General features: G+C 70.6%; 108 protein-coding genes (1 of these 108 only partly in view). 62 read left to right on the forward strand and 46 right to left on the reverse strand.

Features of this window, described 5'->3' with window-relative positions; all coding sequences use genetic code 11:
* Positions 1 to 50: 50 nt before the first annotated feature.
* Positions 51 to 848: a methyltransferase domain-containing protein gene (locus tag OG698_RS33735; RefSeq protein WP_406107509.1), complete on the forward strand. Its 798-nt coding sequence runs from the start codon at positions 51 to 53 to the stop codon at positions 846 to 848.
* Positions 849 to 889: 41 nt separating this feature from the next.
* Here the strand turns inward: OG698_RS33735 and OG698_RS33740 are convergent, their stop codons facing one another.
* Together OG698_RS33740 and OG698_RS33745 are read right to left on the reverse strand one after the other, a co-directional pair.
* Positions 890 to 1,789 (reverse strand): carbohydrate kinase family protein, encoded by a 900-nt coding sequence (locus OG698_RS33740; RefSeq protein ID WP_406107511.1) that lies wholly within the window; start codon positions 1,787 to 1,789, stop codon positions 890 to 892.
* The gene (locus tag OG698_RS33745) at positions 1,786 to 2,658 is read right to left on the reverse strand and encodes a pseudouridine-5'-phosphate glycosidase (RefSeq protein WP_406111450.1); all 873 of its coding nucleotides are present in this window, start codon (positions 2,656 to 2,658) and stop codon (positions 1,786 to 1,788) included. Before OG698_RS33745 ends, OG698_RS33740 begins: the two co-directional genes overlap by 4 nt.
* A 195-nt stretch (positions 2,659 to 2,853) precedes the next feature.
* Here OG698_RS33745 and OG698_RS33750 point away from each other — a divergent pair, with 195 nt between their 5' ends.
* The gene (locus OG698_RS33750) at positions 2,854 to 3,288 is read left to right on the forward strand and encodes a VOC family protein (protein ID WP_100592363.1); all 435 of its coding nucleotides are present in this window, start codon (positions 2,854 to 2,856) and stop codon (positions 3,286 to 3,288) included.
* A gap of 92 nt (positions 3,289 to 3,380) precedes the next feature.
* Here OG698_RS33750 and OG698_RS33755 read toward each other — a convergent pair whose 3' ends face one another.
* Positions 3,381 to 3,680 carry a GlsB/YeaQ/YmgE family stress response membrane protein gene (locus OG698_RS33755; protein ID WP_100592364.1) on the reverse strand — a complete coding sequence of 100 codons (300 nt, stop codon included), beginning with the start codon at positions 3,678 to 3,680 and terminating at the stop codon, positions 3,381 to 3,383.
* A gap of 150 nt (positions 3,681 to 3,830) precedes the next feature.
* On the opposite strand from OG698_RS33755, the gene OG698_RS33760 reads away from it, so the two are divergent.
* Positions 3,831 to 4,196, forward strand: a complete 366-nt coding sequence (locus OG698_RS33760; protein WP_406107512.1) for a cupin domain-containing protein — start codon at positions 3,831 to 3,833, stop codon at positions 4,194 to 4,196.
* A gap of 47 nt (positions 4,197 to 4,243) precedes the next feature.
* On the opposite strand, the gene OG698_RS33765 is transcribed toward OG698_RS33760, so the two are convergent.
* The 3 genes from OG698_RS33765 to OG698_RS33775 all read right to left on the reverse strand — a co-directional run bounded on the left by OG698_RS33765 (position 4,244) and on the right by OG698_RS33775 (position 7,223).
* Positions 4,244 to 5,518 carry an MFS transporter gene (locus OG698_RS33765; RefSeq protein WP_406111452.1) on the reverse strand — a complete coding sequence of 425 codons (1,275 nt, stop codon included), beginning with the start codon at positions 5,516 to 5,518 and terminating at the stop codon, positions 4,244 to 4,246.
* A gap of 151 nt (positions 5,519 to 5,669) precedes the next feature.
* On the reverse strand, positions 5,670 to 6,269 hold the full coding sequence (locus OG698_RS33770) for a methylated-DNA--[protein]-cysteine S-methyltransferase (protein ID WP_383085798.1): 600 nt from the start codon (positions 6,267 to 6,269) through the stop codon (positions 5,670 to 5,672).
* A 78-nt stretch (positions 6,270 to 6,347) separates the two neighbouring features.
* Positions 6,348 to 7,223 carry a glycerophosphodiester phosphodiesterase gene (locus OG698_RS33775; RefSeq protein ID WP_406107514.1) on the reverse strand — a complete coding sequence of 292 codons (876 nt, stop codon included), beginning with the start codon at positions 7,221 to 7,223 and terminating at the stop codon, positions 6,348 to 6,350.
* A 266-nt stretch (positions 7,224 to 7,489) separates the two neighbouring features.
* Here OG698_RS33775 and OG698_RS33780 point away from each other — a divergent pair, with 266 nt between their 5' ends.
* The 7 genes from OG698_RS33780 to aroQ all read left to right on the forward strand — a co-directional run bounded on the left by OG698_RS33780 (position 7,490) and on the right by aroQ (position 16,418).
* On the forward strand, positions 7,490 to 8,296 hold the full coding sequence (locus tag OG698_RS33780) for an MHYT domain-containing protein (protein WP_399970272.1): 807 nt from the start codon (positions 7,490 to 7,492) through the stop codon (positions 8,294 to 8,296).
* Between the two features lie 40 nt (positions 8,297 to 8,336).
* Positions 8,337 to 10,484, forward strand: a complete 2,148-nt coding sequence (gene uvrB, locus OG698_RS33785; protein ID WP_399970273.1) for an excinuclease ABC subunit UvrB — start codon at positions 8,337 to 8,339, stop codon at positions 10,482 to 10,484.
* 178 nt (positions 10,485 to 10,662) lie between these two features.
* Positions 10,663 to 11,265: a TerD family protein gene (locus OG698_RS33790; protein WP_100592369.1), complete on the forward strand. Its 603-nt coding sequence runs from the start codon at positions 10,663 to 10,665 to the stop codon at positions 11,263 to 11,265.
* A 48-nt stretch (positions 11,266 to 11,313) separates the two neighbouring features.
* Positions 11,314 to 13,314, forward strand: coding sequence for a TerD family protein (locus OG698_RS33795; RefSeq protein ID WP_406107515.1), 2,001 nt, complete (start codon positions 11,314 to 11,316; stop codon positions 13,312 to 13,314).
* Positions 13,315 to 13,557: 243 nt separating this feature from the next.
* Entirely contained in the window at positions 13,558 to 14,574 is a 1,017-nt protein-coding gene (locus tag OG698_RS33800; protein WP_406107517.1) for a TerC family protein, read from the forward strand.
* A 184-nt stretch (positions 14,575 to 14,758) separates the two neighbouring features.
* A complete protein-coding gene (locus OG698_RS33805; protein WP_406107518.1) occupies positions 14,759 to 15,859 on the forward strand; it encodes a calcium:proton antiporter in 1,101 nt (366 codons plus the stop codon).
* Positions 15,860 to 15,944: 85 nt separating this feature from the next.
* Positions 15,945 to 16,418 carry a type II 3-dehydroquinate dehydratase gene (aroQ, locus tag OG698_RS33810; RefSeq protein ID WP_266565544.1) on the forward strand — a complete coding sequence of 158 codons (474 nt, stop codon included), beginning with the start codon at positions 15,945 to 15,947 and terminating at the stop codon, positions 16,416 to 16,418.
* 58 nt (positions 16,419 to 16,476) lie between these two features.
* Here the strand turns inward: aroQ and OG698_RS33815 are convergent, their stop codons facing one another.
* Positions 16,477 to 17,133 (reverse strand): MBL fold metallo-hydrolase, encoded by a 657-nt coding sequence (locus tag OG698_RS33815; protein WP_329574396.1) that lies wholly within the window; start codon positions 17,131 to 17,133, stop codon positions 16,477 to 16,479.
* A gap of 9 nt (positions 17,134 to 17,142) precedes the next feature.
* On the reverse strand, positions 17,143 to 17,832 hold the full coding sequence (locus OG698_RS33820; RefSeq protein WP_406107519.1) for a maleylpyruvate isomerase family mycothiol-dependent enzyme: 690 nt from the start codon (positions 17,830 to 17,832) through the stop codon (positions 17,143 to 17,145).
* Between the two features lie 221 nt (positions 17,833 to 18,053).
* Between OG698_RS33820 and uvrA the strand changes: the two genes are divergently transcribed.
* Positions 18,054 to 21,125: an excinuclease ABC subunit UvrA gene (gene uvrA / locus OG698_RS33825; RefSeq protein ID WP_406107521.1), complete on the forward strand. Its 3,072-nt coding sequence runs from the start codon at positions 18,054 to 18,056 to the stop codon at positions 21,123 to 21,125.
* 78 nt (positions 21,126 to 21,203) lie between these two features.
* Here the strand turns inward: uvrA and OG698_RS33830 are convergent, their stop codons facing one another.
* Positions 21,204 to 21,785 carry a YceI family protein gene (locus OG698_RS33830; protein ID WP_399970285.1) on the reverse strand — a complete coding sequence of 194 codons (582 nt, stop codon included), beginning with the start codon at positions 21,783 to 21,785 and terminating at the stop codon, positions 21,204 to 21,206.
* Positions 21,786 to 21,886: 101 nt separating this feature from the next.
* On the opposite strand from OG698_RS33830, the gene OG698_RS33835 reads away from it, so the two are divergent.
* The gene (locus OG698_RS33835; RefSeq protein ID WP_406107523.1) at positions 21,887 to 22,750 is read left to right on the forward strand and encodes a helix-turn-helix domain-containing protein; all 864 of its coding nucleotides are present in this window, start codon (positions 21,887 to 21,889) and stop codon (positions 22,748 to 22,750) included.
* Positions 22,751 to 22,772: 22 nt separating this feature from the next.
* On the opposite strand, the gene OG698_RS33840 is transcribed toward OG698_RS33835, so the two are convergent.
* Together OG698_RS33840 and OG698_RS33845 are read right to left on the reverse strand one after the other, a co-directional pair.
* Positions 22,773 to 23,699, reverse strand: coding sequence for a carbohydrate kinase (locus OG698_RS33840; protein WP_406107525.1), 927 nt, complete (start codon positions 23,697 to 23,699; stop codon positions 22,773 to 22,775).
* A gap of 100 nt (positions 23,700 to 23,799) precedes the next feature.
* On the reverse strand, positions 23,800 to 23,934 hold the full coding sequence (locus OG698_RS33845) for a hypothetical protein (protein WP_406107527.1): 135 nt from the start codon (positions 23,932 to 23,934) through the stop codon (positions 23,800 to 23,802).
* A gap of 148 nt (positions 23,935 to 24,082) precedes the next feature.
* Here OG698_RS33845 and OG698_RS33850 point away from each other — a divergent pair, with 148 nt between their 5' ends.
* Positions 24,083 to 24,508, forward strand: coding sequence for a Rieske 2Fe-2S domain-containing protein (locus OG698_RS33850; protein WP_406107529.1), 426 nt, complete (start codon positions 24,083 to 24,085; stop codon positions 24,506 to 24,508).
* 168 nt (positions 24,509 to 24,676) lie between these two features.
* On the opposite strand, the gene OG698_RS33855 is transcribed toward OG698_RS33850, so the two are convergent.
* A complete protein-coding gene (locus OG698_RS33855; protein ID WP_406107531.1) occupies positions 24,677 to 25,624 on the reverse strand; it encodes a hypothetical protein in 948 nt (315 codons plus the stop codon).
* A 196-nt stretch (positions 25,625 to 25,820) separates the two neighbouring features.
* Here OG698_RS33855 and uvrC point away from each other — a divergent pair, with 196 nt between their 5' ends.
* From uvrC to OG698_RS33915, 12 genes are all read left to right on the forward strand, one after another.
* A complete protein-coding gene (uvrC, locus tag OG698_RS33860; RefSeq protein ID WP_399970297.1) occupies positions 25,821 to 27,860 on the forward strand; it encodes an excinuclease ABC subunit UvrC in 2,040 nt (679 codons plus the stop codon).
* A complete protein-coding gene (gene rapZ / locus OG698_RS33865) occupies positions 27,857 to 28,849 on the forward strand; it encodes an RNase adapter RapZ (RefSeq protein WP_399970299.1) in 993 nt (330 codons plus the stop codon). The genes uvrC and rapZ overlap by 4 nt, the downstream gene beginning before the upstream one ends.
* The gene (gene yvcK, locus OG698_RS33870) at positions 28,846 to 29,883 is read left to right on the forward strand and encodes a uridine diphosphate-N-acetylglucosamine-binding protein YvcK (protein ID WP_406107534.1); all 1,038 of its coding nucleotides are present in this window, start codon (positions 28,846 to 28,848) and stop codon (positions 29,881 to 29,883) included. Before rapZ ends, yvcK begins: the two co-directional genes overlap by 4 nt.
* Positions 29,874 to 30,863 (forward strand): DNA-binding protein WhiA, encoded by a 990-nt coding sequence (whiA, locus tag OG698_RS33875; protein ID WP_100592386.1) that lies wholly within the window; start codon positions 29,874 to 29,876, stop codon positions 30,861 to 30,863. Before yvcK ends, whiA begins: the two co-directional genes overlap by 10 nt.
* A gap of 243 nt (positions 30,864 to 31,106) precedes the next feature.
* Positions 31,107 to 34,067 (forward strand): M14 family zinc carboxypeptidase, encoded by a 2,961-nt coding sequence (locus OG698_RS33880; RefSeq protein ID WP_406107536.1) that lies wholly within the window; start codon positions 31,107 to 31,109, stop codon positions 34,065 to 34,067.
* Between the two features lie 236 nt (positions 34,068 to 34,303).
* Positions 34,304 to 35,314 carry a type I glyceraldehyde-3-phosphate dehydrogenase gene (gene gap / locus OG698_RS33885; protein ID WP_116502732.1) on the forward strand — a complete coding sequence of 337 codons (1,011 nt, stop codon included), beginning with the start codon at positions 34,304 to 34,306 and terminating at the stop codon, positions 35,312 to 35,314.
* A gap of 107 nt (positions 35,315 to 35,421) precedes the next feature.
* On the forward strand, positions 35,422 to 36,633 hold the full coding sequence (locus OG698_RS33890) for a phosphoglycerate kinase (protein ID WP_406107539.1): 1,212 nt from the start codon (positions 35,422 to 35,424) through the stop codon (positions 36,631 to 36,633).
* Between the two features lie 6 nt (positions 36,634 to 36,639).
* Positions 36,640 to 37,416, forward strand: coding sequence for a triose-phosphate isomerase (gene tpiA / locus OG698_RS33895; protein WP_406107541.1), 777 nt, complete (start codon positions 36,640 to 36,642; stop codon positions 37,414 to 37,416).
* Positions 37,417 to 37,680: 264 nt separating this feature from the next.
* Positions 37,681 to 37,911 (forward strand): preprotein translocase subunit SecG, encoded by a 231-nt coding sequence (gene secG, locus OG698_RS33900; protein ID WP_100592391.1) that lies wholly within the window; start codon positions 37,681 to 37,683, stop codon positions 37,909 to 37,911.
* Positions 37,912 to 38,115: 204 nt separating this feature from the next.
* Positions 38,116 to 38,451, forward strand: a complete 336-nt coding sequence (locus tag OG698_RS33905; RefSeq protein ID WP_003976875.1) for an RNA polymerase-binding protein RbpA — start codon at positions 38,116 to 38,118, stop codon at positions 38,449 to 38,451.
* A 156-nt stretch (positions 38,452 to 38,607) separates the two neighbouring features.
* Complete coding sequence (pgi, locus tag OG698_RS33910) at positions 38,608 to 40,257, forward strand: glucose-6-phosphate isomerase (protein WP_406107543.1); 1,650 nt, start codon at positions 38,608 to 38,610, stop codon at positions 40,255 to 40,257.
* Positions 40,258 to 40,554: 297 nt separating this feature from the next.
* On the forward strand, positions 40,555 to 40,824 hold the full coding sequence (locus OG698_RS33915; protein WP_406111454.1) for a DUF2087 domain-containing protein: 270 nt from the start codon (positions 40,555 to 40,557) through the stop codon (positions 40,822 to 40,824).
* Between the two features lie 64 nt (positions 40,825 to 40,888).
* Here OG698_RS33915 and pgl read toward each other — a convergent pair whose 3' ends face one another.
* From pgl to tkt, 5 genes are read right to left on the reverse strand one after another with little or no spacing between them, the layout of a single operon-like run.
* Entirely contained in the window at positions 40,889 to 41,668 is a 780-nt protein-coding gene (pgl, locus tag OG698_RS33920) for a 6-phosphogluconolactonase (protein ID WP_406107545.1), read from the reverse strand.
* Positions 41,668 to 42,738, reverse strand: a complete 1,071-nt coding sequence (gene opcA / locus OG698_RS33925; RefSeq protein ID WP_406107547.1) for a glucose-6-phosphate dehydrogenase assembly protein OpcA — start codon at positions 42,736 to 42,738, stop codon at positions 41,668 to 41,670. Before opcA ends, pgl begins: the two co-directional genes overlap by 1 nt.
* A complete protein-coding gene (gene zwf, locus OG698_RS33930; protein WP_100592395.1) occupies positions 42,735 to 44,267 on the reverse strand; it encodes a glucose-6-phosphate dehydrogenase in 1,533 nt (510 codons plus the stop codon). The genes opcA and zwf overlap by 4 nt, the downstream gene beginning before the upstream one ends.
* Before the next feature lie 4 nt (positions 44,268 to 44,271).
* Complete coding sequence (gene tal, locus OG698_RS33935) at positions 44,272 to 45,390, reverse strand: transaldolase (RefSeq protein WP_406107549.1); 1,119 nt, start codon at positions 45,388 to 45,390, stop codon at positions 44,272 to 44,274.
* A 34-nt stretch (positions 45,391 to 45,424) separates the two neighbouring features.
* A complete protein-coding gene (gene tkt / locus OG698_RS33940; RefSeq protein ID WP_406107551.1) occupies positions 45,425 to 47,512 on the reverse strand; it encodes a transketolase in 2,088 nt (695 codons plus the stop codon).
* A gap of 312 nt (positions 47,513 to 47,824) precedes the next feature.
* Between tkt and OG698_RS33945 the strand changes: the two genes are divergently transcribed.
* From OG698_RS33945 to OG698_RS33955, 3 genes are all read left to right on the forward strand, one after another.
* Positions 47,825 to 48,778: a heme o synthase gene (locus tag OG698_RS33945; RefSeq protein WP_399970316.1), complete on the forward strand. Its 954-nt coding sequence runs from the start codon at positions 47,825 to 47,827 to the stop codon at positions 48,776 to 48,778.
* Positions 48,779 to 48,873: 95 nt separating this feature from the next.
* Positions 48,874 to 49,221 (forward strand): hypothetical protein, encoded by a 348-nt coding sequence (locus OG698_RS33950; RefSeq protein ID WP_399970317.1) that lies wholly within the window; start codon positions 48,874 to 48,876, stop codon positions 49,219 to 49,221.
* A gap of 95 nt (positions 49,222 to 49,316) precedes the next feature.
* Entirely contained in the window at positions 49,317 to 50,447 is a 1,131-nt protein-coding gene (locus OG698_RS33955; RefSeq protein WP_406107554.1) for an amidohydrolase family protein, read from the forward strand.
* Between the two features lie 22 nt (positions 50,448 to 50,469).
* On the opposite strand, the gene OG698_RS33960 is transcribed toward OG698_RS33955, so the two are convergent.
* The 4 genes from OG698_RS33960 to OG698_RS33975 all read right to left on the reverse strand — a co-directional run bounded on the left by OG698_RS33960 (position 50,470) and on the right by OG698_RS33975 (position 54,093).
* Positions 50,470 to 51,474 (reverse strand): COX15/CtaA family protein, encoded by a 1,005-nt coding sequence (locus tag OG698_RS33960; RefSeq protein WP_329574437.1) that lies wholly within the window; start codon positions 51,472 to 51,474, stop codon positions 50,470 to 50,472.
* A gap of 78 nt (positions 51,475 to 51,552) precedes the next feature.
* Complete coding sequence (locus OG698_RS33965) at positions 51,553 to 52,323, reverse strand: ABC transporter permease (RefSeq protein WP_399970321.1); 771 nt, start codon at positions 52,321 to 52,323, stop codon at positions 51,553 to 51,555.
* A complete protein-coding gene (locus tag OG698_RS33970) occupies positions 52,320 to 53,243 on the reverse strand; it encodes an ABC transporter ATP-binding protein (RefSeq protein ID WP_406107556.1) in 924 nt (307 codons plus the stop codon). The genes OG698_RS33965 and OG698_RS33970 overlap by 4 nt, the downstream gene beginning before the upstream one ends.
* Before the next feature lie 55 nt (positions 53,244 to 53,298).
* Complete coding sequence (locus OG698_RS33975; protein ID WP_406107558.1) at positions 53,299 to 54,093, reverse strand: aminoglycoside N(3)-acetyltransferase; 795 nt, start codon at positions 54,091 to 54,093, stop codon at positions 53,299 to 53,301.
* 161 nt (positions 54,094 to 54,254) lie between these two features.
* Between OG698_RS33975 and OG698_RS33980 the strand changes: the two genes are divergently transcribed.
* From OG698_RS33980 to OG698_RS34020, 9 genes are all read left to right on the forward strand, one after another.
* Positions 54,255 to 55,016: a helix-turn-helix transcriptional regulator gene (locus tag OG698_RS33980; RefSeq protein WP_399970325.1), complete on the forward strand. Its 762-nt coding sequence runs from the start codon at positions 54,255 to 54,257 to the stop codon at positions 55,014 to 55,016.
* A complete protein-coding gene (gene sufB / locus OG698_RS33985) occupies positions 55,013 to 56,437 on the forward strand; it encodes a Fe-S cluster assembly protein SufB (protein ID WP_399970327.1) in 1,425 nt (474 codons plus the stop codon). Before OG698_RS33980 ends, sufB begins: the two co-directional genes overlap by 4 nt.
* A 61-nt stretch (positions 56,438 to 56,498) precedes the next feature.
* Positions 56,499 to 57,677 carry a Fe-S cluster assembly protein SufD gene (gene sufD, locus OG698_RS33990; RefSeq protein ID WP_406107560.1) on the forward strand — a complete coding sequence of 393 codons (1,179 nt, stop codon included), beginning with the start codon at positions 56,499 to 56,501 and terminating at the stop codon, positions 57,675 to 57,677.
* The gene (locus OG698_RS33995) at positions 57,677 to 58,009 is read left to right on the forward strand and encodes a non-heme iron oxygenase ferredoxin subunit (protein ID WP_340460933.1); all 333 of its coding nucleotides are present in this window, start codon (positions 57,677 to 57,679) and stop codon (positions 58,007 to 58,009) included. Before sufD ends, OG698_RS33995 begins: the two co-directional genes overlap by 1 nt.
* A gap of 7 nt (positions 58,010 to 58,016) precedes the next feature.
* A complete protein-coding gene (gene sufC, locus OG698_RS34000) occupies positions 58,017 to 58,781 on the forward strand; it encodes a Fe-S cluster assembly ATPase SufC (protein ID WP_100592409.1) in 765 nt (254 codons plus the stop codon).
* A complete protein-coding gene (locus OG698_RS34005) occupies positions 58,778 to 60,034 on the forward strand; it encodes a cysteine desulfurase (RefSeq protein ID WP_100592410.1) in 1,257 nt (418 codons plus the stop codon). The genes sufC and OG698_RS34005 overlap by 4 nt, the downstream gene beginning before the upstream one ends.
* A 16-nt stretch (positions 60,035 to 60,050) precedes the next feature.
* Entirely contained in the window at positions 60,051 to 60,512 is a 462-nt protein-coding gene (gene sufU, locus OG698_RS34010; protein ID WP_100592411.1) for a Fe-S cluster assembly sulfur transfer protein SufU, read from the forward strand.
* Positions 60,509 to 60,841, forward strand: a complete 333-nt coding sequence (locus OG698_RS34015; RefSeq protein ID WP_100592412.1) for a metal-sulfur cluster assembly factor — start codon at positions 60,509 to 60,511, stop codon at positions 60,839 to 60,841. Before sufU ends, OG698_RS34015 begins: the two co-directional genes overlap by 4 nt.
* A 159-nt stretch (positions 60,842 to 61,000) precedes the next feature.
* Complete coding sequence (locus OG698_RS34020) at positions 61,001 to 62,395, forward strand: hypothetical protein (protein WP_406107564.1); 1,395 nt, start codon at positions 61,001 to 61,003, stop codon at positions 62,393 to 62,395.
* A 66-nt stretch (positions 62,396 to 62,461) separates the two neighbouring features.
* Here the strand turns inward: OG698_RS34020 and OG698_RS34025 are convergent, their stop codons facing one another.
* The gene (locus tag OG698_RS34025; RefSeq protein ID WP_406107566.1) at positions 62,462 to 63,541 is read right to left on the reverse strand and encodes an oxidoreductase; all 1,080 of its coding nucleotides are present in this window, start codon (positions 63,539 to 63,541) and stop codon (positions 62,462 to 62,464) included.
* 112 nt (positions 63,542 to 63,653) lie between these two features.
* Here OG698_RS34025 and OG698_RS34030 point away from each other — a divergent pair, with 112 nt between their 5' ends.
* The 3 genes from OG698_RS34030 to dapD are packed head-to-tail and all read left to right on the forward strand — an operon-like array spanning position 63,654 to position 65,635.
* The gene (locus OG698_RS34030) at positions 63,654 to 63,974 is read left to right on the forward strand and encodes a multidrug efflux SMR transporter (RefSeq protein WP_116502752.1); all 321 of its coding nucleotides are present in this window, start codon (positions 63,654 to 63,656) and stop codon (positions 63,972 to 63,974) included.
* Complete coding sequence (locus OG698_RS34035; RefSeq protein WP_406107568.1) at positions 63,974 to 64,579, forward strand: TetR/AcrR family transcriptional regulator; 606 nt, start codon at positions 63,974 to 63,976, stop codon at positions 64,577 to 64,579. The genes OG698_RS34030 and OG698_RS34035 overlap by 1 nt, the downstream gene beginning before the upstream one ends.
* 54 nt (positions 64,580 to 64,633) lie before the next feature.
* On the forward strand, positions 64,634 to 65,635 hold the full coding sequence (gene dapD / locus OG698_RS34040; protein WP_406107570.1) for a 2,3,4,5-tetrahydropyridine-2,6-dicarboxylate N-succinyltransferase: 1,002 nt from the start codon (positions 64,634 to 64,636) through the stop codon (positions 65,633 to 65,635).
* A 397-nt stretch (positions 65,636 to 66,032) separates the two neighbouring features.
* On the opposite strand, the gene OG698_RS34045 is transcribed toward dapD, so the two are convergent.
* Positions 66,033 to 66,668, reverse strand: coding sequence for an ATP-binding protein (locus OG698_RS34045; protein ID WP_406111456.1), 636 nt, complete (start codon positions 66,666 to 66,668; stop codon positions 66,033 to 66,035).
* Positions 66,669 to 66,886: 218 nt separating this feature from the next.
* On the opposite strand from OG698_RS34045, the gene OG698_RS34050 reads away from it, so the two are divergent.
* A complete protein-coding gene (locus OG698_RS34050; protein ID WP_406107572.1) occupies positions 66,887 to 67,483 on the forward strand; it encodes a TetR/AcrR family transcriptional regulator in 597 nt (198 codons plus the stop codon).
* Between the two features lie 444 nt (positions 67,484 to 67,927).
* Positions 67,928 to 68,506 (forward strand): hypothetical protein, encoded by a 579-nt coding sequence (locus tag OG698_RS34055; protein WP_406107573.1) that lies wholly within the window; start codon positions 67,928 to 67,930, stop codon positions 68,504 to 68,506.
* A gap of 26 nt (positions 68,507 to 68,532) precedes the next feature.
* Here OG698_RS34055 and OG698_RS34060 read toward each other — a convergent pair whose 3' ends face one another.
* A complete protein-coding gene (locus OG698_RS34060; protein ID WP_406107574.1) occupies positions 68,533 to 68,769 on the reverse strand; it encodes a hypothetical protein in 237 nt (78 codons plus the stop codon).
* A gap of 231 nt (positions 68,770 to 69,000) precedes the next feature.
* Here OG698_RS34060 and OG698_RS34065 point away from each other — a divergent pair, with 231 nt between their 5' ends.
* A complete protein-coding gene (locus OG698_RS34065) occupies positions 69,001 to 69,612 on the forward strand; it encodes a SigE family RNA polymerase sigma factor (RefSeq protein ID WP_406111458.1) in 612 nt (203 codons plus the stop codon).
* Positions 69,609 to 70,832, forward strand: a complete 1,224-nt coding sequence (locus OG698_RS34070; RefSeq protein WP_406107576.1) for a WD40 repeat domain-containing protein — start codon at positions 69,609 to 69,611, stop codon at positions 70,830 to 70,832. Before OG698_RS34065 ends, OG698_RS34070 begins: the two co-directional genes overlap by 4 nt.
* Here OG698_RS34070 and dapA read toward each other — a convergent pair.
* A complete protein-coding gene (dapA, locus tag OG698_RS34075; RefSeq protein WP_406107577.1) occupies positions 70,822 to 71,793 on the reverse strand; it encodes a 4-hydroxy-tetrahydrodipicolinate synthase in 972 nt (323 codons plus the stop codon). The two genes, OG698_RS34070 and dapA, sit on opposite strands and share 11 nt — an antisense overlap.
* Before the next feature lie 208 nt (positions 71,794 to 72,001).
* Here dapA and OG698_RS34080 point away from each other — a divergent pair, with 208 nt between their 5' ends.
* Positions 72,002 to 72,238 carry a hypothetical protein gene (locus OG698_RS34080; RefSeq protein ID WP_406107579.1) on the forward strand — a complete coding sequence of 79 codons (237 nt, stop codon included), beginning with the start codon at positions 72,002 to 72,004 and terminating at the stop codon, positions 72,236 to 72,238.
* Between the two features lie 86 nt (positions 72,239 to 72,324).
* Here the strand turns inward: OG698_RS34080 and OG698_RS34085 are convergent, their stop codons facing one another.
* From OG698_RS34085 to OG698_RS34100, 4 genes are all read right to left on the reverse strand, one after another.
* Positions 72,325 to 73,119, reverse strand: coding sequence for an ABC transporter permease (locus tag OG698_RS34085; protein WP_406107580.1), 795 nt, complete (start codon positions 73,117 to 73,119; stop codon positions 72,325 to 72,327).
* Complete coding sequence (locus OG698_RS34090; protein ID WP_406107581.1) at positions 73,116 to 74,120, reverse strand: ATP-binding cassette domain-containing protein; 1,005 nt, start codon at positions 74,118 to 74,120, stop codon at positions 73,116 to 73,118. The genes OG698_RS34085 and OG698_RS34090 overlap by 4 nt, the downstream gene beginning before the upstream one ends.
* A gap of 96 nt (positions 74,121 to 74,216) precedes the next feature.
* Positions 74,217 to 75,074, reverse strand: coding sequence for a DUF4097 family beta strand repeat-containing protein (locus tag OG698_RS34095; protein ID WP_406107583.1), 858 nt, complete (start codon positions 75,072 to 75,074; stop codon positions 74,217 to 74,219).
* A 65-nt stretch (positions 75,075 to 75,139) separates the two neighbouring features.
* Positions 75,140 to 75,691, reverse strand: coding sequence for a hypothetical protein (locus tag OG698_RS34100; RefSeq protein ID WP_406107584.1), 552 nt, complete (start codon positions 75,689 to 75,691; stop codon positions 75,140 to 75,142).
* A 484-nt stretch (positions 75,692 to 76,175) separates the two neighbouring features.
* Here OG698_RS34100 and OG698_RS34105 point away from each other — a divergent pair, with 484 nt between their 5' ends.
* Positions 76,176 to 76,805: an ArsR/SmtB family transcription factor gene (locus tag OG698_RS34105; protein ID WP_406107585.1), complete on the forward strand. Its 630-nt coding sequence runs from the start codon at positions 76,176 to 76,178 to the stop codon at positions 76,803 to 76,805.
* Positions 76,806 to 76,826: 21 nt separating this feature from the next.
* A complete protein-coding gene (locus OG698_RS34110; protein WP_406107587.1) occupies positions 76,827 to 77,570 on the forward strand; it encodes an SRPBCC domain-containing protein in 744 nt (247 codons plus the stop codon).
* A 79-nt stretch (positions 77,571 to 77,649) separates the two neighbouring features.
* Here OG698_RS34110 and OG698_RS34115 read toward each other — a convergent pair whose 3' ends face one another.
* Positions 77,650 to 79,473, reverse strand: a complete 1,824-nt coding sequence (locus tag OG698_RS34115) for an endonuclease/exonuclease/phosphatase family protein (protein WP_406107588.1) — start codon at positions 79,471 to 79,473, stop codon at positions 77,650 to 77,652.
* Between the two features lie 215 nt (positions 79,474 to 79,688).
* Between OG698_RS34115 and OG698_RS34120 the strand changes: the two genes are divergently transcribed.
* Positions 79,689 to 81,131: a hypothetical protein gene (locus OG698_RS34120; RefSeq protein ID WP_406107590.1), complete on the forward strand. Its 1,443-nt coding sequence runs from the start codon at positions 79,689 to 79,691 to the stop codon at positions 81,129 to 81,131.
* A gap of 236 nt (positions 81,132 to 81,367) precedes the next feature.
* Entirely contained in the window at positions 81,368 to 82,843 is a 1,476-nt protein-coding gene (locus OG698_RS34125) for an alkaline phosphatase PhoX (protein WP_406107592.1), read from the forward strand.
* A 111-nt stretch (positions 82,844 to 82,954) separates the two neighbouring features.
* Here the strand turns inward: OG698_RS34125 and OG698_RS34130 are convergent, their stop codons facing one another.
* A complete protein-coding gene (locus tag OG698_RS34130; RefSeq protein ID WP_406107594.1) occupies positions 82,955 to 83,851 on the reverse strand; it encodes a serine/threonine-protein kinase in 897 nt (298 codons plus the stop codon).
* A 168-nt stretch (positions 83,852 to 84,019) separates the two neighbouring features.
* Here OG698_RS34130 and OG698_RS34135 point away from each other — a divergent pair, with 168 nt between their 5' ends.
* From OG698_RS34135 to OG698_RS34145, 3 genes are all read left to right on the forward strand, one after another.
* Positions 84,020 to 84,670, forward strand: a complete 651-nt coding sequence (locus OG698_RS34135) for a GntR family transcriptional regulator (protein WP_406107596.1) — start codon at positions 84,020 to 84,022, stop codon at positions 84,668 to 84,670.
* A gap of 70 nt (positions 84,671 to 84,740) precedes the next feature.
* A complete protein-coding gene (locus tag OG698_RS34140; protein WP_406107597.1) occupies positions 84,741 to 85,760 on the forward strand; it encodes a 1-aminocyclopropane-1-carboxylate deaminase in 1,020 nt (339 codons plus the stop codon).
* 141 nt (positions 85,761 to 85,901) lie between these two features.
* Positions 85,902 to 86,129, forward strand: a complete 228-nt coding sequence (locus OG698_RS34145) for a CarD family transcriptional regulator (protein WP_100592434.1) — start codon at positions 85,902 to 85,904, stop codon at positions 86,127 to 86,129.
* Positions 86,130 to 86,351: 222 nt separating this feature from the next.
* Here OG698_RS34145 and OG698_RS34150 read toward each other — a convergent pair whose 3' ends face one another.
* The 6 genes from OG698_RS34150 to OG698_RS34175 all read right to left on the reverse strand — a co-directional run bounded on the left by OG698_RS34150 (position 86,352) and on the right by OG698_RS34175 (position 92,602).
* Positions 86,352 to 87,566, reverse strand: a complete 1,215-nt coding sequence (locus tag OG698_RS34150; protein WP_406111460.1) for a TerD family protein — start codon at positions 87,564 to 87,566, stop codon at positions 86,352 to 86,354.
* 73 nt (positions 87,567 to 87,639) lie between these two features.
* Positions 87,640 to 88,629: a zinc-dependent alcohol dehydrogenase family protein gene (locus tag OG698_RS34155; RefSeq protein WP_406107599.1), complete on the reverse strand. Its 990-nt coding sequence runs from the start codon at positions 88,627 to 88,629 to the stop codon at positions 87,640 to 87,642.
* A complete protein-coding gene (locus OG698_RS34160) occupies positions 88,626 to 89,456 on the reverse strand; it encodes a carbohydrate ABC transporter permease (protein ID WP_406107600.1) in 831 nt (276 codons plus the stop codon). Before OG698_RS34160 ends, OG698_RS34155 begins: the two co-directional genes overlap by 4 nt.
* Positions 89,453 to 90,388 (reverse strand): carbohydrate ABC transporter permease, encoded by a 936-nt coding sequence (locus OG698_RS34165; RefSeq protein WP_406107602.1) that lies wholly within the window; start codon positions 90,386 to 90,388, stop codon positions 89,453 to 89,455. The genes OG698_RS34160 and OG698_RS34165 overlap by 4 nt, the downstream gene beginning before the upstream one ends.
* Positions 90,385 to 91,755 carry an ABC transporter substrate-binding protein gene (locus OG698_RS34170; protein WP_399979511.1) on the reverse strand — a complete coding sequence of 457 codons (1,371 nt, stop codon included), beginning with the start codon at positions 91,753 to 91,755 and terminating at the stop codon, positions 90,385 to 90,387. Before OG698_RS34170 ends, OG698_RS34165 begins: the two co-directional genes overlap by 4 nt.
* An 85-nt stretch (positions 91,756 to 91,840) precedes the next feature.
* Complete coding sequence (locus OG698_RS34175) at positions 91,841 to 92,602, reverse strand: DeoR/GlpR family DNA-binding transcription regulator (protein ID WP_406107604.1); 762 nt, start codon at positions 92,600 to 92,602, stop codon at positions 91,841 to 91,843.
* A 484-nt stretch (positions 92,603 to 93,086) separates the two neighbouring features.
* Between OG698_RS34175 and OG698_RS34180 the strand changes: the two genes are divergently transcribed.
* Both OG698_RS34180 and lysA read left to right on the forward strand, forming a co-directional pair.
* Positions 93,087 to 93,386: an SAV_915 family protein gene (locus tag OG698_RS34180; protein ID WP_406107606.1), complete on the forward strand. Its 300-nt coding sequence runs from the start codon at positions 93,087 to 93,089 to the stop codon at positions 93,384 to 93,386.
* Between the two features lie 14 nt (positions 93,387 to 93,400).
* On the forward strand, positions 93,401 to 94,741 hold the full coding sequence (gene lysA / locus OG698_RS34185; RefSeq protein ID WP_406107608.1) for a diaminopimelate decarboxylase: 1,341 nt from the start codon (positions 93,401 to 93,403) through the stop codon (positions 94,739 to 94,741).
* A 9-nt stretch (positions 94,742 to 94,750) separates the two neighbouring features.
* Here the strand turns inward: lysA and OG698_RS34190 are convergent, their stop codons facing one another.
* Positions 94,751 to 95,560 carry an NAD(P)-dependent oxidoreductase gene (locus tag OG698_RS34190; protein WP_326776364.1) on the reverse strand — a complete coding sequence of 270 codons (810 nt, stop codon included), beginning with the start codon at positions 95,558 to 95,560 and terminating at the stop codon, positions 94,751 to 94,753.
* 230 nt (positions 95,561 to 95,790) lie between these two features.
* Between OG698_RS34190 and OG698_RS34195 the strand changes: the two genes are divergently transcribed.
* The 3 genes from OG698_RS34195 to OG698_RS34205 are packed head-to-tail and all read left to right on the forward strand — an operon-like array spanning position 95,791 to position 99,338.
* Positions 95,791 to 96,741, forward strand: a complete 951-nt coding sequence (locus OG698_RS34195; protein WP_406107610.1) for a 5-dehydro-4-deoxyglucarate dehydratase — start codon at positions 95,791 to 95,793, stop codon at positions 96,739 to 96,741.
* Positions 96,738 to 97,901 carry a hypothetical protein gene (locus OG698_RS34200; RefSeq protein ID WP_406107611.1) on the forward strand — a complete coding sequence of 388 codons (1,164 nt, stop codon included), beginning with the start codon at positions 96,738 to 96,740 and terminating at the stop codon, positions 97,899 to 97,901. The genes OG698_RS34195 and OG698_RS34200 overlap by 4 nt, the downstream gene beginning before the upstream one ends.
* A 54-nt stretch (positions 97,902 to 97,955) precedes the next feature.
* Complete coding sequence (locus OG698_RS34205) at positions 97,956 to 99,338, forward strand: S28 family serine protease (RefSeq protein WP_406107613.1); 1,383 nt, start codon at positions 97,956 to 97,958, stop codon at positions 99,336 to 99,338.
* Here OG698_RS34205 and OG698_RS34210 read toward each other — a convergent pair.
* Complete coding sequence (locus tag OG698_RS34210) at positions 99,313 to 100,491, reverse strand: MFS transporter (RefSeq protein WP_406107615.1); 1,179 nt, start codon at positions 100,489 to 100,491, stop codon at positions 99,313 to 99,315. The two genes, OG698_RS34205 and OG698_RS34210, sit on opposite strands and share 26 nt — an antisense overlap.
* A gap of 154 nt (positions 100,492 to 100,645) precedes the next feature.
* Here OG698_RS34210 and OG698_RS34215 point away from each other — a divergent pair, with 154 nt between their 5' ends.
* Together OG698_RS34215 and OG698_RS34220 are read left to right on the forward strand one after the other, a co-directional pair.
* Complete coding sequence (locus tag OG698_RS34215; RefSeq protein ID WP_406107617.1) at positions 100,646 to 101,254, forward strand: TIGR03086 family metal-binding protein; 609 nt, start codon at positions 100,646 to 100,648, stop codon at positions 101,252 to 101,254.
* Positions 101,255 to 101,294: 40 nt separating this feature from the next.
* The gene (locus tag OG698_RS34220; RefSeq protein ID WP_406107618.1) at positions 101,295 to 102,065 is read left to right on the forward strand and encodes an MBL fold metallo-hydrolase; all 771 of its coding nucleotides are present in this window, start codon (positions 101,295 to 101,297) and stop codon (positions 102,063 to 102,065) included.
* Between the two features lie 55 nt (positions 102,066 to 102,120).
* Here the strand turns inward: OG698_RS34220 and OG698_RS34225 are convergent, their stop codons facing one another.
* The gene (locus tag OG698_RS34225) at positions 102,121 to 102,249 is read right to left on the reverse strand and encodes a hypothetical protein (protein ID WP_406107620.1); all 129 of its coding nucleotides are present in this window, start codon (positions 102,247 to 102,249) and stop codon (positions 102,121 to 102,123) included.
* A 316-nt stretch (positions 102,250 to 102,565) separates the two neighbouring features.
* Here OG698_RS34225 and OG698_RS34230 point away from each other — a divergent pair, with 316 nt between their 5' ends.
* Complete coding sequence (locus OG698_RS34230) at positions 102,566 to 103,360, forward strand: HAD family acid phosphatase (RefSeq protein WP_406107622.1); 795 nt, start codon at positions 102,566 to 102,568, stop codon at positions 103,358 to 103,360.
* Between the two features lie 108 nt (positions 103,361 to 103,468).
* Here OG698_RS34230 and OG698_RS34235 read toward each other — a convergent pair whose 3' ends face one another.
* Positions 103,469 to 104,086: an XRE family transcriptional regulator gene (locus OG698_RS34235; RefSeq protein ID WP_406107623.1), complete on the reverse strand. Its 618-nt coding sequence runs from the start codon at positions 104,084 to 104,086 to the stop codon at positions 103,469 to 103,471.
* 465 nt (positions 104,087 to 104,551) lie between these two features.
* On the opposite strand from OG698_RS34235, the gene OG698_RS34240 reads away from it, so the two are divergent.
* Positions 104,552 to 106,006: an NCS2 family permease gene (locus tag OG698_RS34240; protein WP_383085974.1), complete on the forward strand. Its 1,455-nt coding sequence runs from the start codon at positions 104,552 to 104,554 to the stop codon at positions 106,004 to 106,006.
* A gap of 30 nt (positions 106,007 to 106,036) precedes the next feature.
* Positions 106,037 to 106,738, forward strand: a complete 702-nt coding sequence (locus tag OG698_RS34245) for a hypothetical protein (RefSeq protein ID WP_406107626.1) — start codon at positions 106,037 to 106,039, stop codon at positions 106,736 to 106,738.
* Positions 106,739 to 106,791: 53 nt separating this feature from the next.
* On the opposite strand, the gene OG698_RS34250 is transcribed toward OG698_RS34245, so the two are convergent.
* The 5 genes from OG698_RS34250 to OG698_RS34270 form a co-directional block, all read right to left on the reverse strand.
* A complete protein-coding gene (locus tag OG698_RS34250; RefSeq protein WP_406107627.1) occupies positions 106,792 to 108,255 on the reverse strand; it encodes a penicillin-binding transpeptidase domain-containing protein in 1,464 nt (487 codons plus the stop codon).
* A gap of 117 nt (positions 108,256 to 108,372) precedes the next feature.
* A complete protein-coding gene (locus tag OG698_RS34255; protein ID WP_406107629.1) occupies positions 108,373 to 109,023 on the reverse strand; it encodes a response regulator in 651 nt (216 codons plus the stop codon).
* A complete protein-coding gene (locus OG698_RS34260) occupies positions 109,020 to 110,315 on the reverse strand; it encodes a sensor histidine kinase (RefSeq protein ID WP_406107631.1) in 1,296 nt (431 codons plus the stop codon). The genes OG698_RS34255 and OG698_RS34260 overlap by 4 nt, the downstream gene beginning before the upstream one ends.
* Positions 110,312 to 111,322, reverse strand: coding sequence for a hypothetical protein (locus tag OG698_RS34265; protein WP_406107632.1), 1,011 nt, complete (start codon positions 111,320 to 111,322; stop codon positions 110,312 to 110,314). The genes OG698_RS34260 and OG698_RS34265 overlap by 4 nt, the downstream gene beginning before the upstream one ends.
* Positions 111,323 to 111,438: 116 nt before the next feature.
* Positions 111,439 to 111,723 carry the 3' portion of a GNAT family N-acetyltransferase gene (locus tag OG698_RS34270; RefSeq protein ID WP_406107633.1) on the reverse strand. Its footprint extends 186 nt past the window's final position, so the window shows 285 of its 471 coding nt (coding positions 187–471); its start codon lies beyond the right edge, outside the window; its stop codon occupies positions 111,439 to 111,441.

Here is a 111,723-nt window from a genome sequence, read left to right on the forward strand (position 1 = left end):
GCGCGGAACCGCCTCCCGGGACCGGGCCGGACAACTGGGATGATCGCGGCATGACGCGATCCGAGGGCTATCTCCTGGACAACCAGCAGCAAGAGGCGGGCCGGCGCTTCGACGCCTTCTCCACCCTCTTCGACCCCACGACGTTCCGGCACATCGAACAGCTGGGCATCGGCCCCGGCTGGCGCTGCTGGGAGGTCGGCGCGGGCGGCACCTCCGTGGTCTCCTGGCTCGCCAAGAAGGTCGGCCCCACCGGCCGGGTCCTCGCCACCGACATCGACACCTCGTGGCAGACGTCCGCCGCCCGTTCCCCCATCGAGGTCCGCCGCCACGACGTGGCCGCCGACGAGCCGCCCACCGAGGGCTTCGACCTGGTCCACGCCCGGCTCGTCCTGGTCCATGTGCCCGACAGGGAGCGGGCGTTGAAGTCCATGCTGCGCGCGCTGCGGCCCGGCGGACGGCTGCTCGTCGAGGACGCCGACCCCGCGCTCCAGCCGCTCGCCTGCCCCGACGAGCACGGCCCCGCCGAGGAGCTGGCGAACCGGCTCCGCCGCGGCTTCCGCGAGCTGCTCGCGGAGCGCGGCGCCGATCTGTCGTACGGCCGCAGGCTGCCGAGGCTGCTGCGGGAGGCGGGCCTGCACCAGGTGGAGGCCGACGCGTACTTCCCGCTGACGTCCGAGGCGTGCGAGGCCCTGGAGACGGCCACGTTCCAGCAGATCCGCGAGTCCCTGGTCCGCGCGGGCCACGCCACGGACGAGGAGATCGACCGCCACCTGGCCGATGTCGCGACCGGCACGATGGACCTGGCGACGGCGCCGCTGATCTCGGCCTGGGGACGGAAGCGGGCCTAGGACGTCCGCCGTACTCCCGTTCGTGGGCGACCGGGGCGCTCTCAGCGCGGCGGCGGTCGGCCCCCAACCCGCGCCACCGCCAGCGCCCCCGCGTGGCAACCGTCCGTCGCCGCCTCCCGTGGCCCGGCGCCCCGCACCCACGCGGCGAGGAACGCGCCCGTGAACGCGTCGCCCGCCCCCGTCGAGTCCCGCGCCACCGCCGGCAGCGACGGCACGCGCGCGCGTACCGCCCCGCCCTGCGCCACCACCGCTCCCTCGACCCCCGACGTGACGACGACCAGCGGGAACCATCCACTGAGCTTCGCCGCCGCGACCTCCGCGTTTCCGACGCCGCTCAGCAGCTCCGCCTCGTCCCTGCTGGGCAACAGGATGTCCACGCCCTTGGCGAGTGCCAGGAACCGGTCGGGCCCCAGCTCCCTGAGGAAGCCCGCCGAAGCGGGATCGATACTCACCGGCACCCCACGCGCGCGTGCCGAGGCCAGCGCCGCCGCGACCAGGCCGCGCCCCTCGACGGAGAAGAACAGATACCCGGACAGATGCAGCCACGCGACCCCGCCGAGCAGGTCCGCGGACCAGTCGGCGGGGGAGAGGCGCAACGAGGCCCCGCTGTCCGTGAGGAACGTCCGCTCGGCGCCGGCTCCCGTGTCGACCAGCGCGATCACCGTGCCGGTCGCCGCCTCCGGGTCGACGACGAGCCGGGGACGCACCCCCGCGCGCGTGAGCGCCTCCTCGTGCCAGGCCGCCGAGTCCGCGCCCACCCGCCCGAGCAACGCCACGTCCGGGCAGCCCGAATGGGCCGCCCAGCACGCCACGTTCGCCCCCGCGCCCCCCGGCAGCGTACGGATCTCCGCCGCCGTGTCCGTGCCCGCCGCGAGCGGGGCGCCGTGCCGGGCCACGATGTCCGTGACGACGTCCCCGACGACCAGGAGTGTTCCGCTCACGGCCGCGCCCAGGCCGCAGCGATGCGCGCCGCGAGCCGTACGTTGCCGCGTACCGCCGCGAGGTTGGCCTCCAGTGAGGCGCCGTCCGTGTGCCGTACCAGGTAGTCCAGGAGGAACGGCGTGACCGCCTGCCCCGTGACGCCCTCGGCGTCGCACGCGTGCAGCGCATCGTCCAGCACACGCGCGTGGAGCGCGGGATCGAGCTGCTCCGCCTCGGGCACCGGGTTCGCCACGATCAGCGCGGCCTCGGGCCCGCCCAGCGCGTCCTGAGCCCGCATCACCCCGGCCACCTCGGCCGGATCGCGCAGTGTCCAGTCCACCGGATGGCCCGAGTCGGACAGATAGAAGCCGGGGAAGCGGCCGGTCCCGTACCCGGCCACCGACACTCCCAGGGTCTCCAGGCGCTGAAGGGTCGCCGGTACGTCCAGGATCGACTTGACGCCCGCGCACACCACGGTGATCCGCGTCCGTGCGAGCAGTCCGAGGTCGGCCGACTCGTCCTGCGTCTCCGTCCACCGCCGGTGCACCCCGCCCAGCCCACCGGTGGCGAACACCCGCACCCCCGCGCGCGCCGCGAGCAGCGCTGTCGCCGAAACGGTCGTCGCCCCGCTCGCACCGGTCGCCACGGCGAGCGGCAGATCGCGGTGACTCAGCTTGCGGATGCCGTCCTGGGTCGCGACCCGCTCCAACTGGCCCTTGTCCAGGCCGACCTGGGGGTTTCCGTCGAGAACGGCGATCGTCGCGGGGACCGCTCCCTCGGCGCGTACGAGCTCTTCGAGTTCGAGCGCCACCCGCAGATTGCGCGGGCGCGGCAGCCCGTGCGCGATGATCGTCGACTCCAGGGCCACGACCGGCCTGCCCGCCGCCATCGCTTCCCGCACCTCATCGGACACCAGCACCACGCGCCTGCCTCCTGCCTGTCGGGTCTCCCCTCATCCATGGCGGGCGGCGCGCACGCCCAAACCCCAGCGGCATGACGGTAAACACTCACGGTGTACCGGCAAACACTTGCGGCGCGACGGCCGGCCGAGCAGCCTGAGCGCATGACGGACAACTCTGAGCGCATGACGGACAACACGGCACGCCTCGACCATGTCGTGCTCTGGGTCAGCGACCCGGTGGCCGCCGCGGACTTCTACGAGCAGGCAGTCGGCCTCGAACCCCTCAGGGTCGCCGAGTTCAAGGAGGGCACGGTCTCGTTCCCCTCGGTGCGGCTCAACGAGGAGACCATCCTCGACCTCGCGCCGCTGCCCATGGCGGCCCGCATGAACATGGTGCCGGGCGGCGACAAGAGCGCCGGCCACCCGGTCAACCACGTGTGCATCGCCCTGACCGAAGGCGGCTACGACAGCCTGCGCGCCCGCCTGGAGGAGCGCGAGGTGCCGGTCTCGGACCACGGCCGCCACTCGTACGGCGCCCGCGGCCCGGCCGTCCGCAGCTTCTACTTCCGCGACCCCGACGGGAACGTCTTCGAAGCGCGTTACTACGAAGAGGCCTGAAAGGCCGGATACGGGGCGTGGACCTGCTCGTACAGGGGGTTGGCTGTACAGGGGCTGGACGTATGGGGGGTTGGCCGTACCGGGGGTGCGGTTCAGCGGCGCGCGCGGCCCCACGCACGGCCGCGCGACCGGCCGCCTGTCCGGCCGCGGTCCAGCAGGGCCACGCCCAGGGCGGCCAGGCCGATCTGGATCAGCCACTCCACCCAGTCGACCCCCTTGGTGTCCGCGACACCGATGCCCGCGGCGATGGCCGAACCGAGCAGCGCGGCCACGATGCCGACGACGACCGTCGCCAGGATGCCGATGCGCTGACGGCCCGGCAGGGCGAGCCGGCCCAGGACGCCGATGACGATGCCGATCACGATCGCACTGATGACGCCGGAAATCTCCATGTCCCCACGACTCCCTAGAACCCGGGCACGCGGCGCCCGGGACGTTGTCTCAAGGTCTCTTCCCCTTGACGAGCCGTCCAGTCCGGGCCGTGACCGAGGTACGGGTCGTCCAGTGAACAGAGGGGTCCGCGCTGCCTAGAGTGACCGTTCATGACCACGAATGATCAGGCCACTGCTTCTTTTGCCGTACACATCCCGGACGTTGAACTCGAACCGGAGCCCCTCGATCCGGAGCAGATCGTCTCGGGCGCCCCTGTCGTCACGGGCAAGGTGCTCTGGGAGTCCGCCGACGGCAAGCAGCTGCGGGGCATCTGGCAGATCACGCCGGGCATGGTGACGGACACCGAGGCGAACGAGCTGTTCGTGGTCGTCTCGGGTCGCGCCACGGTCGAGGTCGAGGGCGGGCGGACGCTGGAGGTGGGCCCCGGCGACGCGGCCGTACTGCGCGAGGGCGACCGTACGACATGGACTGTGCACGAGACCCTGCGGAAGGCGTACCACATCACGCTGCCCTGACCGGCGTCATGGTGGCCCGATCACCGACCACCGCCACGCCGCCCTGATCACGCCGTCGCGGGCCGCCGGCTGAAGAGGGCGAGCACGGCGAGTGGCAGCAGGAGGCAGGCTGCGGCCAGGTTGAGCCAGGCGTAGCTCGCCGTCGCCACGACCAGGCCGGCTGCCGCGCCGCCGACGCCCGCCGCCGTGTTCATGGTCAGGTCGGACAGGCCCTGCGCGGCGGCCCGCGCCGCCTGCGGCACCGAGTCGGTCAGCAGGGCCGAACCGGAGACCAGGCCCGCGGACCAGCCGAGCCCCAGGACGAACAGGCCCGCGGCGGTCTGCCCGTGGCTGCCGCCCGCCGTGCCCGCGAGCAGCGCCGCGCAGGCGAGCAGGCCCACGGCGAGGCCGATCACGGAGAGCCGCCCGAGCCGGTCCGACAGCCGGCCCATCACCGGCGAGAACGCGTACATGCCCGCGATGTGTCCGCTGATGACCAGGCCGATGAGGTCGATGCTCGCACCGTGATGGCCGAGGTCGACAGGCGTCATCGACATGATCGACACCATCGCGGTGTGCGAGACGGCGACGGTCACGAGGGCGAGCCGGGCGCGCGGCGACGCGGCGACCGCGGCGAACCCGGCACGGATCGACCGCCCTCCGGCCGACTTCTCCTCCTCGGGATCCAGGGCGCGGGCGGTAAGGAGCGGGTCGGGACGCAGCAGGAGCTGCACCATGACGGCGGAGACGAGGAAGACCCCGGCCGCCCACAGGAAGGGGCCCGCCGCCGCGGGGATGCCGAGTCCGGCGACGCTGCGGCCCGCGGGCGCCGCGATGTTGGGCCCGAGCACCGCGCCGATCGTCGTGGCCCACACGACATTCGAGATCGCCCGCGCCCGACGCTGCGGCTCGGCCAGGTCGGCGGCCGCGAACCGCGCCTGGAGATTGGCCGACGAGGCGGCGCCGAACCCGGCCATGCCGATGAGCAGCAGCGGGAAGCTCCCCACCGCGGCGGCCAGCACGACGACCCCGGCCTCCAGCGCGCCGATCAGATACGCGAGGACGAGCCCGGGCCGGCGCCCCCGCGCCGTCATCAGGGCGGCGAGCGGAACGGACAGCAGGGCGGTCCCGGCGACCGTCGCGGTCGGCGCGAGCCCTGAGAGTGCCTCGTCCCCGCTGACCTGCTTGGCGAGCACGGCGGCGAGCGCGATACCGGTGGCTACGCCGAGCCCGCCGAGTATCTGGCTCGCGACGAGTACGGCGGTGACACGGCGGCGCAGCCCGGCCAGGTCCTGAGGCGTCTCGGGGACGGAAGGGCGGCGGCGCGCGGCGGAATCGGGTATGAGCACCGGCGCAGTGTGCCAGCCGGCACCCACCCTCGAACACCGGGCATCCCCGCACGGCCTGGCGCCAACCAGTGCCTGGGGCTCGAAACAGCCGCTCCCGCGCCTCGGACCAGCCGCTCCCGCGCCTCGGGACGGTCGCTCCCGCGCCTCAGAACAGCGGCTGCGGAAGGACACCCTCCAGGGCGAGCAGCTGCCGCTTCGTCTCCAGGCCGCCGCCGAATCCGCCGATGCCGCCGTCGCTCTCCACGACGCGGTGGCACGGCACCACGACCGGCAGCGGATTGGCACCCATAGCCACGCCCACCGCCTGCGCAGCCCCCGGCTGTCCGACGCGGCCCGCCAGATCCCCGTAACCGACGACCGAGCCGAACGGGACGCCGGACGCCAGCTCGCGCAGGACCTGCCGGTTGAACCCGGAGATCAGCGACCAGTCGAGCGGCAGCTCGAAGTCGCGCCGCTCACCGGCGAAGTAGGCCTTCAGCTGGCGTATGGGCTCGGCCAGGAGCGGCGAGTCCGGGGCCTCGACCGGCTCGGTCCCGAGCCGGGAACCGAGCCGCTCGACCGCGGAGTCCCGCACGGCGGGGGAGGCGTGGAAGACGACATTCACCAGGCCGGCGTCCGTCGCGGCGAGGAGCAGCGGCCCGATGTCCGTCCCGACGACGGCCCAGACCGCCGTGAGCCCGGCCCCGTCTCCGGTCCTGTCCCCGGCGGCGCTTTCCCCAGTGGCTTTCTGCCCAGTGGCGTTCATGCCGACCACCGTACGGGGAGCCACTGACAACGGCCCGCGCCGTCCGCCGGCCTGGCCTCCCCCTGCCCGTCGTCCGCTCTACCGGCCGCCGCCCACCGCCTTGCGCACGACGTCGGGGAAGTTCGAGATGATGCCGTCCACGCCGAGACCGGCCACGCGCCGCGCGGTCGGCGCGTCGTTCACGGTCCAGGTGAAGAGCTTCAGGCGCTTGCCGTGCGGGCCCCTGAAGGCGTGCACCGCGGCGACGTATCCGGCAGAGATTGTCCCGTTGCTGGGGTTGATCCGGTCGGCGAACCGGGCGTACCGGGGCAGGTCGCCCTTGGCGGGGGTGCCGAGGAAACCTGTCGTGATGTCCGGGCGGCGCTTGTGCACGGTCCGTAGGCTGTCGGCGCTGAAGCTCTGGATCACCAGGCGGTTCCTGACGTGATCGCGGTTGAGCCAGCCCTCCTTGCCGAGCACGCGCAGGATGTCCTTCTCGATGCCCGGGTAGAGTTCCGGTGCCTTGATCTCCATGAGGAGCTTCTGGTGGTTGTGGTCGATCCGGTCCAGGTACTGGGTGAGGGTCGGGACACGGGCGCCGGCGAACTCGGCGCCCTTCCAGGCGCCGGCGTCGAGCTCGGCGATCTCCGCGGCGGTGAAGTCGCGGACGTTGTACGGGGCGCGGCCGGGGAAGACCTGCTCCACGTTCGTGGTGCGCGCCAGATTCGTGTCGTGGATGACGACGAGCCGACCGTCCTTGGTGCGCTGCACGTCGTTCTCGACCCAGTCGAAGCCGAGCCTGTCGGCCTTGTCGATGGCCTTGAGGGTGTTCTCGGGCGCGTACCCGGAGGCGCCGCGGTGTGCGACGACGGCGGGTCCGCCGTGCTCCTGTGCCGCCTCGGCGGCGGTGGGGAGGACCAGGACGCCGACGAATCCCACCAGGGCGGCGGTCGCGGTGGCTGCGCGTGCGGACACGTGTACTCCTCGCGTCGAGGGATCAAGGACTGAACGACGGTGACAGTCGGTTGCCAACGGAAGACAGGTGAAGGATGGCCACACACTGAACGGAGTGGTGGGAGGACGTGCACCCTGAGGGTGGGTGTCGTGAGGCTTTGCCGGAAAATCGTTCAGACGTTCGCGCCGGAGCCTTAATCTCTGCTCCAATCGCGGTCGCTCCGGCAGCCGTTGCCAGGGCTCAGACGGAACACATCAGGAACATCAGGGCGGAAGGGCTGCAGCGGATGCAGGGCACGGTCGACGGATTCAGCTATGGACTGGTCACGCCGCTGGTGGCGTTCTTCATGGCCTGCCTCGGCGGGGCGCTGGGCCTGCGCTGCACCACCAGATCGCTGCTCGTCACCCAGTCCTGGCGGCCCGGCTGGCTCGCGCTCGGCTCGGCGGCGATCGGGTCCGGAATCTGGACGATGCACTTCATCGCGATGATGGGCTTCCGCGTGCAGGGCACCCCGATCCACTACGACAAACCGACGACCTTCGCGAGCCTGGGCGTCGCCATCGTCATGGTCGGGATAGGGATCTTCATCGTCGGCTACCGGGGAGCTACAGGGACGGCCCTGTTCACCGGCGGCACGGTCACCGGACTGGGCGTCGCGTCGATGCACTACCTCGGCATGGCCGGCATGCGCCTGCACGGGACGCTTCAGTACAACACCTTCACCGTCGGCGTCTCCGTAGTGATCGCCATGGCCGCCGCCACCGCCGCGCTCTGGGCCGCGGTCCAGGTCAGGGGGTTCAGCTGGAGCGTCGGCGCGAGCCTCGTCATGGGCCTCGCGGTCACCGGCATGCACTACACCGGAATGGCCGCCCTCAGGGTCCAGGCGCACGCGAGCGGCGGCACCCCTGCCGGTGACACACCCGCCGAACTCCTCGCGCCCCTGATGATCGGCCCCCTGTGCTTCCTGCTGCTGGCCGGCGTCGTGGTGGTCTTCGACCCGATGATGATGACGGGCAGGCCCGACCGGCGGGACGCCGTCGAGGCCGCGAGCAGGGCGGGCCGGACCGTCCGCCCCCTGCGGCGGGCAGGCTGATCCGGCCCCGTTGTCAGTGCGGGGTCGTACGGTGGATTCCATGCGGCCCGTATCCAAGATCGAACGCACGGTGGCGCCTTTCGAGGTCGTCAGTCCCTACCAGCCAAGCGGCGACCAGCCGGCAGCCATCGCCGACCTGGAGCGGCGCATCACCGCAGGTGAGAAGGATGTCGTCCTCCTCGGTGCGACCGGAACAGGTAAGTCCGCCACCACCGCGTGGATGATCGAGAAGCTCCAGCGCCCCACCCTCGTGATGGCCCCGAACAAGACGCTGGCCGCCCAGCTGGCCAACGAGTTCCGCGAGCTGCTGCCGAACAATGCGGTCGAGTACTTCGTCTCGTACTACGACTACTACCAGCCCGAGGCGTACGTCCCGCAGTCGGACACCTACATCGAGAAGGACTCCTCGATCAACGAGGAGGTGGAGCGCCTGCGCCACTCCGCGACGAACTCGCTGCTCACCCGGCGTGACGTCGTCGTGGTCGCCTCCGTCTCGTGCATCTACGGCCTGGGCACGCCGCAGGAATACGTCGACCGCATGGTGTCGCTCAAGGTCGGCGACGAGATCGACCGGGACGATCTGCTGCGCCGCTTCGTCGACATCCAGTACACGCGCAACGACGTGGCCTTCAGTCGCGGCACGTTCCGCGTCCGCGGCGACACCATCGAGATCTTCCCGGTCTACGAGGAGCTCGCCGTCCGCATCGAGATGTTCGGCGACGAGATCGAGTCGCTCTCCACCCTCCACCCCCTCACCGGTGAGGTCATCAGCGACGACGAGTCGCTGTACGTCTTCCCGGCCACGCACTACGTGGCGGGCCCCGAGCGCCTGGAGCGCGCGGCCAACGACATCGAGAAGGAGCTCGGGGAGCGCCTCGCGGAGCTGGAGAAGCAGGGCAAGATGCTCGAGGCCCAGCGGCTGCGCATGCGCACCACGTACGACCTCGAGATGCTCCGTCAGATCGGCTCCTGCTCCGGCGTGGAGAACTACTCGATGCACTTCGACGGCCGCTCGCCCGGCTCCCCGCCGAACACACTGCTCGACTACTTCCCGGACGACTTTCTTCTCGTCATCGACGAGTCGCATGTCACCGTGCCGCAGATCGGCGCCATGTACGAGGGCGACGCCTCCCGCAAGCGCACCCTCGTCGACCACGGCTTCCGGCTCCCGTCCGCCCTGGACAACCGCCCCCTTAAGTGGGAGGAGTTCCAGGAGCGCATCGGCCAGACCGTCTATCTGTCGGCCACCCCGGGCAAGTACGAGCTCGCGCGCGGCGACGGCTTCGTGGAGCAGATCATCCGCCCCACGGGCCTCATCGACCCCGAGGTCGTGGTCAAGCCCACCGAGGGCCAGATCGACGACCTGGTGCACGAGATCCGCAAGCGCACCGAGAAGGACGAGCGCGTCCTCGTCACCACGCTCACCAAGAAGATGGCCGAGGACCTCACCGAGTACTTCCTGGAGCTGGGCATCCAGGTGCGCTACCTGCACAGCGACGTCGACACACTGCGCCGCGTCGAGCTGCTGCGCGAACTGCGCGCGGGCGAGTACGACGTCCTCGTCGGCATCAACCTGCTCCGTGAGGGCCTCGACCTGCCCGAGGTCTCCCTGGTGGCGATCCTCGACGCCGACAAGGAGGGCTTCCTGCGCTCCGGCACCTCCCTGATCCAGACCATCGGCCGCGCCGCGCGCAACGTGTCCGGCCAGGTCCATATGTACGCGGACAAGATCACCCCGGCGATGGAGAAGGCCATCGACGAGACCAACCGCCGCCGGGAGAAGCAGATCGCGTACAACACGGAGAAGGGGATCGACCCCCAGCCCCTCCGTAAGAAGATCAACGACATCGTCGCGTCCATCGCGCGCGAGGACGTCGACACCGAGGAACTCCTCGGCTCCGGCTACCGCAAGGGCGCGAAGGACGGCAAGGGTGCCAAGGCGCCCGTGCCCGCGCTCGCCAAGGCCGGCGCCAAGAAGACGGGTGGCAAGGCCGCCAAGGGCAAGGCAGCGCAGACGGTGCCCACCGACCGTCCCGCGGCCGAACTCGCCGGGCAGATCGAGGAGATGACCGACCGGATGCGGGCGGCCGCCGCGGACCTGCAGTTCGAGATCGCCGCGCGCCTGCGTGACGAGGTGTCGGAGATGAAGAAGGAGCTGCGCCAGATGAAGGAGGCCGGGCTGGCCTGACGCACCGCGCACCCCGCACGCCCCACGGCATGCCGGACGGATCCGGCATGCCGCACGGTGTGTTGCAAGACCGACACAAAGTCCTTGCCCGTGTGCGGCGTTGTCAGTGGCCCTGCGTAGGGTTCCCTCAACCGTCCGGACGGGCGGTGCAGAGCACAGTTCGAGAGGGGACGGACGCGTGACGGCCAACTTTTCCAAGGGTCCTGGTGTCAACCTGAGCAAGGGCCAGGCGATCAGCCTGCAGAAGCAGGACGGGGGCAACCTCACGGCCGTCCGGATGGGACTCGGCTGGCAGGCCGCCCCGCGCCGCGGCCTGTTCGGGACCCGCACGCGGGAGATCGACCTCGACGCCTCGGCGGTTCTGTTCGCGGACAAGCAGCCGGTGGACGTCGTCTTCTTCCGCCACCTCGTCAGCGACGACGGCTCCGTGCGCCACACCGGTGACAACCTCGTCGGCGGCGCCGGCCAGGGCGGCGACGACGAGGCGATCCTCGTCGACCTCGAGCGCGTCCCGGTCCACATCGACCAGATCGTCTTCACGGTGAACTCGTTCACCGGCCAGACCTTCCAGGAGGTGCAGAACGCGTTCTGCCGCCTGGTCGACGAGACCAACGGCCAGGAGCTGGCCCGCTACACGCTCGACGGCGGCGGCCAGTACACCGCCCAGATCATGGCGAAGGTGCACCGCGCGGGCGCCGGCTGGCAGATGACCGCCCTGGGCGCGCCGGCCAACGGCCGCACGTTCCAGGACCTCATGCCGGCGATCCTGCCGGGCCTGTGAGGTAGCGGGGACGCGAGAGCAGACGGACGGGGCGAGGGGGAGAAGGCGATGACGGCCGAGCTGGTCCGGGGGCAGAACCACCCCCTCACCCAGAACCGTCTGGAGATCCGCGTGTCGGCGGGGGTGCCGATCGTGGCGGGCGCGACACTCAGCGACGACCAGGGCAAGGTGCACGGCCGCGACTGGGTCGCGCACCCCGGCGCCCCCGCGCTGCCGGGGCTCGAGGTCCCCCGGCAGGCGGCGGCCGACCATCGCCTCGCCGTCGACCTGGACGCCGTGCCCGAGGCGGCCCACCGAGTCAGCGTGCTGCTCGCGCTGCCCACCGGACCCGGTGATCCCGATCGCTTCGGCGCCGTCGCGGCCCCCTTCGTCGCCGTCACCGGACTCGACGGCTCCGAGGTCGCCAGCTACACCATCACCGACCTCGACGCCGAGTCCGCCGTCGTAGCCCTGGAGCTGTACCGCCGCCAGGGCGCGTGGAAGGTGCGCGCGGTGGGCCAGGGGTACGCGGGCGGGCTCGGAGCACTCCTGACGGACCAAGGGCTCCCGGACGCGGGAGCCCTCGCCGGCGAGATCGGCGAAGCGGTGGCGCGGGGTCTCGCGCGTACGGTGGCGCCGCCTCCGCCCCGGACGGCGGCCTCCGGGGCGAGCGCCATGGCGGACACCGGAGCGGGGGCGTCCGCCGCCGGTGGCGCGATGCCGAGTACCACCCCGCCCCGCCCCCGTCAGCCCCAGTCGCCCCCCGAGCCCCGGCCGACGCACGAGCCGCAGCCCCAGCCGCAGCCCCAGCCGCAGGCCCACGCCTCCGGCCAGACGGGCGGCACAGGCCCGGTCAACTACACGCACCCCGGCCGCCAGGCCCCCGCACCACCCGCCCCCGCGCCCACCGCGTCCCCCGGCGCGCCGGGGCAGCCCGCCGTCCCCGTCGCCGGAGACGCGACCGGCTGGTCCATGGACGAGCGGCTCTACAACCAGGTGTGGGGCATGTTCGAGGACCTGGCCCGCTGCGTCGCCGCGTACCGCAGCGCCGTCGACTTCGCGGACTCCCGTATGGAGCAGGAGCTCGACAAGGCCCTGTCCGACCCGCGCAGCCGGATCGGCGGCCAGGGCGACGCCGCGCGCGAGGCCGCCCGCACCAAGCACGGCCGACTTGTCGATCAGGCGCGAGAGGCCCTCGACCGCGACCTCGCCCAGCTGGTCGCGGAGTCCGCCGTCGTCGAGCCCGCCCTGCCCCCGGCCTACGCGGGCTGGGACAACCCGGTCTGGCACGCGTACCGCAGCCCCATGGAGATCCCGATGGCCGTGCGCCTGGGCGACCTCCGGCTGCCTGAGTCCCGCGGCCTCGGCCTGCGCATCCCGATGCTCGTGCGGCTGCCCCTGGAGCGCGGCATGTGGATCGACAGCGGCCGCTCCGGGGCGGACGCGCTCACCGAGTCCGACGAACTGCGCCGCCGCGCCATGCGGAGCGCCGTCGAGCACGCGGCGCGGCTCCTCGCGGTCTACCCGGCGGGCGAGTTCGCCGTGCACGTCATCGACCCGGCCGGATCGGCCGCGGGGGCGCTCGCCCCGCTCGTGCGGGCCGGAGTGCTCGCCGGGCCGCCGGCCGCCGGGGTGGCGGGTGTCTCCGAGGTGCTCGCGCGGCTCGTCCAGCGCGTGGACCTCGTGCAGATGGCGGTCCGCGGCGGAGCGGCCGACGCACTGCCGCCCGACCTGGACACCGCCGAGCAGCTGCTGATCGTCAACGACTTCCCGCACGGCTTCGACGACCGCGCGGTGACCCGGCTGCGCTACCTCGCCGACGAGGGCCCCGCCGTCGGTGTCCACCTCCTGATGGTCGCCGACCGTGAGGACGCCGCCGAGTACGGACCGGTCCTCGACCCGCTCTGGCGCGCGCTGCTGCGCCTCACGCCGGTGCCCGACGACCACCTCGCCGACCCCTGGGTGGGGCACGCGTGGACATACGAGCCGCCGAATGTCCCGCCCGGCAGCCGGATCCTGGAGCAGGTCCTCGAAGAGGTCGCCAGAGCGCGACGAGAGCAGGGCATCTGACTCCTCTGAGCACTGGTTTTGAACTTATCTTTACCGAACCCTTTACGTTTCATGGGTGTTTCCCGTAGGCTCCGACGAGCGGAGGGGAGTACTCCCGAACGCGGCGTTCCCGTCAATACGGACCGACACCGGTCCCGGGGCGTCGGCCCGAGGCGAGCTGAGGCCGCCCGGGTGGAAGAGACCTCCGGCAGCGACGACGCTGATCAGTAGCCGTACGACGCCGGAGGCGCAGTGGACGTATCGATGACCCTTTGGGTGCTGACCATTCTTGGTCTGGTCGCCCTGATCGCGGTCGACTTCTTCATCGGGCGCAAGCCCCACGACGTATCGATCAAGGAAGCCGGAATCTGGACGGTCGTCTGGATCGTGCTGGCCGCCCTCTTCGGGATCGGTCTGCTGATCTGGGGGAACTCACAGGCTTCCGGCGAGTTCTTCGCCGGCTTCATCACCGAGAAGTCGTTGAGCGTCGACAACCTCTTCGTCTTCATCCTGATCATGGCGAAGTTCTCGGTGCCTTCCCAGCTCCAGCAGCGCGTCCTGCTGTTCGGTGTGCTGATCGCCCTGGTGCTGCGCGCCATCTTCATCGCGGCCGGTGCCGCGGTCATCGCCAACTTCTCGTGGGTCTTCTACATCTTCGGCGCGTTCCTCATCTACACCGCCTGGAAGCTCATCCAGGAAGCGATGTCGGACGACGAGGAAGACGAGTTCGAGGAGAACCGCCTCCTCAAGTCCATCGAGAGGAAGTTCGGCGTCGCCGACCGGTACCACGGCACGAAGCTGTTCATCCGGGTCAACGGCAAGCGGATCCTGACGCCGCTCATGGTCGTCATGCTCGCGATCGGCACGACCGACGTGCTGTTCGCGATGGACTCGATCCCGGCGATCTTCGGCCTGACCCAGGACCCGTACATCGTCTTCACGGCCAACGCGTTCGCGCTGATGGGTCTGCGCCAGCTGTACTTCCTCATCGGCGGACTCCTCCGGAAGCTGGTCTACCTCAGCTACGGCCTGTCGGTGATCCTCGGCTTCATCGGCGTGAAGCTCGTCCTGCACGCGCTGCACGAGTCCGGGGTGCACGTGCCGGAGATCTCCATCCCGGTCTCCCTGGCCGTCATCTGCGGCGTCCTGGCGGTCACCACCATCGCCAGCCTCATCGCCTCGAAGAAGCAGGCCGAGAAGCAGGCCGTCGACGGCGGGGACGACGATGACCAGGGCGGCGACTCGGCCGACGGCGCCCGCAAGGACAGCATCAAGGCCTGACTCGCCCGGCACAGGGCTCGGCACGGAGCTGGGCGCAGAGCCCGGTACAAGGCCCGGCTCGGAGCCCGGCACAGAGAAGGAGCGCGCGGCTGCCGGCCGCGCGCTCCTTCCCTCGTTCGGGCCCCACGCACACGTGCCCGTCCCGAAGTCGCGGCCCCCGCACCGTCGGTGCACCATCAATGGCATGATCGCTGGGCTTCGGAGACTGGTCACGCAATGGACGGCCGTCGTCCCCGTCCTCGCGGTCGTCCTGCTGGTGTTCACCTGGGGCCGCTCGCTGCCGGGCGCCGTCGTGGCCGTCGCCTCCGTCGTGCTCGCCGCGTCCGTGCTCGCGGCCGTCCACCACGCCGAGGTGGTGGCCCACCGCGTCGGCGAACCCTTCGGCTCCCTCGTACTCGCCGTCGCCGTCACCGTCATCGAAGTGGCGCTGATCGTCACCCTCATGGTCGACGGCGGTGAGAAGGGCGCCACGCTCGCCCGCGACACGGTGTTCGCCGCCGTCATGATCACCTGCAACGGCATCGTCGGACTGAGCCTGCTCGCCGCCGCGTTCCGGCACCGCGTCGCCGTCTTCCAGTCCGAGGGCACCGGCGGCGCGCTCGCCACGGTCGCCACCCTGGCCACGCTCTGCCTGGTCCTGCCGACGTTCACCACGAGCAAGCCGGGCCCGGAGTTCTCCACTTCGCAGCTGATCTTCGCGGCCTTCGCCGCGCTCGTCCTGTACGGGATCTTCGTGGCGACCCAGACCGTGCGGCACCGCGACTACTTCCTGCCGATCACCAAGCAGGGCAATGTCATCGACGGCGACGACCACGCGGACGCGCCCACCACCCGCACCGCCCTGATCAGCCTCGGGTTCCTCGGCCTCGCCCTCGTCGCCGTCGTCGGCCTCGCCAAGGGCGTGTCCCCGACGATCGAATCGGGCGTCGAAGCGGCCGGGATGCCGCACTCCGTCGTCGGCGTGATCATCGCGCTGCTCGTCCTGCTGCCAGAGACGATCGCGGCCCTGCGCGCGGCCCGCCGTGACCGCGTCCAGACGAGCCTCAACCTCGCGCTCGGCTCCGCGATGGCCAGCATCGGACTGACCATTCCGGCCGTCGCCATCGCGTCGTTCTGGCTGTCGGGGCCCCTCGTCCTCGGGCTCGGTGCCACGCAGATGGTGCTGCTGGTCCTGACGATGCTGGTGAGCACGCTGACCGTCGTCCCCGGCCGCGCCACCCCGCTCCAGGGCGGCGTTCACCTCGTGGTGTTCGCCGCGTACGTGGAGCTGGCCGTCACGCCGTGACGGCCGCGGTGATACGGCCCGGCAGAGCCGTGACGCCTCGTGATAGACCCTGGGTGAGCAGCCGCCCGACGCATGGAGGTCCCCTGTGCCCCGCACCCTCGCCAACGCCCCGATCATGGTTCTGAACGGCCCGAACCTGAACCTCCTCGGCCGCCGGCAGCCGGAGATCTACGGGTCCGACACCCTCGCGGACGTCGAGGCCCTGTGCGCCAAGGCCGCGGCCGTGCACGGCGGGAGCGTCGACTTCCGGCAGTCCAACCACGAGGGCGAGCTGGTGGACTGGATCCACGAGGCGCGCCAGAACCACGTGGGCATCGTGATCAACCCGGCCGCCTACTCGCACACGTCGGTGGCGATCCTGGACGCCCTCAACGCGTGCGACGGCCTGCCCGTCATCGAGGTCCACATCTCCAACATCCACCAGCGCGAGGAGTTCCGGCACCACTCCTACGTGTCCCTCAGGGCCGACGGCGTGATCGCCGGATGCGGGGTCCAGGGATACGCGTTCGCGGTGGAGCGGGTGGCGGCCCTGGCCGAGCCCGGCGTGGCCACGGTCTAGTACCGCCGGACTCTCATGCTCCGTGGAGTGAACACGCCCGGCACGGCCGGGCGTTGACTCACCAGCCGCGCTCGCGCCACTCCGGCAGATGCGGACGCTCGGCGCCGAGCGTCGTGTCGTTCCCGTGCCCGGGGTAGACCCACGTCTCGTCGGGGAGCCGGCCGAAGATCTTCGACTCGACGTCGTCGATCAGGCTCGCGAAGGCCTTCGGGTCCTTCCACGTGTTCCCCACGCCGCCGGGGAACAGGCAGTCCCCGGTGAAGACATGGGGGTGGCCGTGCGGGTCGTCGTAGACGAGGGCGATCGAGCCGGGCGTGTGGCCGACCAGATGCCGGGCGGTCAGCGAGACCCGGCCGACGTTGATCGTGTCCCCGTCCTCGACGAGCACGTCCGTGGGCACCGGGATGCCCTCCGCGTCGTAACGGCCCGCGTACGTACGCGGGCCGGTGACCTCCACGACCCGGGCGAGCGCCTGCCAGTGGTCCCCGTGCTGATGCGTCGTGACGACGGACGCGATGCCGTCGTCCCCGATCAGGGTCAGCAGCGTCTCCGGGTCGGCGGCCGCGTCGATCAGGAGCTGCTCGCCGGTGGCGCGGCAGCGCAGCAGATACGCGTTGTTGTTCATCGCGCCGACCGCGACCTTGGAGATCATCAGGTTCTGCAGCTCGTGCACATCCGCCGGGCCGCCGACCTTCACCGCTCCGCTGTACGTCATGGACTCAGCCTATAGCGGGGGTACGACAGGAAGCGGGCCGCCTTCGACGGTGAGCCCGGAGCCGTCGCGCCGCCCCGAGAGCCAGCCGAGCAGCTCCGGGGCGGGACCCGCGACGCCGACCGGCCCCGTACCGGCGCCGCCGCCCGTCGTCCAGACCTGGCCGCCGTCCGACTTCAGGCCGGTCGACGGCATGTTTTGGTGCCCCGCGAAGCGCTCGGCGAGGAAGTCGATCTCCCGCTCGACGAACTCCGCCGGCAGATCCTCCAGCTCGTACCCGATCCCGAGGTCGACGTGGTGCAGGTCGACCTCGGCCCAGCGCCGGAAGGGGATCCGGGACGCGGAGTCCTTGACGCCGTTGCGCAGCTCCACCGTGCGCGCCCAGTCGGCCGGGGCCTCGACCCGGCGATCGAAGCCGGCGGCGCTGGTCCGCAGGTCATCGAGCTGCTCGCGAAGGTCGCGCGGCGCGTCCCGCTCGATGTCCGCGTCGCGCGCCTCGGCGCTCGGATACATGGGCCGGCCCTCGAGGACGTTCGCGAGTGCGTCCGCGTTACGGGCGAGGTGGGCGAGGACATGGCCCCGGCTCCAGCCGGGAAGCCGTGACGACTCGGCCACAGCTGCGTTGTCCAGCGTGCCGACAGCGGTGAGGAGCCGGTCGGTCGCTTCACGTACAGAGGCCAGGTCGCGCACATGATCGCTCATGGCGCAGACGATAGCGCCGCCACTCGATCGGGTGAAGGCGGCCGACCGAAGCCAAGAATCGAATGTACGTGCTATAAGCTCGGAAGCGGCATCGGGCATTCTTGGTGGTCCGGGTTTGTTACCAACCATGGAAAACAGTCCATCGCTGACGGTGGCCCCCCTAGTCTCGAAAGACGGGGGCCCCGCCCCTGTTGCTTCTCTCAAGAAAGGTGCGGACCGGCGTGGCCGACCGTCTCATCGTCCGTGGCGCGCGCGAGCACAATCTCCGTAACGTCTCGCTCGACCTCCCGCGCGACTCGCTCATCGTCTTCACGGGCCTGTCGGGGTCCGGCAAGTCGTCGCTCGCCTTCGACACGATCTTCGCCGAGGGGCAGCGGCGGTACGTCGAGTCGCTCTCCTCGTACGCCCGTCAGTTCCTCGGCCAGATGGACAAGCCGGACGTCGACTTCATCGAAGGCCTCTCCCCGGCCGTCTCGATCGACCAGAAGTCGACCTCGCGCAACCCGCGCTCCACGGTCGGCACCATCACCGAGGTCTACGACTACCTGCGCCTGCTCTTCGCGCGCATCGGCAAGCCGCACTGTCCCGAGTGTGGCCGCCCCATCTCGCGCCAGTCGCCGCAGGCCATCGTCGACAAGGTCCTCGACCTGCCCGAGGGCAGCCGCTTCCAGGTCCTGTCGCCGCTCGTGCGCGAGCGCAAGGGCGAGTTCGTCGACCTCTTCGCCGACCTCCAGACCAAGGGGTACAGCCGCGCCCGGGTCGACGGACAGACGATCCAGCTGTCGGAGCCGCCCACCCTGAAGAAGCAGGAGAAGCACACCATCGAGGTGGTCGTCGACCGCCTCACGGTGAAGGAGTCCGCCAAGCGCCGCCTGACCGACTCCGTGGAGACCGCGCTCGGCCTCTCCGGAGGCATGGTCGTGCTCGACTTCGTCGACCTCCCCGAGGACGACCCCGAGCGCGAGCGCATGTACTCGGAGCATCTGTACTGCCCGTACGACGACCTGTCCTTCGAGGAGCTGGAGCCGCGCTCCTTCTCCTTCAACTCGCCCTTCGGCGCCTGCCCGGACTGCACCGGCATCGGCACGCGCATGGAGGTCGACCCCGAGCTGATCGTCCCGGACGAGGACAAGTCCCTCGACGAGGGTGCCATCCACCCCTGGTCGCACGGGCACACCAAGGACTACTTCGGACGCCTCATCGGCGCCCTCGCGGACGCGTTGGGATTCCGGACCGACATCCCCTTCGCGGGCCTGCCGCAGCGCGCCAGGAAGGCCCTCCTTTACGGCCACAAGACGCAGATCGAGGTCCGCTACCGCAACCGGTACGGCCGCGAGCGGGTCTACACGACCCCCTTCGAGGGCGCCGTCCCGTTCGTCAAGCGGCGCCACAGCGAGGCCGAGAGCGACTCCAGCCGCGAGCGCTTCGAGGGCTACATGCGCGAGGTGCCCTGCCCCACCTGTGAGGGCACGCGCCTGAAGCCGATCGTTCTCGCCGTCACGGTGATGGAGAAGTCCATCGCCGAGGTCTCCGCGATGTCCATCAGCGACTGCGCGGACTTCCTGGGCGAGCTGAAGCTCAACGCGCGCGACAAGAAGATCGCCGAGCGGGTCCTCAAGGAGGTCAACGAGCGGCTGCGGTTCCTCGTCGACGTGGGCCTCGACTACCTCTCGCTCAACCGCGCGGCCGGCACCCTCTCCGGCGGCGAGGCCCAGCGCATCCGCCTCGCGACACAGATCGGCTCCGGCCTGGTCGGCGTGCTCTACGTCCTGGACGAGCCCTCGATCGGCCTGCACCAGCGCGACAACCACCGCCTGATCGAGACCCTCGTACGGCTGCGCGACATGGGTAACACGCTCATCGTCGTCGAGCACGACGAGGACACCATCAAGGTCGCCGACTGGGTCGTCGACATCGGCCCCGGCGCGGGTGAGCACGGCGGCAAGGTCGTACACAGCGGTCCCTTGAAGGAGCTGCTCGCCAACGCCGAGTCGATGACCGGCCAGTACCTGTCGGGCAAGAAGTCCATCCCGCTGCCGGACATCCGGCGCCCCGTGGACCCGACCCGCAAGCTGACCGTGCACGGCGCCCGCGAGAACAACCTGCGCGACATCGACGTGTCGTTCCCGCTCGGCGTCCTGACCGCGGTCACCGGTGTCTCCGGTTCCGGCAAGTCGACGCTGGTCAACGACATCCTGTACACACACCTCGCCCGCGAGCTGAACGGGGCGCGCAACGTTCCCGGGCGGCACACGCGCGTGGAGGGCGACGACCTGGTCGACAAGGTCGTGCACGTCGACCAGTCGCCGATCGGCCGCACCCCGCGCTCGAACCCGGCGACGTACACCGGAGTCTTCGACCACGTCCGCAAGCTGTTCGCCGAGACGACCGAGGCGAAGGTCCGCGGCTATCTGCCCGGACGCTTCTCCTTCAACGTCAAGGGCGGCCGCTGCGAGAACTGTTCCGGCGACGGCACCATCAAGATCGAGATGAACTTCCTGCCGGACGTCTACGTCCCGTGCGAGGTCTGCCACGGGGCGCGCTACAACCGCGAGACGCTGGACGTCCACTACAAGGGCAAGTCCATCGCCGAGGTCCTGGACATGCCCATCGAGGAGGCGCTCGGTTTCTTCGAGGCGGTCCCGGGCATCGCCCGCCACCTGCGCACGCTGAACGACGTCGGCCTCGGCTACGTCCGGCTCGGGCAGTCCGCGCCGACCCTCTCCGGAGGCGAGGCGCAGCGCGTGAAGCTGGCCAGCGAGCTGCAGAAGCGGTCCACGGGACGCACCGTCTACGTTCTCGACGAGCCGACCACCGGTCTGCACTTCGAGGACATCAGCAAGCTCATCACCGTCCTGTCGGGCCTCGTCGACAAGGGGAACTCGGTGATCGTCATCGAGCACAACCTCGACGTCATCAAGACCGCCGACTGGGTCGTCGACATGGGCCCCGAGGGCGGTAACGGCGGTGGCCTCGTCGTCGCCGAGGGCACCCCCGAAGAGGTCGCGGGCGAACCGGCCAGTCACACCGGCAAGTTCCTGCGCGACATCCTTGGCGCCGACCGGTTCAGCGACGCGTCGGTGCCCGCGGCGCGTACGAAGAAGACGGTGGCCACGGCGAAGAAGGCCGCGGCCGCGAAGAAGACCGTCTCGGCGAGTGCGAAGGCCCCGGCGAAGAAGGTGGCCAGGGCCAACACCACGGCGGTCGGCAAGACCGCCACGAAGGCCGCGGCGAAGAAGGTCACGGCCGCCAAGAAGACCGCGACCAAGTCCACGCGGGCCGGCAAGGCCTGACCGCGGGCGGTCCAGGACCGCACGAAAAACGCCTGGCGCCCCACGGGAACTCCCCGTGGGGCGCCGCGCGTTCATCTGTCAGCCACCCTGGCCCTGCGGCTCGACGAACTGCATGTCCAGCTGAATCTTGACAACATCACCAAGAAGGCCGGCCCCGAAGTCCAGGCCGAAGTCGCTCCGCCGGATCTCGCCCGTCGCCTCGAACCCCGCATGCCGGCTCCCGTCCATCGGCACGTCCACCAGCCCGCCGAACTCCACGGCGAGCGCCACCGGCCGCGTCACGTCACCGATGGTCAACTCGCCCTCCAGGGACCAGTCGTCGTCCTTCCCCGACACGCCGTGCGAGACGTAGGTCATCGTCGGACGGAGCTCCACGTCCAGCAGATCGGCCTGGCGGACGTGCGCGTCACGGTCGGCGTTGCCCGTGTCGATCGAGGCCAGTGCGATGGTGGCGTTCACCCTGATGTCGTCCACCCTCTCGCCGATGTGCAGCGCGGCCTCCACCTGCGCGAAGCGCCCCCGCACCTTCGCGATCCCGAGGTGCCGGATGGTGAAGTTCACCGCCGAGTGCAGCGGGTCGAGCGTCCAGTCGCCGGCCGCCAGAGGCAGTGCGGTGGCCGAAGTCGTGGCAGTGGCGGCGGAGTTGTCGTCGTAGGTCATGCGTCCACCGTGCGGTCACCGGCGGACCGGAGGAAGGCCGGGCCAAGACTGGTAGTGACAGGGCCACGATCAGCGACCCCTTACGTTGATACGTTCGACGGGTGAGCGACAACGAGTTGGGCACCTATCTGCGCACCCGGCGCGAAGCGGTCACACCCGCCGAGGTGGGACTGCCCACCGGCGCACGGCGCCGCACCCCGGGCCTGCGGCGCTCCGAGCTGGCCACGCTCGCCGGCATCAGCGTCGAATACCTCACCCGTCTCGAACAGGGCCGCGATCGCAATCCGTCACCCCCGGTCCTCGGCGCCCTCGCCGACGCGCTGCTCCTGCCCGTCGACGAGCGCTTCCTGCTCCGCCGCCTCGCGAAGGAGTCCGGCGGGGATGCCGTGTTCTGCGCCGGGGCCGCGGCCGTTCCCCCCTTGCGCACGATCCGGCCCACCGTGCGCGCACTCCTCGACCGCCTCGAATCCACCCCGGCCGTCCTGGTCAACTGGATCGGCGACGTCATCGCCCACACCGACGCCTACGACCGGTACGCCCGCCCACTCGGCATCCTCGACGCCCGGCAGCCGAACATCGTGCGGTACGTCTTCACCGACGAGCGCGCCCGCACCGCGTACGCCGAATGGGACCGCGTGGCCGACGAGCAGGTCTCACACCTGCGGCACGGGGCATCGATCCACGACCCGCACGTCGCCGCGCTCGCCGACGAGCTGACCGTCACCGCGGGGGCGCCCTTCGCGGACCGGCTCGCCGCCGTGCCCTCCCTGCCCCGGCGTACCGGCGTGGACGTCGTCGCGCACCCCGAGGTCGGCTCACTGCGCCTGGCGTTCGAGACGCTGTCCCTGCCCGACGGCGACGGCCAGCGCCTCGTCGTCCACCTCCCGGCCGACGACGCCAGCTCGGCCGCCCTCGACCGACTCAACGGCCGCAGGCCCGGGGCGCTGCGCGCGGTCAAGGGCTGACCCGAAAGCGAGCGAACGGCGGCTACAGCGGCGGGAGTTCGGATGCGTACGGGGGTTCAGCGCCCGCCCGCGAGCAGGTGACCGCGGCCGCGCGTGCGGCGAACCGCAGCAGCCGGTGCCAGTCGTCCTCGCCCAGGCCCTTCACCGCCTCCACGGACAGCGCGTCCCACGCGGCCAGACCGTGCATCAGCGCCGCGTTCACGGTGTCGCCCGCGCCGATCGTGTCGACGACATCGACCCGCTCACCCGGTACGTCGTAGCGCGCACCGCCCGGCGTGAAGACCGTCAGGCCGTCGCCGCCCCGCGTGATCACGACGGCCGCGGGACCCGAGGCCAGCCACTCCTGCGGGGTGCCGCCCAGCCACCGGGCGTCCTCCTCGGACAGCTTGAGCAGGCCGGTTGAGGGGAGCCAGCTCTTGAAGCGCGTCCGGTACGCGTCCGGGTCGGGGATGAGGCCGGCCCGGATGTTCGGGTCGAGCGCGGTGAACACGCCCTGGGCCGAGGCCGACCGCATCAGCTCCTCGTACGCGCTCGCGCCCGGCTCGAGAACCAGCGAGCACGTACCGAACGACACCGCGCGTGTGCCCGGCGGGAGCCGGTCGGGCACCGAGAAGAGCCGGTCGGCCGTGCCCTCGACGTAGAACGAGTAACCGGCCGATCCGTCCGCGGCGATCGACGCGACCGCCAGCGTCGTCGGTTCGTCGCCCCGCTGGACGTACGACACGTCGACACCCGCCCGCGCGAGCCCGCCGAGCAGCGCCTCGCCGAACGCGTCGCGGGAGACCCGTGAGCAGAAGGCCACGGGGGAGCCGAGCCGGCCGACGGCCACCGCGGTGTTGAAGGGGCCGCCGCCGAGCCGGGGCGCGAGCGCGGGCAGGTCGCCACCGTCATCGGCGGCCCCGCCCTGCGGCACGAGGTCGATCAGGGCCTCTCCGGCGACGACTATCACGGGTGGTTCCTTTCGGGCTGAACGGCGGAGCGGTGCGGCAGTGCCGGAGTGCTGAACTGCGTGGGTGCGGTGGATCGGAGGGGTAGCAGCGAGGCACAGGCTAGAGGCTCGCGGGCTCGGGCACACCGCCCCGACCGGAAGCGGGCACGTCCGGGACCGACTCGGGCAGACCCTTCGTGTCGGGACACAGCGTGGCCACCGGGATGGCGGTGGACGTGGCGACCGTCGCGGCCATGCGCAGAGAGGTGGGCGCGAAGCCGAGGCTGGACGAGAGGGTCCCCCCGAGCCGTCACGCGCCCCACCGGTATGGTCGGATCTGCGACCGATGTGCGCCTTGGCGTGCAGCAGCGGCCGCCCCACCCCGCCCGATCTCTGGAGTCCGCATGCCCGGCACGCCGCCCGCCCGTCGAACCGTGTTGCGGGGTGCCGCCCTCGCCGGGACCGCGGGGCTCGGGATCGCCGCCTGCTCGACGGGCGGATCGGACGACGCCGCGGATACGGCGCCGACGGCCCCGGTCGACCTCGGCAAGGCCGACGAGGTGCCCGTGGGCGGCGTCAAGCTGTACCGGGACGAGAACGTGGTGGTCAGCCGTCCGGCGGCCGACAAATACGCCGCGTTCAGCACCATCTGCACGCACGCGGGGTGCCCCATCAGCATGCTGGAGGGCACCGAACTCACGTGCTCCTGCCACGGCAGCAAGTTCGACGCCGAGACCGGCAGGGTGCTGCACGACCCGGCGACGCAGCCGCTGGCGAAGGTGCCGGTCGTGGTGAAGAACGGCAAGATCGTCGCGGGCCCGGAAGCCTGACCGGACCCGGACCCGGACCCTGACCGGGACACGGACGCGGACGCGGAGCCAGACCCGGAGCCGGACCCGGCCCCGGAAGAGTCCGAGCCCCAGCCGATCAGCCCCAGAGCCCCCACCTGATCGGCCCCACCCTGCCGATCACTCCCAGTCCCCTCACTCCCAGACCTCTCACTCCCAGTCCCACCCGATCCCCAGGATCCCCGCCCGCACCTGCGGCTCCACCACATGGACGGCGCGGTGGCTCGCGCTGAGCGTCAGGTCCTGACGGCCGCCGCGCGGGGCCGCCGCCGAGGGCTGGGTGAAGCGGTGGCAGCGCACGGGCAGGACGCCCTCGGTGAATCTGACCTGGAGCGCGTACTGCCCGCCCGCGAAGCCGAAGCCGCGCAGATACTCCGATGAGGGGCCCGCCGTGCCGTCCTCGAAGCCGTAGCGGAAGAGAAACGTGTCGCCGGCCCGCAGCCGCGCGTCGAAGAGCAGCTCCGCCACGACGACGCCCGTCCCGCGGTGTCGGCGCACCCGCCCCGTACGGCAGTTCTCCAGGGCGCGCACCGAGATGTGATCGGTGCTGCATCCCGGGTCTCCGTGGTGGACGGCCACATAGCGGTCCACGCCGTCCTGGTGGGCGCGCACGATGTGCTGCGAGTCGAGGCTGAGGAGCTCGCGGCGCGCCCCGATCCGCACCCGCTCGTGGTGGCCGACCGTGTGCAGACCGCCGTCCGGGGGTGAGCCGAGCTCGGCGAGGAACTGTTCGAGGACGCCCGAGGCCTCGACGAGCGAGCGGTAGGAACGGGTCGAGGGGCGCTGGCGGGCCGCGTGTTCCTCCTCCTTGGCGAGCAGCCGGATCAGGGACTCGTCGGGCAGGTCCAGGATCTCCTCCAGGGCGCGCACGGCCCGCAGCGACTCGGTGCGCTGCGGGCGCCTCGCCCCCTGCTGCCAGTAGCTCAGACTGGTGACACCGACCGTGACGCCGCGCCGGGTCAGATGGTGCTGCACACGGTGCAGCGGCAGCCCGCGCGCGGTGATCGCGGCCCGCAGGGCGACATGGAAGGGCCCCGCCCGCAGGGCCGTCTCCAGCGCGGGCACGCCGGCGTCCGCGTGCTGTGTGCCGTACGACATCCAGGGCCCTCCCCCGTGCATCCTCACAACGGCCGTCCGGCCGGGGCGCGCGGCCCCAATTCACCCGGCATTGAAGCGTGTTGATCTGAACCGGACAAGACTCGCTGCGCAAACCGTCTCGCCGGGCGGGCGCCGGACCGCTCCGGGAAACGCGCGGGCAACCTCACTGTCGGTGGCCGCAAGTAGGGTGTCTGACATGGCCGACCCTTCCAGCTACCGCCCCCAGCCGGGACAGATCCCGGACTCCCCAGGGGTGTACAGGTTCCGTGACGAGCACCGTCGGGTGATCTACGTCGGGAAGGCGAAAAGCCTGCGCCAGCGCCTGGCCAACTACTTCCAGGACCTGGCGAACCTGCACCCCCGCACCCGCACCATGGTCACCACGGCCGCGTCCGTGGAGTGGACCGTGGTGTCCACGGAGGTCGAGGCGCTCCAGCTGGAGTACTCCTGGATCAAGGAGTACGACCCCCGGTTCAACGTCAAGTACCGCGACGACAAGAGCTATCCCTACCTCGCGGTGACGATGAACGAGGAGTTCCCGCGCGTGCAGGTCATGCGCGGCCAGAAGAAGAAGGGCGTGCGCTACTTCGGTCCCTACGGGCATGCCTGGGCCATCCGCGACACCGTCGACCTGCTGCTTCGTGTCTTCCCGGTCCGCACCTGCTCCGCCGGCGTCTTCAAGAACGCCGCCCGCACCGGCCGCCCCTGCCTCCTCGGCTACATCGGCAAGTGCTCGGCCCCCTGCGTGGGCCGCGTCTCGCCCGAGGAGCACCGCGAACTGGCGGAGGACTTCTGCGACTTCATGACCGGCCGCACCGGCACGTACATCCGCCGTCTCGAGAAGGACATGACGGATGCCGCCGAGGAGATGGAGTACGAGCGCGCCGCGCGCCTGCGTGACGACATAGAGGCGCTGCGCAAGGCGATGGAGAAGAGCGCCGTCGTCCTCGCCGATGCCACGGACGCCGACCTGATCGCCCTCGCCGAGGACGAGCTCGAGGCCGCCGTGCAGATCTTCCATGTGCGGGGCGGGCGCGTGCGCGGCCAGCGCGGCTGGGTCACGGACAAGGTCGAGGCGGTCACCAGCGGTGACCTCGTCGAGCACGCGCTCCAGCAGCTGTACGGCGAGGAGCGCGGGGACGCCGTGCCCAAGGAGGTCCTCGTGCCCGCGCTGCCCGAGCCCCTGGAACCCGTACAGGAGTGGCTCACCACGCGCCGCGGGTCGAACGTGTCGCTGAGGATCCCGCAGCGCGGCGACAAAAAGGCCCTCATGGAGACGGTCCACAGGAACGCGCAGCAGGCGCTCGCGCTCCACAAGACCAAGCGCGCCTCCGACCTCACCACGCGCTCGCGCGCCCTGGAGGAGATCGCCGGGGCTCTCGAGCTGGACAGCGCCCCGCTGCGCATCGAGTGCTACGACATCTCCCACCTCCAGGGCGACGACGTCGTGGCCTCGATGGTCGTCTTCGAGGACGGACTGGCCAGGAAGAGCGAGTACCGGCGCTTCCAGATCAAGGGCTTCGAGGGGCAGGACGACGTCCGCTCCATGCACGAGGTGATCACGCGCCGCTTCAAGCGCTATCTGGCGGCGCAGGAGAAGTCGGGGGAGTGGTCCGACGCCGAGCTGACGGACGAGGACGGCCCGCTCGAGTCCCGTCTCACCGAGGACGACGGTCGCCCCAAGCGGTTCGCCTACCCGCCCCAGCTGGTCGTCGTCGACGGCGGGCAGCCGCAGGTCGCGGCGGCCAAGCGGGCGCTGGACGAGCTGGGCATCGACGACATCGCGGTATGCGGCCTGGCCAAGCGCCTCGAAGAGGTCTGGGTGCCCGACGAGGACGACCCGGTGATCCTTCCGCGCACCAGCGAGGGCCTCTATCTTCTCCAGCGCGTGCGTGACGAGGCGCACCGCTTCGCGATCACGTACCAGCGCGCCAAGCGGGCCAAGCGCTTCCGGGCCGGGCCGCTCGACGAGGTGCCCGGTCTCGGGGACGCGCGCAAGCAGTCCCTGATCAAGCACTTCGGTTCGGTGAAGCGCCTGCGATCGGCCACAATCGATCAGATCTGCGAGGTTCCCGGCATAGGCCGCAAGACGGCAGAGACGATCGTGGCGGCCTTCGCGAGCGCGGAGCCCGCCGCACCGGCCGTGAACACGGCCACAGGAGAGATCATTGAAGACGAGGACCCCACGGCCACGGCCGTGGCCACCTCGGAAGGACGACGGGGGCAGGAGCCATGAACGAGAACGAGCAGGGCGAACAGGCACCACAGTCGGCCCCCGATGACCCGGCGGGCCAGGCGGCGGAGACAGACGGAGCACAGGTGAGTACGGGTACGACGAGCGAGACCCCCGGGGCGGCCGAAGCGGCGATCCCCGAGCTGGTGATCATCTCCGGGATGTCCGGCGCCGGGCGTTCCACGGCCGCCAAGTGTCTGGAGGACCTCGGCTGGTTCGTCGTCGACAACCTGCCGCCCGCGCTGATCCCCACGATGGTCGAGCTCGGCGCCCGCTCCCAGGGCAATGTCGCCCGGATCGCCGTCGTCGTCGACGTGCGCGGCCGCCGCTTCTTCGACGACCTCCACCAGTCCCTCGCCGACCTGGAGTCCCGCCAGGTCACCCGGCGCATCGTGTTCCTGGAGTCCTCCGACGAGGCCCTGGTGCGCCGCTTCGAGTCGGTGCGCCGCCCGCACCCCCTCCAGGGCGACGGCCGCATCGTCGACGGGATCGCGGCCGAGCGCACGCTCCTGCGCGAGCTGCGCGGCGACGCCGACCTGGTCATCGACACCTCCAGCCTGAACGTGCACGAGCTGCGCGCCAAGATGGACGCCCAGTTCGCCGGCGACGAGGAGCCCGAGCTGCGGGCCACGGTCATGTCGTTCGGCTTCAAGTACGGCCTGCCCGTCGACGCCGACCTGGTCGTCGACATGCGCTTCCTGCCGAACCCGCACTGGGTCCCCGAGCTGCGCCCCTTCACCGGCCTGAACGAAGAGGTGGCGAACTACGTCTTCGGCCAGCCCGGCGCCAAGGAGTTCCTGGACCGGTACACCGAGCTGCTCCAGCTCATCGCCGCCGGATACCGCCGCGAGGGCAAGCGGTACGTGACGATCGCGGTCGGCTGCACCGGAGGCAAGCACCGCTCCGTCGCGATGTCGGAGAAGCTCGCCGCGCGCATCGCGGCGGAAGGCGTGGAGACCGTGGTCGTCCACCGGGACATGGGCCGCGAATGACCGGTCGCACACTCCGGCTCGGCAGCAGGCTCCGCCGGGTCACCCCTCCCACGAGCCGCCGGCGCGGCGGCCAGCCCAAGGTCGTCGCCCTCGGCGGCGGCATGGGCCTGTCCGCGTCACTGGCGGCCCTGCGGCGCATCACCGGCGACCTCACCGCCGTGGTGACCGTCGCCGACGACGGCGGCTCCAGCGGCCGCCTCCGCGACGAGCTGGGCGTCCTGCCGCCCGGCGACCTGCGCAAGGCCCTCGCGGCCCTGTGCGGCGACGACGACTGGGGCCAGACCTGGGCCCGCGTCATCCAGCACCGTTTCCAGTCCCAGGGCGACCTGCACGAGCACGCCGTCGGCAATCTGCTCATCGTCGCTCTGTGGGAGCAGCTCGGCGACCATGTGCAGGCCCTCGACCTGGTCGGCAAGCTGCTGGGTGCGCAGGGGCGTGTACTGCCCATGTCCGCGGTGCCGCTGGAGCTCCAGGCCCTGGTCAAGGGGCACGACCCGGCCCGCCCCGATGACATCGACACGGTGCGCGGCCAGGCCACGGTGGCGCTCACCCCCGGCGAGGTGCAGTCCGTGCACCTCGTGCCGCACGACCCGCCGGCCGTCCCCGAGGCGGTCGCCGCGGTGCTCGACGCCGACTGGGTGGTGCTCGGCCCCGGCTCCTGGTTCTCCTCCGTCATCCCGCATCTGTTGGTCCCCGAGCTGCTCGACGCGCTGATGGCGACGAAGGCCCGCAGGGTCCTCTCGCTGAACCTCGCGCCGCAGCCCGGAGAAACCGAGGGGTTCTCACCGCAGCGTCATTTGGAGGTTTTGGGACGACACGCCCCTAAACTCGCCCTGGACGTGGTGCTGGCCGACGAGGCCGCCGTGCCCGACCGCGAGTCCCTGACCGACGCCGCCAAGGAGGGCTTCGGCGCTGCGGTCGAGCTGGCGCCTGTGGCCAGGCCCGACGGGACTCCGAGGCACGATCCGGAGCTGTTGGCCGCCGCGTACGACCGTATTTTTCGGATGCATGGAAGGATCGGCCCATGGCGATGACGGCAGCGGTGAAGGACGAGATTTCCCGGCTTCCCGTCACCCGGACCTGCTGCAGAAAGGCAGAGGTCTCGGCCATCCTGCGCTTCGCGGGCGGGCTCCACCTGGTGAGCGGCCGCATCGTGATCGAGGCGGAGCTGGACACCGCGATGGCGGCACGACGGCTGAAGCGGGACATCCTCGAGATCTTCGGGCACAGCTCGGAACTGATCGTGATGGCGCCCGGCGGACTGCGCCGGGGCTCGCGCTTCGTCGTACGGGTCGTGGCCGGCGGTGACCAGCTGGCGCGCCAGACCGGTCTCGTCGACGGCCGCGGCCGCCCGATCCGGGGTCTCCCGCCGCAGGTGGTCTCGGGGGCCACCTGCGACGCCGAGGCCGCCTGGCGCGGGGCCTTCCTGGCGCACGGCTCGCTCACCGAGCCCGGGCGCTCCTCCTCCCTTGAGGTGACCTGCCCCGGCCCGGAGGCCGCGCTGGCCCTGGTCGGGGCCGCACGCCGCCTCCAGATCGCGGGCAAGGCCCGTGAGGTACGGGGTGTGGACCGTGTCGTCGTACGGGACGGGGACGCCATCGGCGCCCTGCTCACCCGCATGGGGGCGCACGAGTCGGTGCTCGCCTGGGAGGAGCGGCGGATGCGGCGCGAGGTCCGCGCCACCGCCAACCGCCTGGCCAACTTCGACGACGCGAACCTGCGCCGCTCGGCGCGCGCCGCCGTCGCGGCCGGGGCCCGCGTGCAGCGCGCCCTGGAGATCCTCGCCGACGAGGTGCCTGAGCACCTCGCGGCCGCCGGCCGGCTGCGCATGGAGCACAAGCAGGCCTCCCTGGAGGAGCTGGGTGCGCTCGCCGACCCGCCGCTGACGAAGGACGCCGTCGCGGGCCGCATCCGCCGCCTGCTCGCGATGGCCGACAAGCGGGCCCAGGACATGGGCATCCCGGGCACGGAGTCGAACATCAGCGAGGAGATGGCCGACAACCTCGCCGGCTGACCCCCGAGCGGAATGCCTCACGCCGGTGCCTGCGCCCTGCCGGGGCCCGGGCACCGGCGTTTTCGCTGCCCATGGGGACCGTGCAAGGCGTGAGGGGCCCCCTTTGACGCGCCCTTGACTTGACCATGAACTGTCATGAGTCTGGCGTCTGTTCGCTTCTGCGGTGAACAGCCGCTTCTGCGGTTCACCACAGCTTCTGCGGTACTCACCTGCTTCTGCGGTACACAACTGCAAGGGGGGCTCATGAGACGAAGAGCGAGATCGATCCTCGCGGCCACGGCACTCGTACTGGGCGGACTGGGAAGCGCGGGACTGACGCCCGTCGCCCAGGCGGAGAGCGGCGGTGCACCCCGGTCGGACTCCGATCCGGTCAAGGTGTTCCGCGCCGAGGTCACGAAGGAGCAGGTACCCCTGCTCCTCGCGGCCGGACAGGACGGACACGAACTCGGCGAGCAGGCCCCCGAGAAGGGGAAGGCCGAGGTCGAGGTCTACCTCACCGACAAGCAGGCCGAGCAGCTGGAGAGGAAGGGCGTCGAGCTCACCGAGCACACGCTCTCCGCCAAGGCGCGAGCGCGCGTGGCGGCCGCGGGCGACGGCGTGTTCCGCCCCTACAGCGGCAAGGGCAATCTCCAGGAGGAGATCGTCAGGACGGGCCAGGCGCACCCCGGCCTCACCAAGGTCGTCTCCATCGGCAAGACGCTCCAGGGCCAGGACATCCTCGCGCTCAAGCTCACCAAGGGCGCCCGTACGACGAGGGACGGCGCCAAGCCGTCCGTGCTCTACATGTCCAACCAGCACGCCCGCGAGTGGATCACCCCCGAGATGACCCGCCGCCTGATGCACTACTACTTGGACAACTACTCCAAGGACAAGCGCATCAAGAAGATCGTCGACTCCACCGAGATGTGGTTCGTCCTGTCCGCCAACCCCGACGGATACGACTGGACGTTCAACCCCGACGGCGACCGCCAGTGGCGCAAGAACATGCGGGACGTGAACGGCGACGGCGCGATCACCACGGGCGACGGCGTCGACCTCAACCGCAACTTCGCCTACAAGTGGGGCTACGACGACGAGGGTTCGTCCCCGAGCCCCGCAAGCGAGACCTACCGCGGCGCGAGCCCCGGCTCCGAGCCCGAGACGAAGGCCCTCGACGCCTTCGAGAAGCGCATCGACTTCCGGTACGCCATCAACTACCACTCCGCGGCCCAGCTGCTGCTCTACGGAGTGGGCTGGCAGGTGGCCACCCCGACACCGGACGACGTGCTCTACAAGGCGCTCGCCGGGACCCCCGAGAACTCCGCGATCCCCGGCTACCACCCGCAGGTCTCCTCCGAGCTGTACACCACCAACGGCGAGGCCGACGGGCACGCGGGCAACGTCAACGGCATCGGGATGTTCACGCCGGAGATGAGCGAGTGTCAGACCGCGTCGGCCGTCGACCCGGACGACCAGTGGCGCCCCGAGGACTGCGAGTCGGTCTTCACCTTCCCGGACGACGAGAAACTCATCCAGCAGGAGTTCGCCAAGAACATCCCCTTCGCGCTCTCCGTGGCCGAGACCGCGGCGCACCCCGATCAGCCGTCCTCCTCGGTCGGCCTCGACGCCCCCGACTTCACCCCGGCCGCCTTCAGCACCTCGTACGCGCGCGGCGCCGACCAGGAAGTCTCCGTGACCGCCCGCAAGTCGGTGCGCGACAAGGAGCTCAATTACCGTGTCGACGGCGGCCGTACGCACGACGAGGACCTGCGCGCCTGGAAGGGCGGCGAGACCTACGGCGGCGAGGACAACCTCCACTTCGACGCGTACCGCGCGAGGATCGAGGACGCGGACCCGGGCGACAAGGTCGAGGTCTGGTTCACCGGACGCACCAAGTCCGGGAAGCGCACCTCCAGCGACCACTTCACGTACACCGTGGCCGAGCGCCCCAGGGCCGACACCCTCGTCGTCGCCGAGAACGACGCCACAGGCCAGCAGAGCAAGGCGTACGTGGACGCGCTGAAGGCGAACGGCCGCACCCCGCTCGTGTGGAACGTCGCCACGCAGGGCGCCCCGGACGCACTCGCGGTGCTCGACCACTTCAGGACCGTCGTCCACTACACGGGCGCCGACCGCCCGGGTCTCACCACCCAGCTCGCCCTGCGCGACTACCTCAACGAGGGCGGCAAGCTGATCGAGGCCGGTGAGCAGGCGGGCGGCTCCGTCAACATCGGCGACACCACCACCAACGACTTCAGCCAGTACTACCTGGGCGCGTACTCGCGTACGTCGACACCCGGCGCCTCGAAGTTCGCCGGATCCGGCGTGCTGACCGGCGCTGCCGCGGGCCTCGGCGACGCTCCCGGCAACCCGCTGAACATCGCCGCGACCTACCAGGCCACCTCCGACGTGCTGTCCAAGGCCGACTACCCGCAGTTCACGAGCGCGGGCGCCGGTGCGTACGCGGGCACCCCCAACCCGTACAGCCCCTACGAGGGCAGCTCCATGGCCGCCGCCGTGCACACGGACGACGGGTGGAAGCGCCTGACCCGCACCATCGACCTCACCGGGGTCTCCGCCGCGGACAAGCCGGCCCTGAAGTTCCAGCTCCTGTGGGACACCGAGCCCGGCTACGACCACGCGGTGCTGGAGGCGCACACGGCGGGCGCCGAGGACTGGACGACGCTGCCCGAGGCCGGCGGCGCCACGACGAACGCCGTCCCCGCCGAGTGCGAAGCCGGATTCCTGATCAAGGAGCACCCGGCCCTCAAGCGCTATCTGACGCCCGGCAGCGCGGGCTGCACGGCCACCGGCACCTCCGGCTCCTGGAACAGTCTCACGGGCGCCTCGGACGGCTGGAAGCCGGTGACCTTCGACCTGAGCGCCTACGCCGGAAAGACGGTCGAGGTCTCGCTCAGCTACATCACCGACCCCGGCAGCGGCGGCCACGGCGTCCTCGCCGACAACGCGTCCGTCGTGACCGGCGGCGCCGCGAAGGAGACCGAGGGCTTCGAGTCGTCGTTCGGTGCCTGGAAGGTCGCGGGCCCGCCCCCGGGCAGCCCCGTCGTCACCAAGGACTGGGCCCGGGCGGGTGAACTGTTCAAGACATATGGAGCCGTCAGCACAAGGGACACCGTGCTCCTCGGATTCGGTCTCGAACACGTCGCCACGGCGGCCGAGCGCAGCGTGCTCGTGGGGAAGGCGCTGGCCTCTCTGAGGAGCTGAGAAAGGCCGGTCCGAAAAGCGGACAAAATACCCCGCTCACTTTTCGCGAAAAGCGCCAGATGAGCGGGAATCCCGGCGGTCCGAGCCCCTACTGGGCGGTACGGGCCGCCGGGCCGCACAAGGGCCCACTCAATGTCACCCGGAGGGCTTCGGAGAGGTAGGGTCGGAGGCGGTCGGGGACATCCCATACAACTCGCCGGCGTCTAAAACCGGCGTACCAACGAGGAGATCGGTTCGTGACGATCCGCGTAGGCATCAACGGCTTTGGCCGCATCGGGCGTAACTACTTCCGCGCGCTGCTTGAGCAGGGTGCAGACATCGAGATCGTGGCTGTCAACGACCTTGGTGACACCGCGACCACCGCACACCTTCTGAAGTACGACACCATCCTCGGCCGCCTGAAGGCCGAGGTCACGCACACCGTCGACACGATCACCGTGGACGGCCACAGCATCAAGGTCCTTTCCGAGCGCAACCCCGCGGACATCCCGTGGGGCGAGCTGGGTGTCGACATCGTCATCGAGTCGACCGGCATCTTCACGAAGAAGGCCGACGCCGAGAAGCACATCGCCGGCGGCGCCAAGAAGGTCCTCATCTCGGCTCCGGCCAAGGACGAGGACATCACCATCGTGATGGGCGTCAACCAGGACCAGTACAACCCGGCGACGGACCACGTCATTTCGAACGCGTCCTGCACCACCAACTGTGTGGCGCCGATGGCCAAGGTTCTCGACGAGAACTTCGGCATCGTCAAGGGCCTGATGACCACGGTCCACGCGTACACGAACGACCAGCGCATCCTGGACTTCCCGCACTCGGACCTGCGCCGCGCCCGTGCCGCCGCCGAGAACATCATTCCGACCACCACCGGTGCCGCCAAGGCGACCGCCCTGGTCCTCCCGCAGCTCAAGGGCAAGCTCGACGGCATCGCGATGCGGGTCCCGGTCCCGACGGGCTCGGCCACCGACCTGGTCGTCACCCTGGCGCGCGAGACCACCAAGGACGAGGTCAACGCCGCGTTCAAGAAGGCCTCCGAGGACGGCGACCTCAAGGGCTACCTGTCCTACACCGAGGACCCGATCGTCTCCTCCGACATCGTCGGCGACCCGGCGTCCTGCACCTTCGACTCCTCCCTGACCATGGTCCAGGAAGGCAACTCGGTGAAGATCCTCGGCTGGTACGACAACGAGTGGGGCTACTCCAACCGTCTCGTCGACCTCACGGTCTTCGTCGGCGGCCAGCTCTAAATCCAGAGCAGGCATCTCGATGTGAGCACAGGGTCCGGACCGCGCAACGACGCGCCGTCCGGGCCCTGTTGTGCGTCAGCCCACCCAAGAAGTCCAGGAGTCCAGCCATGAAGACGATCGACGAACTTCTCGCCGAAGGGGTCGAGGGCAAGCGGGTCTTCGTCCGCGCCGACCTCAACGTGCCTCTCGCCGACGGCCAGATCACCGACGACGGCCGCATCCGCGCCGTCCTGCCCACCGTCAAGGCCCTGGCCGACGCGGGCGCCAAGGTGATCGTCGCCTCCCACCTGGGCCGCCCCAAGGGAGCCCCGGACCCGGCGTTCTCGCTGCTGCCGGCCGCCGAGCGCCTCGCCGAGCTCCTCGGCAAGCCGGTCGCCTTCGCCCAGGACACCGTCGGTCCCGCCGCCCACGACGCGGTGGACGGTCTGGAGCCCGGCCAGGTCGCCGTCATCGAGAACCTCCGCTTCAACGCCGGCGAGACGTCGAAGGACGACACCGAGCGCGGCGAGTTCGCCGACCGGCTCGCAGCCCTCGCCGACGTCTACGTGGGCGACGGCTTCGGCGCCGTGCACCGCAAGCACGCCTCCGTGTACGACCTGCCGGCCCGCCTGCCGCACTACGCCGGCTACCTCATCGCCACCGAGGTCGGCGTCCTGAAGAAGCTCACCGACGAGGTCAAGCGGCCGTACGTCGTCGCGCTCGGCGGGGCCAAGGTCTCCGACAAGCTCGCCGTCATCGACCAGCTGCTCGGCAAGGCCGACCGCCTGCTCATCGGCGGCGGCATGGCCTACACCTTCCTCAAGGCCCAGGGCCACGAGGTCGGCATCTCCCTCCTCCAGGAGGACCAGATCCCGGCCGTCAAGGAGTACATCAAGCGCGCCGAGGACAACGGCGTCGAGCTGGTTCTCCCCGTGGACGTCCTGGTTTCGCCGGAGTTCCCCGACCTCAAGACCAAGGCCCCGGCCAACCCCACCACCGTCGCCGCGGATGCCATCCCGGCCGACCAGGAGGGTCTCGACATCGGTCCGGAGACCCGCAAGCTGTACGCATCGAAGCTCGCCGACGCCGGGACCGTCTTCTGGAACGGCCCGATGGGCGTCTTCGAGCACCCCGACTACGCCGAGGGCACCAAGGCCGTCGCCCAGGCGCTCCTCGACTCCCCGGCCTTCACGGTCGTCGGCGGTGGCGACTCAGCCGCGGCCGTCCGGCTCCTCGGCTTCGACGAGAATGCATTCGGCCACATCTCGACCGGCGGCGGCGCCTCCCTCGAATACCTTGAGGGCAAGACGCTCCCCGGCCTTGCCGCACTGGAGGACTGAACCTCAATGACCACCCGCACGCCGCTGATGGCGGGCAACTGGAAGATGAACCTCAACCACCTCGAGGCCATCGCCCACGTCCAGAAGCTCGCCTTCGCGCTGTCCGACAAGGACTACGACGCCGTCGAGGTCGCGGTTCTGCCGCCCTTCACCGACCTGCGCTCCGTACAGACCCTGGTCGACGGCGACAAGCTCAAGATCAAGTACGGCGCCCAGGACATCTCGGCCCACGACTCCGGCGCCTACACCGGCGAGATCTCGGGCCCGATGCTCGCCAAGCTCAAGTGCACGTTCGTGGCGGTAGGCCACTCCGAGCGCCGCCAGTACCACAACGAGACCGATGAAGTCTGCAACGCCAAGGTGAAGGCCGCCTTCAAGCACGGCCTGACCCCGATCCTCTGCGTCGGCGAGGAGCTCCACGTCCGCGAGGCGGGCGACCACGTCGCCCACACGCTGTCGCAGGTCGAGGGCGGCCTCAAGGACATCCCGGCCGAGCAGGCCGAGACCATCGTGGTCGCGTACGAGCCGGTCTGGGCGATCGGCACCGGCAAGGTCTGCGGCGCCGACGAGGCCCAGGAGGTCTGCGGGGCGATCCGCGGCAAGCTCGCCGAGCTGTACTCCCAGGAGCTGGCCGACAAGGTCCGCATCCAGTACGGCGGCTCGGTGAAGTCCGGGAACGTCGCGGAGATCATGTCGAAGCCCGACGTCGACGGCGCCCTCGTCGGCGGCGCGGCGCTCGACGCCGAGGAGTTCGTCAAGATCATCCGCTTCCGCGACCAGTGAGCCGCAGGGGTGCGTCGCTGTCGAGAGGGCGAGCGCTCGGAGGCCCGAAGGGTTGAGCGCGTTCGGCCACTCGACACCGACACAGAGCGCCCCCGAGGCGAACGAACAGGTTGCGAGTATGCGGTAGCGGCGTTACGTCGTACCCTTGCGGGGGCCGGGTGGCTTTCCACCGGGCCCCCGCAGCACGTATGAGTCGCAGTCCGGATTCATCGCAGTACCTATCAGTCCGAGAGAATTGCCAGGAAGTAGGGACCAGCCGTGGTTATGGGGTTCTCGATCGCCCTGATCGTCTTCAGCCTGCTGCTGATGCTCCTTGTGCTCATGCACAAGGGAAAGGGTGGCGGTCTCTCCGACATGTTCGGTGGCGGCATGCAGTCGTCCGTCGGCGGCTCGTCGGTCGCCGAGCGCAACCTGGACCGCATCACCATCGTGCTCGGTCTGCTGTGGTTCGCGTGCATTGTCGTGCTCGGCCTGCTCATGAAGGTCAACAACTGACGCCGTCGCACCTGCACATCGCGCACATAAGGCCCCATGTTCGGTACGCGCCCTCCGGCGCGGCCTATCATGGGGCTTGCGTCTAGGGGCGGGGATGTAACTCCAATCACTGGACGCGCGTTGGGCCTTACGTAGACTGAGGCGCCCGCGGCGGAGCGAGACGCCGACACGCTTCGCGGCACCATCACGCAGGGAGTTACGACCGTGGCAAGTGGCAACGCGATCCGAGGAAGTCGGGTCGGGGCGGGGCCGATGGGCGAGGCCGAGCGCGGCGAGTCCGCGCCGCGTCTGCGCATCTCCTTCTGGTGCTCCAACGGGCACGAGACGCAGCCGAGCTTCGCCTCCGACGCGCAGGTGCCGGAGACTTGGGACTGTCCGCGCTGCGGCTTCCCTGCTGGGCAGGACCGGGACAACCCGCCGGACCCGCCGCGCACCGAGCCCTACAAGACGCACCTCGCCTACGTGCGCGAGCGGCGCAGCGACGCGGACGGCGAGGCGATCCTCGCGGAGGCGCTCGCCAAACTGCGGGGCGAGATCTAGGACTTGAGCACCGGCCGGACACACCCAAGTGTCCGGCCGGACTCGTTCGGCCGTAGCGGTCCGGACAGATGCCGTATACCGGGCCCTGATCAATTAGGTTGGTCAAGCAGCGGGGCAAGGTACGTACGCGGGTACGAGAGAAGGCTGAAGTCCGAGATGAACGCAGAAAGCCGTAGGCTCAATCAGATGCCCGAGTGGACGGCGCTCGCCAAGCACCGGGAAGAACTCGGGGACGTGCAGCTGCGTGAGCTGTTCGCCGCCGATCCGGCGCGCGGCTCCGACTACACGCTCCAGGTCGGCGATCTGCACGTCGACTACTCCAAGCACCTGGTCACGGACGAGACGCTGCGCCTGCTGCGCGAGCTCGCCGCGGCGACCGATGTCTTCGGGCTGCGGGACGCCATGTTCCGCGGCGAGAAGATCAATACGACCGAGGACCGGGCCGTCCTGCACACGGCGCTGCGGGCCCCACGCGATGCGGTGATCGAGGTCGACGGCGTCGATGTCGTCCCGCAGGTGCACGCCGTGCTGGACAAGATGGCCGCCTTCGCGGACAGGGTCCGTTCGGGCGAATGGACGGGCCACACCGGCAAGCGCATCAAGAACGTCGTGAACATCGGCATCGGCGGCTCCGACCTCGGTCCGGCGATGGCGTACGAGGTCCTGCGGTCCTTCACCGACCGGGACCTGACGGTCCGTTTTGTGTCGAACGTGGACGGTGCGGACCTGCACGAGGCCGTCCGCGACCTCGACCCGGCCGAGACCCTGTTCATCATCGCGTCGAAGACGTTCACGACGATCGAGACGATCACCAACGCGACCTCCGCGCGCAACTGGCTCCTCACCGGTCTGAGGGCCGGCCAGGAGGCTGTGGCCAAGCACTTCGTGGCCCTGTCGACGAACGCCGAGAAGGTCTCCGACTTCGGCATCGACACGGCCAACATGTTCGAGTTCTGGGACTGGGTAGGCGGCCGCTACTCGTACGACTCCGCCATCGGCCTCTCGCTGATGATCGCGATCGGCCCGGACGCCTTCCGCGAGATGCTCGACGGGTTCCACCTCGTCGACGAGCACTTCCGCACCGCCCCCGCCGAGTCCAACGTTCCCCTTCTGATGGGCCTTCTGGGCATCTGGTACGGCAACTTCCACGACGCGCAGTCGCACGCGGTGCTCCCGTACTCGCACTACCTCTCCAGGTTCACGGCGTATCTCCAGCAGCTCGACATGGAGTCGAACGGCAAGTCGGTGACGCGGGACGGCACGGAGGTCGACTGGCAGACGGGCCCCGTCGTCTGGGGCACCCCCGGCACCAACGGGCAGCACGCCTACTACCAACTGATCCACCAGGGAACGAAGTTGATCCCGGCGGACTTCATCGGATTCGCCGAGCCCGTGGCGGACCTGCTGCCGGGACTCGTCGCGCAGCACGACCTGCTGATGGCCAACTTCTTCGCGCAGACGCAGGCCCTCGCCTTCGGCAAGACCCCGGCCGAGGTCCGCGCCGAGGGGGTGCCCGAGGAGCTCGTGCCGCACAAGACGTTCCGGGGCAACCACCCGACGACGACGCTCCTGGCGAAGCGGCTCACCCCGTTCGTCCTCGGCCAGCTCATCGCGCTCTACGAGCACAAGGTGTTCGTCCAGGGCGCCGTCTGGAACATCGACTCCTTCGACCAGTGGGGCGTCGAGCTCGGCAAGGTCCTCGCCAAGCGCATCGAGCCCGCCCTCACGGAGGGCGCCGACGTGCCGGGACTCGACCCGTCCACCAAGGCGCTGGTGGCCAAGTACCGCGAACTGCGCGGCCGTTAGATCGCTGGGCGGCGCATCTAATTGGGATGCGCCGCCGTCTGTGGCGGGTGACACTGCTCCGGTCGCGTCACCTGCCGGGAGGACCTCATGGACCAGCTCATGTCCGCGCTCGCCGACCCCGAACGACTGAAGCTCTACGCGCGGATCGTGCTGGACGAGCTGGCGCCCCGCGACGAGGACTCCCCGGCCGTCCGCAAGCACCTGGGGCGCCTCGTCTCCACCGGGCTCGTCGAGCGACGGCCGGACGGAACGCTGCGCGCGGACCCCTCCGTGTTCCGCCGCGAGCGCCCGGCGGAGATCCATCCCGCCGTGCCGCGCCGCCTCACGGGGTTCTTCGCGCGTGGACGCCTCACCTCGATCCCGGTCCGCGCCACCGTGCGCCACGAACTCCTCGTCCACCTCACGGGCACGCTCTTCGAAACCGAGCGCACCTACACCGAGGGTGAGGTCAACGACGCGTTCCGCACCGTCCACGAGGACACCTCGGCGCTGCGCAGATACTGCGTGAACGACGGGCTGCTCGTACGGGAGCGCGACGGCAGCAGCTATCACAGGGCGCACGCGTAGGGGCCCCGCACCGGCCAACTTCGGTGCGGGGCCCCTGCGTTCGTGTCTTCGCGCGTGGCGAGCCTCAGGCGACGTGCGGCGGATACAGCTCGGGCGGGAGCTGTGAGGCCGCCGCCGAGTCGAGCAGCCACAGCGTGCGCGAGCGGCCGTACGCGCCCGCGGCCGGCGCCTGGATCTCGCCCGCGCCGGACAGCGCGATGGCCGCGGCCTCCGCCTTGTCCTCGCCCGCCGCGAGCAGCCACACTTCGCGCGCGGCCCGGATCGCCGGGAGCGTGAGCGAGATGCGGTTGGGCGGCGGCTTGGGCGCACCGTGCACACCGACGACGGTGCGCTCGGTCTCCCGGACCGCCGGCAGCTCGGGGAAGAGCGACGCGACATGCGTGTCCGGGCCGACTCCCAGCATCAGGACGTCGAACGTCGGCACCGGACCGTGGTCCTCCGGCCCCGCTGCGGCGGCCAGTTCGGCGGCGTAGACCTGCGCGGCGGCATCCAGCTCGTACGGGCCGTCCGAAGCCGGCATCGGGTGGACCCGGTCCGGGTTCAGCGGCACCGAGTCGAGGAGCGCCTCGCGGGCCTGCGTGTAGTTCCGCTCGGGGTCGCCGTCCGGCAGGAACCGCTCGTCGCCCCACCACAGGTCGAGGCGCGTCCAGTCGACCGCGTCCCGGGCGGGAGCGGTCGCGAGGGCGGCCAGGAGTCCGTTGCCGTTGCGCCCGCCCGTCAGGACGATGGACGCGTAGCCGCGGGCGGCCTGGGCGTCCACGATCTTCGTGATGAGCCGGGCCGCGGCGGCCTGCGCCATCAGCTCCTTGTCGCGGTGCACCACCAACTGGGGTGCCGTGCTCATCACTTGGCGGCCGCCTTCGAAGCCGACTTCTTGGCGGCGGACTTGGCGGGCGCCTTCTTGGCCGCCGCCTTCTTCGCGGGAGCGGAAGCGGCCGCAGGAGCGTCCGCGTCGGCCGCGGGCCCCTGCCCGTCCGGCGCCGCCGCCGCTTCACCCAGCCGGTGCACGCCGTACTTCAGCGCGGCAGCGTACGTGTCGTCCGGGTCTAGGCGGCGCAGCTCCTCCGCGATCAGCTCGGACGTCTCGCGGCGCTTGAGCGCCACCGCGCGGTCCGGCTGACCCTGGATCGACAGCGTGGCCAGCGAACCGTCCGGACGGTCGAGCACGATGGCGCCGCAGTCCGTCTCCATGCGTACGGCCGTCAGGCCGGGGCCCGACGACACCGACCGCTTGACCGGCACGGCGAGCCGGTCCGCGAGCCACATGGCGAGCAGCTCGCAGCTCGGGTTGAACTCCTCGCCCTCCACCTCCACCGAGTTGACCTTGCAGACCACCTGGTCGAGAGCGGCGGCGAGCATGGAGCGCCACGGCGTGATCCGGGTCCACGACAGGTCCGTGTCACCGGGCGTGTAGGCGCCGGCGCGGGCCTCCAGCTCGTCGTTGGGCTGCTCCGCCGCGTACGTGTCCGTCACGCGGCGCTGGGCGAGCGCGCCCAGCGGGTCCTTGGCCGGGTCGAGCGGCGCGTTCACCGGCCACCAGGCCACGACCGGGGCGTCCGGCAGGAGCAGCGGCAGGACGACCGACTGGGCGTGGTTGATGACCTCGCCGTACAGCCGCAGGACGACCGTCTCGCCGGTCCCCGCCTCCGCGCCGACGCGCACCTCGGCGTCGAGCCTCGACGTCGTGCGGTCGCGCGGTGAACGGGAGACGCGCTTGATGACCACGAGGGTCCGCGAGGGGTGCTCGCGGGACGCCTCGTTCGCGGCCCTCAGCGCGTCGTAGGCGTTCTCCTCGTCGGTCACGATGACGAGGGTGAGCACCATGCCGACGGCGGGCGTGCCGATGGAGCGGCGGCCCTCCATGAGCGCCTTGTTGATCTTGCTGGACGTGGTGTCCGTGAGGTCGATCTTCATGGCCGGCGCCAGCTCCGTCCGTCTCGTGCGAGCATCTCGTCCGCCTCGGCGGGCCCCCACGTGCCGGACGGGTACTGGGCCGGCTTGCCGTGCTTGTCCCAGTACTTCTCGATCGGGTCGAGGATGTTCCAGGACAGCTCGACCTCCTCCGTGCGCGGGAAGAGGTTCGAGTCGCCGAGCAGGACGTCCAGGATCAGCCGCTCGTACGCCTCCGGGCTCGACTCCGTGAACGACTCGCCGTACGCGAAGTCCATCGACACGTCCCGGATCTCCATGGAGGTGCCGGGCACCTTGGAGCCGAAGCGGACCGTGATGCCCTCGTCCGGCTGGACGCGGATGACGATCGCGTTCTGGCCGAGCTCCTCCGTCGCCGTGTGGTCGAAGGGGGAGTGGGGCGCGCGCTGGAAGACGACGGCGATCTCGGTGACGCGGCGGCCGAGGCGCTTGCCGGTGCGCAGGTAGAACGGGACGCCCGCCCAGCGACGGTTGTCGACCGACAGCTTGATGGCCGCGTAGGTGTCGGTCTTCGACTTGGGGTCGATGCCGTCTTCCTGGAGGTAGCCGACGGCCTTCTCGCCGCCCTGCCACCCGGCCGCGTACTGGCCGCGGACCGTGTGGTCGCCGAGCTCCTTGGGCAGCCGGACCGCGCCGAGCACCTTGGCCTTCTCGGCGACGAGCGCGTCCGCGTCGAAGGAGGCGGGTTCCTCCATGGCGGTGAGCGCCATGAGCTGGAGGAGGTGGTTCTGGATGACGTCGCGGGCGGCGCCGATGCCGTCGTAGTAGCCGGCGCGGCCGCCGATGCCGATGTCCTCGGCCATGGTGATCTGCACGTGGTCGACGTACGACCGGTTCCAGATCGGCTCGAAGAGGGTGTTGGCGAAGCGCAGGGCCAGGATGTTCTGGACGGTCTCCTTGCCGAGGTAGTGGTCGATCCGGAACACCTGGTCCGGGGCGAACACCTCGTGCACGATCGCGTTCAGTTCCTTGGCCGACTCGAGGTCGTGGCCGAACGGCTTCTCGATGACCGCGCGGCGCCACGAACCCTCGGGCGCGTCCGCGAGGCCGTGCTTCTTCAGCTGCTGCACGACCTGCGGGAAGAACTTGGGGGGCACGGAGAGGTAGAAGGCGAAGTTGCCGCCCGTCCCCTGCGCCTTGTCGAGCTCCTGCATCGTCGTCTTCAGGCGCTCGAAGGCGTCGTCGTCGTCGAAGTTGCCCTGGACGAAGCGCATGCCCTGGACGAGCTGCTGCCAGACCTCCTCGCGGAACGGCGTACGCGCGTGTTCCTTGACCGCGTCGTGCACCTCCTGCGCGAAGTCCTCGTCCTCCCATTCGCGTCGGGCGAAGCCGATCAGCGAGAAGCCCGGCGGAAGCAGACCCCGGTTGGCGAGGTCATAAACGGCGGGCATCAGCTTTTTACGGGACAAATCGCCCGTGACACCGAAGATGACCAGGCCCGACGGCCCCGCGATACGCGGGAGCCGTCGGTCTGCGGCGTCACGGAGCGGGTTCGCTCCATGAACTGGGGTCAAGATCTCAGCCCTCCGAAGGGGCGAGGCGCTGGAGCTCCGCCTCGGTCGACTTGAGCAGGTCGTTCCAGGACGCCTCGAACTTGTCGACGCCCTCGTCCTCGAGCACCTGCACGACGTCGTCGTACGAGATGCCGAGCTTCTCGACAGCCGCGATCTCCGCGCGGGACTGGTCGTACGTCCCGGCGATCGTGTTGCCGGTGATCTCACCGTGGTCGGCGGTCGCGTCGAGCGTGGCCTCCGGCATGGTGTTGACGGTGCCGGGCGCGACCAGGTCCACGACGTACATGGTGTCCTTGTACGCCGGGTCCTTCACGCCGGTCGACGCCCACAGGGGGCGCTGCTTGTTGGCCTGCGCCTTGTCGAGCGCGGCCCAGCGGTCCGAAGAGAAGACCTCCTCGAACGCCTCGTACGCGAGACGGGCGTTGGCCAGCGCGGCCTTGCCCTTGAGCGCCTTGGCCTCGTCGGTGCCGAGGGCGTCCAGGCGCTTGTCGATCTCCGAGTCCACGCGGGACACGAAGAAGGACGCCACCGAGTGGATCTTGGAGAGGTCCAGGCCCGCGGCCTTCGCCTTCTCCAGACCCGCGAGGTACGCGTCCATGACCTCGCGGTAGCGCGCCAGCGAGAAGATCAGCGTCACGTTCACGCTGATGCCCTTGCCGATGACCTCGGTGATCGCGGGCAGGCCCGCCTTCGTCGCCGGGATCTTGATGAGCGTGTTGGGGCGGTCCACCAGCCAGGCCAGCTGCTTGGCCTCGGCGACGGTGGCCGTCGTGTTGTGGGCGAGGCGCGGGTCGACCTCGATCGACACGCGGCCGTCCTGGCCCGCCGTCGCCTCGAAGACCGGACGCAGGATGTCGGCGGCGTCACGGACGTCCGCCGTCGTGATCATGCGGATGGCCTCTTCGACGGTGACCTTGCGGGCGGCGAGGTCGGCGAGCTGCTGCTCGTAGCCGTCACCGTGCGAGATCGCCTTCTGGAAGATCGACGGGTTGGTCGTGACGCCCACGACGTGCTGCTGGTCGATCAGCTCGGCAAGGTTGCCGGACGTGATCCGCTTGCGCGACAGGTCGTCCAGCCAGATCGCGACGCCCTCTTCCGAGAGGCGCTTCAGTGCGTCTGTCATGGAAAATGCATCTCCTACGTGTCGTATATGAGCGTCAGTGCTGGGCTGCGGCGAGGGATTCCCGGGCGGCCGCGGCCACGGCGTCACCAGTGAAGCCGAACTCCCGGAAGAGGACCTTGCCGTCGGCGGAAGCACCGAAGTGCTCCAGCGAAACAATCCGTCCGGCGTCACCGACGAAGCGGTGCCACGTCAGACCGATACCGGCCTCGACCGAGACACGCGCCTTGACCGACGGCGGCAGGACCGAGTCCTTGTACTCCTGGTCCTGCTCGTCGAACCACTCGACCGACGGCATGGACACGACTCGCGTCGGGATCCCCTCGGCCTGGAGCTGCTCGCGCGCCTCGACGGCGAGCTGCACCTCGGAGCCGGTACCGATGAGGACCACCTGCGCGTCGCCGCCCTCGGCGTCGAGCAGGACGTAACCACCCTTGGCCGCATCCTCGTTCGCCTCGTACGTCGGCACACCCTGACGGGTCAGCACCAGGCCGTGCGGAGCGCCCTTGCCGAACACCTTCGTGTACCGCTTGAGGATCTCGCGCCAGGCGATCACGGTCTCGTTGGCGTCCGCGGGGCGGACGACGTTCAGACCGGGGATCGCGCGCAGCGCCGCCAGGTGCTCGACCGGCTGGTGCGTCGGACCGTCCTCGCCCAGACCGATCGAGTCGTGCGTCCACACGTACGTGACCGGCAGGTGCATCAGGGCCGACAGGCGGACCGAGTTGCGCATGTAGTCGGAGAACACCAGGAAGGTGCCGCCGTAGATACGGGTGTTGCCGTGCAGCGCGATGCCGTTCATCTCGGCGGCCATCGAGTGCTCGCGGATGCCGAAGTGGATCGTGCGGCCGTACGGGTCGGCCTCCGGCAGCGGGTTGTCCGCCGGCAGGAACGACGACGTCTTGTCGATCGTCGTGTTGTTCGAGCCCGCGAGGTCGGCCGAGCCGCCCCACAGCTCCGGGATGACCGGGCCGAGCGCCTGGAGAACCTTGCCGGACGCCGCGCGGGTGGCGACACCCTTGCCGGTCTCGAAGGTCGGCAGGTGCGACTCCCAGCCCTCGGGCAGGTCGGTCGCCTCGATGCGGTCGTACTCGGCGGCGCGCTCCGGGTTGGCCGTGCGCCAGGCGGCGAACGACTTCTCCCACTCGGCCTTCGCCTCGCGACCGCGGTCCAGCGCCTCACGCGTGTGCGCGATGACCTCGTCGGCGACCTCGAACGACTTCTCCGGGTCGAAGCCGAGCACGCGCTTGGTGGCCGCGACCTCGTCGTCGCCGAGCGCCGAGCCGTGCGCGGCCTCGGTGTTCTGCGCGTTCGGCGCGGGCCAGGCGATGATCGAGCGCATCGCGATGAAGGAGGGACGCTCGGTCTCGGCCTTCGCGGCCTCGATCGCGGCGAACAGGGCCTCGGGGTCGAGGTCGCCGTTCTCCTTCGGCTCCACGCGCTGCACGTGCCAGCCGTAGGCCTCGTACCGCTTCATGGTGTCCTCGGAGACCGCGGTCTCCGTGTCACCCTCGATCGAGATGTGGTTGTCGTCCCACAGCAGGACGAGGCTGCCGAGCTTCTGGTGCCCGGCCATCGAGGACGCCTCGGAGGAGATGCCCTCCTGGAGGCAGCCGTCGCCGGCGATCGCGAAGATGTGGTGGTCGAACGGGGAGGTGCCGGGGGCCGCCTCCGGGTCGAACAGACCACGCTCGAAACGGGCGGCCATCGCCATGCCCACGGCGTTGGCGACACCCTGGCCGAGCGGCCCGGTCGTCGTCTCCACGCCCGTGGTGTGCCCGTACTCCGGGTGCCCCGGGGTCTTGCTGCCCCAGGTACGGAACGCCTTCAGGTCATCGAGCTGGAGGCCGAAACCGGCCAGGTACAGCTGGATGTAGAGGGTCAGGGACGAGTGGCCCGCGGACAGCACGAACCGGTCGCGCCCGACCCAGTCGGCGTCCGCCGGGTCGTGCCGCATCACCTTCTGAAAGAGGGTGTACGCGGCCGGTGCCAGGCTCATCGCCGTACCCGGATGGCCGTTACCGACCTTCTGTACGGCGTCCGCGGCCAGGACACGAGCGGTGTCAACGGCCCGCTGGTCCAACTCGGTCCACTGGAGGTCTGTGGTGGTCGGCTTGGTGCTCACCCTGGGTCAGGGCTCCTCTCCACATGTCGAATGCCGGTGATGATGGGCTCACCGACTGTTGTCGAGCCTACCCCTGCGAGTACGCGCATTTTTTCGACTCAATCCAGACTGCCGGGCCGGGCCGGAATCCGCCTCCTGACAGGCATCCGCGCCACTCGACAAGTGAATGCGCAACCGCTCATCTGGAGGGCTCGGAAACACGAACCGACCCCCACGAAGAGCCAGGTATAGGCAACGTCTACAGTGGCGTGGTACGCGCGAGCCTTTACCGGGACTTCACATCCGGGGGCTTGCTGAGAGTCTCTGTCAGGGGTGTGCGTGACGGCCGTCGAATCCCGTCCAGCGGGGCAACTCGGGACGAGCATCAGCCCGAGCCAACGGCCGCTCGGGGCCCGGTTCAAGGCATTCGTGGCGCTGACCAAGCCGCGGATCATCGAACTGCTGCTGATCACCACGGTTCCGGTCATGTTCCTCGCGCAGCAGGGTGTGCCCGACCTGAAGCTGGTGTTCCTCACCTGCCTCGGCGGCTACCTCTCCGCGGGCGGTGCCAACGCGCTGAACATGTACATCGACCGTGACATCGACGCGCTCATGGAGCGCACGTCGCAGCGGCCACTGGTCACCGGAATGGTCAGCCCCCGGGAGTGCCTCGCCTTCGGCATCGCCCTCGCGGTCATCTCCACGCTGCTGTTCGGGCTGACCGTCAACTGGCTCTCCGCCTGGCTCTCGCTCGGCGCGCTCCTCTTCTATGTGGTCGTCTACACGATGATCCTGAAGCGTCGCACCTCGCAGAACATCGTCTGGGGCGGCATCGCCGGCTGCCTGCCGGTCCTCATCGGCTGGTCCGCGGTCACGAACTCGATGTCGTGGGCCCCGGTCATCCTCTTCCTCGTCATGTTCTTCTGGACGCCGCCGCACTACTGGCCGCTGTCCATGAAGGTCAAGGACGACTACGCGCGCGTGGGCGTGCCGATGCTGCCCGTCGTCGCCTCGAACAAGGTGGTCGCGAAGCAGATCGTCATCTACAGCTGGGTGATGGTCGCCGTCTCCCTGCTCCTGACGCCGCTCGGCTACACCGGCTGGTTCTACACCGCGGTCGCCCTGCTGGCCGGCGGGTTCTGGCTGTGGGAGGCGCACGGGCTGCAGAACCGCGCCAACGCCGAGGTGTCGGGCGCGAAGCTCAAGGAGATGCGCCTCTTCCACTGGTCGATCACCTACGTCTCGATCCTCTTCGTGGCGGTCGCGGTGGACCCCTTCCTGCGCTGACCCACCCAGGAATGCCGCGACGGGCGGGGGGGAGTGGCCAAGGCCACGCCCCCCGCCCGTCGCGAGTTGATCTACCTGTCAGTAGCATCCTGTCCATGGCAGACACTCAAGCGGTTGACGACCCGAAGCAGGCGGCGAAGGACGAGCGCAGGGCCGCCCGGCTCGCCCGGGAGATCGGGACGTTCGCCAAGCAGCACGGCGGCGCCGAGGGACAGCTCGCGTACCTCGGGGAGCGCGGCACGCGCATCGCGCTCGTCGGCGAGGACGGCGGCTGGGGCAACCTGGTGGCTTCTTCCGACGCCATCGCGCGCAAGGCCGTCGAGAAGGCCGGGATCACGATCCGCGAGGACTTCGACGGTGAGATGGCCGCCAAGGTGAAGACCGGACCGTACGAATGGACCCGTATGGCGGGCATCCAGGTCGGCGGCCCGAGCAACAAGTAGCCGCCCGTCCAATGCGTCAGGTGTACGAGACCAACACCTGACGCAGGTTTCACCCGTTAGGACCGTAGAAGCACGGTCCATCTACGGGAGCCCGGATGATCGATACGCCATCCCTCGTGGACCAGTACTGCCACGGGGTACTGCGGACGGAACTCGGCCTCGGCACGTTCGAGGCCCATCTCGGCCGGGGCGACCGACCGCCCGCCCCCGGCACGACCTTCTTCGACACCCAGACCGGCTTCGCCGTGCGCCGCTGGTGTCCGCCGCTCCTCGGCCTCGAACCGCACTGCCCGCCCGCCCGCTACCTGGCGCGGCGCCGCGAACTGGGCGTCCTGGAGTCGGGTCGCAGACTGCTGCGGGGCAGCGGCATCACGACGTACCTGGTCGACACGGGACTGCCGGGCGACCTGACCGGGCCGCGCGAGATGGCCTCCGTCGGCGACGCGGACGCGCACGAGATCGTCCGCCTGGAACTCCTCGCCGAGCAGGTCGCCGACACCTCGGGCACCGTCGAGTCCCTGCTCGCCAACCTCGCCGAGTCCGTGCACGCCGCCGCGGCGAACGCCGTCGCGTTCACCTCGGTGGCGGGCGTACGGCACGGCCTCGCGCTCGCGCCCCAGCCGCCGGGACCCGGCGAAGTGCGCGGAGCCGCGGGACGCTGGCTGGCCGCGCGCCGCGTCGGCGGACCCCTCACCGACCCCGTGCTCCTGCGCCATCTCCTGTGGATCGCGGTGGCCTCGGGCCGGCCGCTGCAACTCCACGCGGGACTCGGGGAACCCGGCCTGCGCCTCGACCGCACCGACCCGGTCCTGCTCACCGACTTCGCCCGCGCCACGGCCGGGCTCGGCACCGACCTGATCCTGCTGCACGGCTACCCGTACCACCGGCACGCGGCGCACCTCGCCGGCGTCTTCCCGCATGTGTACGCGGACCTCGGCCCGGCGCTCGCCCGTACCGGGGCGCGCGCGGCGGCCGTACTCGCGGAGATCCTGGAACTCGCCCCGTTCGGCAAGCTGCTGTTCTCCAGCGGCGCGCACGGCCTGCCGGAGCTGCATGTGGTGGGGGCGCGGCTGTTCCGCGAGGCGCTCGGGCGGGTGCTCGGCGGCTGGGTCTCGGAGGGCGCGTGGTCCCTGGCGGACGCGCAGCGGGTCGCCGGGATGATCGGCTCGGTGACGGCCCAGCGGGTCTACGGCCTCAGCGGCACGGGCGCCGCGCGGGGCGGCTGACCCGGGCCGCGGGCTGTTCGGTTCAGACGGTGGAGAGGGCCGGGTCCGCCTGGGCCGGGACCTCGGCCGTGCCCAGCGGGCGCTCCCGCAGTGACAGCAGGACCCGCAGGACCGCGATCCAGACCAGGGCCGAGCCCAGCATGTGCAGGCCGACGAGGACCTCGGGCAGGTCGGTGAAGTACTGGACGTAGCCGATGACGCCCTGCGCGAGCAGCACGAGGAACAGGTCGCGGGTGCGGTGCAGGGGGCCCTTGGGGGCGTCGACCGCCTTGAGGACGAACCACAGGGCGAACGTCAGCGTCACCACGATCCACGCCAGGACGGCGTGCGCCTTGCTGATGGTCTCCCAGTCGAGCGGCATGCGCTCCACGTCGCTGGAGTCGCCGGCGTGCGGGCCCGAGCCCGTCACCACCGTGCCGACCATGATCAGCGCCACGGTGGCCGCCGTCAGGATCCAGACGAGCTGCCGCACGGCCTTGCCGACGAGGGGGCGCGGTGCGGCGTCACCCTCACGGGTGCGCTGCCACATCACCGTGGCGACCGCGATCAGCGCGGTGGACAGCAGGAAGTGGGCCGCGACCGTGTACGGGTTGAGGCCGACGAGGACGACGATGCCGCCGAGGACGGCGTTGCCCATGACGAGCCAGAACTGGGCCCAGCCGAGCCGGGTCAGGCCGCGCCGCCACGGCTTCTGTGAGCGGGCGGCGATGATCGCCCAGCCGACCGCGGCGCACAGGACGTACGTCAGCATGCGGTTGCCGAACTCGATGGCTCCGTGGAAGCCCATCGCGCTCGTCGCGGTGAGGGACTCGTCGGTGCACTTGGGCCACGTCGGGCAGCCGAGGCCCGAGCCCGTCAGGCGCACCGCGCCGCCGGTGACCACGATGACCACCGTCATGACGACGGCGGAGAGCGCGGCACGCCGGACGGTCCGCTGAGCGGGGGTCCAGCGTTCGGCGATGAAGGCGAGCGGGTTGCGCACGGCTCGGGCGGCGTCGGCGGGGGTCACGTTTGGCACGGGCCCCATCGTAGGGCGCCGCTTGTGCATATCTTCACGAGGGGGCCGATCCGGGACGATTGTGACGCCCCGCACGTGCCGTACGGCCTACTCCCAGCGGAAGAAGCGCGCCGCGGCGCCCAGGCCGAGGACCGCCCAGACCGCGAGGATCCCGAGGTCGCCCCACGGCATCGCCGCGCCGTGCTGAAGGACGTCCCGCAGCCCGTCGGAGAGCGCCGAGATCGGCAGCAGCCCGAGGACGGACTGCGCCGCGTCCGGGAACTTGTCGAGCGGCACGATGACGCCGCCGCCGACGAGCAGGAGCAGGAAGACCAGGTTCGCGGCGGCCAGCGTGGCCTCCGCCTTGAGCGTGCCCGCCATGAGCAGGCCGAGCCCGGAGAATGCGGCCGTACCGAGGACGAGCAGGAGCAGTACGGCGAGCGGGTTGCCCTGCGGGGACCAGCCGAGCGCGAAGGCGATCACCGTCACGAGGATCACCTGGAGGACCTCGGTGACCAGCACGGACAGCGTCTTCGCGGTCATCAGGGCCCAGCGCGGCAGCGGCGAGGACGCGAGCAGCTTGAGTACGCCGTAGCGGCGCTCGAAGCCCGTCGCGATGGCCTGGCCCGTGAACGCGGTCGACATGACGGCGAGCGCGAGGATGCCCGGGGCCAGGAAGTCCACGGCTTTCCCGTCGCCCGTGTCGACGATGTCGACCGCGCTGAACAGGACGAGCAGCAGGGTGGGGATGATGACGGTGAGCAGCAGCTGCTCACCGTTGCGCAGGAGCATCTTCGTCTCGAGGACGGCCTGCGCGCCGATCATGCGGGACAGCGGCGCGGCCCCCGGCTTCGGCGTATACGTACCGGCGACACTCATCCGCGCAGCTCCTTACCGGTCATTTCCAGAAAGACGTCTTCGAGGGTGTGGCGTTCGACCGAGATCTTCTCCGGCATCACGCCGTGCTGCGCGCACCACGACGTCACCGTCGCGAGCAGCTGCGGGTCGACCTCGCCGCTGACGCGGTACGAGCCCGGGGTGAGCTCGGCGGCCGCGGAGTCCATCGGGAGGGCCTTGAGGAGCGAGGCGACATCGAGCCCCGGGCGTCCGGAGAAGCGCAGGGTGTTCTCGGCGCCGCCGCGGCACAGCTGCTCGGGGGAGCCCTGCGCGATGACGCGGCCCGCGTCGATGATCGCGACGTCGTCGGAGAGTTCCTCCGCCTCGTCCATGTGGTGCGTGGTGAGGATGACGGAGACGCCGTCGGCCCGCAGATCCCGTACGAGGTCCCAGGTCGCGCGGCGTGCCTGCGGGTCGAGGCCGGCGGTCGGCTCGTCCAGGAAGACGAGCTCGGGGCGGCCGACGACCGCCATGGCGAGCGCGAGGCGCTGCTGCTGGCCGCCGGAGAGCCTGCGGTACGTGGTGCGGCCGCAGCTGCCGAGGCCGAGGCGTTCGATCAGCGCGTCCACGTCCAGGGGGTGCGCGTGGAGCTTCGCCGTATGGCGGAGCATCTCGTCCGCGCGGGCGCCGGAGTAGACGCCTCCGGACTGCAGCATCACGCCGATCCGGGGGCGCAGTTCGCCGGTCTGGGCGACGGGGTCGAGGCCGAGGACCCGGACCGTTCCCGCGTCCGGACGGCGGTAGCCCTCGCAGGTTTCGATCGTGGTGGTCTTTCCGGCGCCGTTGGGGCCGAGGACGGCGGTGATGCCGGCCGAGGCCTCCAGATCGAGGCCGTCGACCGCGGTCTTGGTTCCGTACCGCTTGACCAGACTCTGGATCCGGACGACGGGCTCGCTTCGCATGAGCGCCAAGTCTAAGGACGCGCCACGTGTCCCCGGCGGGCGGGGCCCATGCCGCTCATGCCCGGTGCCTCGCCAGCCATCCCTGGGCGTACGCGACGGCGTCGGCCACCGGGAAGAGCAGGGCGTCCGCCCCGCCCACCCGGCCGCGTACGACCGCGCCGTCGCGCTCGAAGGCCGCGCCGAGTTCGTCGAACCCGTCGGCGCTGACGTCGACCTCGGTCACCGTCTCCCAGCGCCGGCCGCCGGGGGTGAGGACCGCGCGTCCCATTTCGGTCCTCGGGGAGGCCATCCGGTACTCGGCGAGATGGAAGGCCGTACAGGTGGCGAAGGTCGTGCCGAGGAGGAGCACGCGCGCGTTCCGTTCCTCCAGGCGGGCCAGCGGACTGTGCTCGCCGAGGGAGCAGTCGGTGGCGTGGCCGTCCGTGATCGCGGCGGCCCGCGGCCCGAGCGCCGCGAACGAGGTGTGGGGGTGCGCGCTGCGCAGCGCCCCTGGCCAGCGGCGGACGGTCTCGGCGATCGTGCCCATGCCGTCGCCGGGCGTGATCGCCGGGTCGTACGCGGGCATCGACGCGCGGATCTCGGCCCACCACTCCTGAGGCACTGGGGGCCTGCGCCACTGGGCCGGGTCGGAGTTGCCGCCGGTGTGCGTGGGGACGGTGAGTGTCCCGTTCGGGCCAAGCGCGTCGAGCAGACCCTGGACCACGGAAACGGCCCCTCCGCAGACCCAGCCGAGCGTGCTCAGGGAGGAGTGGAGGAGGAGGGTCTCGCCGGGGAGGACGCCGAGGGCGCGGAGGTCGGTGGTGAGGGTGGTCCGGGTGACAAGTGGGCCGGTGGGAGGGGGTACAGGCATGGGGTGCAGTGTTCTCCGCAGAGGTGGGGAGGCACCACCGAATTGATCGATCAAAGATCGTTTCCGCAGGTCATCTTAGGTATGCCTAAGTGATGCAGCGCACCGGAGATCGTTCCGGACCCCGCTTGTCAGGCCTTGAGGAATTACGCAACAATGGCGTTGTGAAATACGTCGGCGAGGCTCAGGAGGCTCCCCAGGGGGCCCCGCAGGAGGAGATCGCGACCGGTGAGCGTTCGACGCGCAACCGGGTCGCCCGCTCCATCCTGGACCACGGCCCGTCCACCGTCGCCGATCTGGCCGGCCGCCTCGGCCTCACCCAGGCCGCCGTGCGCCGCCATCTCGACGCGCTGGTCGGTGACGACGTCGTCGAAGCACGTGAACAGAAGATCTACGGAGCCCGTACGCGCGGCCGTCCCGCCAAGGTGTTCGCCCTGACGGACTGCGGCCGGGACGCCTTCGACCAGTCGTACGACAAGCTCGCCGCCGACGCCCTGCGCTGGATCGCGCAGCGCGAGGGCGGCGAGGAGGCCGTCGTCGCCTTCGCCCGCGCCAGGATCGCCGAGCAGGCCGGTGCCTACCGGGCGGCCGTCGAGTCCGCCGCCCCCGAGGAGCGCACGGAAGCCCTCGCCAAGGCCCTGAGCGCCGACGGGTACGCTGCTACGGCGCGAAGCGCACCGGTCGGCGAGCAGCTGTGTCAGCACCACTGCCCGGTCGCACACGTCGCCGAGCAGTTCCCGCAGCTGTGCGAGGCGGAGACCGAGATCTTCTCCCAGCTGCTCGGTACACATGTGCAGCGGCTGGCCACCATCGCCCATGGCGACGGGGTGTGCACGACGTTCATTCCGAAGATCGCACCCAAGACCACCGCCACACAAAACGACACCAACGCATCTGCAAGCACCGCCGGGAGGAACCCCGCATGACGCTCCCTATCGAGGAGACTGCCCACCCCGAGCTCGAGGGTCTGGGCAAGTACGAATACGGCTGGGCCGACTCCGACGCCGCCGGTGCCTCTGCCAAGCGCGGCATCAACGACGACGTCGTCCGCGACATCTCGGCCAAGAAGTCCGAGCCGGAGTGGATGACCAAGCTCCGCCTCAAGGGCCTGCGCCTCTTCGACAAGAAGCCCATGCCCAACTGGGGCTCGGACCTGTCGGGCATCGACTTCGACAACATCAAGTACTTCGTGCGGTCCACCGAGAAGCAGGCCCAGTCCTGGGAGGACCTGCCCGAGGACATCAAGAACACGTACGACAAGCTCGGCATCCCCGAGGCGGAGAAGCAGCGCCTCGTCGCCGGTGTCGCGGCCCAGTACGAGTCCGAGGTCGTCTACCACCAGATCCGCGAGGACCTGGAGGAGCAGGGCGTCATCTTCCTGGACACCGACACGGCCCTGAAGGAGCACCCGGAGCTCTTCAAGGAGTACTTCGGCACGGTCATCCCGGTCGGCGACAACAAGTTCGCGTCGCTGAACACGGCCGTGTGGTCCGGCGGATCCTTCATCTACGTCCCCAAGGGCGTGCACGTCGAGATCCCGCTCCAGGCCTACTTCCGTATCAACACGGAGAACATGGGCCAGTTCGAGCGGACGCTGATCATCGTCGACGAGGACGCCTACGTCCACTACGTCGAGGGCTGCACGGCGCCGATCTACCAGTCGGACTCCCTGCACTCCGCGGTGGTCGAGATCATCGTGAAGAAGGGCGCCCGCTGCCGTTACACGACCATCCAGAACTGGTCGAACAACGTCTACAACCTGGTCACCAAGCGCGCCGTGGCGTACGAGGGCGCGACCATGGAGTGGATCGACGGCAACATCGGCTCCAAGGTCACCATGAAGTACCCGGCCGTCTACCTGATGGGCGAGCACGCCAAGGGCGAGACCCTGTCCATCGCCTTCGCGGGCGAGGGGCAGCACCAGGACGCCGGCTCCAAGATGGTCCACATGGCGCCCAACACCTCCTCCAACATCGTGTCGAAGTCGGTGGCCCGTGGCGGCGGCCGTACCTCGTACCGCGGTCTGGTCGAGATCGGCGAGGGCGCCCACGGCTCCAAGTCGAACGTGCTGTGTGACGCGCTGCTCGTCGACACGATCTCCCGCTCCGACACGTACCCGTACGTCGACGTCCGCGAGGACGACGTGTCCATGGGGCACGAGGCGACCGTCTCGAAGGTCTCCGACGACCAGCTCTTCTACCTGATGAGCCGCGGTATGACGGAGTTCGAGGCGATGGCCATGATCGTGCGCGGCTTCGTCGAGCCGATCGCGAAGGAGCTGCCCATGGAGTACGCCCTCGAGCTCAACCGGCTGATCGAGCTGCAGATGGAAGGCGCGGTCGGCTGACCCGCCGCCCGAAAAGCAGCCGCCAGATTTCTTGACGTAGGAAGAGAGCACAACGACAGCCATGGCTGAGGCTCAGAACATCCCGGTGGGTTCCACCACCTCCGGCTCGATCGCGGTGGCCGCGGAGTCGACCGTCGCCACGCGCATGAGCGCGCCCCCGTCCTACGACGTCGCGGACTTCCCCGTCCCGCACGGCCGTGAGGAGGAGTGGCGGTTCACGCCGCTCGAGCGGCTGCGCGGCCTGCACGACGGGACGGCGGTCGCCCAGGGCGGCCTCCGCGTCGAGGTGACCGCCCCCGCGGGCGTCACCCAGGAGACCGTCGGGCGCGACGACGCCCGCGTCGGCAAGGCCGGCACGCCGGTGGACCGCGTCGCCGCCCAGGCGTTCTCGTCCTTCGAGAAGGCCTCGGTCGTGTCCGTCCCCAAGGAGACGGTGCTCACGGAGCCCATTCGCATCGCCGTGCACGGCGAGGGCGGAACGGCCTTCGCGCACCAGGTCATCGAGCTGGGCGCGTTCGCCGAGGCTGTCGTGGTCATCGACCACACCGGTGACGCGGTGCTCGCCGCCAACGTCGACTACATCCTGGGCGACGGCGCCAAGCTGACCGTCGTCTCCGTCCAGGACTGGGACGAGAAGGCCGTCCACGTCGCGCAGCACAACGCGCTGATCGGGCGCGACGCCTCCTTCAAGTCCGTCGTCGTCACCTTCGGCGGTGACCTCGTCCGCCTGCACCCGCGCGTCAACTACGCGGGCAGTGGCGGCGAGGCCGAGCTGCTCGGCCTGTACGTCACCGACGCCGGCCAGCACCAGGAGCACCGCCTTCTGGTCGACCACGCGGCCCCGCACTGCAAGTCGAACGTCGCCTACAAGGGCGCGCTCCAGGGCCAGGACGCGCACGCCGTCTGGATCGGCGACGTCCTCATCGAGGCCACCGCCGAAGGCACCGACACGTACGAGCTGAACCGCAACCTCGTGCTGACCGACGGCGCCCGCGTGGACTCGGTCCCGAACCTGGAGATCGAGACCGGCGAGATCGTCGGCGCCGGCCACGCCTCGGCGACCGGCCGCTTCGACGACGAGCAGCTCTTCTACCTGCGCTCGCGCGGCATCCCGGCCGACGAGGCCCGCCGCCTCGTGGTCCGCGGCTTCTTCGCCGAGCTCGTCCAGCAGATCGGTCTGCCGGACGTCCAGGAGCGCCTGCTCGCCAAGATCGAAGCCGAGCTGGAGGCTTCCGTCTGATGGCCTTCGACCGTGCCCGGTTCACCCGGGCCTGCGGATTGAGCGAGCTGGAGGAGGACACCCCGAAGCGGGTGGAACTCGACGGCACGCCGGTCTCGGTAGTCTTCACCGAGGGTGAGGTGTTCGCGATCAACGACATCTGCTCGCACGCGAACGTGTCGCTCTCCGAGGGCGAGGTGGAGGACTGCCAGATCGAGTGCTGGCTGCACGGCTCCGCGTTCGACCTCCGCACCGGTAAGCCGTCCGGCCTTCCCGCGACGCGCCCCGTCCCCGTTTACCCCGTAAAGATCGAAGGGGACGACGTGCTCGTCTCCCTCTCCCAGGAGTCCTGAGGCACCCATGGCAACGCTTGAAATCAAGGACCTGCACGTCACCGTCGAGGCCGACAACTCCACCAAGGAGATCCTCAAGGGCGTCGACCTGACCGTGAAGCAGGGCGAGACGCACGCCATCATGGGCCCGAACGGCTCCGGCAAGTCGACCCTCGCCTACTCCATCGCGGGTCACCCCAAGTACACGATCACCCAGGGCACCGTCACCCTCGACGGCGAGGACGTCCTCGAGATGTCCGTCGACGAGCGCGCCCGCGCCGGCATGTTCCTCGCCATGCAGTACCCGGTCGAGGTCCCCGGCGTCTCGGTCTCCAACTTCCTGCGCACCTCGGCCACCGCGATCCGCGGCGAGGCCCCCAAGCTGCGCACGTGGGTCAAGGAGGTCAAGACCGCGATGGAGCAGCTCCAGATGGACCCTGCCTTCGCCGAGCGCAACGTGAACGAGGGCTTCTCCGGCGGTGAGAAGAAGCGCCACGAGATCCTCCAGATGGAGCTCCTCAAGCCGAAGATCGCGATCCTCGACGAGACCGACTCCGGCCTCGACGTCGACGCGCTGCGCCAGGTCTCCGAGGGCGTCAACCGCGTCCGCGAGACCGGCGAGGTCGGCACCCTGCTGATCACGCACTACACGCGCATCCTGCGCTACATCAAGCCGGACTTCGTCCACGTCTTCTCGCAGGGCAGGATCGTCGAGTCCGGCGGCCCCGAGCTCGCCGACAAGCTCGAGGCCGAGGGCTACGAGGCATACACGAAGGGCGGCGCATCCGCGTGACACAGCTGCCGGGCCTCCTCGACACCGAGGCGATCCGCAAGGACTTCCCGATCCTCGACCGGGTACTTCACGACGGCAAGAAGCTCGTGTACCTGGACAACGCGGCGACCTCGCAGACGCCGCGCCAGGTCATCGACACGCTCAGTGAGTACTACGAGCAGCACAACGCCAACGTCCACCGGGGCGTGCACGTGCTCGCCGAGGAGGCCACGGCGCTGTACGAAGGTGCTCGCGACAAGGTCGCGGCCTTCATCAACGCGCCGAGCCGCGACGAGGTCATCTTCACCAAGAACGCCTCCGAGTCGCTCAACCTCGTGGCGAACATGCTGGGCTGGGCCGACGAGCCCTACCGCGTGGACCACGAGACCGAGATCGTCATCACGGAGATGGAGCACCACTCCAACATCGTGCCGTGGCAGCTGCTCTCGCAGCGCACGGGCGCGAAGCTGCGGTGGTTCGGGCTGACCGACGACGGCCGCCTCGACCTCTCCAACATCGACGAGATCATCACCGAGAAGACGAAGATCGTCTCGTTCGTCCTCGTCTCCAACATCCTGGGCACGCTCAACCCGGTCGAGGCCATCGTGCGCCGCGCCCAGGAGGTCGGCGCGCTCGTCCTCATCGACGCGTCCCAGGCCGCCCCGCACATGGTGCTCGACGTGCAGGCGCTGCAGGCCGACTTCGTGGCCTTCACCGGCCACAAGATGTGCGGCCCGACGGGCATCGGCGTCCTGTGGGGACGCCAGGAGCTCCTCGAGGACCTGCCGCCCTTCCTGGGCGGCGGCGAGATGATCGAGACCGTCTCCATGCACTCGTCGACGTACGCGCCGGCGCCGCACAAGTTCGAGGCGGGTACGCCCCCGATCGCCCAGGCCGTCGGCCTCGGCGCGGCCGTGGACTACCTGACCTCGATCGGCATGGACAAGATCGCCCAGCATGAGCACGCGATCACCGAGTACGCGGTGAAGCGGCTGCTCGAGGTCCCGGACCTGCGGATCATCGGCCCCACCACGGCCGAGGACCGCGGCGCCGCGATCTCGTTCACGCTCGGTGACATCCACCCGCACGACGTGGGCCAGGTCCTGGACGAGGAAGGCATCGCGGTCCGCGTGGGTCACCACTGCGCCCGCCCCGTCTGCCTGCGCTACGGAATTCCTGCGACCACGCGAGCGTCGTTCTATCTGTACTCCACGCCCGGCGAGATCGACGCGCTGATCGACGGCCTGGAGCACGTACGGAACTTCTTCGGCTGAGGGGCTGGCTGGGAACGTGAAGCTGGATTCGATGTACCAGGACGTCATCCTGGACCACTACAAGCACCCGCACGGGCGCGGTCTGCGCGATGGCGACGCCGAGGTGCACCACGTCAATCCGACGTGCGGCGACGAGATCACGCTGCGCGTGAAGTACGACGGCTCGACGATCAGTGACGTCTCGTACGAGGGCCAGGGCTGCTCGATCAGCCAGGCTTCGGCCTCTGTTCTGAACGAGCTGCTCGTCGGCAAGGACCTGGCCGAGGCGCAGAAGATCCAGGAGACCTTCCTGGAGCTGATGCAGTCGCGGGGCAGGATCGAGCCCGACGACGCGATGGAGGAGGTGCTGGAGGACGCGGTCGCGTTCGCCGGTGTCTCCAAGTACCCGGCCCGCGTGAAGTGCGCCCTCCTGAGCTGGATGGCGTGGAAGGACGCGACGGCCCAGGCGCTGGACGGCGCGGAAAGGAAGACGGCATGAGCGAGACTGTGACCACCAAGCCGGCGTCCGAGGAAGAGGTCCGCGAGGCCCTCTACGATGTCGTCGACCCCGAGCTGGGCATCGACGTCGTCAACCTCGGCCTGATCTACGGCATCCACATCGACGACGCCAACATCGCCACGATCGACATGACACTCACGTCCGCGGCCTGCCCGCTGACCGATGTCATCGAGGACCAGGCGAAGTCGGCCACTGACGGCATCGTGAACGAGCTCCGGATCAACTGGGTCTGGATGCCGCCGTGGGGCCCGGACAAGATCACCGACGAAGGTCGCGAGCAGCTGCGCGCGCTCGGCTTCAACGTCTGATCGGTCCTCCCCGGTCTGCCATACCTGTACGGCCCCCTGTGCTCCCGGCACGGGGGGCCGTGCTGTTTGCTGTTCGCCCCCAGGACGCGGGGCGTACGCCTGTAGTTGGCCCGCGTGGCCGAAGGTTCTCGTCGACACTCGCCCCGATGAGAGGCCCTCATGCAGCACTTCCTGCCCACGTCCCGCCGCAGAGCCGTCGCCGTCACGGGCGGAGTGCTCACGCTGGCCTTCGCGGGGCTCAACGGCCCGGCGGGCGCGGCGAGTTACGGGACGCCGACGATCGCACTCTCCGCCGCGTACGTCTCCGGGGCGGTCGGCGCCACGGGTGACCCCGTCGTGACCGTCACCGTCGGCCAGAGCGGCGCCGACGCGTCGGCGCTGACCGTGGCCGCGTCCGCGAGCAGCGAGTCGTCCGTCGCGGGCACCGGGAACGTCACCGTCACCGGGTCGGGCGCCACCCGGCAGGTGTCCGTCGCCGCGCAGGGCCGTGGCTACACCGACCTCACCCTCAAGGTGACCGGCGTGGACGGCAAGACCGCCACCAAGACGCTGCACTACGCCGCTTCGGCCGCCGTGCAACAGGGCCCCGACACCCGCTACTTCACGGGTTCCAGCGACGCGTCAGCCGCTGTCGACGCGGGCGGCGGCTACGTCCTCGTCGCCGACGACGAGTCCAACGTCCTGCGCCTCTACAGCGGTTCGGTCTCCGGCGCGCCCGTGAAGACCTGGGACTTCAGCTCGCAGCTCGGGGTGACCAAGGAGGTCGACATCGAGGGCGCCACGCGCGTCGGCGACACGATCTACTGGACCGGGTCCCTCGGCAACAACAAGGACGGCGAGTACAAGACCCCCCGGAACACGGTCTTCACGACCACCGTGAGCGGCAGCGGGGCCGCGACGCAGCTGTCGTACGGCAAGGCGTACAAGAAGCTGCGGGACGACCTGGTCGCGTGGGACGAGGCGAACGGGGACCGCTACGGGTTCGCCGCCGGCACCGAGGAGGGGCAGGTGCCCAAGCAGGTCGACGGGTTCAACGTCGAGGGCCTCGAATTCGCGCCCGGGTCGACCAGTACCGCGTACATCGGGTTCCGCGCGCCGCTCGTGCCGCCGAAGGACGGGGGCAAGGCGCTCATCGTGCCCGTCACCAACTTCGACAAGGTCGTGTCGAGCGGGACGACGCCCGTGTTCGGGACGCCCATCGAGCTGGACCTCGGCGGGCTCTCGGTGCGCGACATCCGCAAGAACGCCGCGAACCAGTACCTGATCGTGGCCGGCAGCTGGGCCGCCGACGACAACTCCGACCCGTACGCCCTGTACCAGTGGGACGGCGTCGCGGGACACGCGCCGGTCAAGCGGATGGACCTGCCGACGAGCGACCCCGGCGGCTGGGAGGCCGTGGTGAGCGTGCCCGACCTGACGCAGTCCGGCGCCCGCGCGCAGCTCCTGACCGACAACGGCTCCGCCGACCTCTACGGCGACGGCACCGAGGCCAAGGACCTCACGCACCCGGAGTGGAAGAAGTCCAGGGCCGCCTGGTTCGGCGTCACCGACTAGTCCGCGGGCGTGGAGCGGGCCTGCCCGTGCAGGCCCGCTTCTGGGTGCCAGGTCCTCGACCGGGCGCTAGGCGTCGGACCGGGACGCGAGCTCCAGGGTGTGGGCGAGGCCCTCCCTGCGAATGCGCTGGTCGATGTAGAGCAGCGCGGTGACCAGCGGCAGGAACACCGAACTCACCAGCTGCACCAGCAGGTTGAGGATCATGGACAGGGCCATGATGAAGCCCAGCTGCGGCAGCATCGCCTCGAACACGTCGGACGCGCTCCGACCCGGCTCGTACGCTTGCGGAGTCGTCTCGGGCATCGCGATCTGGAGCGGCACCCGCACCGCGAGCGACACCACCATCATGATCACGCCGGCCAGCAGGGAGATGCCGAACGTGCGCCACCAGGCGCCCCGCACGAGGCGCGCCGAGCGGCGCAGCGCCTGGATCGGCCCGGCCTCCTCGAGCGTGGCGGCCGCCGGGCCGAACAGGAACAGGACGTAGATCCAGACCACGAGCGGCGCCGTCACCGCCATGAGCAGGAACAGCATGCCGACCGGCGCGACCGACTGCGTGAGCAGCATGACCACGATGGACACGAAGAACGCCACGGCCAGGCCCGCCGGAATCAGCGCGATCAGGCCCATCAGCAGGCCCACGCCGAGCACCGAAGGGGTGCGGGACCAGGCGCGCCGCCACACCGCCCCGAAGCGTGCGGGACGGCCGAGCACCGCCTCGCGCAGCACCACGGTGCACGCGGACTGGATGAACGCCGTGCCGACCGTGAGCGCCAGCATGCCGACGGCCCACACCACGCCGAACGCGGTGAACACCGGCCGCGCGTGGCTCCACTCGAACTCGGTGTGCCGGTCCAGGAGCGCCCGTACGTCGTCCGAGACGGCCGCGTAGGCGAGCGCCAGCGCGCCCGCCATGAGCGCGGCGAGCACCACGTACACGATGAGGACGGTGCCGAACAGCGGCTTCGCGTGGCGGCGCATCGTGGTGAAGGCGCCGCCGAGTATCCGGTCGACGCCGAGCGGCGCGAGCGGGATGACGCCGGGCTGCGGCGGGGGCGGCGGCGGGGTCCAGGCGCCACCCCAGCCGTAGCCGCCCGGCCCGTACCCGGGTCCCTGACCCGGTCCCTGTCCCCACATGTCCGTCATCTCTCCGCACTCCCAGGAGTAGTTCGTCCCTGTGGCCCCCCACAGTGATCGCGACACGATAGCCCGACCGTGCTATGTACGCCCGTACACAACGTTGCGTACACTCGTACACATGGGATACGTACTGCTCTCCGGCGCCATCGCGGCGGAAGTGGCCGCCACCACCGCCATGAAGTACAGCGAGGGATTCAGCCGGCTCTGGCCCTCCCTGATCACCGTCTCCGGCTATCTGATCGCGTTCGCGCTGCTCGCCCAGACGCTGAAGACCGTGCAGGTCGGGACCGCGTACGCGATCTGGGCCGGCGTCGGCACGGCCGTCATCGCCGGGATAGGGATGCTCTTCCTCGGAGAGGCGATGACCGCGGCACGGCTCGCGGGGATCGCTCTGGTCATCGGCGGCGTGGTGCTGCTCAACCTGGGCGGCGCCCACTGATGGCGCGGCGCTACGACCCCGAGCGGCGGCAGCGCATCATCGACGCCGCGATCCGGGTGGTGGGCGAAAAGGGCATCGCAGGACTCAGCCACCGCAGCGTCGCAGCCGAGGCCGATGTGCCGCTCGGCTCGACGACGTACCACTTCAAGACCCTCGACGAACTGCTGGTCGCCGCGCTTCGCCAGACCAATGAAGGGTTCGCGAAGGTCGTGGCGGGCAGCGACGTCTTCGAGGCGCCGCGTTCCGGGCTCGCCGCGGGGCTGGCCGCGGTCCTCGGCGAGTGGCTCGCCGGTGAACGCACCGCCGTCGAGCTCGAGTACGAGCTGTATCTCGCCGCCCTGCGCAGGCCCGCGCTGCGGCCCGTAGCCGCCGAGTGGTGCGCAGGTGTCGCCGACGAGCTCGCGCGCCGCACCGACCCGGTCACGGCCCGCGCGCTGGTCGCCCTGATGGACGGAATCTGCCTCCAGGTGCTGCTCACGGACGCCGTATACGAGGAGGAGTACGCGCGCGACATGCTCGCGCGGATCATCGACGGAGCGCCCGACGCTGACGCGGACGGTGCCGGGGCCGACCGGCCGGGGGAGCGCGGCGCGCCCGGTACCTGAGACACCGGCCGTACCGGTTCGCCCCCGCGGCGCACCTCCGGTTAGGTTTCACCCATGTCTGACTCTCCCGCCAGCACCACCGCTCAGCGCACCACCGGCGCCGTCGCCGCAGGCCTCGCCACGCTCACCGCCGACGGCACTGTCCTCGACACCTGGTTCCCCGCCCCGTCCCTCCAGGACGAGCCGGGCCCGGCCGGCACCGAGCGGCTCTCCGCCGAGCGCGCCGCCGAACTGCTCGGCGAGGGCGCCGCGAAGGCCATCGGCACCGACGCCCGCCGCGGTGTGGAGACCGTCGCCGTGCGCACGGTCATCGCCTCGCTCGACGACAAGCCGCTCGACGCGCACGACGCGTACCTGCGCCTCCACCTGCTCTCCCACCGGCTGGTCAAGCCGCACGGGCAGAACCTGGACGGCGTCTTCGGCCTCCTCGCCAACGTCGCCTGGACCTCGCTCGGCCCGGTCGCCGTCGACGACATCGAGAAGGTCCGCCTCAACGCCCGCGCCGAGGGCCTGTACCTCTCCGTGACGTCCATCGACAAGTTCCCCCGCATGACGGACTACGTCGCGCCGAAGGGCGTCCGCATCGCCGACGCCGACCGCGTCCGGCTCGGCGCGCACCTCGCCGAGGGCACCACCGTCATGCACGAGGGCTTCGTCAACTTCAACGCCGGCACGCTCGGCACGTCGATGGTCGAGGGCCGCATCTCCGCCGGCGTCGTCGTCGGCAACGGCTCCGACATCGGCGGCGGCGCCTCCACCATGGGCACGCTCTCCGGCGGCGGCAACGTCCGCATCACGATCGGCGAGCGCTGCCTCGTCGGCGCGGAGGCGGGCGTCGGCATCGCCCTCGGCGACGAGTGCGTCGTCGAGGCCGGCCTGTACGTCACCGCCGGCACGCGCGTCACGATGCCCGACGGCGAGATCGTCAAGGCCCGCGACCTGTCCGGCGCCTCGAACATCCTCTTCCGCCGCAACTCGGTCTCCGGCGCCGTCGAGGCCCGCCCGAACAACGCGGTGTGGGGCGGCCTGAACGAGGTTCTGCACAGCCACAACTGATCATCGGCGGCCGTGACCTGCGGCCGCCTGATCGATCAATGCTCTGACCTGCCGCTGAGCTGTCGGCAGTTGCCGACGTCGGTCATCGTTGAGCGCCCTTCCACGGCCCCAGGACGGCCCGGGAGGGCGCTCGTGCGTTGCTAGGACACCTGCCTTGTAAGTTCACTCCAACTCGACCTTGGCTGGGCCCAATTGCGTCCAGGTGGCGAGAAGCGCCCCGTCTTGCCTGACGGCCGGCCCTGGATGGACCCCGTGTCGTCAGGGGTCCGCGACCTGGGCGTTCGCCATCCGCGCCCGTAACTGACCTGTCACCGGTTGTCGCCGTAGGTCGCTACCGAGCGGCCTCGCACGGCCCAGGGACGGCGCAGCGATGCCGTCCGGACCTACCGGGACCCGCTCAGTCGGATGCGGGCGAGCTCTTTGGTGGAGGCGCCTGCGTCTGGATTTCGCACCACGTGGTCTTGCCGGTGGCCGTACGGGTGCTGCCCCAGGCGTCCGCGAGCAGGTCGAGGAGTTCGGTGCCGCGTCCGCCTTCTGCGTCGATGTCGACGACGCGGCGTACGGGGCCGGCGGGGGCGGTGTCCTCGACCTCGCACCGCAGCCGGGAGCCGCGCACCTGCAAGTTGAGCCGCAGAGGGCCGCGCGTGTGACGCAGGGCGTTGGTGACCAGTTCGCTGACCAGGAGCTCGGCGGTGTCTGCGAGGCCCTCCAGATTCCAGTCGCCCAGTTGGGCGGTCACCTGGTGCCGGGCCTGGCGGACCGAGGTCAGTTCCCGCGGTACAGGCCATGAGGCGTCCCAGGCGGTTGCGCGGGCGCGGGGCCTGTCGAGCGGCCGCAGGGGCTCCAGGGTGCGCGACCAGAGAGCCAGGTTACGGGCGACCCACGATGTGGCTGCGCCCTCCGGAGGCGTCCCCTTCCCCTGCGCCGGGTCCGCGGCGCCCTTCCGCCCCGACTCCTCAAGTCGGCGGCGGTAAAACCGGGCAAAGCATCCCCGGCGAGAGGTCATGGAGCGGTCGATGACCAGGGAGGCCACACGAATCAGTCCCTTCTGAACCCTGGCGACCATGGCCGCCAGGGTGGCGGAGGTCCGCCGATGACCGGGCCGGGCGTGCACCAGGTCCTGCGTCACGTAGCACTCGCTACGCTTAAAAATATACACGTAGCGGGTGCTACGGTAAATACCTGGACCAACATCAATAAATCGGACATGCGGGATTGGTTCGTCCCGCGCAGCTGCAGCTGGGAGCCTTCATGCCGCGCCCGCCCGACCCGGCCAAACGACGCGACCTGCTGAACCGGGTCCGTGAGTACGTGATCCGCAACGGCTTGGCCGACCTTTCCCTTCGCCCGCTGGCCCGGGCCCTGGGCACCAGCGACCGCATGCTCTTGTATTACTTCGGAACCAAGGAGCGCATGGTCGCCGAGGCACTCGCCCTAGACGAAAGGCGACCGCTCCTGCGCGCCCGGAATCTGCTCGACCCCACCGCCTCCCCCAAGAACTCTGCGTGGCTCCGCCGCTTCCTGGAGCAAACCTGGCAGGAACTCAACGCCCCCAACCTGCGCGCCTGGCTCCCCCTCTACCTCGAGATCATGACCGCCAGCGTGCTCCATCCCGACCGGTACGGGCCCGTCATGCGCGACGTGCTCACTGAGTGGACGGGCCTGCTCACCTCCGTTTTCCGCGGCCTGGGCATGACCGAGGCCCGAGCCCGAACGGAGGCCGCCCTCCTGGTCGACGCGTCCTTCGGCCTGCTCATTGCACCCCTGGCCGACGGCGACTGGGACCGAGCCGACGCAGCCTTCCACGCCCTTCTCGACCGCCTCGAACCCGGCTGGCACGACACCTAGAGATACTCGGGCCGGCAGCTCAGGGTCCAGGACGCTCTGTCAACTGGGCGCCATCGGCCGTGCGTGCGAAATTGGAGATCTCTCTCTGTGAATACAATTTCGGTGCACGAAGCCATATTTGGATCGTCGATCGAAACGTACAGTTCTTTCGGGCGGTCGCCTATCGTTCTGATCCATACGTTGATGGCTGCTTCTAGGTTGGATAAAGGGTCCGGCGATCTATTCATCAAGTGGAGTTCGAATTCAGCGGGCGATGTTCCGTCCAGATCAGGATGGACCCCGCAGTGCCGCAGTCCCGGGAATCCGTTCCAGGTGAGCGCACCGCCCAGGGGCGAAGATGCGAGGCAGTGCATCCGAAGTGAGGATTGACATGTGTGGGCGATGGCGCCTCACGTTTTGGCGCTTGGCGACCCTCGCACCGATCCGCGGCAGGAGAGTCTCACGATGACTGCGACAACAGGTGCAGGCCAGACGGCTCACCCCGAGCGCCCGGGCAGGTCGGACGGGGTCTGCAGTGAGTTCACCGTCTTTACCAAGATCAAGCCGGGCCATGCGGATGCTCTGCGAGAGGATCTCGCCAGAATCGCCAGTGTTGAGAACCGCGCGGCGCTGCACGAGATCGGCACCCTGCACGACGCGCGCCATGTGCTCTTCGACGACGACACCCAGTTCATGTTCGCCAGCGTCTTCGACGGCTCCTGGGACACGTACATCGACGACTTCGGCAAGACGGTGGTCGGGGCGAACTTCGACAGGATCTTCTCGCACACCGAAGGGTTCCCTGGCGTCAGCGATCCAGGGGTGAAGGAGTGGTTCGTCGCCCACCAGGAGCCTGCCGGGGTCTTCGTCAGCTCGTATCCCGACCTGACCGTTCAGCAGATCTGGAAGGACCAGCGCGTGGACGACGCGTTCCAGGAGGTGCTGGACACCCCCGAATTCCGGGCGGCGCTGGACAACCCGGCGAACGCCGAGTTGCTGGCCACGCCTGCCTTCCAGAAGCTGCTGCAGGAAGCCTCGGCCTAGTCGCGCTCCGCATCCAGCCGACTGCCTCAGCCCGCCACTCGCGTACGGCGCCCCCTCCATCCGGGCGCCGTCGGGATCTGCTCGTAGAGGGGCTTGCCGTCGTGGCTGAACCGGAGGTCGGCGCGCGCGTTCGGCGACCAGCCCATCTCGTCCTTCCAGAAAGGCCGTTCGTGCCAGTCCGCCTTGCCGGAGGCGACGTCGACGACGGTGAACCCGGTCCGGCCGGCGACGGGCCCCGGCTCGTCCTTGCCGTTCACGTTCATCTTGTGCGACCACTGATTGCCTGACCTGCTACAACATCAGAACAGCCACAACTGACGCACCCCGCAACCGAAGTGGCCCGCACCGGCATCCGGTGCGGGCCACTCGCGTCGTCCCGCGCACCAGGTCCCGCGCATTTCTTGCGCACGCAGGCATAGCGAGGGGGCACCGCGCGCGTCACAAGGAACAGCAGGGGGGCAGCAGGGCCGCCCGACGGGGAAGAGAAGGTGAAGATGGATGCGGGCAGGGAAGCACCAGCGGGGTATGCCGGCCAGACGGCGGGCGAGGCGGGCGCGGATCGCTGGGACAGCTTCCGCGAGTTCGTGGCGAGCAGGTCGTCCGCGCTCCTGAGGACCGCGGTGCTCCTCAGCGGGGGCGACCGGCACGCCGCCGAGGACCTGCTCCAGAACGCGCTGATCAAGGCGGCCGGACGCTGGCACCGGATCGACGAACCGGAGGCCTACGTACGGAAGATCCTCTACCGCCAGCAGATCAGCAGATGGCGCCTGAAGTGGCGCGGACGGGAACTGAGCGTCGCCGAGCCGCCGGAGAGTCGTACAGGGGTCGACTCTTCCCACGCCGCCGACCTGCGCATCGTGATGCGCACCGCGCTCGCCAGGCTCACCGCCCGGCAGCGCACCGTACTCGTCCTGCGCTACTTCGAGGACCTGCCCGAGGCGGACGTCGCCCGCCTGCTCGGCTGTTCGGTGGGGACCGTGCGCTCGACCACGCACCGCTCGCTCGCCAAGCTGCGCAGCCTCGCGCCCGAACTCGCCGCGCTCGGTCCGGCCGACGCCGAAGACCTGCCGTCCCGTGACTTCTCGCCCATGGAGGTGCGTCCGTGAACGTCGATGAACTGCTCCGTGACGCACTGCGCGAACAGGCCGCCGACAGCGCGTCCGTGCCGTCCGGCTTCGCCGACCGGGTGCTCGCCGTGCGGCACCGCCGCCGGGTCCGCACCATCGCGGGCGCCGCGGTCGCCACGGCGGCGGTCGTCGCCACCGCGGTCGCCGTGCCCGTCCTGAACTCGGGCGGCCAGGACGTACGCCCCGCGAGCCAGATGAACCAGAGCGACATCATCGCCCATCCGGACCAGTCGCCGCCGCGGGACCTCATCGCGGCGGGGGACTCGGCGCTGGCCGCGTTCTCCACATACAAGACGGTCAAGCAGCCCAACCGGGACGCGGTCATGGAGCGCACCTACGGGCTGCTCAACCAGAAGACCGGCAAGTACGACAGGACCACGCGGTGGTCGTGGGTCGAGGTGGCGCCCGGGATGCGGACGGCCGCCGTCCTGGAGAAGCGGCTGCCCGTCGACCGCATCGGCCTGCTCGACCTGATGACCGGCAAGGTGGAGCGGTGGATCGAGCTCGACAAGGGCGTGGCCGGGGTGGAGTTCTCGCCGGACGGCAGGAAGCTCCTCGCCACGACGTACGCCAAGAACCCCGACCACCTCTACTGGTCGCACAAGATGAACGTGAACGGCAAGGACGAGCCGGGGCCGGTCGCCAGCCGGACCGGGTTCACCGTCGTCGACGTCGCCTCCGGCAAGGCGGACTGGCACGAACGGCCTTTCTGGAAGGACGAGATGGGCTGGTCACCGAACGCGCGCGCCGACCTCCGGTTCAGCCACGACGGCAAGCTCGTCTACGAGCAGATCCCGACGGCGCCGGGCCGGATCTACTACGACCTGAACGGCCGCAAGGTGGCCACACCCGCCGTGGAGAAGCACGTGTCGTGGGCGGAGGCGGGGCTCTCGCCGGACGGCAAGCTCATCGGCGGTGAGTTCGCCGGCGAGGGCAACGAGATCGCCTCGGCGATCGTCGACCCCCTCAGCGGCAGGATGGTCACCAAGGTGCCGGGGCAGCAGTTGCTCGCCTGGGCCGACAACAAGCGGCTCATCGCCTGGGGCTGCGATCCCAAGAAGTGCAGCGGCAAGGGCGAGTTCCACAACCAGCTGCTCCTGCTCACCATCGGCAGCGACAAGGTCGTCCAGCTCAGCGACTTCCGCAAGGCGTCCGACGACTACCCGGGCCGCTGGACACCGCAGTTCGCTACGCGCTGACGGAGGATGCGTCTGTCCGGCCGGGGGCCCGGGGGTTGTCCCCCGGGAAGGCACACCACCACGCGTCGACGAAGCTCTCGTACGCGGACAGCAGCCCGTCGGTCACCTCGTGGCCGGCGGGTCGCAGTGGTGCGCGGACCGGGCCGGCAGGCAGGCCGAGCGCGCCGAGCAGCGCCTTCGCGGTGACCGTGCCCGGCAGGCCGGACGCCATCATCAACTCCACGAGCGGCGCCGCCAGTTGCTGGCGCCGGGCCGCCTCCCGGGTGTCGCCCGCGTCGAAGGTGTCCAGGACGGCCCGCAGCGCGCGCGGCACCACGTTCGCGACCGTCGACACGAAGCCCGCCCCGCCCACCGCGTACAGCGGAAGCGCGAACTCCTCGCAGCCCGCGTAGTACGCGAGACCGGTCGCGCCGAGCACCCTCTGCGTGCCGAGCATGTCGTACGCGCAGTCCTTGACGGCCACGATCCGGGGGTGGGACGCCAGCCGGATCAGGGTGTCCGGCTCGATGCGCGTGCCGGTGCGGCCCGGGATGTCGTACAGCATCACCGGCAGCCCCGACGCGTCCGCGATCTCGCGGAAGTGCGCCTCCAGGGCGTCCTGCGGCGGGCGGCTGTAGTACGGGCTGACGACCAACAGGCCGTCCGCACCCGCCTTTTCGGCCCCGGCCGCCAGCTCCACGGTGTGCCGCGTGTCCGCCGTGCCGATGCCCGCGACGACCGGGACCCGCTCCCCGACCGCGTCCTTCACGGCCCGCACGAGCGCCGCCTTCTCCCCGTCCGACGTCGTCGGGGACTCGCCGGTGGTGCCGGACAGGACGAGACCCTCACAGCCCTCGGCCACCAGGTGGGCCGCCAGGCGCTGCGCGCCGTCCAGGTCCAGGGCGCCGTCGTCGGCGAACGGCGTGACCATGGCGCACAGGGCGCGGCCGAAGGGCGGGTGCGGGGAGTTCGCGAGGCTCATAGGTGCAGTCTCGGCGTCCCGAACGTGCAGCTCCACTTAATTCTTCTACGAGGTAGTGGCAAGCCTTGCTAAGCGGTCGGGCGTGTGTGGCCGAGTTCCGACGGGATATTGGCCGAGGGGCGACCTTCAGGAAATGCGCCTGGATTCCGAGTTATCAGGAAGAAGTTGCATGTATGCGTAGACATATAAAACGTATAAGGATCCCGTGGTGCGTGACATCGTCCTGGCCCTCGCCGTTCCCGTCCTGACCTGTGCGAGTGGCGTCTACGCCGCGTGTGACGGTTGGTGGCGCCGCAGGCACCCCGCGCCGGCCCCGCACTCACATGCAGGGCGCCACCTCGCCGCCGAACGGGCGGTGGCCGACGCGGAGGCGATCGTGGCCGACCGGTACGCGATCCTCACCGAGGCGCAGCGCAGCGCCGCGCGGCTCGGAGGACAGCAGTAGGGCGGGGCGCTCACTCCCTGTCGGTGAGTGGGCGCCCCGCCCTTGTGTGTTCCTGTCCTCAGTGCTCAGTGCTCAGTGCTCAGTGCTCAGCGCTTACCGATGCTGTTGAAGAGCGAGCGCGACCAGACGTAGCCGAGTACGGCCAGGGCCACGCACCAGGCCACGGCCAGCCACCCGTTGTTGCCGATCTCGGTGCCGAGCAGCAGTCCGCGCACCGTCTCGATGGCCGGGGTGAACGGCTGGTACTCGGCGATCGGCTGGAACCAGCCCGGCATCGCGTCGACCGGCACGAAGGCGCTGGACAGGAGCGGCAGGACCATCAGCGGCATGGCGTTGTTGCTGGCCGCCTCGGCGTTCGGGCTGGAGAGGCCCATCCCGACCGCGATCCACGTGAGCGCCAGGGAGACGAGCGCCAGCAGTCCGACCGCCAGGATCCACTCCACGAAGGTGGCGTCAGTGGCGCGGAACCCGATCGCCACGGCGACGGCCCCGACGAGCACCACGCTCATCACGCATTGCAGCACGCTCCCGACGACGTGCCCGATGAGCACCGAGCCGCGGTGGATCGACATCGTACGGAAGCGGGCGATGATGCCCTCGGTCATGTCCATGGAGACGGATACCGCGCTGCCGATCGTGGTGCCGCCGATGGTCAGCATCAGGATGCCCGGGACGAGATAGGCGATGTACGCGGAGCGGTCCGCACCGCCGCCGCTGATGCCCGCGCTCATGACGTCGCCGAAGATGTAGACGAAGAGCAGCAGCAGCACGACCGGTGTGAGCAGCAGATTCAGCGTCATGGAGGGGTAGCGCCGGGCGTGCAGGAGGTTGCGGCGCAGCATCGTGGACGAGTCGCGCACGGCGAGGGACAGGGAGCTCATCGGGCATCCTCCTTGGGCTGGTTGGGCTGGTTGGGCTGGTTGGGGATGCGGGCGCCGCCGGTCAGGGCGAAGAACACGTCGTCGAGGTCGGGGGTGTGCACGGTCAGCTCGTCCGCCTCGATGGCGGTGGCGTCCAGCCAGTCGAGGATGGAGCGCAGCTCGCGCTGGCTGCCGTCGCTGGGGAGCTGCAGCGCGAGGGCCTCGTCGTCCCGGTGGGCCTCGCGCAGTGAGAGGGCGGCGGCCTGGTAGGCGTCCGGGTCGGTGAAGCGGAGCCGGATGTGTCCGCCGGGGATGAGCCGCTTGAGTTCCTCGGCGGTGCCCTCGGCGGCGATCTTGCCGTCGTTGAGTACCGCGATGCGGTCGGCGAGCTCGTCGGCCTCGTCCAGGTACTGGGTGGTGAGGAAGACGGTGACGCCGTCGGAGACCAGCTCGCGGATGATGCCCCACATGTTGTGACGGGCGCGCGGGTCGAGGCCGGTGGTGGGCTCGTCGAGGAAGATGATCCGCGGGCTGCCGACCAGCGTCATGGCGATGTCGAGGCGGCGCTTCATGCCGCCGGAGTAGGTGGAGGCGGGCTTCTTCGCGGCGTCGGTCAGGTCGAACCGCTCGAGCAGCTCGGCGGCGACCCGCCGCCCCTCACGCTTGGACAGGTGGTGCAGGTCCGCCATGAGGAACATGTTCTCCTCGCCGGTGATCAGCCCGTCGACGGCGGAGAACTGCCCGGTCACGCCGATCGCGGCACGCACGCCTTCCGGCGAAGTGGCGACGTCGTGGCCCGCGACCTGGGCCTGGCCGCCGTCGGCGGAGATGAGCGTGGACAGGATCTGCACGGCGGTGGTCTTGCCCGCGCCGTTCGGCCCGAGCAGCGCGAACACGGTGCCGGCCGGGATGTGCAGGTCGATGCCGTCGAGGACGGTCTTGTCGCCGTACGACTTGCGCAGATCGGCGGTGGAGACGGCGGCGGGCGGCTGCTGGCCGCTGCCCAACTTGGGCGTGGGCATGACAGACGAAGGCACGGAGCCCTCCCAATCGAAGGTGTGGTGGCGGTGAAGTGGTGAGCGGTGAAGTGGCCGGTGGAGTAAGGAACTCGGGGCGGGTCAGGCCCGGGCGCGGCGGATGTCGATGTTGCCGAACTTGGTCCGGGCGCGGACCTCGACGGTGTCCTCGGACTTGTCGGGGCCGTCGGAGGCGCCGAGCCCGTTGTGCACCTGGCCGGCGGCCGAGCTCACGTCGAGCCAGGCGGCCGTGCCCCCGCGGATGCCGATCTCGATGGCGCCGTAGGAGGTCTCCAACTGGACGGTGCCGCGGGCGACTTCGTCGACGCGCAGGGCGCCGTGGGCAGTGGTGGCCGCGACCGAGCCCGCTGCGCGCCCGACGAAGATGTCACCGTGGGCGCCGTTCACGCGCAGATCGCCCAGGGCGTCGCCGACGGTCGTGGTACCTGAGGAGTTCTTCAGGACGGCCTGGCCGTCGACGGTGCCGAGGCGCACGCTGCCGGAGCTGGTGGTGATCTCGGCGGACCCCTGGACGTGGTCCACGGTGACGCTGCCGTGGGACGCGGCCAGGTGCAGCGGCCCGCTGGTCTCGAGGCGGACATCGCCCGACGAGGTCTTCACGCGCACCTCGCCGAGCCGGCCCTCACCGTTCACCTGGGTCCAGGCGCCGACCACCTCCACCTGCGAGCCCGTGGGCAGTTCGACCGTCACGTCGACGACGCCGGAGGGGCCGATGAGGCGGCGGCCCTTGGGCGTCCTGATGGTCAACAGGCCGCTCGCGTACCGCACTTCGGTCTGCTCGGCGGCCCGTACGTGCTGATCCTTCTTCGGGTCGCGCGGCTGCACGTCGACGAGGGTGTCGAGCCGGTCGGTGGCGATGAACCGGATGGACCCGGCTTCCACGTGGGCGGTGGCCGAGATCGGCTCGGGAGTGTCGAAAGGAGCGTCGAAAGAAGGCATGGCTGTCCCGTCCTCTTGGGTCTCAGGGTGAAGTTCCGGGTGAATTCGGGCGGGCGGAGGAGCGGTCAGCGCACCCAGCCCGTGAAGCTCTGTCCGACGGCGCGGGTGGTGCGGGCGGCTCTGGTGCCTCCCGGCGCACGTGACGGGGTGCCGCCGTCGACCGCGGCCGACACGGCTCGTACCAGCCACGCGTTGACCGACAGGCCCTCGCGGTTCGCGGCCTCCTCGGCGCGCGTCTTGAGGTGGGCGGGCAGGCGCAGATTGACGCGGGCGGTGCCGCCGTCGTCGCCGTCGGCGGGCGCCGGGGCCGGCGCCTTGAGCGGCTCGGCGGGCCCGCTCCGGTCCTCGAACGACGCCTCGTACGCCTCGTCGGCCGCCGGCCGCGTCACCACGAAGTCGGGGTCGAGCCCGCGCAGCCGTACGTCGACCGAGCCGGGGGCGAGTTCACGGGTGATCTCGTCCATCGCGGCGGAGAGCACATTGAGCATCGTCAGGCGGGTCGCCGACTCCAGGGGAGCGGTGAGCCGTTCGGCCAGCTCGCGGGCTTCTTCGCCGCCGGCTTCGGCGGCCACCGCGAGTTCGCGGCGGAGGTTGTCGACATACGGCGTGAGGTCCATGACGCCATAGTGGCACCATCGTGGCGCCATGCGCAAGCGCACTGAGGGAGCAATTGCAGGTTGAAGGTGGGGTGGCAGCTCTGACCTGCGGAAATGTGTTGGCGTCGAGTTGCGTCAAAGCGGTGTCATGCCGGGTCTCGTCCACTCTGGCACCCCTAGTGGCACCACGTGGTGCCACCGTGATCCGCCCGCGCCCCCGCCTGCTCCCGGGTCCTTGACCTCGGCCGTGGTCGGCATTCGAGGGTGAGCAGGCGAGAGGCAGCCCGAAGCTTCGTCCACTCGTGGAGGCGGTCATGACCGCGTGTACGACGAGCCAGAGGTCCGTGACGCGCCACTCGCCATCCCTGGCGTCGCCGGCCGCTACAGGCTCGCGCCGAGTCTCGCGCCTGGGCCGACCGCGTAACGACGTCCGTCGGGCGGGTTGCGACTCGCCGAACAATCAAGTCGCCTGGACAAAAAAAGTTTTCGGTGCGACCGTGGAGTCATGTTGGACGTCACCGTGATCGAGGACCCGGCGGCAGCCGCGGTCTCCCTCGACCCGATCAGGGCCCGGCTGCTCGCGGAGCTGGCCGCCGGACCCGCATCCGCCGCGATGCTCGCCCCCAAGGTCGGCCTGCCGCGCCAGAAGGTGAACTACCACCTCAAGGCGCTGGAGAAGCACGGCCTGGTCGAGCTGGCGGGGGAGCGGCGCAAGGGCAATGTCACCGAGCGCCTGATGCGGGCCACGGCAGCCTCGTACGTGATCTCACCGGTCGCGCTCGGCGCCGTGCAGCCCGACCCGGACCGGGCCCGCGACCAGCTCTCCGCGCGCTGGCTGCTCGCCGTCGCGGCACGCCTCGTACAGGACGTGGGAGCGCTGCTGACCGGGGCCGCCAAGGCGAAGAAGCGCCTCGCCACCTACGCCCTCGACGGCGAGGTCAGGTTCGCGTCCGCCGCGGACCGGGCCGCGTTCATCGAGGAGCTGACCCAAGGGGTCGGCGCGCTCGTCCGCAAGTACCACGACGGATCCGCCGAGGGTGGCCGCGACCACCGCGTGGTGATCGCCGTGCATCCCAAGGTGAAGGATCCGCAGCCCCGACCGCCCCTCGAAGACCGACCGCACCGAGCGCACTGACCGCACCAAGGAGTTACCGCCATGACGAACGAACCCAGGGAATTCGAGATCGCCCGCGAGTTCGAGGTCGACGCCACCCCCGAGCAGGTCTGGGAGGCGCTCACCTCGGGCACCGGCGGCTGGCTGTGGCCGATGGAGTACGAGCCGAAGGAGGGCGGCCGCGGGCCGCACGGCGCCACGATCACGGCCTGGGATCCGGAGCACCGCCTCACCGCCCGCTCGGACAACCCGGACGCGCTGCCCCCGTTCCAGACCCTCAATCAACTGGACCACGTCATCGAGGCCCGCGGCGGCGGCAGCCGCGCCTGGGTCCGCTACGTCCACAGCGGGATCTTCACCGACAACTGGGACGACTACTACGACGGCGCCGACAAGCACACCGACTTCTACCTGCACACGCTGCGCCAGTACCTGACGCACTTCGCGGGCCGCCCCGTCGCCTTCACCATGTTCGACGGGCCCGCCGCGTCCGCGAACACCGAGGCCCTCGCCGCCGTCGGCCGCGCCCTCGGCCTGCCCGACGACGCCGCCGAGGGCACCAAGCTGCGGGTCCGGGGCCCCGGCGGCGAGACCCTGGAAGCCGTGCTCGACTACCGCAACCCGTACTTCATCGGCCTGCGCACCGACGACGCCCTGTACCGCATCTTCGGCCGCGGCCGCTGGGGCGCGCCCGTCGGCATCGTCGTCCACGACTTCGCGCCGGACGCCGACGCCGCGCGGGACGAGACCGCCTGGCGCGGCTGGCTGGACGGGGTCTTCGCCTGACCGACCCCGCCCGCCGGACGGCCCGCAGGTGCTACGTACGGACCCGCAGGTGCTACTGACAGAGACGGACCCGCAGGTGCTACGGACGGAACCGCAGCACCTGCGGGTCGTGATCGCTGATCTGGTCGTTGAACTCGCTGTTGATGTGCACGCTGTCGTACGCGAAGTCGTCGTGCCGGATCGACGGGCTGATCAGGATCTGGTCAAGAACCTGGCTGTTGCCCTGGTAGTCGTACGTGTAACGCTCGCTCCTCGGCAGGGACTTGATCGCGGACCACAGGGCGCCGTCGTTCTCCAGGCGCTGCGTCGTGCCGGAGAACTCGAAGTCGTTGATGTCGCCGAGCGTGACGACGTCGGCGTTCTTCTGCGCCTTGAGGATCTCCGTCACGAAGCCGTTCACCGCGTCCGCCTGCGCGTGGCGCTGGGTCTCCGAACTGCGCGCCGGCGGCTGGTACTGGGCCGTCAGGCCCTGGTCGCCGCCCTTCGACGCGAAGTGGTTGGCGATCACGAAGACGGTCTTGCCGCGGAATATGAACTCGCCCGCGAGCGGCTTGCGGCTGTTCTTCCACGCCGCGTCGGCCGGGGCGATCCGGCCCGGGGACGCGGTCAGCGCGGCCCGCCCGTGCGTCCGCGTCACGCCCACCGGCGTCGTGGAGTCGCCGCCCGCGCGGTCGGTGAACGAGACGCGCTCGGGGTTGAAGAGGAACACCTGGCGGATGTTGCCTCCGGGTTCGCCGCCGTCCTGGTCGTTGACCGGGTCGACGGAGCGCCAGTCGTACTTCGGGCCGCCCGCGGCGACGATCGCGTCGATCAGCTTGTTCACCGTGACGTCCGCGGCGACCGTGCCGTCGTCCTTCGCGCCGTTGTTGTCCTGGATCTCCTCCAGGGACACGACGTCGGGGGACTGGAGGTGGTCGACGATCGCGGCCGCGTGCGCGGCGAACGTGCCGTCGCCCGGGTCCAGGTTCTCGACGTTGTACGTGGCCACGGCCAGCTCGCCGCGCTTCTGCTTCCGCTTCGTCTCCCGCTCCAGGCCCCCCTTGTCCAGGGTGCCGAGCTCCCGCGCGACCAGCGTGTAACCGCCGAACTGGGTGTAGTCCAGGGGCCCTTCGGTCCGTCCCGCCAGGGTGTCCCCGACGTTCGCGGCGGGGAAGTCGGCGACCGTGCCGAGCGACTGGATCTGCAGACGGCCCGTGTTCTGGGACTCGTACGAGCCGTAGACGGTGCCGCCGCGGCGCGTGGGGCGCTCGTGCGGCTTGACCGTCACCCACAGCTCGGCGTACGCGTCCGAGGCGGTGACGACGCGGGAGGAGCCGACGCGTACGTTCATGCCCTCCAGGGACTCGTAGAGGTCGAGGGCGTACTTCGACGGGCGCAGCGGCAGCGCGTTGACCGAGCCGTTCGCCGCCGGGTCGCCGGCCGGAGCGTACGCGGCGGGGACCGACTTCGCGTCGATGACCGTGGCGGCCGGGAGCGCGTTGCCCGACGAGACGACCGTGACCGTCGGCTTGGTGATCTCCGTGACGGACTGGTTGCCCGACGAGGCGCCGCCGGGGACGTACTCCGAGACCGTGCCCGAGACCGTCACCGCGTCGCCGGTGACGGCCTTCGGGGCCGAGCTGGTGAAGACGAAGACGCCCTCGCTCGTGGCGGGGTCGGCGTCGGGCGCCGTGTCCTGGATCCAGAAGCCCTTGGACGAGCCGTAGCTTCTGACGCCCGTGACCACGCCGGCCACGTCCGTGACCTGCTTCCCGGCCAGCGGGGACATCCGGGTCGCGCCCTGGATGTCATGGATGCGTATCGCGTCCGCGTGCGCGGGCGAGGTGAGGACGACGGCGGAGACGGTGGAGCATACGGCGGCGACGGTCAGCGCGGCGAGGCGCGACGAGTTCTTGCTCGGCAAGGGGTCCCTCCGGGGACGTGGGTGAGGCGCCGGGACGAGGGTGGAGCGAGTGGCCGCTCCGTGCTCTTCTACGCGCGTAAATGTCTTGTGAAGCAAGGGGAGTTGTCAAGGTTCCACCGGTGTACGGTTCCTGACGGGTACATGAACCGGGCGGCATGCTGCCAAATCCGTCTAGGCTGAGCGGTCGCACAACACGTCCGGAGGAGAACAAGGCGATGTCAGACAGCTCCCCCCTGCCGCCGGCGAGGCTGCGTTCCGAAGCGGAACTCGCGCGCGACGCCCTCGCCACCCCGCTGCTCTCCCGCGCGGTGCGGCTCGCCCGCTGGGCGGGACCCACGACGCGGGTCGGCGCGGGCGGCGAACTCGTCGAGGAACAGCTGCCCGCCGCGGCGCTCGAACTCGGGCTGGGCGCCGATGCCGACGGGGCCGCCGAGGCCAGCGAGGCCTGGCGGGTCGCGGTCGACACCGGGCTCGTGGAGATCGTGGACGAGGAGGAGGGCACCGTCGCCGCGGGCGAGGACCTCGCCGTCGTCGCCTCCGGCAGCCCGCAGGACATCCTCGCCCTCTGGCTCGGCGCCCTGGACACCGCGCTCGCCGACGCGAGCATCCCGGACCTGGACGACCTCGTCGACGTCCTGGAGGAGACCGGCGAGGTCGACTTCTCGCAGCTCGACTGGGACCCCGACGCGGAGGCCGAGTTCCTCGAAGGCGTCCTCGGCAACCTCTATCTCCTGACCGTCACCGAGAGCGGCGCCGGCGACGAGGCCGTCCCGCTGCCCGCCCTCGCCGCGTCGATGATCGTGCCCGACGACATGGGCGAACCCACGGACGACGTCCTGGAGCAGGTGTCGGACGCGATGCTGAAGCTGGACGACCAGTTCCGGCTGCTCGTCCCGGTGGGGCTCGTCGAGTACCAGCCGGTCGACGAGGCCCTGATGGCGGAGATCGGGGAGGGCGAGGGGGTCGACGGGCCCGACGCCTTCGACGACTCGGACGTCACGCGGTACGGCATGGTGCGCCTCACCCCGCTCGGGCTCTACGGCGTCCGCGCGCGCATGATCGACGCGGGCCTCGACGCGCCCGTCGTCGGCGACCTCGCGGACAAGGGCGCCGACACGCTGCTCGACGGCACGTCGTCGTTCCCGCAGGCCGCCGCGCAGGCCGAGATCGAGCAGTGGCTCGCACGGCGCCAACCGCTCGTGGCGGCACGTGAGTTGCTGGCCGCGGCGCGCGGCGCGGACGCCGGGGCGCCGCTGCGGCGGCTGCGCTGCCAGCAGGCGCTGTCCCTCGTGGGCGGCGAGGCGGAGCCGGCGCTCAGGGAGGTGCTCGACGACGCGGAGCTGGGCGGTCTCGCGCGAGTCTGGCTCGCCGAGCACGGGGCGAGCGACGTGCCCGCGCCGCCGGAGTCCCTGATCTTCTGGCTCACCGTCGACACGATCGCCGCGCAGCTCGCCCTGGAGGGCAACTCCGACGAGCTCCAGGGCCTGGTCGAGGGGCTCGCGGCCCAGCACCGCGGGTTCTTCGCGGCGGCCTGGAAGGTGGACCACCCGGCGACGGCGGACGTCCTGGAGGCGATGGGGCGCCTGCATCCCGACAAGAAGGTGGCCAAGGAGGCCCGCAAGGCGGCGTTCAAGGCGCGGTCCGCGCAGGGCGGATAGCGCGGACGACGAAGCCGGGGACAGGGAGGGGGCGGGGCGCGAGGCGCCCCGCCCCCTCCGCGTACCGCCGGCCCGCTCATCCCTCGGCCGGCCCCGCCCGCCGACGACCGTGAACGTGTTCGCTCTGCCTGCGTCGTGCGGAGTTCAACCCCCGTTCAGGCATGACGGGGAACGTGTGGCCGAAACGGCATCAGCGCCCGCTCCACCGCCACAGCCACCCGGTCACAGGAGACACCATGTCGCTCACCCGCAGGGACTTCACGAGACGCTCCGCCGCCACCGGCGCGGGCATCGCCCTGGCCGGCACCGTCGGCGCGCTCGCCACCGCTCCCGGTGCGCTGGCCGCCGACGGCGAGTACGAGCACGCCGAGGGCCACGAGGGCCACGAGGGCCACGAGGGCCACGAGGGCCACCACCAGGGTGTCGGCTACGGCCCGCTCGTCGACGACCCGAAGGGCCTGCTCGCGCTGCCCGCCGGATTCTCGTACCGCGTCATCACGTACACGGGCAGGACGACGCTGGAGTCGGGCGAGTCGACGCCGTCGAACCACGACGGCACCGCCACCTTCGACGGTCCCCGCGGCGCCACGCTGCTCGTCAACAACCACGAGATCGGCGGCGCCCGCACCAAGGCGAAGTACCCGGTCCCGCTCACCGAGGGCCTCGTCTACGACCCGGCCGCGGCCGGTGGCTGCACCGTCGTCGAGGTCCGCCGCGACGGACAGGTCGCCGAGTGGGTCGGCATCGCCGGCACCGCCACCAACTGCGCCGGCGGGCGCACCCCTTGGGACACCTGGCTGACCTGCGAGGAGACCGAGGACAAGGCCGGCGCCAACGGCATGACCAAGGACCACGGCTACGTCTTCGAGGTCGACCCCGCGGACCGCCGCGCGAATCGCGAGCCCAAGCCGATCAAGGCCTTCGGCCGGTACGCCCACGAGGCCGTCGTGATCGACCCCAAGCGCGGCCACGCCTACCTCACCGAGGACGCGTCCGGCCCCAACGGCCTGCTCTACCGCTGGACGCCGCCGAAGGGCTTCCACCACGGCCGCGGCAAGCTGCGCACGCTCGCCGACGACGCGGGCGTCCTCCAGGCCACCAAGTGCTTCGACTCCGGCGGCCGCTTCGTCGACGACCTGTCGCGTGCCACGCAGATCGGCACGGTCTACGGCGTCGACTGGGTCGACGTGCCCGACCGCGACGCCAAGACGGTCTCCGTGCGCAAGCAGTTCGCCGCCGGTGAGGTCACCCGCGCCCGCAAGCTCGAAGGCATGTGGTGGGCCGACGGCGGCACGTACATCGTCTCCTCGTTCGCCCGTGAGGAGAGCCCGGTCCAGCACGACGGACAGGTCTGGTTCTACGACCCCAAGCGCCGCACCCTGACGCTCAAGGTCCTGCTCGGCGTGAACGCGGACCCGTCCAAGGACGGCGCCTTCGACGGCCCGGACAACATCACGGTCTCCCCGTACGGTGGCCTCGTCATCGCCGAGGACGGCAACGGCATCCAGCACCTGTTCGGCGCGACCGACAGTGGACGTACGTACCCGATCGCGCGCAACGAGCTGAACATCGGCACCGAACAGGAGCCGGAGTACAGCGAGTTCACGGGCGTCACGTTCTCGCCCGACGGCCGGACCCTCTACGCGAACATCCAGACCCCGGGCATCATGCTCGCCATCACGGGGCCGTGGAAGCGCCAGCGCTCGAACTGATCACGCTCCACCCGAAGCGACTGACGGCTGACGACCGATCTCCGGCCGCCGGCTGAGCTCCGGCCGACGCGCACGCACCTGCCGTGCGCGTCGGCCGCGGTCGTCCCCGGATCAGTCCTGCTCCTCCGCCGACAGCCTCTCCGCGAGCGACTCCTCGTGCACGTGGATGAGGGCCGCGACCTCCTCCTGCTCCCACCAGGGATACGGGGTCGCCCGGGCCACGCACCACGCCAGGACCTCGGGGACCGTCGGACGGGCGTAAGGGGACTTGGCCAGGCAGCCGCCGAGGAACGCCTCCCACTCCCGGTCCGGGACTCCGACCAGGTCGGGCTCCTCGTGCAGCGTGCGGTGGATGACGTGCGGGGCGTTGCCCGCGCCGTGCGGATTGCGGCCCGTCGCGCAGAGGCCGAGCAGCGCGCCGAGCGCGAACACGTCCGCGGGGGCGCCGGCCGGGACGGCGTGGGTGATCTGCTCGGGCGCCATGAAGCCGGGAGAGCCGGCCGGATCAGCGGCCGGTTCGCCGATGCCGGGCGTCCCGCCGCCCGGGACCGCAGCCTTCGCGACCCCGAAGTCGATGACCTTGGGCCCGGCGGCCGTCACGACGACGTTCGCCGGCTTGAGATCGCCGTGCACGAGCCCCGTCGCATGGATCGCCGTGAGCGCCGCGGCGAGCGAGGCGCCGATCGCGGCGAGGGCACCCGGGTCCGGCAGGCCGAGCGCCGCCACGGCCTCGGACAGCGAGGGGCCCACGCAGAACTCCGCCGCGGTCCAGGGCACTGCCGCCTCGGGGTCGGCGTCGAGCACGGCCGCAGTGAAGGGCCCCCGCACGGCCCGCGCCGCCTCGGTCTCCCACCGGTACCGCGCCCTGAACAGAGGCTCGGCGGCGAGAGGCTCCCGCACTGTCCTGACCACCACGACCTGGCCCGCCGGTGAGCGCGCCAGGTGCGCGGTCCCCGTGCCGCCGTCGCCGAGCTGACTGACGAGGCGGTAACCCGCGAGACGCACCATGGAACGCCATCCTCCTGTACGGCTCCGAACAGCGGTACCGCGGCTCGCCGCCGGCGGGCAGGGACGCCCGGAAGACCCGGGCCGCCGAGTACCGCCGACGATCACTGCGACGCCAGGCAGGCACCGGGGGGTTCCCGCGAACGGCATTGGTATCTAACATTTCAGTTCATGGCGGCCATCCGACGGGTGCAGCGCACCCTCCTCAGGGACCAGGCGTGCACCGCGATCCGTGACGCCATCGTCGGCGGGGACATCGCTCCGGGTGCGGTCGTACGTGACGCGGATCTCGCCGAACTCCTCGGTCTGTCCCGCGCGCCCGTCCGCGCGGCGTTCTCACGGCTCGTGGACGAGGGGCTCCTGGAGACCAAGCCGCAGAGCCACACCCGGGTCACCCCCCTGGTGGCGGCCGACGTACGGGACGCGGCCGCCGTCGTACGCGCCATGCACGAGCTCGCCGTCCGCACCGCCGTGCCCCGCCTCGCCCGCGCGGACACCGACGCGATGCGCGAGGCCAACGCACGGTTCGCCGCCGCCGTGGCGGCCGGTGACGTGGACGCGGCCCTGCGCGCGGACGACGAGCTGCACGGCGTCCCGGTCCGCGTCTCGGGCAACCGTGCCGCGGCCGCCACCATCGCCCGCTACACGCCCCTCATCCGCCGCCTGGAGCGGCGCCGCTTCGGCCAGGGAGCCGCGTGCGGCTCCGCCGAGCCCCACGCCCGCCTCATGGACGCCTGCGCCGCGGGGGACGCGGCGGGCGCGGTGCGGATCACGACGCAGATCTGGCGCGTACTGGAGGAGCTGGCCGACGAGGAGGCGTAGTCGGCCGGCCCATGAGGCGGGTCCCCGCACCCGCGACCCCGAACCGACCGAACCGACCCCGGGAGGTCCCGTGACCATCGACGCGTACGAGCGCTATCCCCTGCTCTTCGGCCCCTCGCCCGTGCACCCGCTGGACCGGCTCACCGCGCATCTCGGCGGGGCCGCCCTCTGGGCCAAGCGGGAGGACTGCAACTCCGGAATCGCGTACGGCGGGAACAAGACCCGCAAGCTGGAGTACCTGGTCGCGGATGCCCTCGCGCAGGGCTGCGACACGCTCGTGTCGATCGGCGGGGTGCAGTCCAACCACACCCGTCAGGTCGCGGCCGTAGCGGCCCGCGTGGGCCTCGAGTGCGTTGTCGTGCAGGAGAGCTGGGTCGAGTGGCCCGACTCCGTCTACGACAAGGTCGGCAACATCCTCATCTCCCGGCTCGCGGGCGCGCAGGTGCGTCTGGTGCGGGCCGGGTTCGGCATCGGCGTCAAGGACAGCTGGGAGCAGGCCGTCCGCGAGGTGGAGGAGGCGGGCGGCCGCCCGTACGCGATCCCGGCCGGCTGCTCCGAACACCGCCTGGGCGGCCTGGGATTCGCCCAATGGGCTTACGAACTGGCCGAGCAGGAAGAGGAGTTGGGCGTCTTCTTCGACACCGTCGTGGTCTGCTCGGTCACCGGGTCGACCCAGGCGGGGATGATCGCCGGGTGCACGGCGCTCGTCGAGTCCGGTGGCCGCCCTCGCCGCATCCTCGGCATCGACGCCTCCGCCGAACCGGACCGCACCCGCGAGCAGATCCTGCGGATCGCCCGGGGCACGGCCGGGCTCGTCGGCGTACGGAGGGAGCTGACGGAGGACGACGTCGAGCTCGACGAGCGCTACCACGCGGGGACGTACGGCGTCCCCGACGAGGCCACCCTCGACGCGATGCGGCTGGCCGCCCGCACAGAGGGCATGGTGACCGATCCCGTGTACGAGGGAAAGTCGATGGCCGGGATGATCGACCTGGTCACCCGGGGCGAGATCGGCCCCGACGCGACCGTCCTGTACGCCCACCTCGGCGGCCAGCCCGCCCTGAACGCCTACAGCGCGCTGTTCCAGTGATCTGCGTCGCTGCAAAAGCCCACGCCGGAGGGCTCAGGCGCAGGTGAGCGCAGGTCGAGAGGGGTGTTTCACGGACATCGTCACCGAAGTGTGAGGACGCAGACGTGGTGTCCGTGGGTGCGCGGGGCGCATACTCGTTGAATGACAAGGCCCCCCAGTACGCGCCGCCAACTTCCGGGCAGCCCCTTCAACGTTCCGGCAAAGCCCGCTCCGCCGGTAGAGCAGTTCGCCGTGGGCGACCGCGTTTCCCATGATCAGTACGGCCTCGGCAGGATCATCGGGGTCGAGGGCGACGAAGCCGTGCTCATCGACTTCGCCGGGCAGCAGGGCCGGTTCCTGACCCCGTTCTCCAAGCTGTCCAAGCTCTGACGTATCCGACGCTTCGGAACCGGCGCCCTGGATTCGGGGGTCGTGTCCACGGCTTCGGAGGCTGACGCCATGAGGCGGTCGGCAGCACGCGCTTCCGTGCTGCCGACCGCCTCTGCCGTGTCCGCCCGTCACCCCTCGTGACGCCCCGGATCCCGGCGGCAACCCCTCGCTCGCATGAGCGAGGGACTGCCGTCTTCGGGGGGCCTGTGCCGCAGGCCGATGTCAGAGCGCCTGTGCCGCCGGCTTGACCATGCCGCGTACCGTCCGCGACTTCACGAAGTCGCCCATGGCCGTCATGTCCCACTCGCCGGAGAACTGGCGGATCAGCTTCGCCATCATCACGCCCGTCTGCGCCTCCGCGTTCGTCAGGTCGAAGCGGACCAGCTCCTCGCCCGTCGCCGCGTCGATGAGGCGGCAGTACGCCTTGGCGACCTCGGTGAACTTCTGGCCCGAGAACGAGTTCACCGTGAACACCAGGCCCGTCACCTCCTGCGGGAGCCGGCCCAGGTCGACGACGATGACCTCGTCGTCCCCGCCGCCCTCGCCCGTGAGGTTGTCGCCGGAGTGCTTGATCGCGCCGTTCACGATCGAGAGCTTGCCGAAGTAGCAGCTGTCCACGTGGTTGCGCTGGGGGCCGAAGGCGATGACCGACGCGTCCAGGTCGATGTCCTTGCCGCGGAACGCGGGCTCCCAGCCGAGGCCCATCTTGACCTGCGAGAGCAGCGGCTGTCCGCCCTTGACCAGGGACACCGTCTGGTTCTTCTGGAGGCTGACGCGGCCCTTGTCCAGATTGATCTTCCCGGCGCCGGGAGCGGGAGCGGCGGGCGGGGCGGCCGGGGCGGCGGTGGGCGCGGGCGGGGCCACGCGCGGGTCGACCGGGGGAGTGGTCGGCGCGGGCATGGCCTGCACGGGCTGCGCCGGCGCGGGGGCCGGAGCCGGGGCCGCGGGCTCTTCGACGCTCACACCGAAGTCCGTGGCGATGCCCGCCAGGCCGTTCGCATAGCCCTGGCCCACCGCGCGCGCCTTCCAGGCGCCGTTACGGAGGTAGATCTCGACGATCACGAGAGCCGTCTCGGTGCCGAGCTGCGGCGGCGTGAACGTGGCCAGCACGGAGCCGTCGTCGGCCTTGATCGTGGCCGTGGGCTCGATGCCCTGGAAGGTCTGGCCGGCCGCGTCCGGGCTCGCGGTGACGACGATCTTCTCGATGCCCGGCGGCACGGCGGCTGTGTCCACCACGATCGCGTCCGGTGCCGTGCCGCCGCCCGAGCGGTAGGTCACGCCCGGGCCCGAGGGCTGGTTGTAGAAGATGAAGTCGTCGTCGGAACGTACCTTGCCGTCGGCGGTGAGCAGCAGGCCCGAGACGTCGAGCCGCACCGGGGCGGCGACGTCCACCGCCACGCGGGCGGTGGACAGCGGGATGTTCGAGCCGGGGGTCATAGCGGTCATGCCGGGGTAACGAGCGATACGGCTTTGCCGTTCCCTTACCTGCCGATGACTTCGCACCGATGGCTCACGGCACCACCACGATCTTGCGCCCCACCCCGGACGCGAACTGGTCGAGCGCCTGCGGATACGCGTCGAGCGGCAGCCGGTCGCTGATGAACACGTCCGGGTCGAGGACACCGCCCGCGAACAGTTCGGCGGCCCGCTCGTAGCTGTGCAGGACGGCCATCGAGCCGGTGATGGTGATCTCCTGGTTGTAGATCCGGTACGGGTCGATGGACACGCGCGTCGCGTAGTCCGCGACGCCGAACTGGAGGAACGTCCCCGCCTTCGCGACGCGCTCGAGACCGTCCTGGATCGCGCCCGCGTTGCCTGTCGCGTCGATGACGACGTCCCAGCCCTGCGGCCGGTCGAGCTCGTCCGCGTCGGCCCCCGCCCCCGAGACGCCCAGCTTGCGGGCGGTGGCGAGCCGGTCCGCGTTGAGGTCCACGACGTCGACACTGGCGGCGCCGGTCCGCTTGGCGAGCTCCAGCATCATCAGGCCCATCGTCCCGGAGCCGTAGATCAGCACATGGGAGCCGAGGCGCGAGTTCAGTACGTCGTAGCCGCGCACGGCACACGACAGGGGCTCGATGAGGGCCGCGTCCTCGGTGCGGACGTGGTCGGGGAGGCGTACGCAGTTCGCCACGGGCGCGACGGCGTACTGGGCGGCGCCGCCCGCGGTGGTGACGCCGATCGCGGCCCACCGCTCGCAGAGGTTGTTGTGGCCCGAGCGGCAGTACCGGCACTCGTAGCAGTACAGCGACGGGTCGACGGCGACGCGGTCGCCGACCGACACCTCGCGCACGTCACGCCCGAGACCGACGACCACCCCCGCGAACTCATGACCGGGCACCACCGGCAGCGTCGGCGCGAACTCGCCCTGGAGGATGTGCAGATCGGTGCCGCACAGCCCGCACGCCGCGACCTCCACGACGACGTCACGCGGACCCGGCGTGGGGTCGGGGACCTCCGTGACCACTGCCTTGCCGACGGACTCGATGACGGCGGCCTTCATTTCACAGCTCCCAACGACAGGCCCTGGACCAGTTTGTCCTGGGCGGCGAACCCCGCGGCGAGTACCGGCAGGGAGACAACGAGGGACGCGGCGCACACCTTCGCCAGGAACAGGCCCTGGCTCGTGATGAAGCCTGTCAGGAAGACGGGCGCGGTCTGGGCGACGACACCGCTGAGTACGCGTGCGAAGAGGAGTTCGTTCCAGCTGAAGATGAAGCAGATCAGCGCGGTCGCGGCGATGCCCGGCATGGCGATGGGGGCCACCACGCGCGCGAGGAGGGTCGGCAGGCGCGCACCGTCGATCCGCGCGGCCTCGATGACCGCGATCGGCACCTCGGCGAGGAACGACCGCATCATCCACACGGCGATCGGCAGGTTCATCGACGTGTAGAGGATGACCAGGAGCCAGATGTTGTCGAGCATCCCGGCGTTCTTGGCGAACAGGTAGATCGGCAGGAGGCCCGCCACGACGGGGAGCATCTTCGTCGACAGGAAGAAGAAGAGGACGTCGGTCCACTTCTTCACGGGCCGGATCGACAGCGCGTACGCGGCCGGCAGGGCCAGTACCAGGACGAACAGCGTCGAGGCGAGCGACGCCACCGTCGAGTTGACGAGCGCGGGCCACGGGCTCGCGCCGCCCGCCGTGCCGAAGAAGTCGCGGTACCCGTCGAGGGTGAGGGAGGCCGCGAACGAGGGCGGGTTGGTGGCGGCGTTCTCCTCCGAGTGGAAGGACGTCAGTACCATCCAGGCGATGGGCAGGAAGAACAGGATGCCGGCGAGCCAGGCGACGAGCCCCAGCCCTTTCAGACGCGGGACACGGAGATTCATGCGCGGGACGCCTCCTCACGGAACAGCGACGACACCACGCGCAGCGCGAACGTCGCGATGATGATCGAGCCGATGACGACCAGGACGCCGGCGGCCGACGCGAGGCCGTTCTCGTGGGCCTGGTAGAAGCTCTGGTAGACGGTGTACGGCAGGTTGGCGGTGCCGAGGCCGCCCGAGGTGATCGTGAAGACGGCGTCGAAGTTCTGCACGATGTACACCGAGCCGAGCAGTGCGCCCAGTTCGAGGTAGCGGCGCAGGTGGGGCAGCGTCAGATACCGGAAGACCTGCCAGTTGCCCGCGCCGTCCATCCGGGCCGCCTCGATCAGTTCGGGGGAGCGCGACTGCAGGCCCGCGAGCAGGATCAGCATCATGAACGGCGTCCACTGCCACACCAGGGCCGTCTCGACGGCGAGCAGCGGGGTGTTGGAGATCCAGTCGGGCTGGGGGCCGCCGACGTAGTGCAGCAGGCCGTTGAGGAGCCCGTACTCGGGGTTGTACAGGACGTGCTTCCACAGCAGCGCGGCGGCGACGGGGACCAGCAGGAACGGCGCGATGAGGAGCGTGCGCACGAGGCCGCGGCCGCGGAACTTCCGGTCGAGGAGCAGCGCGAGGCCGAGCCCGACGACCAGGCTCACGATGACGACGGTCGCCGTCAGCAGGATCGTCGTCAGGACGGACTTGCGCAGGTCCGCGTCGGTGAGCACCTCGCTGTAGTTGGCGAACCAGGCGAAGCGGCGGGCGTCCGGATACAGGGCGTTCCAGTCGAAGAACGAGATCACCAGCGTCGCCACGAAGGGCAGCTGGGTCACCACGATCATGAACACGAGGGCGGGCAGGAGCGGGGCCCTGGTGGCCCAGGCGCGCAGCCGGCCGGGGGACTTGGCGGTGCCCACGCGCGCGTGGGTGACGGGAACGGTCGTGGTCGCGGTCATCGTCCCTCGTACTCCTTCGCGATCTCGTCGGCGAGCTTCTGGGACTTGTTCAGGGCGGTGCCGACCGACTGGCGTCCGGCAATGGCCGCGCTGATCTCCTGCGAGACCTTGGTGCCGAGATCGGTGAACTCGGGGATGCCGACGAACTGGATGCCGGGCGCGGGCCGCGGCTGGACGCCCGGGTCGCGGGGGCGCGCCCCTTCGATGGCCGCGCGCGTCACGTCCTGGAAGGCGGCGGCCTCCTTGCGGTACTCCGGGTTGGTGTACGTCGAGGCGCGCTTGCCGGCCGGTACGTTCGACCAGCCGATCTCCTTGCCGACCAGGTTCTCGTAGCCCTTGCCCGACGCCCAGGAGACGAACTTCCACGCCTTGTCGGGATTGCGCGAGGCGTTCTGCACGCCCCAGGCCCAGGTGTAGAGCCAGCCCGAGCTCTCCGTCTTCTCGACCGGCGCGGGTACGTAGCCGATCTTGCCCTTGACCGGGGACTTCGCCGATTCGAGCGAACCGGCGGCGGCCGTGGCGTCGTACCACATGGCCGTCTTGCCCTGGGTGAGGTTGTTGAGGCACTCCGCGTAGCCGGACTGGGCCGCTCCGGACTCGCCGTGCTTGCGGACGAGGTCCACGTAGAAACGGGTCGCCTTCTCGAACCCGGGCGAGGTGAGCTGCGCCTTCCAGTTCTTGTCGAACCAGGTGCCCCCGAAGGTGTTCACCACCGTCGTCAGCGGCGCCATGAGCTCACCCCAGCCGGGCAGGCCGCGCAGGCAGATGCCCTTCATGCCGGGCTCGGCGCCGTCCGCCTTCGCGGCGAGATCGGCGACCTGCTGCCAGGTGGGGTGCGCGGGCATGCGCAGGTCCTTCTTCGCGAAGACGTCCTTGCGGTACATGAGGAAGGACGACTCGCCGTAGAACGGCTGGCCGTAGAGCTTCCCGTCGTCCCCGGTGAGCGACTCGCGCATCGGCTTGAGGATGTCCCGCTCGTCGTACGCGGTGTCCTTGCGTGCGTACGAACCCAGCTCGTGCAGCCAGCCGTTGCGGGCGTAGATGGGGATCTCGTAGTTGCTCAGCGTCGCGACGTCGTACTGGCCCGCCTGGTTGGCGAAGTCCTGGCTGATCTTGTCGCGGACGTCGTTCTCCGGCAGGACGGTGAAGTTCACCTTGATGCCGGTCTCCTTGGTGAAGTGCGCGGCGGTCAGCTTCTGCAACTCGGTCATCTGCGGGTTGTTCACCATCAGGACGTTGATGGAGTCACCGCCCGAGCCGGTCCCGCCGGCACCGGCCCAGCAGCCGGAGAGCAGCGGGGCGAGCAGCGTCCCTGCGGCGGCCGCGGCGCACAGCGCGCGCGGCCTCCGTCGGCTCTGGGTTCGCATGAATGCTCCTGAACGTATGGGCAAATAGGGAGAAAAGGTGTACGCCGGGGTGTGCGGAACCCGTCGGCGTACGCAGGCAGGGGTGTCAGACGCGGATGACCTGGGGCCCCTGCAACGCATAGCGGTGAGCCTCGGACGCGGGCAGCTGCGTGCTGGTCACGATCGCCTCCAGCGAGGAGACCGGCGCGAACCGGCAGAAGCTGACCGCCCCGAACTTGGTGTGCACACCCGCGAACACCGTGCGCCGGGAGGCCCGCACGGCCTGCGCCTTGACCTCGCTGACCGCGGGGTCGGGCGTGGTCAGGCCGTGCTCGCGGGAGATGCCGTTGGCGCCGATGAACGCCAGGTCGATCACGAACCCGGCGAGCATCTTCGTCGTCCAGTGGTCGACCGTGGCCAGGGTGCCGGACCGCACCCTGCCGCCGAGCAGCAGCACCGTCGTGTTCTCCGCCTCGGCGAGTGCGCCCGCCGTGGCCAGTGACGCGGTGACCACGGTGAGCGGCCGGTCCCGCGGCAGGGCCTCGGCGATGAGCTGGGGCGTGAACCCCTCGTCGACGAAGACGGTCTCCGCGTCCCCGAGCAGCTCGGCCGCCGCGGCGGCGATCCGGCGCTTCTCCGGGACGTGCATGGTGGTGCGGAAGGCGAGAGTCGTCTCGAACCCGGCGCTCTCCACGGGATAGGCGCCGCCGTGCGTGCGCCGCACCAGGCCGTGGTCCTCCAGGGCCCGCAGGTCGCGCCGTACGGTCTCCTTCGCGACGCCGAGTCGGGCCGCGAGCAAGGTGACGTCGACGGAGCCGCTGCGGCGTGCGGCGCGCACGATCTCCCGCTGGCGTTCCTCCGCGCTCATGCTGTGCACCTCTCTGTGCGGTCCTTGCTGTGCTGTCCGGACCGTCCTGTCCGGATCGTCCTGTCCGGACCGTGCGGTCCCTGCTGTGCGTTCCGGGCTGGGTGTGCCCGGTGTCCGGTCCGGCGCCCGTTCGGGCCCGTGCGGTGACTCTGGGAAATTTGTACAGCGGGCCCGCGACTGTGACCAGGTTCGTTACCGGTCCGATGCTGCCCGTCTGTGCCCGTTCACACCGGTGCCTGCCCGCCGCGGACCTGGGGCGGTGCGCGGAAGCGGGCAGGACGATGCCCGTTCGGGGGGCCGCGGCCGCCCGTTCGCTGACCGCCTGCCGCGCTCGCTTTGCGTCAAGGAGCGCCGAGAAGGCGTCAACAGTGCGTCAGCGGCGGAGCCGCAGAGGGGGCGGGCGGGCATAACGTCCTTGCCGGAGCACTCTTCCGTCAGCACGCTTTGCCGGCCAGCACTCTTTCCTCGCCACCCAGGAGCAGCCGTGAACGACCGCATCGAAGCCGACGACGCCGAGCCCTGCGAACCCACCCCGGCCGGGCCCCTGTTCGTCCCCGTCCGGCCGGGACCCGGGACCTGCGCGACCCGCCTCTTCCGCACCGCGCGGGGCGGCCGCACCGCCGTCGGTTTCACCAGCGAGCGCCTCCTCGTCGACCTGCTCGGGCCCGGGCAGCCGTGGATCAGGCTCGCCGAACCCGCCCTGCGGGCCCTCACGGGACCGGTGGGCGTCACCGAGCTCACCGTCGACCCACGCCCGGCGGCAGCGACCGCAGGCCGCGGCTGAGGGGGCCCGCCCGCATGGCCGTCACGACCGTAGCCGCCGCGATCCCGGCGCAGTCGCCCGACGATCTCTCCGTCTGGCCCGCCACCACGGTCCGGGGCCCGCACGGCGACCCGACCGTCTCCGGGGTCGAACTCCTCGACGTGGCCGAGCAGTTCGGCACGCCCGTCCACGTACTCGACGAGACGGACGTGCGTGAACGCTGCCGCGCCTACCGCAGCGCCTTCCCCGGCGCCGACGTCCTCTACGCAGCGGAGGCGTTCCTGTGCCGCGCGATGGTCCACTGGGTCCACGAGGAGGGCCTCGGGCTCGACGTGTGCTCGGCGGGCGAGTTGGAACTCGCCGTGACCGCCGGACTGTCGCCCGAGCGGATCGTCTTCCACGGCAGCGCCAAGAGCCCCGAGGACCTGCGCACGGCCCTGCGGCACGGCGTGGGGCGCATCGTCGTCGACTCGACCTCCGAGATCGCCCGCCTCGCCGCGTACGTCCCCCAGGGCACCCGGCAGCGCGTCATGGCGCGCGTCGTGCCGGGCGTCGCCGCGGGCGGGCACGCCGCGAGCCGCACCGGGACGGACGGCCAGAAGTCCGGCCTGTCCATCGCGGACGGCTCCGCGATGCACGCCGTGACCCGCCTCGTCGAGCAGCCGGGGCTCGAACTGACCGGACTGCACTGCCACATCGGCTCACAGATCGACACCGTGAAGCCGTACGTCCTCGCCGTACGTCACCTCGTCGGCCTGATGGCCCGCATCCGCGACCGGCACGGGATCGCGCTGCCCGAGCTCGACATCGGCGGTGGCCACGCGGTCGCCCACCGGCCCGGCGACCACCCGCTCGACGTGCCCGAGCTGGCCCGCCGCGTGCGCCGCGAACTCGCCGACGCCTGCGCCCAGTCGGACCTTCCCGTGCCGCGCCTCGCCGTCGAGCCGGGCCGCGCCGTCGTCGCCCGCGCGGGCGTGGCCCTGTACCGGGTGGTCGCCGTGCAGCGCACCGGCGCCCGCGTCTTCGTCGCCGTCGACGGGGGCATGAGCGACAACCCGCGACCCGCCCTCCACGGCGTCCGCTACGCGCCCCGCCTCGTCGGCAGGCGCTCCACGGCGGCGACGCGCCCCGTCACGGTCGTCGGCCGGCACTGCGAGGCGGGCGACGTCCTCGCCCCGGACGTGCCGCTGCCGGACGACGTACGGCCCGGGGACCTCCTCGCCGTGCCCGTGGCGGGCGCCTACCACCTGTCGACGGCGTCCGGCTCCGACCTGGTGGGACGGCCCCCCGTCGTCGCCGTGGCGGACGGGCGGGCCAGGCTGCTGGTGCGCCGCGAGCCGGCAGAGGACCTCAGGAGCCGCGACACAGGGCTCTGAACCGCCGCCTCAGTACGGCCAGATGGGCGGGTTCGTCACGAAGTGACCGCCCATCCGCGTGTGGTCGGGGTTGGCCGGGTCCAGTTCGCCGAACTCGGCGATCAGCTTCTCGGCGTACTGCTCCGAGTCGTCCTGCGGCTCGTAACCGAGTGCCCGCGCGGAGGACAGGTCCCACCACACACGCGTGTTGTCGGACGAGCCGTAGACGACCGTGTGCCCGACGCCCTCGGCCCTGATCGCCGCGTCGAAGAGCCTCGCGCCGTCGCCCGGGCTCAGCCACACCGACATCATGCGTACGTTCGTCGGCTCCATGAAGCACGAGCCGATGCGCACGGACACGGTCTCCTGGCCGAACTTGTCCCAGTAGAACTGCGCGAGGTCCTCGCCGAACGACTTGGACAGGCCGTAGTAGGTGTCGGGGCGGCGGGGCGTGTCGACGGGCACTCGGGGGTCGCCGTCCGCGGGGCGGGGCGTGTAGCCGATCGCGTGGTTCGACGAGGCGAACACGATGCGGCGCACGCCTTCCTCGCGCGCGGCCTCGTAGAGGTTGTAGAGCCCTTCGATGTTCGCCTTGAGGATCTTGTCGAAGCTGGACTCCAGGGAGATGCCCGCGAGATGGATGATCGCGTCGACGCCGCGCACGGCCTCGCGCAGGGCGTCCCGGTCGGCGAGGTCGGCCGTGATCGCGTCCGGCTCGCCCTCGATCGGGCGGGCGTCGAGGAGGCGCAGCTCGTACCCGTAGGCCGGAAGCAGCCCGCGCATCAGGGTGCCGAGGCCGCCTGCGGCTCCGGTGAGCAGGACGGTGCGGGGAGCGGGCATGCGGGAGTCTCCTCGAATAGTCAGCCAGATGGACGCATTCATGCACGACATTCACATCCGTGGACACGCTAAAGATTGCCGCCGGGGGTAGTCAAGTCTCCCGCGGAGGCTCGAAATCCGCTGCCAGGATGCGAGTTAGCGTGCTTGACCCGCGCCCGGGGGGCGGATTAGCGTGAGCGAGTTCAGAAATATAGACGCAAATCAGAACCGTGCACGCCAAGGGAGAGCCCGTGACGTCAGCCCCTCTCGCCGCTCGACTCAGCATCCCCAGCGGGCCGCTGTTCTTCCCGGTCACCGCCTTCGGACCCGACGGCACCCTCGACCTCGACACCTTCCGCACCCATGTGCGTCAGGGCGTCGAGGCCGGGGCCGCCGCGGTCTTCGCGTGCTGCGGAACGGGCGAGTTCCACTCCCTGACCCCTGAGGAGTTCCAGGCGTGCGTGGCCGCGGCCGTCGAGGAGACCGCCGGACGGGTGCCGGTCGTCGCGGGCGCCGGGTACGGCACGGCCCTCGCCGTGCGCTACGCGCGCCTCGCCGAGGAAGCCGGCGCCGACGGGCTCCTCGCGATGCCGCCCTACCTCGTGGTCGCCGGCCAGGAGGGCCTGCTGCGCCACTACTCGGAGCTGGCCGACGCGACCTCCCTGGAGATCATCGTCTACCAGCGCGACAACGCCGTGTTCACGCCGGCGACCGTCGTCGCCCTCGCCCGCCACCCCAAGATCCTCGGACTCAAGGACGGCCTCGGCGACCTCGACCTGCTCCAGCGCACCATCAGCGCCGTACGCGCCGAGGGACTCACCGACTTCCTCTACTTCAACGGACTGCCCACCGCGGAACTCACCGGCCTCGCCTACCGCGGCATCGGCGTCGGCCTCTACTCGTCCGCCGTGTTCTGCTTCGCGCCCGACATCGCCCTCGCCTTCCACACGGCCCTGCGCACCGGCGACGACGCCACCGCCAACCGCCTCCTCGACGGCTTCTACCGGCCGCTCGTCGAACTCCGCAACGAGGGGCGTGGCTACGCGGTCTCCCTCGTCAAGGCCGGCGTCCGGCTCACCGGCCTCGACGTCGGCGAGGTCCGCCCGCCCCTGCACGAGCCCACCGACGACCACGTCAAGCGGCTCGCCGGCATCGTCGAGCGCGGCCGCGCGCTCCTGTCGGAGACGGGGGACCAGGCATGAGGGCATCCGCCTTCGTCTATCCCTGGGACGTCAACGGCGACCCGGAAGCCGCCCGTCGCATCGCGGGCCTCGGCGTCCGGCAGGCGACCCTCGCCTCCGCCTACCACTCCACCCGCGCTCTGACTCCCCGTCACCCGCGCCACCGCGTCGTCACGGCAGAACACGCCGCGGTCCTCTACCCGCCCGGCGACCGCTGGCAGGGCCGGGACCTGCTGCCGTACGAGGCGGGTGACTGGGCTCCCGGCGACGCCTTCGGGGAGGCCGCCGAGGCGCTCGCGGGCGCCGGGCTCGACGTCCACACCTGGGTCGTCCTCGCGCACAACTCCCGTCTGGGAGGGGAACATCCGGACACCTCCGTCGTCAACGCCTATGGCGACCGCTACCCGTGGGCCCCCTGCATCGCACAGCCCGCCACGCGCGCGTACCTCGTCGACCTGGCGGCCGAGGCGGCCGTGCGGCCCGGCGCGCAGGGCACCGAACTCGAATCCCTCGGCTGGTACGGGCTCGCGCATCTGCACGCCCACGACAAGACCGCAGGCGTCGGCCTCGGCGACGCGGGCCAGTACCTGATGTCACTCTGCTTCTGCCCGTGGTGCCGGGACGGATACGGGCGACAGGGGCTGGACGCCGCGGAGCTGGCGGGTGACGTCCGGCGCGCGCTGGAGCCTCTGTGGCGCGGGGACGGCACCCCGGACGGCGGCTGGGAGGCGGTGGAGAAGCTGCTCGGGGCGCACACGGCGGCGGGCACGCGCGCGTGGCGTGACAGCGTCGCCCGTAGCCTTCAGGAGGAAGCCGTCGCCGCGGTCCGCGCGCAGGCCCCGGACGGATTCCGGATCCTGCTGCACGCCGACCCGGCGTCGTACCACTGCGGGGCGAACGCGGGCGTGGACCCGGCGCACATCCTCGCCGTCGCGGACGGCGTGGTCGTGCCGTGCACAGGCGGCGCGGAGCTGATAGCCCCGTTTGCCGCTCAGGGCAGGGGAGTTGTGGCCGCCAACCTCACCGTGGTCGCCGGGATGGGCGGTAGCCCCGCCACGCTCGCCGCCGACGCCCGGCACGCGGCCGAGCTGGGTGCCGACGAGCTGCGGCTCTACCATGCGGGGTTGGCGTCGGACAGCGATCTGAAGCTGATCGCGGAGGGCCTGTCGGACCTCGCCTGAAAGCGGTTACCATCCGCGCACCACAATCGACGCTTCCTACGGAGGGGACACGAGGTGCGCGTGCGTAACCAGGGGCGGAACCAGGGTCGTAGACGGGGGACGGCCGCGCTGTTGTGCGCGGGGATGATGGCGGGGGCGGCGGTGCTCGGCGGGACAGTCCCTGCGGGGGCGGCGCAGGGGAACGTCGCCGGTAGCGCCGCCCAACAGGAGGACGTCCAGGCGCAGTTGGCGGCCATCCCCGGCATGACGGTCGTCTCGGTGACCGACAAGGAGGGCTACCCCTTCTATACGCTCACGTACGCGCAGCCGGTCGACCACCGCAACCCCAAGGCCGGCACGTTCACTCAGCGCCTCACGCTCTGGCACAAGGCGGCCGCCAAGCCCACCGTCTTCTACACCGGCGGCTACACCCTCTCCTCCAGTACGCGCGAGATCACCAAGCTGCTCGACGCCAATCAGGTCTCCATCGAACACCGCTACTTCGCCGAGTCCCGCCCCAAGGGCGCGGCGGGTGACGACTGGTCCAAGCTCACGGTCTGGCAGGAGTCCAGCGACGAGCACCGCATCACGCAGGCCCTGCGCTCCATCGAGAAGGGCAAGTGGCTCGGCACGGGCGGCAGCAAGGGCGGCATGACCGCCACGTATCACGAGCGCTTCTACCCGCAGGACCTCGACGCCGTCGTCGCGTTCGTCGCCCCGAACGACGCGAACAACAACGACGACAGCGGCTACGAGGACTTCTTCAAGACCGTCGGCACGCCCGAGTGCCGCGCCGCCCTGAACGCCGTCCAGCGCGAGATGCTGGTGCGCCGCGACGCCCTCGTCCCGAAGTTCGAGGCCGATGCGGCGGCGGCCGGGGACACGTTCGAGGAGACCCTCGGAACCACCGACAGGGCCTACGAGTTCGCCGTGCTCGACCAGGTCTGGAACTTCTGGCAGAGCGGCACGATCGACGACTGCCCGGCCGTGCCCGACGCCAAGAAGGCCACCGACGACGAGCTCTACACCTGGTCCAAGGGCCACGGCTTCAGCGTCTACCAGGACGAGACCCTCGGCACGAACGGCACCGGGCCCTACTACCGGCAGGCCGCCACCCAACTCGGCTGGGCCGACCTCAAGTTCAAGCACCTCAAGGACGTCCGCCACTACCCGGACATCTACCAGCCCAACTCGGTCCTGCCCGCCGCGATGCGCGGCACGTACGACGGCTCCGCGATCTCCGGCGTCGACAAGTGGGTCAGGACACGCGGCGAGCGGATGATGTTCGTGTACGGGCAGAACGACCCGTGGAGCGCCGAGAGGTTCACCCCGAGCAGGCACGACTCGTACCGCTACGTCGTGCCCGGCTCCAACCACGGCGCGGCCATCGCCAAACTGCCCGCGGACGAGCAGGCCGAGGCCGTCGCCACGATCAAGCGCTGGGCCGGCGTGCAGTAGCGCACGCGAGCACGAGTCCGGCCGCGCCGAGCAGCGGCAGCAGGACGCGGTGGTCCACGACCGCGATGAGGCCCGCGCCCATCGCGAGGGCCACCGCGTTCGGCGCGAACATCAGCGTGTTCGCGGTCGCCACCGCGCGGCCGACGAACGCGTCCGGGGTCTCGCGCTGGACCGCGGTGAGCGCCGCGATCAGGACGCACGGCAGGCCCATGCCGATCGCCGCGGTGCACCCGAGTGCCACGGCGTCGTACGGGAGCGCGCGCAGGCCCGCGCCCGCCGCGAACAGGGCGATCCCCGCCGCCGCGAACCGGCGTTCGCCGAGCCGCCGCAACAGCCCTCCCGCGGCGAGCCCGGCCACGACCGAACCGGCGCCCTGCACGGCGTACAAGACCCCCGCGTACGAGGGGGAGCGGCCGAGGCCGCCGTCGACGACCGCGTAGAGCGTGGCGCCGTTCAGGCCCGCCAGCAGCATGGTGGCCGCGGCGGCCAGGACGAGGGGGCGCAGCCGCTCCTGCCGCCACAGCGCGCGTACACCCTCCACGGTGCGGGCCCACACGCCCGTGGTCCGGCGTGCGGGCGCGGGCTCCCGGACCCGGAGCCGCGCGTACAGCCCGGCCGCGGCGGCGAAGGTCGCGGCGTCGAGCAGGGCCACGCCCCCGCCTCCGTACACGGCGAAGAGGCCCGCGCCCGCGAGCGGGGCGACCAGCTTCATGCCCTCGTTGGCCGTCATCCGCAGCCCGTTGAAGTCACCGAGCGCGTCCTTGCCGACGACGGCCGGTACGAGGGCGGCCTCCGCCGCGTCGGCGACGACGCCGCATGTCCCGTACGCGACGAGGACCGCGAACAGGATCCACAGCCGGCCCGCCGAGTCGACGGCGAGCAGCGACAGGAGCAGCAGGCCGAGGCCCAGGTTCGCGGCGACGAGGAGGGGCCGTCGCCGGGTGCGGTCGGCGACCGTGCCGAGCAGGGGCCCGGCGAGCGTGGGCGCCCACAGCGCGAAGGCGCACAGCGCGGCGAGGCTGTCCGAGCCGGTCAGGTCCTTCACCCAGATCCCGGCGGCCAGCCACATGGCGGAGGTCCCGAACCCGGACACGACGATGCCGGCCAGGAGGAGCCGGGAACCGCCCCGTGTGGCGGTAGAAGTGAGCGTCATGCCAGGTCATCGTGGTGCTAAGGCCCCCGGCGTGGGATCGGGAAGATGCCCTAGGCGGATGCGCCGATGACTTTCCGGCGGAGCCGGGGTCTACAGGTAAGTACGCAGTGCGAGTCCTGGATCTGTGAGTCCTGAAACAAGCGAGGAGCCCGACATGCCCGACGCCACCGACCAGACGGCGCAGCAGATGGTGGACTTCGGCCCGCAGACGCGGATCGTGGCGCGCCTCGCGGACGGAGTGGGCGAGGACCAGCTGGGCCTTGCCACCCCGTGTCCGGAGTACGCGGTGCGCAACCTGCTCGGGCACATCCTCGGACTGACCGTCGCCTTCGGGGACGCCGCCCGCAAGAACCTGGGCCCGACGACGGACAGGAGCCCCACGGCGTCCCTGCCCGACATCACGGACGGCTGGCGCGACGCGCTGGCCAAGGCGCTCGACGAACTCGCGGAGGTCTGGCGCGACCCGGAGGCCTGGCAGGGGATGACCCGGGCCGGCGGCGTCGACCTGCCCGCCGGGGTGGCGGGCCTCGTCGCCCTGGACGAACTCGTCGTGCACGGCTGGGACCTGGCGAGGGCCACGGGCCAGGAGTACGACCCCGAGGAGGCTGCCCTGGGAGCGGCCCACGCGTTCCTCGCGCAGTCCACGGGCCCGGACCGCCCGCCCATCTTCGGCCCCGTGGTCCCCGTCCCGGACGAGGCACCGCTCCTGGACCGGGTCGTGGGGCTGAGCGGCCGCGAACCGCAGTGGAGGCCCGCCCCCTGAAACCCGTCCACCCACTCGGCGTGCACCGTAGGGTGCCCGGATGGCGCTCACCCTCACCGTCCTCGGCACCGCATCGCCCCACCCGCGGCCCGGACACCCCTGCTCCGGATACCTCCTGACGGCAGGAGACGTACGGGTCTGGGTGGACGCGGGCCCCGGCACGTTCGCCGAACTTCAGCGGCACACCACCCCGGAGGCGCTGACCGCCGTCTGGATCTCGCACCTGCACTCCGACCACTGGGCCGACCTCATCGCGGCGGCGGCGGGCATCGGTGACGGTGGCCTCACCGTGCCCGCGCCCCTGCCGGTCCACGCCCCTGCGGGTTGTGCGCGGAGGCTGGCCGGGTTCTTCGGAAGCGACGACCCGTCGCAGCTCGCGGCGGTCTTCGACTTCAGGGACCTGGGCGACGGACACCGGGCAGACCTGGGCGGCGGCCTGGTCCTGGAGAGCAGACGCGTCGCGCACGGGGGAATGGAGGCGTACGGGCTGCGCGTCGAGTACGAGGGTGTGGTCCTCGCGTACTCCGGGGACACCGGACCCTGCCCCGAACTGACCGAACTCGCCGCCGGCGCCGACCTGTTCCTGTGCGAGGCCGACATCGACCGGCAGCGGGACGGTGAGCCGGCCCATCTGACCCCGGAGGACGCGGGGGCCGTCGCGAGGGCGGCGGGCGTCGGGGAGCTGGTGATCACCCATGTCGGCCCCACGCTCACCGCCGAGGAGGCGACGGCCCGCGCCGGGGCGGTCTTCGGCGGCCGGACGTCGCAGGCCCACGAGGGAGACGTTCTCCGCCTCCGTCGGAAGTACTGACGCATCACCTGTGCGCTGGAGGGCGCCGCGGTCCACACCACCCTCATACGGAATTTCATCCCAGATGCCACGCCGCGTACGTGACGACCAGCAGGAGCAGCCCGGCGAGTGCCATGAGCGCGCCCGGGAAACGGAGATATCCGGGCGTGCCGAAAATGGTCGGGGACGCGTCGAGACGGCCCATGGCCGCCCAGGTGCCCGCGTTCTTCCGGCGAATCCGTTCGGACCTCCGGGGCGTGACCCCTCGTCACCGAACTCACCTGGGCGCCCCGCCCGCACATCGGCGAGACCGTTCGTGCCCGCACGGCATCGACGAGCAGCGGAACCGCGGGGCCGGATTCCCATGGATCGCGTATCGATCGGATAAAGCATCTGTCGCCGCTCGTGTGATGCGCGTAGACAAGCGGTGACCTGGCGCGAACGATCACGCGAAGCGGTGTGCGCGCCGGGTCTCCTTCCGACCCGACGGCCGCTGCAGGCCAGATCCGGAGACACCATTCATGCGGAAGTCCATCAGAGTCGCGGGGATCGCCGCGGCGTGCGCCCTCGCGGGCGGTGCCGTCTACGGTACGGGCGCGGCGAGTGCCGGCGGCGAGTCGGCGAGCACCACCGCCGAGCCCCACAACATAGGTCTCCTCACCACGGAGATCACCTCGTACTACGGTGCCACGCAGGACAGCGCCGGCGTGTGGCAGGCCTCGGCCGACAGTCAGTACGCCCAGGACCTGGCGCGCATCGAGGCGGGTGCGAAGAGGCAGATCGCCAAGGCCGCCAGGCAGCACCACGGAAAAGGTGACAAGCCCGCCGTCGTCTTCGACATCGACGACACCCTTCTCCTCAGCCTCGACTACGAGAAGAAGACCAACTATGTCTACAACGACGCCAGTTGGAAGGAGTACGTGGCAAAGGCGAACCGACCGGCCGTCTTCGGCACGCCCGCTCTCATCGACTACGCGCAGTCCAAGGGCGTCGAGGTCTTCTACAACTCCGGTCTGGGCGAGACGCAGCGCGCCGCCGCCGTCGAGAACCTGAAGAAGGTCGGCATCGACGTCAACCTCGACACCGGTCACATGTTCCTGAAGGACAAGGCCAACCCGCCCGCCTACCTCAGCGGTTGCGCCACCGCGAGCGCCTGGAACTGCACCACCGTGCAGTACAAGTCGGGCACCCGCAAGCACATCGAGTCCCTCGGCTACGACATCGTCGGCAACTTCGGCGACCAGTTCTCCGACCTCGAGGGCGGCTACGCGAACAAGACGTACAAGTTCCCCAACCCGACGTACTACGTCAGCTAGTCGCACGGCCGCGAGCGTCGGCGTGCACCGGGTCGGCCACCGGTGCGCGCCGCCGCCGTAGGAGGGCGTAGCGGAACTGCGCGGCCGTACGAGGGCAACCCCCGGCGGCTACGCGGAGGGAATCCTCTGCCAGAAGTGGTCCACGATGTCGTCGAGATAGCGCTGGCCCGCCTCGCCCGAGGCGATCGAACCGCCCGCCCGGCTCAGCGTCGCCGCCATCAGGGTCTGGTATTCCTGGTGCATTTCGCGCAACGCGCCGTCGAGGTCACGGCGTTCCATAGAGAGCAGCTTGGCGATCGCGCGGACGTGTGCCTGCCAGCGGGTGCCGACGGCGTCCCGCAGCAGCTGCGCCAAGTCGTCCTCGCGGCCCGTGACGGAGATCAGGTCCCGTGGGGCCAGGGCGAGTACGGAGGCGAGCGCCGCGGACTGGCGGTTGTTGCCACCCCACTGGCCGGTCGCCTCCATCTGCTGGTACGCGCCGACGTCGAGGCCGATGCCGCGGGCCACGTCCTCGACGGCCAGACCGCGGGCGAGGCGATGCTCCCGCAAGGTGCGCGGGGCGCCGATGAGCTGGTTGGGCGCGCACCACAACGCGCCTGCCAACGCGGTGAGTTCGGTCGAACTGGGCAGTGCGGTGCCGCGCTCCCACGCGGTGATGTGGTCCGGGGTGATGTGACTCATTCCGTACGACGCGCGCATGCCGTACGCAACGTGACCGGGAGCCATCCCGAGGTTCTCCCGGATGGTGCGCGCGGCTCTGGCGTTGAAGGGGGGTGTCGGATCCGCTGTCGGGTGACGATGCACCAGCACAGAGTAAGGAGTGTTCGCGTGGCTGGTTATCGACCGTTCCGTAGCAATCACGACTTAGACGGACAGTGGAATCGAGATTTCGTAGGAACCGACAGGAGACGGAGTCGGAGGCGGAGGCAGTTCGGGGATCTTATGAAGCTCTTGGGGCTGAATGTGATGTTCCGTTATCGGCAAATAGCCTGAACAAGTGCCCTCTGGGCGGGAATTCGGTTCCCGTGAGCACACGTATGATCCGGTCTCGCCCGTGGGCGCTTTCATCCATGGCGCACACGGTGCGGTGATAGGTGAATCCCACGAGAGAGTTGTCCCTGGCGTGCGGTACGGCACGCCGGGATCCCTGGATCTCTGGATCCTCAGATCGCTGTAGAGCCTGGAGAAGTCATGCAGACCAGCGCGACCGGCCCGGTGAACTCCACCACCGCGCCCCCCGCGGGATCGGGCAGTGCCATCGACCGCTACTTCCGTATATCGGAACGCGGTTCTACGTACGGCAGGGAGATACGCGGCGGATTCGCCACGTTCTTCACGATGGCGTACATCCTCGTCCTCAATCCGATCATCCTCGGCAGCACCAAGGACAAGTTCGGCGATCAGCTCGATCCGGTCCAACTCGTCACCGCCACGGCCCTCGTGGCCGCGGTGATGACCGTGATCATGGGCGTCGGCGGCAATCTGCCGCTCGCCCTCGCGGCGGGCCTCGGGCTCAACGCTGTCGTCGCCTTCCAGCTCGCGCCCCAGATGGCCTGGGACGACGCGATGGGGCTCATCGTGCTCGAGGGCCTGCTGATCTGCGTCCTGGTCCTGACGGGCCTGCGCGAGGCGGTCATGCACGCCATTCCGCAGCCGCTCAAGCAGGCCATCAGCGTAGGTATCGGCCTGTTCATCGCCTTCATCGGTTTCGTCGACTCCGGCTTCGTCACCCGCATTCCGGACGTCGCGAACACCACCGTGCCGGTGCAGCTCGGCACCGGCACCCTGACCGGCTGGCCCATGCTGGTGTTCTGCGCCGGGGTGCTCCTGACGATCGTGCTGCTCGCCCGCAAGGTGAAGGGCGCCATCCTCATCAGCATCGTGGCGATGACGCTGGTCGCCATCGCGGTCAACGAGCTCGCCGACGTCAAGTCCTGGGGTCTCACCGTGCCCCAGGTGCCGGACAAGCTCGTCGCCTCGCCGGACTTCGGCCTCCTCGGTCACTTCGATCTGTTCGGTGCCTTCGGCCAGGTGGGCGCGCTCACGGTGGTGCTGTTCGTCTTCACCCTGATCCTGTCGGACTTCTTCGACACCATGGGCACCGTCGTCGGCATCACGGCCGAGGCCGGACTGCTCGACGAGCGCGGCCAGGTGCCGAACGTCGGCCGGGTGCTGTTCATCGACAGCGTGGCCGCCGTCGCGGGTGGCGCCGCCTCCGCCTCCTCGGCGACCACGTACGTCGAGTCGGCCGCGGGTGTCGGAGAGGGCGCGCGCACCGGCTTCGCGAACCTGGTCACCGGCGGCCTGTTCGCGCTCGCCCTGTTCCTCACCCCGGTCCTGACGATCGTGCCGATGCAGGCCGCGGCGCCTGCCCTCATCGCGGTCGGCTTCCTGATGATGACGCAGGTCAAGCACATCGACTGGGAGCGGTTCGAGATCGCCATCCCGGCGTTCCTGACCATCGCCGTCATGCCGTTCACGTACTCCATCACCAACGGCATCGGTGCGGGCTTCGTCTCGTACGTCGTCATCAAGGCGTCCCTCGGCAAGGCGCGTGAGGTGCACTGGCTGCTGTGGGGCGCGGCCGCGCTCTTCCTCGTGTACTTCGCGATCGACCCCGTGGAGCAGCTGCTCGGCGTGAAGTGACGCCGTAGGGCCGTGATCTAGGCTCGGGTCGTGACCGGCTATCTCGACCGCCTCGCGGAGCTGCTGCGCGAGGCGCACGGGCTTCCGCCGGACCATGTCGCCGCCACGGTCGCCGATCTCGCGGCGTATCTGGCGCAGGCCGGGGGAGCGGACCCGCAGGACGCGTTCGGTCCGGCCGAAGCGGTCGCCCGGCGCCTCGCCCCGTCCGGGACGGCCGCAGCCGACGAGCACTTGGAGACCTGGCGCTGGCTCGCCGACACCTATGTCGACGAGCACCTCCTGAACCGCTTCGGCGACGAGGGCTGGGAGGTCGAGCGGGTCGACCCGCTCGGCCGCTTCGTCAGCCACCGCGACCCGGAGCGGCCGCGGCGCTGGGAGTACCGGCGCGAGCTGATCACCGGGGGCGGCGGCCGCCTCGACGAACGGCTCGCGCCCGACGGCTGGGAGCCGTGCGGCAGCTGGGTCGTGTACGCGTGGTTCAAGCGTGAGAAGGCGGCCGGCGCCGGCCCGGAGCCCGCGCCGTCCGAACCGCCGCCGGTCCCGCGGCGCCCCACGTTCCCGGGGCGCCGCCGCGGCTACGTACTCCTGGGCGGCGCCCTGGCCCTCGTCGCCGCTGTCGTGGTGGCGGCGAGCACCGGCACAGGCTTCGGCGTCGGTCTCGCGGTGGGTCTGCCGGTGGGAGCGCTCGTGCCGCCGGTGACGGCCTGGGCGATACGCGGCCGACGCCGCTAGGGCCTTCATGGCGAGGGGCCGGAACGCCGGTTCCGGCCCCTCGCCGAGCCCGTCTACCCCTTGAGCGCCGCCGACATCATCGCCTTCGCGATCGGCGCCGCCAGACCGTTGCCGCTCACCTCCGAGCGGGCCGCGTCCGACTGCTCCACCACGACCGCCACCGCGACCTCCTTGCCGGTGGAGTCGTCCTTCGCGTACGACGTGAACCAGGCGTACGGCGTCTTGCTGTTGTTCTCGCCGTGCTGGGCCGTACCCGTCTTGCCGCCCACCGTCGCGCCCGCGATCTGCGCGTTCGTACCGGTGCCCTGCGTGACGACCGTCTCCATCGCCGACTGGAGCTGTGAGGCCGTGGACGTGCTCACGACGCGCGTGTTGTCACCGTCGGCGAAGCTCTTGATCGCGTTGCCGTCGGCGTCCGTGACCTGCGAGACCATGTGCGGCGAGGCCTGCTGGCCGCCGTTGGCGATCGTGGCCGAGACCATCGCCATCTGCAGCGGCGTCGCCGTCACGTCGAACTGGCCGATGCCCGACAGACCTGTCTGCGCCTTGTCCATGTCCTTCGGGTACACGCTCTTGGACGCCCGGACCGGCATGTCCTGTTTGTCATCGTTGAAGCCGAACTTCTCGGCCATCGCCCTGACCTTGTCCTGGCCCAGGTCGACGGCGAGCTTTCCGAAGACGTTGTTGCAGGAGTACTTCAGCGCCGTGCGGATCGAGGCGTCCTCGCAGGGCGCGGACGCGCTCTCGTTCTTCAGATCCGTCGCCGTGCCCGGCAGCCGGTACGGGTTCGGGCTGTCGGTCTTCGCGTCCACCGACGAGTAGAGCCCGTCCTCCAGCGCGGCTGCCGCGACGACCAGCTTGAACGTGGACCCGGGCGGCAGCGCCTGCTTGATCGCGCGGTTCAGCGTCGGCTGGTCCTTGTCCTTCGACAGCGCCGTCCACGCCTTGCCGTCCGGGGACGAGTCCGAGCCGCTGATCTTCGACGGGTCGAACGACGGCGTCGAGACGAGGCCGAGCACCTTCCCGGTCTTCGGGTCGATCGCGACGGCCGCGCCCTTCTTGTCGCCGAGCGCGCGGTACGCGGCCTTCTGTACCGCCGGGTCGATGGTCGTGACCACGTCGCCGGGCTCGGTGTGCTTGCCGGTGACCGCGTCGACAGGGTTCTTGAGCCGGGTGTCCGTCCCGTCGAGGATGTCCTGGTAGATGCCCTCGAGCTGCGTCTGCCCGTACACCTGCGAGCTGAAGCCCGTCACACCGGCATAGAGCTCGCCGTCCTTGTACGTGCGCTTGTACGCGAGGTCGCTGCCCGTGCCCGTTCTCTTCGAATCGGTGACCGCCTCCCCGCCCACGATGATGTCGCCCAGGGGATACGCGTACTGCTGCATCACGTTCCGCCGGTTGTTCTTGTTGTCCGCGAGGGCCTGGCCGTCGTAGAACTGCACCCACGTCGCCCTCACCAGCAGAGCGAGCACGAGGAGCAGACAGAAGACCGAGGCGCGTCTGATCGTCTTGTTCATCCCGCACAGAAGACGAGCGGCCGGGAGTGAATCGTTCCGTTCCGGCCCGGTTTCTCAGTGAATCCTCATCAAGAGACCCGCGTCACGCCGACCCGGACGCGGCCGCTGTCGCGAGGCTCACGCCTTCATGAAGCCGCCCTCGTACGCCGCGATCACGGCCTGTGTACGGTCCCGGGCCCCGGTCTTCGCCAGGACCGCCGCCACATGCGTCTTCACCGTGGCGGGGCCCACCCCCATCCGCCGCGCGACCTCCGCGTTGGTCAGGCCCGACGCCATGTGCCGCAGCACCTCGCTCTCGCGGCCCGTGAGCCGCGCCACCCACGCGGCCGCCGCGGGCCCGGCGTGCCCGTACTCCGCGGCGAGGGCGCGCACGGCCGCGGGGAAGAGCAGGGAGTCGGTGTGCGCGACGAGGCGCACCGTCTGCACGAGCGCGTCCGCCTCGGCGCGCTTGAGGAGGAACCCGGCGGCGCCCGCGCGCAGTGCCTCGTACACGTAGGCGTCGTTCTCGAAGGTCGTGACCACGACGATGCGCGGGGGCGCGGCCATCGACCCGAGGATCTGTTCCGTGGCGCGTATGCCGTCGGTCTCCGGCATGCGTACGTCCATGAGGACCACGTCGGGCGCCAGCTCGCGCACCACGGACACCGCCTCGGCGCCGGTCGCCGCCTCGCCCACGACCTCGATGCCGTCCTCGGCGGACAGGATGGCGCGCAGGGCGCTGCGCACCATGCGCTCGTCGTCGGCGAGGACGACACGGATCGCGGTCATGGGGTGGTTCCTCTCGTGCGGTTCCTCGTGCGGTTGCCTCGTGCGTTCGCCTTCAGGGGCAGCCGTACCGACACCCGCCACGTACCGTCCGCAGGGCCGGCCTCGGCCGCGCCGCCCAGCAGCCGGGCCCGGTCCGCGATGCCGCGCAGCCCGTGGCCGCCGCCGGGGCGGGCGCGCGGCGGGTGCGGCGGCAGCGGGTTCTCGGCGGTGATCAGCAGGTCGTCGCCGTCGCGCGCCAGACGCAGAGTGAGGGACGTGCCCGCGTGCCGCAGTGCGTTGCTCAGCACCTCCTGCACGATCCGGTACGCCTCACGGGACACCAGCGGCGGCAGCGCGGCCGGGTCCAGGGCCACGACATCCGCCTGTACGCGCAGGCCGCCGGCCCGCGTGCGGCTCAGCAGCCCGTCCAGGTCGGCGGCGAGGGCCGGTGCGGGCGCCGTGGACGCGGGGTCGCCCGCCTCCCGCAACACGCCCAGTACGGCGTCGAGTTCGCCCACCGTGCGCCGCGTGGTGTCCTCGATCGCCGCGAGGGCCTCACGGACGAACTCCGGGTCGTGGTCGAGGACACGGCGGGCCGCGCTTGCCTGGAGGGTGACCGCGCTCAGGGCGTGGCCCACCGAGTCGTGCAGCTCGCGCGCCAGCCGGTTGCGTAGGGCGAGGTCGGCGGCGCGCCGCTCGGCCACGGCGAGCCGGTCCGCCGGGGTCGGCCCGAGGAGCACGGGCGCCCACCGCGCCAGGAGGGCGCCGGCCACCGCGGCGCAGCCCGCGAGCGCCACCAGCATCGCCACGCCCGCGACGGGCGCGAGCGCCAACGCCCAGGCGTGGTGCAGGACTTCGGGCAGCGCGAGGGCCGAGTCACGCAGCCCGGCGAACAGGGGAAGGGCGATCAGGGTCGCCGCGAAAGGGGGCAGCGCGAGCGTCATCCCGCTGAGCACCCCGCCGAACCCGAGGTGCAGCGTGAACCAGGCGACGGTCCGCCCGCGTGCGGCGCGGCTGTGGGGCGGCCCGTCGGCGAGCGCGTCGCCCGGCACCCCGCACAGCGCGCGCACCGCAGCCACCGAGATCGGCCGGGTCAGCGGGAACAGTGCGGTGACCGCGGCGAGCGGCAACCCCACGGCGAACGAGCCGAGTTGGAGCGTCAGTGAGCTGAAGACATCGCTCACGCCGGTGAGCGGCCCGATGACGACCGAGCCCACCAGGACGTACGGCATGGCGAGTGCGCCGCCAAGGATCAGATGGATCCACCGCCTGCGCGCCCGCCGCCCGAACAGGGCGCTCCAGAAACCCTTCATGAGGCCGTACGTCGCTCCGTGCGGCCCGCGAGGAAGCGCACGCCGACGGCGGCGACGAGGATCCCGACGACCATCTGGACAGCGTAGGTGAGGTTCATGACCGGCGTCGGCCGCCGGGTGATGTCGTCGACGCCGGCGAGGGAGGCGAGCGCGAGCCAGCCGCCCCAACAGGCCACGGCCCCCGAGCCGAGCCACGCGAGGGCCAGCGGCAGTTTCACCGGCAGGCCGCCGCCGCGCCGGAAGGCGAGAGCCAGCGCGCCGAGCACGGCGGCGGCCAGGAAGAACACGTCCGTCGCCTCGAGGACGTAGAAGTCACTTGTACGGTCCGCGATCCGGACGGAGTTGAGGCCCGTGGTCGCGCCGCACGCCCACAGCAGGTGCAGGGTCAGGGGGAACAGGGCCAGCACCGCGGCGGCGACCGCGAGGATCCGCCGGGCGGCGTCGGCCGGGGGAGGCGGCAGCTCCCGGACCGGGCCGCGCCACGTGTGGCCCCAGCGGTCGCGCGCGTACAGGGCGAACAGGGTGCCGAGGGCGAGCCCTTGGAGGATGAAGCCGGTGTAGACGACCCCGAACACCCACTCGTCGAGGAAGGGTCCGCCCTTGGACCCGCCGTGGTTCACGGAGCCGCCGAAGGCCCTGACCAGCAGCTGGAGCGGGTACCCGGTCATGATCGGGGCGAGCAGCCCGGTCGCCACCCACATCGGGAACACGAGGAGCCAGGCCGGGACGCGCCGCCCCCACGGCCGGGTCAGCAGCAGCGCGAGGACGATCACGAAGCTGTCGAGCAGCACGCTGAGGCTGTTGGCCACGACCATCGATGCGCGGTGGTCGAGGAGCGAGCTGCCGTCGGGGATCCCGAGGTGGCTCCCGCCGATCCAGGCGATCTTGAGCGTGAGGTACGGCAGGCACGACACCACGGCGACCGCCCGCAGCACGCGCCTGAGCCTGCCACTGCGGAGTGCCGGTCGGGGAGCGGTACGGGAGCCAGGAGCGGCTGTCTGCGTCATGCCCCCACGCTCCCGCGCCGCCCGCGCCCGCACGTCGTGCCCACAGCCGATCCGCCTCCGCCGCACGGGGGAGACCACGGCCGCGGCAGGCGCACGGGGCACCCGCCATGTACCGCTTACGCGTCGAGCACCAGCACGTACTCGGGAATTTCCTTCCCGCGCGCGTGGGCGAAGCCCGAATCCTGGCCGGTCACGCGGAAACCGCACTTCTCCAGGACGCGCAGCGAGCCGATGTTGTCGGTCGCGGCGCGTGCGTGCAGCGGGCGCTCCGGGACCTCGGCGAGCAGCGCGCGGAGCGCCGCCGTGGCGAGTCCGCGCCCCCAGTGCGTGCGGTCGATCCAGTACGTGACCTGGAGATCGCCCGGCTCCCCGTACACGGCTGCGCTCCCCACGAGTTCGCC

The sequence above is a fragment of the Streptomyces sp. NBC_01003 genome, from assembly GCF_045162695.1.
Lineage (GTDB): Bacteria > Actinomycetota > Actinomycetes > Streptomycetales > Streptomycetaceae > Streptomyces.

Excerpts from the sequence above, each read along its gene's own strand:
- dapA (WP_406107577.1), bottom strand. The coding sequence starts at position 71,793 with ATGAGCCTCGCGAACTCCCCGCACCCGCCCTTCGGCCGCGCCCTGTGC.
- OG698_RS33755 (WP_100592364.1), bottom strand. The coding sequence starts at position 3,680 with ATGGAGATTTCCGGCGTCATCAGTGCGATCGTGATCGGCATCGTCATC.
- pgi (WP_406107543.1), top strand. The coding sequence starts at position 38,608 with ATGAACGCAGAAAGCCGTAGGCTCAATCAGATGCCCGAGTGGACGGCG.
- uvrB (WP_399970273.1), top strand. The coding sequence starts at position 8,337 with ATGCGGCCCGTATCCAAGATCGAACGCACGGTGGCGCCTTTCGAGGTC.
- OG698_RS34050 (WP_406107572.1), top strand. The coding sequence starts at position 66,887 with ATGCCGCGCCCGCCCGACCCGGCCAAACGACGCGACCTGCTGAACCGG.
- sufD (WP_406107560.1), top strand. The coding sequence starts at position 56,499 with ATGGCTGAGGCTCAGAACATCCCGGTGGGTTCCACCACCTCCGGCTCG.
- OG698_RS33950 (WP_399970317.1), top strand. The coding sequence starts at position 48,874 with ATGGCAGACACTCAAGCGGTTGACGACCCGAAGCAGGCGGCGAAGGAC.
- OG698_RS33880 (WP_406107536.1), top strand. The coding sequence starts at position 31,107 with ATGAGACGAAGAGCGAGATCGATCCTCGCGGCCACGGCACTCGTACTG.
- OG698_RS33845 (WP_406107527.1), bottom strand. The coding sequence starts at position 23,934 with ATGGCCGCGACGGTCGCCACGTCCACCGCCATCCCGGTGGCCACGCTG.
- OG698_RS34210 (WP_406107615.1), bottom strand. The coding sequence starts at position 100,491 with ATGACGCTCACTTCTACCGCCACACGGGGCGGTTCCCGGCTCCTCCTG.
- lysA (WP_406107608.1), top strand. The coding sequence starts at position 93,401 with ATGGCCGTCACGACCGTAGCCGCCGCGATCCCGGCGCAGTCGCCCGAC.
- OG698_RS34125 (WP_406107592.1), top strand. The coding sequence starts at position 81,368 with ATGTCGCTCACCCGCAGGGACTTCACGAGACGCTCCGCCGCCACCGGC.
- OG698_RS33955 (WP_406107554.1), top strand. The coding sequence starts at position 49,317 with ATGATCGATACGCCATCCCTCGTGGACCAGTACTGCCACGGGGTACTG.
- OG698_RS34145 (WP_100592434.1), top strand. The coding sequence starts at position 85,902 with ATGACAAGGCCCCCCAGTACGCGCCGCCAACTTCCGGGCAGCCCCTTC.
- OG698_RS34170 (WP_399979511.1), bottom strand. The coding sequence starts at position 91,755 with ATGCGAACCCAGAGCCGACGGAGGCCGCGCGCGCTGTGCGCCGCGGCC.
- tal (WP_406107549.1), bottom strand. The coding sequence starts at position 45,390 with ATGACAGACGCACTGAAGCGCCTCTCGGAAGAGGGCGTCGCGATCTGG.
- OG698_RS34250 (WP_406107627.1), bottom strand. The coding sequence starts at position 108,255 with ATGAACAAGACGATCAGACGCGCCTCGGTCTTCTGTCTGCTCCTCGTG.
- pgl (WP_406107545.1), bottom strand. The coding sequence starts at position 41,668 with ATGAGCACGGCACCCCAGTTGGTGGTGCACCGCGACAAGGAGCTGATG.
- OG698_RS34095 (WP_406107583.1), bottom strand. The coding sequence starts at position 75,074 with ATGCCTTCTTTCGACGCTCCTTTCGACACTCCCGAGCCGATCTCGGCC.
- OG698_RS34060 (WP_406107574.1), bottom strand. The coding sequence starts at position 68,769 with ATGAACGTGAACGGCAAGGACGAGCCGGGGCCCGTCGCCGGCCGGACC.
- sufC (WP_100592409.1), top strand. The coding sequence starts at position 58,017 with ATGGCAACGCTTGAAATCAAGGACCTGCACGTCACCGTCGAGGCCGAC.
- OG698_RS34200 (WP_406107611.1), top strand. The coding sequence starts at position 96,738 with ATGAGGGCATCCGCCTTCGTCTATCCCTGGGACGTCAACGGCGACCCG.
- OG698_RS34025 (WP_406107566.1), bottom strand. The coding sequence starts at position 63,541 with ATGACGGACATGTGGGGACAGGGACCGGGTCAGGGACCCGGGTACGGG.
- OG698_RS34085 (WP_406107580.1), bottom strand. The coding sequence starts at position 73,119 with ATGAGCTCCCTGTCCCTCGCCGTGCGCGACTCGTCCACGATGCTGCGC.
- OG698_RS34235 (WP_406107623.1), bottom strand. The coding sequence starts at position 104,086 with ATGGCTCCCGGTCACGTTGCGTACGGCATGCGCGCGTCGTACGGAATG.
- OG698_RS33890 (WP_406107539.1), top strand. The coding sequence starts at position 35,422 with ATGAAGACGATCGACGAACTTCTCGCCGAAGGGGTCGAGGGCAAGCGG.
- OG698_RS34090 (WP_406107581.1), bottom strand. The coding sequence starts at position 74,120 with ATGCCCACGCCCAAGTTGGGCAGCGGCCAGCAGCCGCCCGCCGCCGTC.
- OG698_RS33975 (WP_406107558.1), bottom strand. The coding sequence starts at position 54,093 with ATGCCTGTACCCCCTCCCACCGGCCCACTTGTCACCCGGACCACCCTC.
- OG698_RS34015 (WP_100592412.1), top strand. The coding sequence starts at position 60,509 with ATGAGCGAGACTGTGACCACCAAGCCGGCGTCCGAGGAAGAGGTCCGC.
- OG698_RS34225 (WP_406107620.1), bottom strand. The coding sequence starts at position 102,249 with ATGGGCCGTCTCGACGCGTCCCCGACCATTTTCGGCACGCCCGGATAT.
- OG698_RS33830 (WP_399970285.1), bottom strand. The coding sequence starts at position 21,785 with ATGACCTACGACGACAACTCCGCCGCCACTGCCACGACTTCGGCCACC.
- OG698_RS34155 (WP_406107599.1), bottom strand. The coding sequence starts at position 88,629 with ATGAAGGCCGCCGTCATCGAGTCCGTCGGCAAGGCAGTGGTCACGGAG.
- sufB (WP_399970327.1), top strand. The coding sequence starts at position 55,013 with ATGACGCTCCCTATCGAGGAGACTGCCCACCCCGAGCTCGAGGGTCTG.
- OG698_RS34100 (WP_406107584.1), bottom strand. The coding sequence starts at position 75,691 with ATGGACCTCACGCCGTATGTCGACAACCTCCGCCGCGAACTCGCGGTG.
- OG698_RS34215 (WP_406107617.1), top strand. The coding sequence starts at position 100,646 with ATGCCCGACGCCACCGACCAGACGGCGCAGCAGATGGTGGACTTCGGC.
- OG698_RS34120 (WP_406107590.1), top strand. The coding sequence starts at position 79,689 with ATGTCAGACAGCTCCCCCCTGCCGCCGGCGAGGCTGCGTTCCGAAGCG.
- dapD (WP_406107570.1), top strand. The coding sequence starts at position 64,634 with ATGTCTGACTCTCCCGCCAGCACCACCGCTCAGCGCACCACCGGCGCC.
- OG698_RS33965 (WP_399970321.1), bottom strand. The coding sequence starts at position 52,323 with ATGAGTGTCGCCGGTACGTATACGCCGAAGCCGGGGGCCGCGCCGCTG.
- OG698_RS34035 (WP_406107568.1), top strand. The coding sequence starts at position 63,974 with ATGGCGCGGCGCTACGACCCCGAGCGGCGGCAGCGCATCATCGACGCC.
- OG698_RS34135 (WP_406107596.1), top strand. The coding sequence starts at position 84,020 with ATGGCGGCCATCCGACGGGTGCAGCGCACCCTCCTCAGGGACCAGGCG.
- uvrC (WP_399970297.1), top strand. The coding sequence starts at position 25,821 with ATGGCCGACCCTTCCAGCTACCGCCCCCAGCCGGGACAGATCCCGGAC.
- OG698_RS34230 (WP_406107622.1), top strand. The coding sequence starts at position 102,566 with ATGCGGAAGTCCATCAGAGTCGCGGGGATCGCCGCGGCGTGCGCCCTC.
- OG698_RS33750 (WP_100592363.1), top strand. The coding sequence starts at position 2,854 with ATGACGGACAACACGGCACGCCTCGACCATGTCGTGCTCTGGGTCAGC.
- OG698_RS34110 (WP_406107587.1), top strand. The coding sequence starts at position 76,827 with ATGACGAACGAACCCAGGGAATTCGAGATCGCCCGCGAGTTCGAGGTC.
- OG698_RS33820 (WP_406107519.1), bottom strand. The coding sequence starts at position 17,832 with ATGAGCGATCATGTGCGCGACCTGGCCTCTGTACGTGAAGCGACCGAC.
- rapZ (WP_399970299.1), top strand. The coding sequence starts at position 27,857 with ATGAACGAGAACGAGCAGGGCGAACAGGCACCACAGTCGGCCCCCGAT.
- OG698_RS33795 (WP_406107515.1), top strand. The coding sequence starts at position 11,314 with ATGACGGCCGAGCTGGTCCGGGGGCAGAACCACCCCCTCACCCAGAAC.
- OG698_RS34055 (WP_406107573.1), top strand. The coding sequence starts at position 67,928 with ATGACTGCGACAACAGGTGCAGGCCAGACGGCTCACCCCGAGCGCCCG.
- tpiA (WP_406107541.1), top strand. The coding sequence starts at position 36,640 with ATGACCACCCGCACGCCGCTGATGGCGGGCAACTGGAAGATGAACCTC.
- OG698_RS34150 (WP_406111460.1), bottom strand. The coding sequence starts at position 87,566 with ATGACCCCCGGCTCGAACATCCCGCTGTCCACCGCCCGCGTGGCGGTG.
- OG698_RS34130 (WP_406107594.1), bottom strand. The coding sequence starts at position 83,851 with ATGGTGCGTCTCGCGGGTTACCGCCTCGTCAGTCAGCTCGGCGACGGC.
- OG698_RS33800 (WP_406107517.1), top strand. The coding sequence starts at position 13,558 with ATGACCCTTTGGGTGCTGACCATTCTTGGTCTGGTCGCCCTGATCGCG.
- OG698_RS34255 (WP_406107629.1), bottom strand. The coding sequence starts at position 109,023 with ATGACCGCGATCCGTGTCGTCCTCGCCGACGACGAGCGCATGGTGCGC.
- yvcK (WP_406107534.1), top strand. The coding sequence starts at position 28,846 with ATGACCGGTCGCACACTCCGGCTCGGCAGCAGGCTCCGCCGGGTCACC.
- OG698_RS34105 (WP_406107585.1), top strand. The coding sequence starts at position 76,176 with ATGTTGGACGTCACCGTGATCGAGGACCCGGCGGCAGCCGCGGTCTCC.
- OG698_RS33770 (WP_383085798.1), bottom strand. The coding sequence starts at position 6,269 with ATGAACGCCACTGGGCAGAAAGCCACTGGGGAAAGCGCCGCCGGGGAC.
- whiA (WP_100592386.1), top strand. The coding sequence starts at position 29,874 with ATGGCGATGACGGCAGCGGTGAAGGACGAGATTTCCCGGCTTCCCGTC.
- OG698_RS33760 (WP_406107512.1), top strand. The coding sequence starts at position 3,831 with ATGACCACGAATGATCAGGCCACTGCTTCTTTTGCCGTACACATCCCG.
- OG698_RS33855 (WP_406107531.1), bottom strand. The coding sequence starts at position 25,624 with ATGTCGTACGGCACACAGCACGCGGACGCCGGCGTGCCCGCGCTGGAG.
- OG698_RS34190 (WP_326776364.1), bottom strand. The coding sequence starts at position 95,560 with ATGCCCGCTCCCCGCACCGTCCTGCTCACCGGAGCCGCAGGCGGCCTC.
- OG698_RS33735 (WP_406107509.1), top strand. The coding sequence starts at position 51 with ATGACGCGATCCGAGGGCTATCTCCTGGACAACCAGCAGCAAGAGGCG.
- OG698_RS33960 (WP_329574437.1), bottom strand. The coding sequence starts at position 51,474 with ATGGGGCCCGTGCCAAACGTGACCCCCGCCGACGCCGCCCGAGCCGTG.
- OG698_RS33815 (WP_329574396.1), bottom strand. The coding sequence starts at position 17,133 with ATGACGTACAGCGGAGCGGTGAAGGTCGGCGGCCCGGCGGATGTGCAC.
- OG698_RS33995 (WP_340460933.1), top strand. The coding sequence starts at position 57,677 with ATGGCCTTCGACCGTGCCCGGTTCACCCGGGCCTGCGGATTGAGCGAG.
- OG698_RS33745 (WP_406111450.1), bottom strand. The coding sequence starts at position 2,658 with ATGGCGGCGGGCAGGCCGGTCGTGGCCCTGGAGTCGACGATCATCGCG.
- OG698_RS34240 (WP_383085974.1), top strand. The coding sequence starts at position 104,552 with ATGCAGACCAGCGCGACCGGCCCGGTGAACTCCACCACCGCGCCCCCC.
- OG698_RS34175 (WP_406107604.1), bottom strand. The coding sequence starts at position 92,602 with ATGAGCGCGGAGGAACGCCAGCGGGAGATCGTGCGCGCCGCACGCCGC.
- OG698_RS34020 (WP_406107564.1), top strand. The coding sequence starts at position 61,001 with ATGCAGCACTTCCTGCCCACGTCCCGCCGCAGAGCCGTCGCCGTCACG.
- OG698_RS34220 (WP_406107618.1), top strand. The coding sequence starts at position 101,295 with ATGGCGCTCACCCTCACCGTCCTCGGCACCGCATCGCCCCACCCGCGG.
- OG698_RS34260 (WP_406107631.1), bottom strand. The coding sequence starts at position 110,315 with ATGAAGGGTTTCTGGAGCGCCCTGTTCGGGCGGCGGGCGCGCAGGCGG.
- OG698_RS34265 (WP_406107632.1), bottom strand. The coding sequence starts at position 111,322 with ATGACGCAGACAGCCGCTCCTGGCTCCCGTACCGCTCCCCGACCGGCA.
- OG698_RS33780 (WP_399970272.1), top strand. The coding sequence starts at position 7,490 with ATGCAGGGCACGGTCGACGGATTCAGCTATGGACTGGTCACGCCGCTG.
- OG698_RS33805 (WP_406107518.1), top strand. The coding sequence starts at position 14,759 with ATGATCGCTGGGCTTCGGAGACTGGTCACGCAATGGACGGCCGTCGTC.
- secG (WP_100592391.1), top strand. The coding sequence starts at position 37,681 with ATGGGGTTCTCGATCGCCCTGATCGTCTTCAGCCTGCTGCTGATGCTC.
- OG698_RS34165 (WP_406107602.1), bottom strand. The coding sequence starts at position 90,388 with ATGACCGCGACCACGACCGTTCCCGTCACCCACGCGCGCGTGGGCACC.
- OG698_RS34160 (WP_406107600.1), bottom strand. The coding sequence starts at position 89,456 with ATGAATCTCCGTGTCCCGCGTCTGAAAGGGCTGGGGCTCGTCGCCTGG.
- OG698_RS33970 (WP_406107556.1), bottom strand. The coding sequence starts at position 53,243 with ATGCGAAGCGAGCCCGTCGTCCGGATCCAGAGTCTGGTCAAGCGGTAC.
- OG698_RS33850 (WP_406107529.1), top strand. The coding sequence starts at position 24,083 with ATGCCCGGCACGCCGCCCGCCCGTCGAACCGTGTTGCGGGGTGCCGCC.
- opcA (WP_406107547.1), bottom strand. The coding sequence starts at position 42,738 with ATGAAGATCGACCTCACGGACACCACGTCCAGCAAGATCAACAAGGCG.
- OG698_RS34065 (WP_406111458.1), top strand. The coding sequence starts at position 69,001 with ATGGATGCGGGCAGGGAAGCACCAGCGGGGTATGCCGGCCAGACGGCG.
- OG698_RS34030 (WP_116502752.1), top strand. The coding sequence starts at position 63,654 with ATGGGATACGTACTGCTCTCCGGCGCCATCGCGGCGGAAGTGGCCGCC.